General features: G+C 48.8%; 118 protein-coding genes and 1 pseudogene (2 of these 119 cut by a window edge). 77 read left to right on the forward strand and 42 right to left on the reverse strand.

Annotated elements, in window-relative coordinates:
* From map to EP073_RS05145, 9 genes are all read left to right on the forward strand, one after another.
* Positions 1–371 carry the final stretch of a type I methionyl aminopeptidase gene (map, locus tag EP073_RS05105; protein ID WP_128466085.1) on the forward strand. It extends 382 nt beyond the left edge of the window, so the window shows 371 of its 753 coding nt (coding positions 383–753); its start codon lies beyond the left edge, outside the window; its stop codon occupies positions 369–371.
* The gene (gene infA / locus EP073_RS05110) at positions 368–592 is read left to right on the forward strand and encodes a translation initiation factor IF-1 (protein WP_128466086.1); all 225 of its coding nucleotides are present in this window, start codon (positions 368–370) and stop codon (positions 590–592) included. The genes map and infA overlap by 4 nt, the downstream gene beginning before the upstream one ends.
* A gap of 12 nt (positions 593–604) precedes the next feature.
* Positions 605–718 carry a 50S ribosomal protein L36 gene (rpmJ, locus tag EP073_RS05115; RefSeq protein WP_128466087.1) on the forward strand — a complete coding sequence of 38 codons (114 nt, stop codon included), beginning with the start codon at positions 605–607 and terminating at the stop codon, positions 716–718.
* A gap of 12 nt (positions 719–730) precedes the next feature.
* Positions 731–1,099 carry a 30S ribosomal protein S13 gene (gene rpsM, locus EP073_RS05120; RefSeq protein ID WP_128466088.1) on the forward strand — a complete coding sequence of 123 codons (369 nt, stop codon included), beginning with the start codon at positions 731–733 and terminating at the stop codon, positions 1,097–1,099.
* A gap of 13 nt (positions 1,100–1,112) precedes the next feature.
* A complete protein-coding gene (rpsK, locus tag EP073_RS05125) occupies positions 1,113–1,502 on the forward strand; it encodes a 30S ribosomal protein S11 (protein WP_128466089.1) in 390 nt (129 codons plus the stop codon).
* Between the two features lie 15 nt (positions 1,503–1,517).
* Positions 1,518–2,144: a 30S ribosomal protein S4 gene (gene rpsD, locus EP073_RS05130; protein WP_128466090.1), complete on the forward strand. Its 627-nt coding sequence runs from the start codon at positions 1,518–1,520 to the stop codon at positions 2,142–2,144.
* A gap of 32 nt (positions 2,145–2,176) precedes the next feature.
* On the forward strand, positions 2,177–3,181 hold the full coding sequence (locus EP073_RS05135; RefSeq protein ID WP_128466091.1) for a DNA-directed RNA polymerase subunit alpha: 1,005 nt from the start codon (positions 2,177–2,179) through the stop codon (positions 3,179–3,181).
* Positions 3,182–3,538, forward strand: coding sequence for a 50S ribosomal protein L17 (gene rplQ / locus EP073_RS05140; RefSeq protein ID WP_128466092.1), 357 nt, complete (start codon positions 3,182–3,184; stop codon positions 3,536–3,538).
* Between the two features lie 374 nt (positions 3,539–3,912).
* The gene (locus EP073_RS05145; protein ID WP_128466093.1) at positions 3,913–4,485 is read left to right on the forward strand and encodes a class II aldolase/adducin family protein; all 573 of its coding nucleotides are present in this window, start codon (positions 3,913–3,915) and stop codon (positions 4,483–4,485) included.
* Here the strand turns inward: EP073_RS05145 and EP073_RS05150 are convergent.
* Positions 4,478–5,224 carry a hypothetical protein gene (locus tag EP073_RS05150; protein ID WP_128466094.1) on the reverse strand — a complete coding sequence of 249 codons (747 nt, stop codon included), beginning with the start codon at positions 5,222–5,224 and terminating at the stop codon, positions 4,478–4,480. The two genes, EP073_RS05145 and EP073_RS05150, sit on opposite strands and share 8 nt — an antisense overlap.
* Positions 5,225–5,229: 5 nt before the next feature.
* Entirely contained in the window at positions 5,230–5,805 is a 576-nt protein-coding gene (locus tag EP073_RS05155) for a hypothetical protein (RefSeq protein ID WP_128466095.1), read from the reverse strand.
* 186 nt (positions 5,806–5,991) lie between these two features.
* Between EP073_RS05155 and EP073_RS05160 the strand changes: the two genes are divergently transcribed.
* A complete protein-coding gene (locus EP073_RS05160) occupies positions 5,992–6,672 on the forward strand; it encodes a flagellar brake protein (protein ID WP_128466096.1) in 681 nt (226 codons plus the stop codon).
* On the opposite strand, the gene larE is transcribed toward EP073_RS05160, so the two are convergent.
* Both larE and mnmA read right to left on the reverse strand, forming a co-directional pair.
* Positions 6,662–7,360 carry an ATP-dependent sacrificial sulfur transferase LarE gene (gene larE, locus EP073_RS05165; RefSeq protein WP_164885278.1) on the reverse strand — a complete coding sequence of 233 codons (699 nt, stop codon included), beginning with the start codon at positions 7,358–7,360 and terminating at the stop codon, positions 6,662–6,664. The two genes, EP073_RS05160 and larE, sit on opposite strands and share 11 nt — an antisense overlap.
* Positions 7,344–8,378: a tRNA 2-thiouridine(34) synthase MnmA gene (gene mnmA, locus EP073_RS05170; protein WP_128466098.1), complete on the reverse strand. Its 1,035-nt coding sequence runs from the start codon at positions 8,376–8,378 to the stop codon at positions 7,344–7,346. The genes larE and mnmA overlap by 17 nt, the downstream gene beginning before the upstream one ends.
* 75 nt (positions 8,379–8,453) lie before the next feature.
* On the opposite strand from mnmA, the gene EP073_RS05175 reads away from it, so the two are divergent.
* The 3 genes from EP073_RS05175 (at position 8,454) to EP073_RS05185 (ending at position 10,632) form a co-directional block, all read left to right on the forward strand.
* The gene (locus tag EP073_RS05175) at positions 8,454–9,053 is read left to right on the forward strand and encodes an HAD-IA family hydrolase (RefSeq protein WP_128466099.1); all 600 of its coding nucleotides are present in this window, start codon (positions 8,454–8,456) and stop codon (positions 9,051–9,053) included.
* Positions 9,054–9,067: 14 nt separating this feature from the next.
* Positions 9,068–9,616, forward strand: a complete 549-nt coding sequence (locus EP073_RS05180; RefSeq protein ID WP_128466100.1) for a hydrolase — start codon at positions 9,068–9,070, stop codon at positions 9,614–9,616.
* Between the two features lie 167 nt (positions 9,617–9,783).
* A complete protein-coding gene (locus tag EP073_RS05185) occupies positions 9,784–10,632 on the forward strand; it encodes a DMT family transporter (protein WP_164885279.1) in 849 nt (282 codons plus the stop codon).
* A gap of 131 nt (positions 10,633–10,763) precedes the next feature.
* Here EP073_RS05185 and EP073_RS13825 read toward each other — a convergent pair whose 3' ends face one another.
* Positions 10,764–10,934 carry a hypothetical protein gene (locus EP073_RS13825; protein ID WP_164885280.1) on the reverse strand — a complete coding sequence of 57 codons (171 nt, stop codon included), beginning with the start codon at positions 10,932–10,934 and terminating at the stop codon, positions 10,764–10,766.
* Positions 10,935–11,042: 108 nt separating this feature from the next.
* A complete protein-coding gene (locus EP073_RS05190) occupies positions 11,043–11,519 on the reverse strand; it encodes a YbaK/EbsC family protein (protein WP_128466102.1) in 477 nt (158 codons plus the stop codon).
* 173 nt (positions 11,520–11,692) lie between these two features.
* On the opposite strand from EP073_RS05190, the gene EP073_RS05195 reads away from it, so the two are divergent.
* The 8 genes from EP073_RS05195 to EP073_RS05230 all read left to right on the forward strand — a co-directional run bounded on the left by EP073_RS05195 (position 11,693) and on the right by EP073_RS05230 (position 20,091).
* On the forward strand, positions 11,693–12,697 hold the full coding sequence (locus tag EP073_RS05195; RefSeq protein WP_128466103.1) for a sulfate ABC transporter substrate-binding protein: 1,005 nt from the start codon (positions 11,693–11,695) through the stop codon (positions 12,695–12,697).
* Between the two features lie 93 nt (positions 12,698–12,790).
* Positions 12,791–13,609: a sulfate ABC transporter permease subunit CysT gene (gene cysT, locus EP073_RS05200; protein WP_128466104.1), complete on the forward strand. Its 819-nt coding sequence runs from the start codon at positions 12,791–12,793 to the stop codon at positions 13,607–13,609.
* Complete coding sequence (cysW, locus tag EP073_RS05205) at positions 13,606–14,472, forward strand: sulfate ABC transporter permease subunit CysW (RefSeq protein WP_128466105.1); 867 nt, start codon at positions 13,606–13,608, stop codon at positions 14,470–14,472. Before cysT ends, cysW begins: the two co-directional genes overlap by 4 nt.
* Positions 14,456–15,538 (forward strand): sulfate/molybdate ABC transporter ATP-binding protein, encoded by a 1,083-nt coding sequence (locus tag EP073_RS05210; protein WP_128466106.1) that lies wholly within the window; start codon positions 14,456–14,458, stop codon positions 15,536–15,538. The genes cysW and EP073_RS05210 overlap by 17 nt, the downstream gene beginning before the upstream one ends.
* Positions 15,528–16,226, forward strand: a complete 699-nt coding sequence (locus EP073_RS05215; protein ID WP_128466107.1) for a phosphoadenylyl-sulfate reductase — start codon at positions 15,528–15,530, stop codon at positions 16,224–16,226. The genes EP073_RS05210 and EP073_RS05215 overlap by 11 nt, the downstream gene beginning before the upstream one ends.
* Before the next feature lie 40 nt (positions 16,227–16,266).
* Positions 16,267–17,145, forward strand: a complete 879-nt coding sequence (cysD, locus tag EP073_RS05220; protein WP_128466108.1) for a sulfate adenylyltransferase subunit CysD — start codon at positions 16,267–16,269, stop codon at positions 17,143–17,145.
* Positions 17,145–18,497, forward strand: coding sequence for a sulfate adenylyltransferase subunit 1 (locus EP073_RS05225; protein ID WP_128466109.1), 1,353 nt, complete (start codon positions 17,145–17,147; stop codon positions 18,495–18,497). Before cysD ends, EP073_RS05225 begins: the two co-directional genes overlap by 1 nt.
* A gap of 13 nt (positions 18,498–18,510) precedes the next feature.
* Complete coding sequence (locus EP073_RS05230) at positions 18,511–20,091, forward strand: nitrite/sulfite reductase (protein ID WP_128466110.1); 1,581 nt, start codon at positions 18,511–18,513, stop codon at positions 20,089–20,091.
* A gap of 91 nt (positions 20,092–20,182) precedes the next feature.
* On the opposite strand, the gene EP073_RS05235 is transcribed toward EP073_RS05230, so the two are convergent.
* From EP073_RS05235 to EP073_RS05255, 5 genes are all read right to left on the reverse strand, one after another.
* Positions 20,183–20,890 (reverse strand): succinate dehydrogenase iron-sulfur subunit, encoded by a 708-nt coding sequence (locus tag EP073_RS05235; RefSeq protein ID WP_128466111.1) that lies wholly within the window; start codon positions 20,888–20,890, stop codon positions 20,183–20,185.
* Between the two features lie 17 nt (positions 20,891–20,907).
* Positions 20,908–22,677 carry a succinate dehydrogenase flavoprotein subunit gene (sdhA, locus tag EP073_RS05240; protein WP_128466112.1) on the reverse strand — a complete coding sequence of 590 codons (1,770 nt, stop codon included), beginning with the start codon at positions 22,675–22,677 and terminating at the stop codon, positions 20,908–20,910.
* Between the two features lie 26 nt (positions 22,678–22,703).
* Positions 22,704–23,012, reverse strand: a complete 309-nt coding sequence (locus tag EP073_RS05245) for a succinate dehydrogenase, hydrophobic membrane anchor protein (RefSeq protein ID WP_128466113.1) — start codon at positions 23,010–23,012, stop codon at positions 22,704–22,706.
* A gap of 12 nt (positions 23,013–23,024) precedes the next feature.
* Entirely contained in the window at positions 23,025–23,378 is a 354-nt protein-coding gene (locus EP073_RS05250) for a succinate dehydrogenase, cytochrome b556 subunit (RefSeq protein ID WP_128466114.1), read from the reverse strand.
* 406 nt (positions 23,379–23,784) lie between these two features.
* A complete protein-coding gene (locus tag EP073_RS05255; protein WP_128466115.1) occupies positions 23,785–25,638 on the reverse strand; it encodes a methyl-accepting chemotaxis protein in 1,854 nt (617 codons plus the stop codon).
* 167 nt (positions 25,639–25,805) lie between these two features.
* On the opposite strand from EP073_RS05255, the gene amrA reads away from it, so the two are divergent.
* The 5 genes from amrA (at position 25,806) to glyQ (ending at position 30,717) form a co-directional block, all read left to right on the forward strand.
* Positions 25,806–26,360: an AmmeMemoRadiSam system protein A gene (amrA, locus tag EP073_RS05260; RefSeq protein WP_128466116.1), complete on the forward strand. Its 555-nt coding sequence runs from the start codon at positions 25,806–25,808 to the stop codon at positions 26,358–26,360.
* Between the two features lie 146 nt (positions 26,361–26,506).
* On the forward strand, positions 26,507–27,670 hold the full coding sequence (locus tag EP073_RS05265) for an aspartate aminotransferase family protein (protein WP_128466117.1): 1,164 nt from the start codon (positions 26,507–26,509) through the stop codon (positions 27,668–27,670).
* Complete coding sequence (argF, locus tag EP073_RS05270) at positions 27,667–28,593, forward strand: ornithine carbamoyltransferase (protein WP_128466118.1); 927 nt, start codon at positions 27,667–27,669, stop codon at positions 28,591–28,593. The genes EP073_RS05265 and argF overlap by 4 nt, the downstream gene beginning before the upstream one ends.
* Positions 28,594–28,626: 33 nt before the next feature.
* Positions 28,627–29,838: an argininosuccinate synthase gene (locus EP073_RS05275; RefSeq protein ID WP_128466119.1), complete on the forward strand. Its 1,212-nt coding sequence runs from the start codon at positions 28,627–28,629 to the stop codon at positions 29,836–29,838.
* Between the two features lie 9 nt (positions 29,839–29,847).
* The gene (gene glyQ, locus EP073_RS05280; RefSeq protein ID WP_128466120.1) at positions 29,848–30,717 is read left to right on the forward strand and encodes a glycine--tRNA ligase subunit alpha; all 870 of its coding nucleotides are present in this window, start codon (positions 29,848–29,850) and stop codon (positions 30,715–30,717) included.
* 200 nt (positions 30,718–30,917) lie between these two features.
* Here the strand turns inward: glyQ and EP073_RS05285 are convergent, their stop codons facing one another.
* The 5 genes from EP073_RS05285 to EP073_RS14065 all read right to left on the reverse strand — a co-directional run bounded on the left by EP073_RS05285 (position 30,918) and on the right by EP073_RS14065 (position 34,172).
* Entirely contained in the window at positions 30,918–31,265 is a 348-nt protein-coding gene (locus EP073_RS05285) for a helix-turn-helix domain-containing protein (RefSeq protein WP_128466121.1), read from the reverse strand.
* A 1-nt stretch (position 31,266) separates the two neighbouring features.
* Positions 31,267–31,560, reverse strand: coding sequence for a type II toxin-antitoxin system HigB family toxin (locus EP073_RS05290; RefSeq protein ID WP_128466122.1), 294 nt, complete (start codon positions 31,558–31,560; stop codon positions 31,267–31,269).
* A gap of 90 nt (positions 31,561–31,650) precedes the next feature.
* Entirely contained in the window at positions 31,651–32,265 is a 615-nt protein-coding gene (locus tag EP073_RS05295) for a hypothetical protein (RefSeq protein ID WP_128466123.1), read from the reverse strand.
* A gap of 86 nt (positions 32,266–32,351) precedes the next feature.
* Positions 32,352–32,615, reverse strand: a complete 264-nt coding sequence (locus EP073_RS05300; RefSeq protein ID WP_128466124.1) for a hypothetical protein — start codon at positions 32,613–32,615, stop codon at positions 32,352–32,354.
* A 54-nt stretch (positions 32,616–32,669) separates the two neighbouring features.
* Complete coding sequence (locus EP073_RS14065; RefSeq protein ID WP_128466125.1) at positions 32,670–34,172, reverse strand: methyl-accepting chemotaxis protein; 1,503 nt, start codon at positions 34,170–34,172, stop codon at positions 32,670–32,672.
* A gap of 281 nt (positions 34,173–34,453) precedes the next feature.
* Between EP073_RS14065 and EP073_RS05310 the strand changes: the two genes are divergently transcribed.
* The 3 genes from EP073_RS05310 to EP073_RS05320 are packed head-to-tail and all read left to right on the forward strand — an operon-like array spanning position 34,454 to position 38,182.
* A complete protein-coding gene (locus EP073_RS05310; protein WP_128466126.1) occupies positions 34,454–35,386 on the forward strand; it encodes an AAA family ATPase in 933 nt (310 codons plus the stop codon).
* The gene (locus tag EP073_RS05315) at positions 35,383–36,273 is read left to right on the forward strand and encodes a DUF58 domain-containing protein (protein WP_128466127.1); all 891 of its coding nucleotides are present in this window, start codon (positions 35,383–35,385) and stop codon (positions 36,271–36,273) included. The genes EP073_RS05310 and EP073_RS05315 overlap by 4 nt, the downstream gene beginning before the upstream one ends.
* The gene (locus EP073_RS05320) at positions 36,266–38,182 is read left to right on the forward strand and encodes a transglutaminase TgpA family protein (protein WP_164885281.1); all 1,917 of its coding nucleotides are present in this window, start codon (positions 36,266–36,268) and stop codon (positions 38,180–38,182) included. The genes EP073_RS05315 and EP073_RS05320 overlap by 8 nt, the downstream gene beginning before the upstream one ends.
* On the opposite strand, the gene EP073_RS05325 is transcribed toward EP073_RS05320, so the two are convergent.
* Positions 38,167–38,718, reverse strand: a complete 552-nt coding sequence (locus EP073_RS05325) for a DJ-1 family glyoxalase III (protein WP_128466129.1) — start codon at positions 38,716–38,718, stop codon at positions 38,167–38,169. The genes EP073_RS05320 and EP073_RS05325 overlap by 16 nt on opposite strands.
* Before the next feature lie 515 nt (positions 38,719–39,233).
* Here EP073_RS05325 and EP073_RS05330 point away from each other — a divergent pair.
* The 24 genes from EP073_RS05330 to uvrC all read left to right on the forward strand — a co-directional run bounded on the left by EP073_RS05330 (position 39,234) and on the right by uvrC (position 59,704).
* Positions 39,234–40,589, forward strand: a complete 1,356-nt coding sequence (locus EP073_RS05330) for a TrpB-like pyridoxal phosphate-dependent enzyme (protein WP_128466130.1) — start codon at positions 39,234–39,236, stop codon at positions 40,587–40,589.
* Positions 40,586–41,152 carry an epoxyqueuosine reductase QueH gene (locus EP073_RS05335; RefSeq protein ID WP_128466131.1) on the forward strand — a complete coding sequence of 189 codons (567 nt, stop codon included), beginning with the start codon at positions 40,586–40,588 and terminating at the stop codon, positions 41,150–41,152. Before EP073_RS05330 ends, EP073_RS05335 begins: the two co-directional genes overlap by 4 nt.
* A 2-nt stretch (positions 41,153–41,154) precedes the next feature.
* Positions 41,155–41,367: a DUF2905 domain-containing protein gene (locus EP073_RS05340; RefSeq protein ID WP_128466132.1), complete on the forward strand. Its 213-nt coding sequence runs from the start codon at positions 41,155–41,157 to the stop codon at positions 41,365–41,367.
* A gap of 4 nt (positions 41,368–41,371) precedes the next feature.
* Positions 41,372–41,791, forward strand: coding sequence for a secondary thiamine-phosphate synthase enzyme YjbQ (locus EP073_RS05345; RefSeq protein WP_128466133.1), 420 nt, complete (start codon positions 41,372–41,374; stop codon positions 41,789–41,791).
* Positions 41,792–41,847: 56 nt separating this feature from the next.
* A complete protein-coding gene (locus tag EP073_RS05350; RefSeq protein WP_128466134.1) occupies positions 41,848–42,693 on the forward strand; it encodes a DHH family phosphoesterase in 846 nt (281 codons plus the stop codon).
* Complete coding sequence (gene yihA, locus EP073_RS05355; protein WP_128466135.1) at positions 42,690–43,265, forward strand: ribosome biogenesis GTP-binding protein YihA/YsxC; 576 nt, start codon at positions 42,690–42,692, stop codon at positions 43,263–43,265. Before EP073_RS05350 ends, yihA begins: the two co-directional genes overlap by 4 nt.
* 109 nt (positions 43,266–43,374) lie before the next feature.
* Positions 43,375–43,800, forward strand: coding sequence for a phospholipase D-like domain-containing protein (locus EP073_RS05360; RefSeq protein ID WP_164885282.1), 426 nt, complete (start codon positions 43,375–43,377; stop codon positions 43,798–43,800).
* The gene (locus tag EP073_RS05365) at positions 43,797–44,489 is read left to right on the forward strand and encodes a DUF554 domain-containing protein (RefSeq protein ID WP_128466137.1); all 693 of its coding nucleotides are present in this window, start codon (positions 43,797–43,799) and stop codon (positions 44,487–44,489) included. Before EP073_RS05360 ends, EP073_RS05365 begins: the two co-directional genes overlap by 4 nt.
* Positions 44,490–44,863: 374 nt before the next feature.
* Positions 44,864–45,133: a c-type cytochrome gene (locus tag EP073_RS05370; RefSeq protein WP_128466138.1), complete on the forward strand. Its 270-nt coding sequence runs from the start codon at positions 44,864–44,866 to the stop codon at positions 45,131–45,133.
* Positions 45,134–45,637, forward strand: a complete 504-nt coding sequence (locus EP073_RS05375) for a flavin reductase family protein (protein WP_128466139.1) — start codon at positions 45,134–45,136, stop codon at positions 45,635–45,637.
* Positions 45,638–45,802: 165 nt separating this feature from the next.
* On the forward strand, positions 45,803–46,948 hold the full coding sequence (locus EP073_RS05380; RefSeq protein WP_128466140.1) for an HD-GYP domain-containing protein: 1,146 nt from the start codon (positions 45,803–45,805) through the stop codon (positions 46,946–46,948).
* 5 nt (positions 46,949–46,953) lie between these two features.
* On the forward strand, positions 46,954–47,694 hold the full coding sequence (locus EP073_RS05385) for a lipoprotein intramolecular transacylase Lit (RefSeq protein ID WP_128466141.1): 741 nt from the start codon (positions 46,954–46,956) through the stop codon (positions 47,692–47,694).
* Between the two features lie 2 nt (positions 47,695–47,696).
* The gene (locus EP073_RS05390) at positions 47,697–48,845 is read left to right on the forward strand and encodes an MFS transporter (RefSeq protein ID WP_128466142.1); all 1,149 of its coding nucleotides are present in this window, start codon (positions 47,697–47,699) and stop codon (positions 48,843–48,845) included.
* A gap of 540 nt (positions 48,846–49,385) precedes the next feature.
* Positions 49,386–50,870 (forward strand): anthranilate synthase component I family protein, encoded by a 1,485-nt coding sequence (locus EP073_RS05395; RefSeq protein WP_128466143.1) that lies wholly within the window; start codon positions 49,386–49,388, stop codon positions 50,868–50,870.
* On the forward strand, positions 50,854–51,408 hold the full coding sequence (locus EP073_RS05400; RefSeq protein WP_128466144.1) for an anthranilate synthase component II: 555 nt from the start codon (positions 50,854–50,856) through the stop codon (positions 51,406–51,408). Before EP073_RS05395 ends, EP073_RS05400 begins: the two co-directional genes overlap by 17 nt.
* On the forward strand, positions 51,405–52,388 hold the full coding sequence (gene trpD / locus EP073_RS05405) for an anthranilate phosphoribosyltransferase (RefSeq protein WP_128466145.1): 984 nt from the start codon (positions 51,405–51,407) through the stop codon (positions 52,386–52,388). Before EP073_RS05400 ends, trpD begins: the two co-directional genes overlap by 4 nt.
* A gap of 1 nt (position 52,389) precedes the next feature.
* On the forward strand, positions 52,390–53,139 hold the full coding sequence (locus EP073_RS05410) for an indole-3-glycerol phosphate synthase TrpC (protein ID WP_128466146.1): 750 nt from the start codon (positions 52,390–52,392) through the stop codon (positions 53,137–53,139).
* Positions 53,130–53,669, forward strand: coding sequence for a phosphoribosylanthranilate isomerase (locus tag EP073_RS05415; RefSeq protein WP_128466147.1), 540 nt, complete (start codon positions 53,130–53,132; stop codon positions 53,667–53,669). The genes EP073_RS05410 and EP073_RS05415 overlap by 10 nt, the downstream gene beginning before the upstream one ends.
* Complete coding sequence (trpB, locus tag EP073_RS05420) at positions 53,666–54,808, forward strand: tryptophan synthase subunit beta (RefSeq protein WP_128466148.1); 1,143 nt, start codon at positions 53,666–53,668, stop codon at positions 54,806–54,808. Before EP073_RS05415 ends, trpB begins: the two co-directional genes overlap by 4 nt.
* Complete coding sequence (gene trpA / locus EP073_RS05425) at positions 54,805–55,506, forward strand: tryptophan synthase subunit alpha (RefSeq protein WP_128466149.1); 702 nt, start codon at positions 54,805–54,807, stop codon at positions 55,504–55,506. Before trpB ends, trpA begins: the two co-directional genes overlap by 4 nt.
* Positions 55,507–55,651: 145 nt before the next feature.
* Positions 55,652–57,298 (forward strand): methyl-accepting chemotaxis protein, encoded by a 1,647-nt coding sequence (locus EP073_RS05430; RefSeq protein WP_128466150.1) that lies wholly within the window; start codon positions 55,652–55,654, stop codon positions 57,296–57,298.
* A gap of 93 nt (positions 57,299–57,391) precedes the next feature.
* On the forward strand, positions 57,392–57,631 hold the full coding sequence (locus tag EP073_RS05435; RefSeq protein ID WP_128466151.1) for a type II toxin-antitoxin system Phd/YefM family antitoxin: 240 nt from the start codon (positions 57,392–57,394) through the stop codon (positions 57,629–57,631).
* Positions 57,621–57,899 carry a type II toxin-antitoxin system RelE/ParE family toxin gene (locus EP073_RS05440; protein WP_128466152.1) on the forward strand — a complete coding sequence of 93 codons (279 nt, stop codon included), beginning with the start codon at positions 57,621–57,623 and terminating at the stop codon, positions 57,897–57,899. Before EP073_RS05435 ends, EP073_RS05440 begins: the two co-directional genes overlap by 11 nt.
* A gap of 5 nt (positions 57,900–57,904) precedes the next feature.
* Positions 57,905–59,704: an excinuclease ABC subunit UvrC gene (gene uvrC, locus EP073_RS05445; RefSeq protein WP_128466153.1), complete on the forward strand. Its 1,800-nt coding sequence runs from the start codon at positions 57,905–57,907 to the stop codon at positions 59,702–59,704.
* Between the two features lie 313 nt (positions 59,705–60,017).
* Here the strand turns inward: uvrC and EP073_RS05450 are convergent, their stop codons facing one another.
* Complete coding sequence (locus EP073_RS05450; protein ID WP_128466154.1) at positions 60,018–63,452, reverse strand: pyruvate carboxylase; 3,435 nt, start codon at positions 63,450–63,452, stop codon at positions 60,018–60,020.
* 387 nt (positions 63,453–63,839) lie between these two features.
* Between EP073_RS05450 and EP073_RS05455 the strand changes: the two genes are divergently transcribed.
* From EP073_RS05455 to EP073_RS05490, 8 genes are all read left to right on the forward strand, one after another.
* Positions 63,840–64,439: a LolA family protein gene (locus EP073_RS05455; RefSeq protein ID WP_164885283.1), complete on the forward strand. Its 600-nt coding sequence runs from the start codon at positions 63,840–63,842 to the stop codon at positions 64,437–64,439.
* 363 nt (positions 64,440–64,802) lie between these two features.
* Complete coding sequence (locus EP073_RS05460; RefSeq protein WP_128466156.1) at positions 64,803–65,933, forward strand: M20 metallopeptidase family protein; 1,131 nt, start codon at positions 64,803–64,805, stop codon at positions 65,931–65,933.
* A 12-nt stretch (positions 65,934–65,945) separates the two neighbouring features.
* Positions 65,946–67,073, forward strand: coding sequence for a DNA-processing protein DprA (dprA, locus tag EP073_RS05465; RefSeq protein WP_164885284.1), 1,128 nt, complete (start codon positions 65,946–65,948; stop codon positions 67,071–67,073).
* On the forward strand, positions 67,048–67,464 hold the full coding sequence (locus EP073_RS05470) for a DUF494 family protein (RefSeq protein ID WP_128466158.1): 417 nt from the start codon (positions 67,048–67,050) through the stop codon (positions 67,462–67,464). The genes dprA and EP073_RS05470 overlap by 26 nt, the downstream gene beginning before the upstream one ends.
* A gap of 14 nt (positions 67,465–67,478) precedes the next feature.
* Positions 67,479–69,839 carry a type I DNA topoisomerase gene (gene topA, locus EP073_RS05475; RefSeq protein ID WP_128466159.1) on the forward strand — a complete coding sequence of 787 codons (2,361 nt, stop codon included), beginning with the start codon at positions 67,479–67,481 and terminating at the stop codon, positions 69,837–69,839.
* Positions 69,840–69,847: 8 nt separating this feature from the next.
* Positions 69,848–71,158 (forward strand): methylenetetrahydrofolate--tRNA-(uracil(54)-C(5))-methyltransferase (FADH(2)-oxidizing) TrmFO, encoded by a 1,311-nt coding sequence (trmFO, locus tag EP073_RS05480; protein WP_128466160.1) that lies wholly within the window; start codon positions 69,848–69,850, stop codon positions 71,156–71,158.
* 166 nt (positions 71,159–71,324) lie between these two features.
* The gene (locus EP073_RS05485) at positions 71,325–72,227 is read left to right on the forward strand and encodes a tyrosine recombinase XerC (protein ID WP_128466161.1); all 903 of its coding nucleotides are present in this window, start codon (positions 71,325–71,327) and stop codon (positions 72,225–72,227) included.
* A 166-nt stretch (positions 72,228–72,393) separates the two neighbouring features.
* Positions 72,394–73,695, forward strand: a complete 1,302-nt coding sequence (locus EP073_RS05490) for a GGDEF domain-containing response regulator (protein WP_128466162.1) — start codon at positions 72,394–72,396, stop codon at positions 73,693–73,695.
* 83 nt (positions 73,696–73,778) lie between these two features.
* Here EP073_RS05490 and EP073_RS05495 read toward each other — a convergent pair whose 3' ends face one another.
* The 7 genes from EP073_RS05495 to ileS form a co-directional block, all read right to left on the reverse strand.
* The gene (locus EP073_RS05495) at positions 73,779–74,129 is read right to left on the reverse strand and encodes a cytochrome c3 family protein (protein ID WP_128466163.1); all 351 of its coding nucleotides are present in this window, start codon (positions 74,127–74,129) and stop codon (positions 73,779–73,781) included.
* Positions 74,130–74,152: 23 nt separating this feature from the next.
* Entirely contained in the window at positions 74,153–74,764 is a 612-nt protein-coding gene (locus EP073_RS05500; protein WP_128466164.1) for an L-threonylcarbamoyladenylate synthase, read from the reverse strand.
* A gap of 1 nt (position 74,765) precedes the next feature.
* The gene (gene purE / locus EP073_RS05505; RefSeq protein WP_128466165.1) at positions 74,766–75,272 is read right to left on the reverse strand and encodes a 5-(carboxyamino)imidazole ribonucleotide mutase; all 507 of its coding nucleotides are present in this window, start codon (positions 75,270–75,272) and stop codon (positions 74,766–74,768) included.
* Positions 75,269–76,555 (reverse strand): phosphoribosylamine--glycine ligase, encoded by a 1,287-nt coding sequence (purD, locus tag EP073_RS05510; protein WP_128466166.1) that lies wholly within the window; start codon positions 76,553–76,555, stop codon positions 75,269–75,271. The genes purE and purD overlap by 4 nt, the downstream gene beginning before the upstream one ends.
* Positions 76,556–76,908: 353 nt before the next feature.
* Complete coding sequence (purH, locus tag EP073_RS05515) at positions 76,909–78,462, reverse strand: bifunctional phosphoribosylaminoimidazolecarboxamide formyltransferase/IMP cyclohydrolase (RefSeq protein ID WP_128466167.1); 1,554 nt, start codon at positions 78,460–78,462, stop codon at positions 76,909–76,911.
* Complete coding sequence (lspA, locus tag EP073_RS05520) at positions 78,459–78,935, reverse strand: signal peptidase II (protein ID WP_128466168.1); 477 nt, start codon at positions 78,933–78,935, stop codon at positions 78,459–78,461. Before lspA ends, purH begins: the two co-directional genes overlap by 4 nt.
* A 1-nt stretch (position 78,936) precedes the next feature.
* Entirely contained in the window at positions 78,937–81,738 is a 2,802-nt protein-coding gene (gene ileS / locus EP073_RS05525; protein ID WP_128466169.1) for an isoleucine--tRNA ligase, read from the reverse strand.
* A gap of 200 nt (positions 81,739–81,938) precedes the next feature.
* On the opposite strand from ileS, the gene EP073_RS05530 reads away from it, so the two are divergent.
* The 12 genes from EP073_RS05530 (at position 81,939) to EP073_RS05585 (ending at position 93,734) form a co-directional block, all read left to right on the forward strand.
* Positions 81,939–83,036 carry a glycosyltransferase family 4 protein gene (locus tag EP073_RS05530; RefSeq protein WP_206617503.1) on the forward strand — a complete coding sequence of 366 codons (1,098 nt, stop codon included), beginning with the start codon at positions 81,939–81,941 and terminating at the stop codon, positions 83,034–83,036.
* 416 nt (positions 83,037–83,452) lie between these two features.
* Positions 83,453–84,301 carry a DsbA family protein gene (locus EP073_RS05535; protein ID WP_128466170.1) on the forward strand — a complete coding sequence of 283 codons (849 nt, stop codon included), beginning with the start codon at positions 83,453–83,455 and terminating at the stop codon, positions 84,299–84,301.
* Between the two features lie 274 nt (positions 84,302–84,575).
* Complete coding sequence (locus EP073_RS05540) at positions 84,576–85,532, forward strand: acetyl-CoA carboxylase carboxyltransferase subunit alpha (protein ID WP_128466171.1); 957 nt, start codon at positions 84,576–84,578, stop codon at positions 85,530–85,532.
* Positions 85,529–87,268: a DNA mismatch repair endonuclease MutL gene (gene mutL, locus EP073_RS05545; RefSeq protein WP_128466172.1), complete on the forward strand. Its 1,740-nt coding sequence runs from the start codon at positions 85,529–85,531 to the stop codon at positions 87,266–87,268. Before EP073_RS05540 ends, mutL begins: the two co-directional genes overlap by 4 nt.
* Positions 87,265–88,179: a tRNA (adenosine(37)-N6)-dimethylallyltransferase MiaA gene (gene miaA, locus EP073_RS05550; protein WP_128466173.1), complete on the forward strand. Its 915-nt coding sequence runs from the start codon at positions 87,265–87,267 to the stop codon at positions 88,177–88,179. Before mutL ends, miaA begins: the two co-directional genes overlap by 4 nt.
* Before the next feature lie 57 nt (positions 88,180–88,236).
* On the forward strand, positions 88,237–88,464 hold the full coding sequence (gene hfq, locus EP073_RS05555; protein WP_164885405.1) for an RNA chaperone Hfq: 228 nt from the start codon (positions 88,237–88,239) through the stop codon (positions 88,462–88,464).
* Positions 88,464–89,009 carry a DUF4416 family protein gene (locus EP073_RS05560; RefSeq protein WP_128466175.1) on the forward strand — a complete coding sequence of 182 codons (546 nt, stop codon included), beginning with the start codon at positions 88,464–88,466 and terminating at the stop codon, positions 89,007–89,009. Before hfq ends, EP073_RS05560 begins: the two co-directional genes overlap by 1 nt.
* 13 nt (positions 89,010–89,022) lie before the next feature.
* Positions 89,023–89,931: a hypothetical protein gene (locus EP073_RS05565; protein WP_128466176.1), complete on the forward strand. Its 909-nt coding sequence runs from the start codon at positions 89,023–89,025 to the stop codon at positions 89,929–89,931.
* Positions 89,928–90,230, forward strand: coding sequence for an FtsB family cell division protein (locus EP073_RS05570; protein WP_128466177.1), 303 nt, complete (start codon positions 89,928–89,930; stop codon positions 90,228–90,230). The genes EP073_RS05565 and EP073_RS05570 overlap by 4 nt, the downstream gene beginning before the upstream one ends.
* Positions 90,190–91,605 (forward strand): exodeoxyribonuclease VII large subunit, encoded by a 1,416-nt coding sequence (gene xseA, locus EP073_RS05575; protein WP_128466178.1) that lies wholly within the window; start codon positions 90,190–90,192, stop codon positions 91,603–91,605. The genes EP073_RS05570 and xseA overlap by 41 nt, the downstream gene beginning before the upstream one ends.
* Entirely contained in the window at positions 91,532–92,005 is a 474-nt protein-coding gene (gene greA, locus EP073_RS05580) for a transcription elongation factor GreA (protein ID WP_128466179.1), read from the forward strand. The genes xseA and greA overlap by 74 nt, the downstream gene beginning before the upstream one ends.
* Before the next feature lie 133 nt (positions 92,006–92,138).
* Positions 92,139–93,734: a hypothetical protein gene (locus tag EP073_RS05585; RefSeq protein ID WP_128466180.1), complete on the forward strand. Its 1,596-nt coding sequence runs from the start codon at positions 92,139–92,141 to the stop codon at positions 93,732–93,734.
* Between the two features lie 257 nt (positions 93,735–93,991).
* Here the strand turns inward: EP073_RS05585 and EP073_RS05590 are convergent, their stop codons facing one another.
* Entirely contained in the window at positions 93,992–94,519 is a 528-nt protein-coding gene (locus EP073_RS05590) for a YqiA/YcfP family alpha/beta fold hydrolase (RefSeq protein WP_128466181.1), read from the reverse strand.
* A gap of 104 nt (positions 94,520–94,623) precedes the next feature.
* Here EP073_RS05590 and xthA point away from each other — a divergent pair, with 104 nt between their 5' ends.
* The 4 genes and pseudogenes from xthA to EP073_RS14140 all read left to right on the forward strand — a co-directional run.
* Complete coding sequence (gene xthA, locus EP073_RS05595; RefSeq protein ID WP_128466182.1) at positions 94,624–95,430, forward strand: exodeoxyribonuclease III; 807 nt, start codon at positions 94,624–94,626, stop codon at positions 95,428–95,430.
* An 11-nt stretch (positions 95,431–95,441) separates the two neighbouring features.
* Positions 95,442–96,344: an AEC family transporter gene (locus tag EP073_RS05600; protein WP_128466183.1), complete on the forward strand. Its 903-nt coding sequence runs from the start codon at positions 95,442–95,444 to the stop codon at positions 96,342–96,344.
* A gap of 22 nt (positions 96,345–96,366) precedes the next feature.
* Positions 96,367–98,493, forward strand: coding sequence for a Tex-like N-terminal domain-containing protein (locus tag EP073_RS05605; RefSeq protein ID WP_128466184.1), 2,127 nt, complete (start codon positions 96,367–96,369; stop codon positions 98,491–98,493).
* A 797-nt stretch (positions 98,494–99,290) separates the two neighbouring features.
* Positions 99,291–99,380 (forward strand): annotated as a pseudogene (locus EP073_RS14140) (type II toxin-antitoxin system YoeB family toxin); the annotation flags it as partial.
* Between the two features lie 12 nt (positions 99,381–99,392).
* On the opposite strand, the gene EP073_RS05615 reads toward EP073_RS14140, so the two are convergent.
* The 16 genes from EP073_RS05615 to EP073_RS05690 form a co-directional block, all read right to left on the reverse strand.
* The gene (locus EP073_RS05615) at positions 99,393–100,112 is read right to left on the reverse strand and encodes a hypothetical protein (protein ID WP_128466185.1); all 720 of its coding nucleotides are present in this window, start codon (positions 100,110–100,112) and stop codon (positions 99,393–99,395) included.
* Positions 100,113–102,212 carry a heavy metal translocating P-type ATPase gene (locus tag EP073_RS05620; RefSeq protein ID WP_128466186.1) on the reverse strand — a complete coding sequence of 700 codons (2,100 nt, stop codon included), beginning with the start codon at positions 102,210–102,212 and terminating at the stop codon, positions 100,113–100,115.
* Between the two features lie 23 nt (positions 102,213–102,235).
* Positions 102,236–102,460, reverse strand: coding sequence for a hypothetical protein (locus tag EP073_RS05625; protein WP_128466187.1), 225 nt, complete (start codon positions 102,458–102,460; stop codon positions 102,236–102,238).
* A gap of 1 nt (position 102,461) precedes the next feature.
* Positions 102,462–102,785 carry a YtxH domain-containing protein gene (locus EP073_RS05630; RefSeq protein ID WP_128466188.1) on the reverse strand — a complete coding sequence of 108 codons (324 nt, stop codon included), beginning with the start codon at positions 102,783–102,785 and terminating at the stop codon, positions 102,462–102,464.
* Positions 102,786–102,806: 21 nt separating this feature from the next.
* Positions 102,807–103,211 carry a magnetosome protein MamC family protein gene (locus EP073_RS05635; protein WP_128466189.1) on the reverse strand — a complete coding sequence of 135 codons (405 nt, stop codon included), beginning with the start codon at positions 103,209–103,211 and terminating at the stop codon, positions 102,807–102,809.
* A gap of 9 nt (positions 103,212–103,220) precedes the next feature.
* Positions 103,221–103,913 (reverse strand): hypothetical protein, encoded by a 693-nt coding sequence (locus EP073_RS05640; RefSeq protein WP_128466190.1) that lies wholly within the window; start codon positions 103,911–103,913, stop codon positions 103,221–103,223.
* 11 nt (positions 103,914–103,924) lie between these two features.
* Positions 103,925–104,230, reverse strand: coding sequence for an HMA2 domain-containing protein (locus tag EP073_RS05645; RefSeq protein ID WP_128466191.1), 306 nt, complete (start codon positions 104,228–104,230; stop codon positions 103,925–103,927).
* Positions 104,215–106,425, reverse strand: coding sequence for a heavy metal translocating P-type ATPase (locus tag EP073_RS05650; RefSeq protein WP_128466192.1), 2,211 nt, complete (start codon positions 106,423–106,425; stop codon positions 104,215–104,217). Before EP073_RS05650 ends, EP073_RS05645 begins: the two co-directional genes overlap by 16 nt.
* A gap of 145 nt (positions 106,426–106,570) precedes the next feature.
* Complete coding sequence (locus EP073_RS05655; RefSeq protein WP_128466193.1) at positions 106,571–107,557, reverse strand: tRNA dihydrouridine synthase; 987 nt, start codon at positions 107,555–107,557, stop codon at positions 106,571–106,573.
* Positions 107,532–108,515 (reverse strand): tRNA (adenosine(37)-N6)-threonylcarbamoyltransferase complex transferase subunit TsaD, encoded by a 984-nt coding sequence (gene tsaD / locus EP073_RS05660; RefSeq protein WP_128466194.1) that lies wholly within the window; start codon positions 108,513–108,515, stop codon positions 107,532–107,534. Before tsaD ends, EP073_RS05655 begins: the two co-directional genes overlap by 26 nt.
* A gap of 19 nt (positions 108,516–108,534) precedes the next feature.
* A complete protein-coding gene (locus EP073_RS05665; protein WP_128466195.1) occupies positions 108,535–109,761 on the reverse strand; it encodes a divergent polysaccharide deacetylase family protein in 1,227 nt (408 codons plus the stop codon).
* Positions 109,754–110,992 carry a S41 family peptidase gene (locus tag EP073_RS05670; RefSeq protein WP_128466196.1) on the reverse strand — a complete coding sequence of 413 codons (1,239 nt, stop codon included), beginning with the start codon at positions 110,990–110,992 and terminating at the stop codon, positions 109,754–109,756. The genes EP073_RS05665 and EP073_RS05670 overlap by 8 nt, the downstream gene beginning before the upstream one ends.
* A gap of 5 nt (positions 110,993–110,997) precedes the next feature.
* Positions 110,998–112,179 (reverse strand): murein hydrolase activator EnvC family protein, encoded by a 1,182-nt coding sequence (locus EP073_RS05675; RefSeq protein ID WP_128466197.1) that lies wholly within the window; start codon positions 112,177–112,179, stop codon positions 110,998–111,000.
* Positions 112,169–113,062 (reverse strand): cell division protein FtsX, encoded by an 894-nt coding sequence (locus EP073_RS05680; protein ID WP_128466198.1) that lies wholly within the window; start codon positions 113,060–113,062, stop codon positions 112,169–112,171. The genes EP073_RS05675 and EP073_RS05680 overlap by 11 nt, the downstream gene beginning before the upstream one ends.
* Positions 113,052–113,756 carry a cell division ATP-binding protein FtsE gene (ftsE, locus tag EP073_RS05685; RefSeq protein WP_128466199.1) on the reverse strand — a complete coding sequence of 235 codons (705 nt, stop codon included), beginning with the start codon at positions 113,754–113,756 and terminating at the stop codon, positions 113,052–113,054. Before ftsE ends, EP073_RS05680 begins: the two co-directional genes overlap by 11 nt.
* Before the next feature lie 108 nt (positions 113,757–113,864).
* Positions 113,865–114,155, reverse strand: partial view of a GGDEF domain-containing response regulator gene (locus tag EP073_RS05690; protein WP_128466200.1) — the 3' end only. 1,035 nt of this gene lie beyond the right edge of the window; only the last 291 of its 1,326 coding nucleotides appear in the window; the start codon falls outside the window, past its right edge — the gene reads right to left on this strand; the stop codon is at positions 113,865–113,867.

Consider the following 114,155-nt stretch of genomic DNA (forward strand, 5'->3'; position numbering starts at 1 on the left):
AATCTTTTTTTAATGGGATAGAAAATGCACGGGTCGGAAACAGGCTTTCCGATATATCCAGCGCAGTTCAGCAGACCGTTGAAAAAAACGGTTTTGCTGTCGTGAGAGACTTTTTCGGTCACGGTATAGGGCGAAGCATGCATGAAGAGCCCACCATACCGAACTTTGGTCGCCCCGGAAGGGGACTCAGGCTGAAGGAAGGTATGGTTATAGCCGTTGAGCCGATGGTCACAGCCGGTTCTTATGAAACCAAAACCCTCTCTGATGGCTGGACTGCTGTCACCGCGGACAGCAGTTTGGCGGCACATTACGAAAATACCGTTGCGATAACGGGAAAGGGACCGGAGATACTTACAATAGGGAGCGTATGAGCAAAAAGGACGATGTAATCGAGATTGTCGGTACAGTCGTTGAGGCGTTGCCCAATGCTATGTTCAAAGTTGAGCTGGAAAACAAGCATGTTATCCTTGCTCACCTTTCCGGGAAAATGAGGATGCATTTCATCCGAATACTGCCCGGAGACAAAGTAACCGTAGAGTTATCCCCGTATGACCTTTCAAGAGGCAGGATAACCTACCGTCACAAGAAGTAACGGGGTGCAGAAATGAAGGTCAGGGCAAGTGTGAAGCCTATTTGCAGTAAATGCAAAATTGTAAAAAGAAAAGGTGTCGTAAGGGTGATATGTGAAAACCCCAGACACAAACAGAGACAGGGCTAAGGAGGATTTCAAGTGGCACGTATAGCTGGTGTTGATATTCCCAACAACAAAAAAGTTGAAATCGGACTTACTCATATATATGGCGTAGGCCGTCATTTAGCCATGTCCATACTTAAGGAGACTAATATATCGCTTGAGAAAAGAATCGGTGACCTCACGGAAACCGAAATATCTGAAATCAGGCTTTATATTGAAGCCAACCTCAAGGTTGAGGGCGATCTCAGAAAAGACATCGCGCTTAACGTTAAAAGGCTCATGGAAATCAACTGTTACAGAGGACAGAGGCACAAGATGCACCTCCCCTGCCGCGGTCAGAAAACCAGAAGCAACGCAAGAACCAGAAGGGGTCTTGCGGGCAAACGCGGTATCAAGAGGAAGTAGAGGGTAGTTCGAAATGGCAAAAGCTAAAAAAACAGCTAAAAAACGCGACAGGAAAAATGTACCTAAAGGCGTCGCGCATATAAACTCAACCTTCAACAATACAATCGTTTCCTTTACCGACATGGGCGGTAATGTCATCTGCTGGTCTGCCGGCGGATGCAACGGTTTTAAAAACTCAAGGAAATCCACTCCTTTCGCCGCTCAGCTTTCCGCTGAGGCCGCTGCTAAAAAAGCAATGGAAAACGGCATGAGAGAAGTGGAGGTCAACGTTAAGGGACCCGGCTCCGGACGCGAAAGCGCCATCAGAGCGATTCAGGCTGCGGGAATCAAGATTACTCTCATCAGAGACGTAACCCCTGTTCCGCACAACGGATGCAGACCCCGTAAAAAGAGAAGAGTATAAGGTTGGAGGTTCAAATTGGCTAGGTATACAGGCGCAGTTTGCAAGCTCTGCAGGCGTGAAGGTACAAAACTTTACCTCAAAGGCGAGCGTTGCTATAAAGATAAATGCGGTATTGAGAAAAAAGCGTACCCTCCCGGCCAGCACGGTCAGCTCAGGAAAAAACTCAGCGACTACGGTCAGCAGCTTAGGGAAAAACAGAAAGTTAAAAGATTTTACGGTATCCTTGAAGCACAGTTCCGCCTTTACTTTGAAAAGGCAGCCAGAATGCAGGGCATTACCGGTGAAAATCTTCTTTCACTTCTTGAAAGAAGGCTGGATAACGTAGTCTACAGAGCAGGTTTTGCAGGAAGCCGCAAGGAAGCCAGACAGATGGTTCGCCATGCTCATTTCCTTGTAAACGGACGCAAGGTCAACATCCCCTCTTTCATAGTTAAAGCGGGTGAGGTTATCGAAGTTAGAGAAAAATCAGGCGATCACGTACGTGTGAAAGAGTGTCTTGACACTGCTGAAGGAAGAGGAATACCCGAGTGGCTGACTCTTGACAAAGACGGCAAGAAAACTCAGGTCGTTAGACTCCCTGAAAGGACTGATATAAACTACGAGATTCACGAACACCTTATAGTGGAACTGTACTCTAAGTAGTAAGTAGCTTAATGTAACCGGAGGACATCCGTATGATCATCATGAACTTTCATGAAATAATAAAGCCCAGGAAAATCGAGCCTGTAGGCGAAGTTACATCCAAATACGGAAAGTACGTAGCTGAACCCTATGAGAAAGGTTTCGGTATCACCGTGGGAAATGCTCTTCGCAGGGTGATGCTTTCCTCCATCGAAGGCACTGCTGTGGTGGGCGTTAAGATCGAGGGCGTTACCAACGAGTTCAGTACACTTCCGGGTGTTTACGAAGATATAGTTGACATAATTCTCAACCTTAAAGCGCTTGATCTTAAACTCGGCGTGCATGAGCAGAGAAGATTCTACATCAGGAAAAAAGGCGAAGGCCCTGTTACCTCCGGTGACATAAGAGGCGAAGGCCAGCTTGAAGTGCTTAATCCTGAGCAGATCATCTGCACCCTGACCGATTCTGATACTGAGCTCTACATGGAGCTTCTCATTCAGAGAGGTCTTGGTTATGTTCCCGCTGAAGAATTTGAAAAGGATATAGACGAAGTTGACATGATTCCCGTTGACGCGATTTTCTCGCCCATCAAAAGGGTAAACTACTTTGTCGAAAACGCGCGTGTCGGTCAGAGTACCGACTATGACAAGCTCATCATAGAAGTAGAGACAGACGGCTCCATCACTCCCGAGGACGCGATAGCTTTCGCCGCCAAGATAGTGAAGGATCATATGAACCTCTTCATCAACTTTGAAGAGCCCGAGGTTGAAGATTCCGATGTCGATGAATCCAGCAAGAACGATCAGCTTTTTGATCTTCTTGATAAGAGCATTGAGGAGCTTGAACTCTCCGTCAGGGCTTATAACTGCCTGAAGAATGCCAACATCAAAACACTGGCTGAACTTTGCAGGAAGACGGACAGCGAAATGCTCAAAACTAAAAACTTCGGCCGCAAATCCCTTGAGGAGATCAAAAAAGTTCTCCACGAACTCGGTCTCGGACTGGGAATGGATCTTGAGGCTATAGGTTATGTGAATTCAGATTCGGAGGATGAATAGATGCGTCATAGAAAAAGCGGCAAAAAACTCGGCAGGCCGACGGCGCACAGATTCTCCATGCTCAGAAGTATGGCAGGTTTCCTGATTGAGCACGGCAGAATTGAGACAACCGTAACAAGAGCAAAAGCTCTCCGTTCGTTTGTCGAGCCCCTGATAACTTTCGGCAAGGTCGGCGACCTTTCAGCGAGAAGACTCGTGCTGAGAAGGCTCCCCAACAAAAAGGTAGTCAATCTCCTTTTTGATGAAGTGGCTCCGAAATTTAAAGAACGCCCCGGCGGTTACACCAGAATAGTCAAAACCGGCTATCGCAAAGGCGATCAGGCGGATATGGCGATTATCGAGCTTGTTAAAGAGTAAGATATATAAGGCGGTTCATTTGAGCCGCCTTTTTTTTCGCCTGACGGCGGTCTGACAGCTTCGGTGTTCCTTTGATTATAAGTTTCTGATTTTTTTTCATCTTTTAAGTCTGGCAGTATTTGTTGTCAAACTTACATTCTTTCTTCTTCGTAGCCTCAAGCCTCATTAACTTACGACTTTATGATTTCTGGCTTTCAATGTTATACAGAGCATAGCTTTTTACTTATATGAGCATGTAAAATTTGTGTCAAAAAATATATTTGCTCTTTTGTCTAAATGGTTTATACTTCCGATAACATATATAAAGCTGTTCTGTAAAACACTTAGACTCAAAACAGAACACAGCGGTCACTAATTAAACGGCGGGTATTTGGATGGGAACAGCAGTGAAGGCTGAAATTTCAAAGTTCGGCAGAAAGCTTGTTGAAAACGGACTTACAACTTCATTTTTCGGTAATATATCGGCTTATGAAAACGGTGTGCTCTATGCCACGAAAACAGGCTCAATGCTTGATGAGCTTGAAGATGATAATATTGTTGAGGTATATCTTGATAATGCCTGTCCCAATGACAAGCTGGCGACAACAGAACTCTGTGTTCACCGAAAAATAATTAAGGAAACAGGAGCAAAAAGGGTGATGCACGCCCATACTGTTTTCTCAATCTTAGCCGGGGACTTTTTTAAGGAAGCCGCGTGCTTCAGCGCTGCGGAGATTCTCCCGTTTCTTAAATACGTTCCTGTTGTTACAGGAAAAAGCGGTACGGATGAACTGGCTGAAAGCGTTGCGGAAGGGCTTACTATGAACAAAATTGTCATTGTGAAGGATCACGGGGTATTTGCCGTGGGTGACACGCTTAAAGAATGTTATGTATATATCTCCGGTCTGGAGTTTTATGCCAAAGCGCTTCTGATGAAAAAGCTTTTCATGAAGAACGGAATTATCTGAGATAGAACAGCAGGAAAAGGATGCCTAAAACAGTCAGTATGTTGATGAGCACACTGGCAAACCTGTCCTTTTCAGCCTTGTTTCTGAAAACCTCGTGCTCCTGTATGAGTCTGCCCTGATTTTTGATGGTTTCCTCAATCATGTAGCGTTCCCGCAGGAGTTCTCTTATGAACTTGCTGATGTCGATTTCGTCGACCTTTGAGCGGTTCATATGTTCATGGAGATTCATGCAGAGAACGGCTTCCATTGTCCCTTCATATGGCAGTCCGTTATTTTCCTTGAAATCAAATCCGAAATTTAAGAAGAAGTGTACGGCTTTTTTTCTCTCCTCTTCATCAGGAAGGAAGGATGAGGAAATATTGACTATGTCTACCATGTAGTTAGGGTATTTTACTATCATCCATCGGATGATCTCGTTAAGTGCGAAGGTTCCCACTCCCTTGTCTCTTATACTTGAACCAATCATCATTCTGGGACCTGCGGCGATGGTTACAGTTTCCCTGTTGGCGTCCGCTGTGGCTGTGAATCTGTTGGTTTTATCATCAAGAGGGGATGTTTTGGAAGGGTCTTCATCGGGCACACCGCTGAGGAGCTCGTCTTTTATAATCGGTGTAACATCCACACTGATGGTTTCCGAGTGACCATGCTTCTTTGTTCGTACATTTACCATGACGTAAGCAAATACACGGTCGCCTGCGCCGAGCTTTTGTTTAACTCTTATAAGTTTGATATTGTTCATTTTACCTACTTGCTGAAAAGTCTTTTCAATCTCCCCATGAGAGAAGCGTCTTCAATCACCAGCGGTATAATATGGCTTCTCAGGGCTGTGTTTTTCCTGATGTTGGGAACAACAACAGACACAGCGTTAAGATAGTGCATATCAAGACTGCTGTCCAGTCTTTGAGTGCTTATTCCGTTTTCCATCAGTTTTGATATGAAGTTACGGATGATAGCGTTAAGCACTGTGATGTTTTTAAGATTTTTAGCAAGTATATCCTGAATGCTCTGTTTTTTTGTGAGGAAATCCCTCATATTTTTGTCAGAAAGGTGTCTTCTGGCAAACGATCTGTATTTGCCGAGACTGTGACCCAGAACATGAACCATAAGCAGGTTGAAGTAGTGGATAAAGAAAATATACTTATACTCCGCAACAGGATCAGTCTGCAAAGAGCCTGAACCTATGGAAGGTCTTTCGGGCAAAACCGACAGGACATCCTCATTGATCCACACCCATAGAAGCTTGGAAAAATCATCCAGTTCCATGAGAACGTCTCCGTCAAGAATGTCAAAATTTTCGATTTCAAGGCTGGCTTTGTCCATTAACTACCTCATATAAAATCATATCCCCTCAAATGCGAGGGGATATGCGAAAGATAATTATACGTATAATAACGGAGAATGGAAGAAAATTAAAAAGGAGCATGCTGAGTTTCAGATAAAATTTATTGGCTTAACAGCACTTAGGAAAATGTTGAAGAGCTGCGTAAAGTCCTGTATAAAAAACTTATGGCAGAACTGATAAATGATTTCGATAAACTTTTTACTGTAAATACGAAAATTACTCTCATCGTTACAAACGGAGACTATGCGGGGAGTTATGATTCGAGAGTCGAGGATTTTGACCGTGACGGAAGCATACTTGCCGCAATGCCCTCCAGCGGAGGCATACCTGTTCCCCTCATCCCCGGGACAAAGGCGGAAGTGAGCTTCATGGGACCGGACAGCAGATACAGATTTGAGACCGCTGTTCTCGGGAGAGTTAAAACCGGATCAATATATTTACTCAAGCTGCGCAGACCCGAACAGCTTGAACGCAACCAGCTCAGGGATTTTTTCAGGGTTTCCACAAGGATAAAGGGGAGCATAGCTCTGTTTCATCCTTCTTCACCGGGTGAAAAAACAAGCGTGCCGTATGATTCCGCAGAGTGCACAATCGTCGATCTCTCCGGCGGAGGGTGCAGGCTTATCACTGAGGCGGAAACAGCTAAGGGGCAGCACGTGAGCGTGGATTTATCGGAGATGCTGGGAAAGGGGCAGGTTCTGCACGGCAAGGTGATACGCACAGTCCGCCTTGAGGGGAAGAATCAGATAAGCGTGGAGTTCTATTTTAAGAAAGAATCCGAGCGCAACCAGCTGATCAAATACGTTTTCAAACGTCAGATAGAGCTTAAGCAGATTAGGGGATAGCTTTTTTCAGTGCCGTACTGAGTTTGCGGAGCTGTTCCGCATTCAGCGCCTTAGGGCGTTTAAACAGTACTCTGGGTGGGTTATCAAACAGGCGCATGCGTATCCCGTCAAACTCGTCTCTCAGACCGTTCTCGGCGGTTTCCACAGCTCTCAGCCTGTCTTTTGTTATTATGCCGTTTATCCTTGTCGCCACGCAGGAATCGTTGGGGAATACGAAACCGTCAGCGATGAGCGGTGCTATTGTTTTGTGCACAAATTCCTTTCCCAGCTCGTTATCCAGCAGGGGAGAGACAATGCCGTATTCTATTAAGGCTGCCATTCCCGGACGGTACTCCTTGGTGTCTTCTATGTTCGTGCCGTCAAAGATATGCTCAATGCCTTTTTCTATGGCTGTTTCGGTGATGGACTTGAGAATCTCTCTCTTACAGACATAGCACCTGTTGGGCTTGTTTTCCAGAAACTCGTCAGTGATATTCAGCTTTTTTGAGACCCACTGCACACCCAGACGGGAGGCTGTTTTACGGGCGTTTTCCACCTGATACCAGAAGATGTGCGGAGATTCCATGGTAACGGCGACAACATTGTCCGCTCCGAGATACTCAGCCGCCAGCATTAGAACTGCCGTGCTGTCCGCGCCGCCGCTGAAGGCGACTATTGCTTTGCCGAACTTTTCAAAATACCGATTCAATAAAACCGCCGCCAAGCAGCACCTCGTCATCATATACCGCCGCGACCTGCCCCGGCGCGGGGGAAAACTGCGGTTCGTCAAAAAGCAGCACTGCCTTGTCTTCGGGGAGGATCTCAAGGGTGCATGGAGCTTCCGTCATTCTGTACCTTAGGCGGGCTTTCGCCCTGCGGATATAGCTGTCTGCGCCTGCAAAGACACAGTCTTTCAGCTTTACGCCCCGTTTTGCTGATTCTTCTTTGACACCCAGATGCACATCGCCCGTTTTCGGGTCTATGGAACTTACGTAAAGCGGCTCGTGATAGCCGATGCCCAATCCCTTTCTCTGTCCGACGGTGTAGAAGACTATGCCGTCATGCTGCTTCAGGGGTTTGCCGTCGAGTATGAAGTTTCCTTTCTTTATATCCTTATCCTTAAGCTTTGCACGAAGGTAATCCCTGTAGTCGCCGCCCATGAGGAAACAGACTTCCTGACTGTCTTTTTTATCCGCAACCGCAAGACCGTAGTTTTTTGCCAGTTCCCGCGTCCGGCTCTTTGTCATCTCTCCAAGAGGAAAGCGGACCACATCAAGCTGATAAGGCTCCATCAGACATAAATAATAGGACTGATCCTTATTTTTATCCAGCCCTTTTGCCACAAGCTTTCTGCCGCCGCGCTCAGCTATGCGGGCGTAGTGTCCGGAGATAAGCGCCGTGCAGCCCTCCGCCTTCATCTCTCTGTACAGGTAGTTGAATTTCGCCCCGTGGTTGCAGTGGCAGCAGGGGTTAGGGGTTTTGCCCAGCTTATATGTGCGGATGAAGTAGGATATGACATCCTCTCCGAAGAATTTGCGGCAGTCAGCGGCATACCACTTTATACCGAGCTGTTTTGCGCAGGCTTCGGCGTCCTCAAGGGCTTTTTCCTGCCCGTCAAAAAGATGCAGGGTGACTCCTGTCACATCGTAACCCTGTTCAAGCATAAGCATGGCGCAGGTCGTGCTGTCCACACCGCCGCTCATCGCCACCATTACTTTTTCTTTCATGTATTTTCCTTTCTTTACTTTTTTAATACGGGATGCTAGCACTTATTATGAACAGTATGTATTAAAAGGGATTTGATGAAAGTTTCAACTGTTATTTTCGATTTCGGCGGAGTGATAGCCGAGGAAGGCTGGGCAAAAGGGGTGAGGATAATCGCCGCAAAATGCGGTCATGAGCCTGAGAGCTTCTTTGAACTCTGTGTTCAGGCTATCCACGATACAGGCTTCTGCTTGGGTAAGGTTGACGAATACGGCTACTGGACTCATGTGAAGACACTGATCAACCTTCCTATGAGCGCCACGGAACTGAAAAATGAGATACTCCCCAGATTTGTTGTACGCCCGTATGTAATTGAAATGGCTGAAAATCTTGGCAGAAAATACAGGACAGCAATCTTAAGTGACCAGACTCACTGGCTGGACGAGCTGAACGAAAGAGACGGTTTTTTCAAGAGTTTTCAGCACGTTTTTAACTCCTATCATGACGGAAACAGCAAGCAGAGCCCCTCATATTTTACAGAAACATGTAATAAGCTGAACATTTTTCCGCAGGAAGCGGTGTTTATTGATGATAATAAGGGAAATATCGCCCGTGCGCTCGGCGTGGGGATGAATGCCGTACTGTATGAAACCTTTGAGCAGACGGCTGATGAACTGAAAAAATATGTGGAAATTTAGTACGGAGGTTGCTTATGTTCAGAATTTCTAAGGAAGACACGGCGCTTATAGTGATTGATGTTCAGGAAAAACTTATCCCCGCTATGGATCCCAAGGTTTACGAGCGTATCAGAAACAACATAATCAAGCTCATAAAAAGCTTTAAAATCATCGGATCCCCTGTTCTCGTCACTCAGCAGTACACCAAAGGGCTGGGCGGCACGGTTAAAGAAATCACAGAAGAGGCAGGGGAAGAATTTTTTGAGAAAGTAACCTTCTCGTGCTGCGGTGAAAAGGCTTTTATTGAGAGACTGAAAAATGAAGGCGTGAAAAACCTTATTCTCGTGGGTATGGAAACACACGTATGCGTTCTTCAGACCGCTGTTGACCTCATCGAAAACGGGTTCAACGTTCACGTTGTCGCGGATTCCGTATGCTCACGCGCCAAGTTCAACTGGGAAATAGGCTTAAGGTTTATGGAAAAGGCGGGAGCAGTTGTAACTGTTTCCGAAACTGTGCTTTTCCAGCTTTTGGGCGCTGCCGGAACACCGGAATTCAAGGAAGTTTCAAAGCTTATAAAATAATTACCGCATCATACTTCTTTTCCGCCGGAAAAAACTGTTTTCGGCGGGAAAGCTCTTTAATATCAATGATAAGATTTAATCTTTACATCCATTTCATGTTTTCTCTTTTCAAACTCTCTGATTTGGTAATAAAATAGGAAATGTCGAATATGGTTCTGATGTTTTTAATGTTTCTTGTGATGGTCTCATGGGGCGGTTCATGGATAAACGCCAAGGTTCTTGTGCGTTACGCCGCGCCGGAACAGTTGATCTTCTGGCGCTTCGCCCTGACCACTCTCACTCTTATTCCGGTGATGATTGTTCTCAGGGAGAGTTTCCGGTTTCGCAGAACAGGTTTTTTCGCTGCGCTTCTGGGTGCTGTTATTCTTTTGGTATATAACTTATTTTTCTTTATGGGACTCAATAAGGGGCTGGCGAGTATAGGCGGAGTACTGACGACAACGCTCATTCCTGCGGTTACTTATCTGATAAATAAGCTTATTTCCCGCGGCGAGTTTCTGGTGAAGGACATAATCGGGCTCTGCATAGGCGCAGTAGGGGCAGGGTTTATATTAAGAATATGGGAAATGGACTGGTACGCCCTGTTTCACAGCGGCAACGTTTTTTTCCTTCTCGCGGCAGTAACATGGGCTGTGCTCACTAACCTCAGCGCCAGAGTTAAGACCATTCTGTCTCCTATCGGGTTTAATTTTTATCTGTCATTGTTTACAACTATTTTCATCTTTGTTTATATGAAAGGCGATGTGGGCAGCATGGCTTCTTTTGACGGGTTGTTCTGGCTGAATCTCTTTCTGCTTGCGGCATTTGCCACCACATTCGGTTCTTCCGTGTATTTCATATGCGCTTCCAAGCTCGGCTCGGACAAGGCGAGCTCGTTTGTGTTTCTTGTACCTGTGAGCGCATTGATTTTCAGCATGGTTTTTTTGGGTGAGAAGGTTGCGTGGAGCACATTCACAGGCGGAGCAATCGCTCTCTGCGCAGTCTATCTGATCAATAAGAAAGCTAAAGCAACATAAGCTCCGGAAAACGGTTCGGACTGAGAATTAACTTAAAATTCTGCTGTAATATATGAGATTGCTTCACTAACGTTCGCAATGACAGTGGGCTGTGTCAGCAGAGCCGCAGGACGCGGGCTCAGCGATATAAATCAGTCACACCCGCACGTAGGGCTCAGTGTTCCGTCACAGCACAAGGCTCTGCCGTTTGAGCATCCGCATACTCCGCCGTGTTTGGAGCAGCAGCCTCTGCGTTCGTATTCTGCTGAATATGAATAGGATAAAAGTGTGGAATCAGACTGTGAAACCGATGTTATTGACATGCAATCTGTCGCCTGAGAAGAGAAAAACAGAAAAACGGCTAATAGAATATTCATAAAACACCTGCCTTGCTTTTAACTATACCATATTTTTGTTTTCATATGGTGTTTTCAGCAGACCTTGATTACTTTCGCTCCCGTAATACGCAGAAGCTCCTGCGGTGTAATTTTATAGATGGAATAAGGTGAACCTGCTGCCGACCAGATTTCAGCAAACTGTATAAGTGTTTCATCCAGAAAAACTATCGGTTCTTCCTTATGGGCGATTGCCGGAACGCCGCCTATGACGTAGCCTGTTTTATCTCTTACAAAGTCTGCGTCAGCTTTGTCGGGCTTTTCGCCGAGGTGATCACGTATCAGCTTGGTGTCCACTCTGTTTATTCCGCTGGTGATTACGAGAACTGCCTTGTCAGCCTTTTTTGCCCTGAAAACTATTGATTTTGCTATCTGAGCCAGCTCGCACCCTGCGGCGTCCGCCGCTTCCTGCGATGTTTTGGTCGACTGTGAAAATGTGAGAACTTCAGTATTTACACCTAGTTCCTTAAGTGCGTTGGTCACTTTTGCCACGCTGTCCTGCGGTTTTTTCATGTTATGCCTTCGTTGTTTTTGATTTTATTTATCATATAACCTCAAATTGAGAAATAGTTAAGTACTTATTCAGTTATCACTGAAAATTTAATATCCACAAAATCCATATTTGTTATTGACTTTATAATTTATCTATAATATCTATCGATCCACAGGATAATAGGAGGGCGAACATGAAAAATGTCACAGGGAAACTTTTAACAGTCTTTATCTTAACAATTATTCCTTTGAGCCTGTTTGCGAAAGAGGTAACGCTTCTGAATGTTTCGTACGACCCGACAAGGGAATTTTATGAAGAGTACAACTCAGCGTTCGCAAAATACTGGCTGGATAAGACGGGGGACAAAGTAACTGTCAGGCAGTCGCACGGCGGTTCCGGCAAGCAGGCACGCTCTGTCATCGACGGGCTTGAGGCGGATGTGGTAACTCTCGCACTGGCTTATGATGTGGATGCTCTGCATGAGAAAGCAAACCTTATTCCTGCGGACTGGCAGAAACGCTTTAAGCAGAACAGCTCTCCGTACACCTCCACAATTGTTTTCCTCGTGAGAGCAGGCAACCCCAAAAATATTAAAGACTGGAATGACCTCACTAAACCCGGAGTTTCCGTTATTACTCCGAACCCGAAAACTTCCGGCGGCGCCAGATGGAACTACCTTGCCGCATGGGCTTACGCACTGAAGCATAACAACGGCAGCGAAGCGAAAGCGGCGGAATTTCTTTCAGCTCTTTTCAAAAATGTTCCCGTGCTGGATTCCGGTGCGAGAGGAGCAACAATAACCTTTGTCGAGAGAGGTATAGGCGATGTTTTCATATCATGGGAGAACGAGGCTTTCCTTGCGGTGAATAAGCTCGGCAAGGGCAAGTTCGAGATAGTTGTTCCTTCGCTGAGCATACTTGCGGAGCCTCCTGTAGCTGTGGTGGATAAGGTTGTGGATAAGCGGGGAACACTGGAAACAGCAAACGCCTATCTGGAATACCTCTACACACCGCAGGCGCAGGAGCTTGCCGGTAAACACTACTACCGCCCGAGGGATCCGAAAGTCCTTGAAAAATACGGTAATGTATTTGTGAAAACCGAGCTTGTCACCATTGATGATGTCTTCGGCGGATGGCAGAAGGCGCAGACCGCCCATTTCAGTGACGGCGGCACGTTCGACAAAATCTACAAAAGATAAGACTCCGCAATACGGAATAAAATCTGCCTCAGGGGGGAGGGGGATTTTTCTCAGAACTGAGATAATCCCTCTTAATTTTTTTACGGAGCGGCTATGAACAAAAACAATGTAATACCCGGATTCGGGCTGTCACTGGGCTATACTCTGCTTTTTCTCAGCCTTATTGTGATCATTCCGCTTTCCACAATCATAATATCTGTTACATCAATGTCTTTCGGTGAATTTGCCGCAGTAGTGACAGACGCACGATCTCTTGCGTCCTACAAGGTGACGCTGCTTACGTCTTTTTTTGCCGCTTCTGCAAACCTTATCATAGGCTTTATCACCGCTTGGGTGCTGACAAGATACGAGTTTCCGGGCAAATCGCTGCTCAATGCTTTTGTGGATCTTCCGTTTGCGCTGCCTACTGCCGTTGCAGGGGTGACTCTTACCGCTCTTTATGCGGAAAACGGGTGGCTGGGCGCAATTCCGGCGAAGTTTGGGACAAAGGTCGTTTTCAACTCGTGGGGAATAACCCTTGCCCTGATCTTTGTCACCTTCCCTTTTGTGGTGCGCAGTGTGCAGCCGGCTCTGGAAGAGCTTGAGAAAGAGCTTGAAGAAGCTGCCGCCAGTCTGGGAGCCGCAAGGTTTCAGACTGTAAGGCGGATTATACTGCCTATCATTTCTCCTTCACTGATCACAGGTTTTTCCCTTGCGTTTGCAAGAGGGCTGGGGGAATACGGCTCAGTTATTTTTATCTCCGGCAATATGCCGTTTCAGACTGAGATAACTCCGCTGCTGATAGTCACCAAACTTGAGCAGTACAATTACGCTGAGGCGAATGCCCTTGCTCTTGTCACTCTGCTTACCGCTTTTGCCGTGCTGTTTGCTCTTGGCATTCTCAAGAAGCTTATAAGGAGGATTCCCGCATGAGTCAGGCAGTCAAAAGAAACGGCAGTGCCCTCACAGAGCCGGCATTCGTACGCTATACCCTTATCGGCTTTGTGTTTCTGATGTTCGTGCTTCTGCTGTTCACACCTCTGGTTTTCATATTTGCCACGGCTTTCAGAGACGGGTGGGATGTCTATGTCAGGTCAGTTACAGAGCCCAATGCTCTTGCTGCTGTTAAGCTTACGCTTGTTGCCGCTGTTTCGGCCGTGGTCTTTAACCTTATTTTCGGTATCGCCGCCGCATGGGCGGTTACAAAGTTCCGTTTCAAAGGGAAGAATTTCCTCACGGCTCTTATCGATCTGCCTTTTTCGGTCTCGCCTGTTATAGCGGGTCTTGTGTTCATTCTCCTGCTCGGCAACCACGGTCCTTTGGGCAGATGGCTGATAGCCAATGACTTTAAGGTTATTTTTGCTGTGCCGGGGATAATACTGGCAACAGTTTTTGTAACCTTTCCGTTCATAGCCCGTGAGCTTATTTCGCTTATGCAGGAGCAGGGAACGGAAGAAGAGGAAGCAGCCATACTTCTCGGTGCTTCCGGCTGGAAAACCTTTCTGCGGATAACCCTGCCTAACATCAAAATAGGTCTTTTTTACGGAATTGTGCTTTGCAGCGCCAGAGCCATAGGCGAGTTCGGCGCTGTTTCTGTTGTTTCCGGACACATAAGGGGAATGACAAACACAGTGCCTCTTCATATCGAGATTCTTTACAACGAGTATCAGTTTACGGCTGCTTTTGCAGTTTCCACAATTCTGGCGTCCACGGCGGTTATCACGCTGACCGCGAAACGGGTGCTGGAAAATATCAGCGAGAGGAAAAGAGCGGTGAAACATGAAAATAACCATTGATAAACTGAACAAATTTTACGGCGGTTATCATGCCCTTACAGATCTTGACCTTGAGATAGCAAGCGGCGAGCTGATCGCTCTTCTGGGACCTTCCGGTTCGGGGAAAACCACGCTTCTGCGCACAATAGCAGGGCTGGAAAGCTTTGAAAGCGGCAAAATCTATTTCGGCGAAGAGGATACTTCCGCTCAGCCGCTGGGAAGAAGGGGCATAGGTTTTGTATTCCAGCACTATGCGCTGTTTAAGCACATGAAGGTGTTTGACAATGTGGCGTTCGGTCTCACATGTAAACCGAAAAAAAGCCGCCCCGCCAAGGAGGAGATCAGGAGAAAGGTACGGAATCTCCTTAAGCTTGTTCAGCTTGAGCACTATGCGGACAGATTTCCGTCAGAACTTTCCGGCGGGCAGAGGCAGAGGGTCGCACTCGCCAGAGCGCTTGCTGTGGAGCCCGGAGTTCTGCTGCTGGATGAACCGTTCGGCGCTCTGGATGCCAAGGTTCGCAAGGAACTTCGCAAGTGGCTGAGAAGGCTCCATGACGAACTGCATATAACCAGTATATTCGTGACCCATGATCAGGAGGAGGCGCTTGAGGTGGCGGACAGAATCGTGATCATGCACAAAGGGCGCATAGAACAGACCGGCATGCCGGAAGAGGTTTATGATAAGCCCGCAAACAGCTTTGTTTACAGCTTTCTGGGCAATGTGAACCTGTTCCACGGAAGACTTGTAAACGGACGCATGCAGTTTGAGAACACCTCCGTGGATGAATCAGATAAGGAACTTGACGTTAAGGACGCGGCGCTGTTTGTCCGCCCTCATGATGTGCAGGTTCTCCCCGCGGATTCGCCGGAGGGCATCAGCGCAAAGGTTTCGTTCATGCGCCAGAGGGGTTCGGTCGTAAACATAGAACTTTATGCTGATGAAGGCGGAGGCAGGTACATAGACGCCGAAATCTCAAAGGACGCATCCGATCTTCTTGGATTGAAGGTCGGTGAAAATGTGAAGCTCAGGTTTAAAAATACAAAAATCTACACCAAGGATGAGGAGGCGTACAGCTATGTCATATAAAACGCTTCTGAGCCGCTGGCGTGAGGAGGAAACACTCGGTGCGCTTAAATTTTTCTCCGGCGTGTTTGAAGGACGCCATACTCTGGCGTTCAGTCATCAGGTCGAAGATGTGGTTCTGCTTGACCTGATGAAAAGAGCAGGGTGCACGCCGAGGGTCTTCACCATCTCCACCGGAAAGCTTTTTCCCGAATCAGAAGCTATGAACAGTGATGTTGAGGAGTTTTTCGGAATCCGGCTTGATGTTATCAGACCGCAGGCGGCTGAAGTGCGGAGAATGACGGAGGAGCACGGCGAAGATCTTTTTTACAGAAGTGCCGAACTGCGGAGGCTTTGCTGCCGTGTGCGTAAGGTTGTTCCGCTGAATGCTTATCTGAAAGATTTTTCCCTTTGGTTTACAGGTCTTCGCAGGGAGCAGTCGCCAACCAGAACTGATATTGATGTTCTGGAATATGACGAATTATCAGGAATATATAAAGCCAGCCCTCTCTTGGCTTGGAAAACGGAGCAGGTCATGGAATATGCGGCGAAACACAGGCTGCCTCATAACCCGCTCTATGCAAAGGGCTTCCTCAGCATAGGCTGTGAGCCTTGCACAAGACCCGCATCAGATCCCGCGGACATAAGAAGCGGCAGATGGTGGTGGGAATCGCCGGAACATAAGGAATGCGGTCTGCATCTGAAAAAATAGTCTTATTCATAAATTATTTTAAGAAATATACGAGGTAGAAATGGATCATCTGCAAAAACTGGAAGCGCACAGTGTGTACATACTCAGGGAGGCTTACAGAGAGTTCAAGAGCCTTTCCATGCTGTGGTCTATAGGAAAGGACAGCACTGTTCTTCTCTGGCTTACAAGGAAAGCATTTTTCGGGCATGTACCCTTTCCGCTTATTCATATAGACACTGCGTATAAAGTGCCGGAAATGATAACTTACCGCAACGAGCTCTGCCTGAAATACCACATAAATCTCATTGTGGGGCAGAACACGGAGGCCCTTGCAAATAATGAAACCTTTCTCGGCGGACTGGATAGGCTTGCCTGCTGCAAAAGGCTCAAGACAGAAGCCCTTGTGAATACCCTTTCCGGTGCGTGGGAGCGGCAAAGGCTTGATTTTGAAACAGGCGCGCTTGTGCCGGATAAATCAAGAGAGGTTTTCACCGGAGTGATAGCCGGAGTGAGGGCGGATGAGGAAGGAAGCCGCTCCAAGGAGCGCGTGTTTTCCGCAAGGGATGAAAAGAGCGAGTGGGACACCGCAAGCCAGCCGCCTGAGCTCTGGAACCAGTATAAAACCGAATTTGCGCCCGGAACCCATGTCCGCATACATCCGCTTTTGGATTGGACTGAGCTGAACATCTGGGAATACATAGAACGGGAAAAGATACCGGTAATCCCCCTGTACTTTAACCACGGGGACGGCAGAAGATACCGCTCTCTCGGCTGCTGGCCCTGCACAAAGCCTGTTGAGTCGGACGCGCGAACAGTCAGTGAGATCATTGATGAGCTGAAAAGCGGCAAATTCAGGAATATAGCCGAGCGTTCCGGCAGGGAGCAGGACAAGGAGGGGGGCGGAACCCTCGAAGCACTGAGAAAGGACGGGTATATGTAATGAAAAGGATGAATATTGTCATAACAGGTCATGTTGACCACGGAAAAAGCACGCTGACGGGCAGACTCCTTGCCGATACCGGCAGCCTGCCCGAAGGTAAGCTGGAGGCGGTGAAGGCAATGTGCGCCGGCAATTCCCGCCCGTTTGAATATGCCTTCCTGCTTGATGCCTTGGCTGATGAGCAGAAGCAGGGGATCACCATAGATTCAGCCAGAGTGTTTTTCAAAAGCCTCATGCGGGAATATATCATAATCGATGCTCCGGGGCACATAGAGTTTCTTAAAAATATGCTCAGCGGAGCTTCCAGAGCGTCCGCAGCAGTGCTGATAATAGACGCGAAGGAAGGGATAGCCGAGAACTCCAAGCGCCACGGTCTTCTGCTTTCGCTTCTGGGAATAAGGCAGGTTGCTGTTGTGGTGAACAAGATGGATCTGGTGAACTACAGCAGGGATGTCTTTGAAGGCATCTGTCGTGACTACGGTCTGTTTCTGGCAGAACTCGGCGTACAGCCCCAGCATTTTATACCTGTTGCGGCGAGGGAGGGAGTGAACCTCATTTCAAATTCCGTCAGCACACCATGGTACACCGGCAAAAGCGTTTTGGAGGCTCTGGACGGTTTTGACGATGAGCAGTCACTTGAGGACAAACCCTTTTCCATGTCATTGCAGGACGTTTATAAATTTACGGAAAACAATGATGAACGAAGGATTTTCGCAGGTACACCCTCCTCCGGCAGAATCAGCGCAGGGGACAGGGTGGATTTTCTCCCCTCCGGTAAAACCAGCGTGATCAGCACCGTTGAAGGCTTCAATACCGAACAGAGATTCAGCGCAGGGGCAGGTGAGGCAGCGGGCTTCACCCTTGAAACTCAGGTTTACGTAAAGCCCGGGGAAGTTATGGTGAAGGAGGGGGACGAAAGCATCAAGGTATCCGACAGATTCAGGGCAAATATTTTCTGGCTAGGTTCAAGACCCTTTGAAACGGGCAAAGAATATAAACTGAAAATAGGTTGCGCCAAAGTATCTGGCACTATAGAGAAAATAGAAAAGCTTATTGACGCCCAGAGTCTTGAGAAGGAGACGGACAGGAAAGGGATCAGACGGCACGAGGCTGCGACCCTGCTCCTTAAAACATCAGCGCCCATAGCATTTGATACATTTGATGCCAATGAGCCTTTGGGAAGATTTGTGATTATAGATGACTACAACATAGCAGGTGGGGGAATAATCCTTGACGCCCTTGAAAAGTCATCGGTGAAGAGAATCGGGGTATACTCCAATCAGGAAATAGAACTCAACAGGTTCATAAGAAAGCATTATCCGCACTGGGAATGCAGAAGCATAGAAGAGTAAGGGGAGGAACACTGTGGATTTGTACAGACTTCCCGAAGGTTACTATGAAGTTATAGACAGCTTTGAGGTCGTTTTGCGCAGTTGGCTGAGCGGCGGAACGGATATGGATGAGTTCCGGAAAACCTGCGCAGGTTTCGGAATTTACGAGCAGAAACAGCAGGGAACGTTCATGCAGAGGATACGTCTTGCAGGGGGAATAATCGATGCGTCTCTGCTGGGTTCACTGATCAGCCTTGCGGAAGAGTATGCGGGCGGTTTTCTGCATATAACCACGAGGCAGAATGTCCAGCTTCATGATGTCGCACCTGAGAATCTGGGAAAATTACAGCGCAGGCTGGCGGATCTCTCGCTGCTGACAAAAACCGCGGGGGGGAACTGCGTCCGTAATGTACTGATTGATCCTCTTTCCGGCGTTTCGGCGGATGACGTTTTCGATGTTTCACCCTACGGGCTGGAGCTTTCCAACCGACTGCCGGAGTATCCTGTCTTTACCGCCCTGCCGCGGAAGTTCAAGATTGCCCTTTCATCCTCAAGAGAGGACAGGGCTCTGTGCGCGATAGCGGATCTGGGACTGATCGCTGTTAAAAGGAAAGGGCGCCGCGGCTTTTCTGTCTGCACAGGCGGGGGACTCGGTGCAAAATCCATGACCGGAGACAGGCTGCTGGATTTCATTCCCGCTTCGGATATTCTTATTGCGGCGCTTGCTTTCGGCGAGCTTTTTGCGGAATACGGGCAGGGGGTTCCCCGATCTCAGGCGAGGCTGCGCTTCCTCATAGAAAGGACGGGCAGGGATGAGTTTTTTAAGATACTCAAGACAAAACTGAAAAAATTCTCAGATGATAAATCACTGAAAATAAAGCGCAGAAGCTTCAGCTATGCTCGTGAAACGAATAACTGGGTGTTTGAAGACTCAAAATGGACTGATCTCTTTGTCACTCCGCAAAGGCAGACAGGGCGTTACACAGTAAAAATTCCACTGTTTTTCGGGCAGGTTTCAGCAGATACGGCGGCACTGGTGATCGCCTTCTGCAAAAAATATCCGAAAACCGAAATCCGTTTCACACAGACGCAGAACATTCTGCTGCGTGGTGTGAGTGCGGCAATTCTTCGAGAAGCAAAAGGGCTTGCTTTCGGGATCAGCAGTCTTGCCGGAGCGAACGGTTTTTTGAGTGATATAAAAACCTGCGTGGGCACAGATTTTTGCAGGCTTTCCGCCGCTTCTTCATCCGGTCTGCTTAAGGGGATAACTGATGCGGTAACGGCGGATAAGGAACTCAGCGGTTTTGAAGACGCGCGTATAGGGATCTCAGGCTGTGTCAACGGCTGCGGACATACTGCTCTGGCTGATTTGGGGTTCGGCGGCAAGGCAGGAAAGGATAAATCGGGCGAAAGGGCGGACTGGTTCCGCATCTTCATCGGCGGTTCACTGAAAGGCATAGGTATAGATATCGGCGAGCTTCCGGCAGTGAATATTCCTGCTTTTACGGTAGATGTGCTGAAAAAATATAAGGCTTCCGGGGCTGTTTCTTTCGGTGATTTTCTCGCTGACGGCGGAAGGAGTGAGGCAGAGACATTGTTGAAAGAATATTTGTGATGACTTCAAGCAGGCTCATATCAGGAGATAATATAAAAAAAGCCCGTCTCTCTAGAGAGACGGGCTTTGCTATTTGTACAGGGATAGAAAATCAGAACTCAGTGTCCAGAAGCATTTTTCTGATGTTCATTATTGCTTCTGTGGGGTTGAGTTCTTTGGGGCATGCCTCTACACAGTTGTAGATAGTGTGGCATCTCCATACGCCGTGCTTATCGTTGAGGATAGGCAGACGCTCCTCAGCTCCTTCGTCCCTTGAGTCAGCGAGGTATCTCCATGCTCTGAGGAAGGCGTTGGGTCCGAGGTATTTTTTGTCAGCCCAGTATGAGGGGCATGAGGATGAGCAGCATCCGCAGGCAATACACTCATACAGACCGTCAAGCTTCTTCCTGTCTTCCGGAGACTGGTAGATTTCCTTGTCGGGATTGGGCGATTTTCTTATGAGGTAAGGCTTAACAGTGATGAATTTCGTGAAGAAATCATCAACGTCAACCACGAGGTCTCTCATAACGTTCATGCCGGGAAGCGGCTGAATCACTATGTGATCGCTGCCGAGGTCTTCAACCTTTGTCATGCACGAGAGCATGTTCACGCCGTTAACGTTGATACCGTCAGAACCGCAAACACCTTCACGGCATGATCTGCGGTATGTCAGCGTGGGATCAAGCTCCCATTTGATCTGGTTAAGAGCGTCAAGCATGAGGTAGCCGGGGCGTCTCAGTTCGACATCGTATGTTTTGTAGTACGCTTCCTTGTCCTTGTCGGGATCGTACCTGAATATTTCGAATGTAACCTTCTTCATTATCTCAGACCTCCCGATTAATATACTCTGGCTTTAGGCGGGAACGGTTCAACAGTAAGCGGCTGCATGCGCACTTTTCTGTAGTCCACTCTCGGGGTTTTGCCGTCTTCTTCAAGGTACACTTCTGTGTGTTTGAGGAAGTTCGCGTCGTCTCTGTCGGGGTAGTCGTCCCTATAGTGACCGCCTCTGGATTCTTTTCTTGCAAGAGCAGCCTTGGTAGCCGCTTTGGCAACGAGAATCATGTTGTTAAGCTCAAGAGCCTCTATGAGGTCGAGGTTGTAAACGGATGATTTGTCCACAACTCTGAAGTCGTCCATTTTTGCTTCAAGCTTGTCAAGAACCTCAAGCGCTTCAACCATGAGTTCTTCTGTTCTGAAAACACCCACGTTGGTCTGCATGATTCTTGTGAGTTCTTCCCATACGGGTCCGAAGGTGTTGGTTCCGTTGGCGTTGGCGAACTTGTTAAGAGTAGCGAGACCTTCTTTTCCTGCGTCTTCAACGAGTTCGACAAAGGGGTTTTCCTGAGCGAATTTTGCCGCCTGCTCGCCTGCCGTACGTCCGAAAACTACGAGGTCAAGCAGAGAGTTGGTTCCAAGCCTGTTTGCGCCGTGCACGGAAGCGGAAGCGCATTCGCCCGCGGCGAAGAAGCCGGGTACGTATTCTTCGCCGTCCATGTTGCCTTTAATAACCTGAGTGAGGTAGCCAGTGGGGATACCGCCGTTCTGGTAGTGGGCAGTGGGTACAACGGGGATGGGTTCTTTCGTACAGTCAGCGCCGGCGAAAACGAGTGAAAGCTCATGGATGCCGGGAAGCTTCTCAAGGATAGCTTCGATACCGATGTGGTCGATCTTGAGGAGGATATGATCGGCTTTGGGACCGACGCCGCGTCCGTCAAGGATCTCTTTCATCATGGAGCGTGAAACTATGTCTCTGGGAGCAAGGTCTTTAATGGTGGGCGCATAACGCTCCATGAAACGCTCGCCGTCTTTATTGAGGAGGATTCCGCCCTCACCGCGCACGCCTTCTGTGATGAGGTTGCCCGCACCGTAGATGCCTGTGGGGTGGAACTGGAAGAACTCAGCGTCAGACCAGCTGAAGCCTTTTCTCATGGCGAGAGCGAGACCGTCGCCCGTGTTTATGTGTGCGTTTGAGTTTGTCTGGTAGATACGGCAGTTACCGCCTGTGGCGAAGACAATCGCTTTGGCGTGGAAAATGTGGAACTCGCCGTTCTGAATGTCGTAGCAGAGAACGCCGTTTACAGTACCGTTGTTTACGAGAAGCTCAAGTGCATAGAACTCACTGTAGAAGTGTGTTCCCTGTTCAACAGATTTCTCATAGAGGTTCTGCAACATGGCGTGACCTGTTCTGTCTGCTGCGTAACATGCTCTTTTAACGGGTCTTTTACCGAACTCGGCAGTGTGTCCGCCGAAGGGTCTCTGTGCTATTTTTCCGTCCGGGGTACGGCTGAAAGGCAGACCGATGTGCTCAAGAGCGATGATCATTTCGGGTGCTCTTCTTGTCATATATTCGGCTGCGTCCTGATCGGCAAGATAGTCGCTGCCTTTAACAGTATCGAACATGTGCCAGTGCCAGTGGTCTTCCTCAAGGTTGCCGAGGGAAGCGGATATGCCGCCCTGAGCGGAGATCGTGTGGCTTCTTGTGGGGTAAACTTCCGAAACAACGGCAGTTTTTACATGCTGTGACGCAACCTGAGCTGCATTGAGCCCTGCGCCGCCGGCACCCACGACAACCACGTCGAACTTATGATATTCAACTTTAACAGACATAGGTAATACCTCTTGAAATTTTTAAATCAGATGACTTTGATCGCCAGAACCGCAAGAGTGATTCCGAATATCCAGTATGCGCCGAGGATTATCCCTCTCCAGCCCGCGCTTGAGACGTAATCATCGGTAATCATCTTAAATCCGTTGAAAGTGTGGAAAAGACCGAAGGCGATAACAGGTGCGAGAACGACCTGCATCATGCCGTATTCTCCGCCCTTCATCATGGAGAAGAAGTGCATAAGAACAACAAGGATGAGTATTACGCCGGAGATTCTCTGCATAAGCCACGCAAAGGTTCCGGTGTTGCTTGATCCCATAAATTTGTAATTGTTCATCAGTTTTCCTCCTTAGCTGAAGATCGGAATCGCGCCGATCACGGTTATGACGATGGTTATAAAAACCACTGCCATGAAGTATTTGGAGAAGTTTTCCCTGTGGGCGCCTGCTCCGAACTCCATAAGGACTATCCTCACTCCGTTAAAAGCGTGAAACGAGAAGCTCACGAGGAACAGAGCTTTCACAACTGCGGCGCCGGTAACTGATGAAAGAGCTGAAACAGTTCCGGAAACGCCGAGAATGTGCATAATAAGGTAAGCACCGATTATAACCCCAGTTATACGGTGCAGCAGCCATGCGACCATTCCGGTGTGCTTGCGGTACCCGGTTTTCTTCGGGTAGGTAACAAGGTCTTTCCTTGGCATTGTACACTCCTGTCGTAGTTATTAAAACAAACGATGTTAAATTATTCCAAAAAATAACTATCATAAATAGGGCACCATGTCAAACCATATTGTATATTGTATACATTCCGCGCCCGCAACGGACTGTGTGTTTGGAAAATTTAAAGGCGCTTTGTTTTAAAAAGATAAAAATAAACCGTGTTATAAAACTAGTTGTAAAGTATGATAACAGCGGGCTCCGGTTATGAACGTGGGACGCAAAAACCCTGTTTCAGAGGCTCGGCGCTTTTTGTCCGGTTTCTGATGTTAGCAGAATGAACAGGAAAATAAATATTAAGGAAATAACGGAAATAAAAATCATTAAGAAATTTTTCCATATCTGAGCCTAAAAAAATATACGGGGAAAGCATAACTTTCCCCGTATTGTTTATACGTTGAAAGCTTCCACCTGTGAATCCAGATCAGCTGCCTGCCTTTGCAGGTCGCTTACGGTGTTTGCGACTTCTGCAATCGCCAAGGCGCTTTCTTCAAGTCCCTTGGCGGCAACCTGTATATTATGGTTAATAGACTGAATGGTCATTGCCTGTTCATTTACCGCCGCTCCGATCAGGCTGTTGGCATGTCCGGCGTCGTTTACGCTGTCGATCACTTCCTCAAAAACGCTGCCCATTTCTTCAGCGGCATGAGTGCCTTTCTCAACGCTTTTTGCTGCAATTTGCATATTATTCGATGCTTCGTCCGTTTCCTTTGCCAGTCTTGATATGATCGAATCCACCTGATTTATCGCAAGCTGAGTTTTTTCGGCAAGTTTACGTACCTCGTCCGCAACCACCGCAAAGCCCCGACCGGCTTCTCCCGCTCTGGCTGCCTCAATTGCCGCATTGAGCGCAAGGAGGTTTGTCTGGTCTGCTATGTCATTAATTACATTCAGTATATTACTTATTTCACGTGAAGATTCAGTGAGACCTGTTATTGTGTCTGAAAGTTTAATTGTTTCCTTTTGAATGGATTCGTTGGATACAAGCAGCTCTTTCAGCCTTCCCTGTCCTTTTTCCACGCTTTCTATCGCGTGGTTGTTTTTCTCCAGTGCTGTGCGGAGATTTTCAAGAACCTCCTGTGAAGAAGAGGACATCTCCTCCATGGCTCCCGCCGCGCTGTTCATCTGCTCATTCTGTGATTCAAAGGTGGATGAAAGCTCTTCGGCGGCTGCGGAAAGCTCACTGCTTGCGGCAGCCACGCTTGCGGCGCTTAACTTAACCATTTTCATCGTTTCGGATGTTTTCTTCGTCAGCATGTTCTGAACATTGATGATTGATGTTATTTCGCAGCCTGTTCCCGTACCCCCCGCGTTCTGCGAAATCGCCGCAAAATGGAGAAGTTTATCCGTTGTTTTCCTGAGAGAATCTATAAGCTTTCTGACATTTATGATCAAAGTCAAAGTAAAAGCCGCCACTATAAGCGATATGAGAATAATGAGTGATATGTTCATGAGAGAGTTGCGTTTTGACTCACCTGCTATATGTTCCTCGATATTTTTCCGGCTTTCATCCATCGCGTCTTCCAGCGTGTGGGCACTGCTTCTCATTACTCCCATCAGCCCTGTTTCAGGCGTCAGACCAAGCTTTGTTTCCGCCTGCACCAGCTCCAGAAAATTATTTCTGTATGACTCTGCCAGCCGCACAAATTTTTCATCATTAATACCGTTTTTTTCAGCGGCACCTAGCAGCCTGTTATAAGTTAAGTCAAATTCTTCGCTGTAGATCAGTTCCTTTCTTTGCAGAAAGTTCTTTTCATTCTGCCGCAGCGTTAAGAGTATATTCTGAGTTTCGGAGGATGCTTTGACGGCAGGCAGGTTTTCTATCTCTTGCGATGAGCTCAGCAGGCTCCCCTGCAAGCCTTCATCTTCTTTCAGTCCGATTTTTTGTTTAAGAGCAACAATTTCATCAAAAGATTTTTCATAGGCATTCAGAGACTGCCCGAATGATCGAACAGAATCATCGCCTGACGTATCTTTAAGCCTATCCTGCAGCGTGCGGGTTTTTCCTATTTCTGTTTTAAACTTGTCCACATTCCCCATGCTTTCTCTGGCGAGAAAATCTTTTTCGTGCCTGCGTAATTCCAGTGCGCTGATGTTGGTCTCCAGCAGGGTCCGTTCTTCAGAAAAAAGAAATTCTGATTTGCTTATATACACTCGGGTGCTGATGAAAATAAGTATAAAGCCTGTTATTGCTATGATTCCCAAACCGGTAATTTTCTGTTTAAGTGATAGACCTTTAATCATGCTTTTCTCCTTGCTCCGCTATTTGTGTTGCAGACACAGGCACAGATTGAGTCTTTGTGTGTATAAAGTAATTGTATACTTAACTCTTGGGATTTCAAATGATCTTGAGTCTGATTTTGTTTTCAGTGCAGAAATTATAGGGTTATAATTAATTATAAGGAGGATTTATGAGCTTTGATATAAACAGTCAGGAGATGTCTTTTCTTTTGGAGATCGCGAGAAACGCCATCAAGTCTTCTCTGGATAAAAGCCCGTTCATAATTCCTCCGGTTCCCGAAGGGTTGAATTTTAAAAGCGGATGCTTCGTTACGCTTTATCTGAACGGCAGGCTCAGGGGCTGCATAGGCAATTTCAGAAATGATATGAATATAGTAAAGAACATCGCCGACATGGCTGTTCAGGCGGCGCTTAAGGATCCCCGCTTTCCGCCCGTCTCTCAGGGGGAGTTTGATGCGCTGGAGTTTGAAATATCCGTCCTTTCCCCTATGATTCCCATAAAATCCGTTGAAGAAGCCGAAGTCGGGCGGGACGGGCTTTATGTAGTGAAAGGCTTTAACTGCGGCGTTCTGCTTCCGCAGGTCGCGACCGAATACGGTTGGGACAAGTACGAGTTCATTTCCCACACCTGCGCCAAGGCAGGGCTTTCCTTTGACGCGTGGAAAACCGATGATATAGAGCTTTACCGCTTTGAGGCGGTTGTTTTCGGCGAAAAATCCGTTTAACACATCATTATCTTGAAGAAATCCATGAAATATGATTATATACGTATTTCCTTTTTCCGTTGTGGTATCTGTTTTTTTCACATCGGCGGAAGGCTGTAGGCGGCAAACCGACAGGAGCATGTTCTTCACCGGCTATGGAGGTAAAAATGTCAAGTTTGGTAGGAAATTACGGACGGTATGATGTTGCGTTCGTGAAGGGGAACGGCTGCTTCCTTTATGATGAAGCGGGCAGAGAGTACCTTGATTTCGGCTGCGGAATCAGTGTAGTGAGTCTCGGGCACTGCAACCCGACAGTTACTGAAGCGATAAAGCGACAGGCGGAAACCCTTATCCACACCTCCAACCTTTACCGAAATCCCGAGCAGGAGAGGCTGGGCGAACGTCTCAGCAGGCTTTCATTCGGCGGGAAGGTGTTCTTCTGCAACTCCGGAGCGGAGGCGAACGAAGCCGCGCTGAAAATGGCGAGAATTTACGGCAATAAGAAATACGACGGACTGCGCTATAAGATCGTGACGATGAAAAACTCATTTCACGGCAGAACATACGCAACACTCTCCGCCACAGGTCAGGAGAAGATACATAAGGGTTTCGAGCCCATTGCGGACTGGTTTATCCATGTTCCGTTCAATGACTTTGACGCCGTGGACAAGGCATGTTCAAAAGGTGATGTTGTAGCCGTGATCCTTGAGCCCGTGCAGGGCGAGGGCGGGGTATGCTCCGTTGAGAAGGGGTACCTTGAGCGTCTGCGTGCCTACTGCGATAAAAAGGATATTCTGCTTATCTTTGATGAGATACAGACATCCATGGGCAGAATGGGGCATATCTTCGGATATGAGCATTTCGGCGTTAAGCCCGACATACTCACGACAGCGAAGGCTCTCGGAAACGGAGTGCCCATAGGCGCTGTCATAGCCAAACCCGAATGTGCCGACTACTTTGTTCCCGGAACCCACGGAACCACCTTCGGCGGAAATTTTCTCGCCTGCGCCGCAGGGAATGCGGTGCTTGACGTGCTTACGGCGGAAGGCTTTCTCGCCTCCGTGCGGGAGAAGGGCGTTTACTTCAAGGAGAGGCTTAAGGCTGTCTTCGGCTCAAAGGCAGTTGAGGTGCGCGGAACAGGGCTTATGATAGGTGTTCAGTTTCATGAAAAATCCGCCGACTTCGTGAGGGAGTGCATGGCAGAGGGTCTGCTGGTTATCCCTGCCGGAATGGAAACGGTGAGGATCTACCCGCCCGTTAATATAGACAGAGAAAATCTTGACAAGGGTCTTGCTATTATCGAAAAAGTCCTTGCGGGAGGTAAATTTTGAAAAAAGACTTTCTTACGCTGAGTGACTGGAGTTCCGAAGACCTTAAAAGACTCGTTGATGATGCCATCAGGCTGAAAAAAGAGAGAAAAGAGGGCAAAAAGCATCACCTTCTCGAAGGGAAGAAGATTGCCCTCATATTTGAAAAATCCTCAACCCGTACCCGTGTCTCATTTGAGGCAGGTATGTACGAGCTGGGCGGCTATCCTCTTTTCCTCAGCCGTAACGATATACAGATAGGGCGCGGCGAAAGCATAAAGGACACTGCGCGCAACCTTTCCAGATATGTTGACGGAATAATGATCAGAACTTTTGAGCACTCAAAGCTTCTGGAGCTTGCGAAATACGCCTCCGTCCCTGTCATCAACGGACTCACGGACGATTTTCACCCGTGTCAGGTGCTTGCGGATGTCATGACTGTTTATGAGCTTTTCGGCACATATAAGGTGAAGGTCGCTTACGTGGGCGACGGAAACAATATGGCGAACTCATGGCTTTACGGAGCCGCTAAGTTCGGAGTAGACTTCTCGGTCGCCACTCCCGAAGGCTATGAATGCCTCCCCGCCGCAGTGGAAGGGGCAAGGAAAATTGCCGAAACTACTGGCGCTAAGATAGAAACTCTGCGTGATCCCTTTGAGGCTGTAAAGGGCGCTGATGTGATCTATACTGATGTGTGGGCAAGCATGGGACAGGAAGAGCAGGCGGAGCACCGCAAGGGGATCTTCGCTGAGTATCAGGTTAATGACAGGCTCATAAAAGCCACAGGGAAAAAGACTTACTTCATGCACTGCCTTCCGGCGCACCTCGGCGAAGAGGTCACGGAGGAAGTGTTTGAGTCAGATATATCCGTGGTGTTTGATGAGGCGGAAAACAGACTTCATGCCCAGAAAGCCGTTATGGTTGAGCTGATGGGCGGTAATAAATAAATTTAAACGCATACTCTTGCGGAGGATAATAACATGAGCAGAGAAAAAATCGTTCTTGCCTATTCCGGCGGTCTGGATACTTCTGTAATTCTCAAATGGCTTCAGCTTAAAGGCTATGATGTGGTGGCGTATGTCGCCGATCTCGGTCAGATAAGCGATGTGGCACCCATAAAGGAAAAGGCGCTGAGCTCCGGCGCTGTGGACTTCCACTGCCTTGATCTTAAAGAAGAATTTGTAAAGGACTATGTTTTTACTTCAATAAAATTCAATGCTCTGTACGAAGGACGCTACCTTCTCGGAACATCACTCGCCAGACCCATTATAGCCAAAGGCATGGTGGATGTTGCTCATAAAACAGGGGCTAAGTTCCTCTCTCACGGCGCCACAGGCAAAGGAAACGATCAGGTTCGCTTCGAGCTTTCCGCAGCGGCTCTTGACCCTTCGCTCACTACAATCACCCCTTGGAGAATCCCCGAATTCTTCAACAAAATAAAAGGACGTCAGGAAGCAATGGACTTCGCTCAGGAGCACGGCATACCCGTTAAGGCGACAAAAAGCCAGCCTTGGAGCAGCGATGACAACCTCATGCACATCAGCTTTGAAGCGGGCATACTTGAGGATCCGGCGGCAAGACCTCCTAAAGAGATGTTTGAATACTCTGTTGACCCCAAGGACGCCCCTGACAAAGCCGAAGCTGTAGAGATCGAGTTTGAGAAAGGCACAGTCGTTAAGCTCAACGGAAAGTCTCTCAGCCCCGCTAATATGCTTGTTGAGCTTAATAAAATCGGCGGCAGGCACGGTATCGGACGTGTGGACATGGTGGAAAGCAGATATGTGGGCATGAAATCCAGAGGCGTTTATGAAACACCCGGCGGAACAATCCTCATGGCTGCTCACAGAGACCTTGAGGCGCTCACGCTGGACGGCGCTGTTATCAACCTTAAGGAAACTCTCATGCCCCGCTTCGCGAGCCTTGTTTACAACGGCTACTGGTTCTCAAGCGAGATGGACTGCCTTAAGGCGCTCCTTGAAAAATCTCAGGAATATGTGACAGGCACTGTCCGCCTTGAACTCTATAAAGGCAATGTAATCTGCATAGGCAGGGAATCGAAATACTCCATGTACAACATGATGGTTGTCTCCATGGATGACGATAAAGGCGCATACGACCAGACAGACGCCGCAGGCTTCATCAAGCTTCATTCTCTTCCCCTCCGTGCGCACGCCGCAAGAGCGAAGAAGTAAGGGGTAAAGATGTATTTTCAGGATGTAATTTTAAGCCTACAGAAATACTGGAGCGACAGGGGCTGTGTGCTTTATCAGCCCTATGATATAGAAGTGGGTGCGGGTACTTTCAACCCCGCAACCTTTTTGTACTGCCTCGGTCCCGAGCCGTGGAACGTGGCATATGTCGAACCGAGCCGCCGCCCCACGGACGGACGTTACGGAGAAAACCCCAACAGGCTTCAGCACTACTATCAGTTTCAGGTGCTGATGAAACCGTCACCGGACAACATACAGGATTTGTATCTGGACAGCCTGCGCAACCTCGGCATAAAGCCGGAGGATCACGACATCCGCTTCGTTGAGGATGACTGGGAATCACCCACCCTCGGCGCGTGGGGTCTCGGCTGGGAAGTATGGCTGGACGGCATGGAGATTACTCAGTTCACATATTTCCAGCAGGCGGGCGGCATAGACCTCAAGCCTGTTTCCGGAGAGATAACCTACGGTCTGGAAAGGATAACCATGTATCTTCAGGGCGTGGAATCAGTTTATGATCTCAAATGGAACAAGGACGTCAGCTACGGCGATGTTTACCATAACAACGAAGTGCAGTACTCCAGACATAACTTTGAGGTGGCGGATACGGACATGCTTTTCAAGCTGTTTGAAATGTATGAGAAGGAGTGTATACGCATAGTGGAAACAGGGCTGCCTTTACCCGCCTATGACTACTGCCTGAAATGCTCGCACACGTTTAACCTGCTTGACGCCCGCAACGCTATCAGCGTTACTGAGCGTACAGGCTATATCGGCAGAGTGCGCAACCTCGCGAAACTCTGTGCGGAAAGCTACCTCGCCATGCGCGAGAGCATGGGCTTTCCGAGACTGAAGAAGTAAAAATATAAGGGGCTGCCCTAGATTATTTCGATTATCTAGGGCAGCCCCTATAAATATAAGCTGGCATTACTATTTTCACCTACAAAAACGAAACTGCTTTTATTTGCCTGATTTCGAGTGCGCTTTTTTACAATATTTTAAAAAATTCCCAACTATTTTTCAGCTATTTTATTTCGCGGACAATTCTCTTTTTTTTGCTCTTACGCCCCTATAAGCGATTCGTACGGGATATTAAAATCTTTATGCAATTTTCTGATCATATTAATACTCAGCCCTCTTTTTCCTTTCAGAACTTCGCTGACTCTGTTGTGTCCGCCAAGTGACGGAGCTATATCACTGTTGGTGAGCCCCATCTGCTCCATGCGGAATTTTATTGCCTCAACGGGGTCGGGGGTATTTATGGGGAACTGCTCCTCCTCGTATTTCTCAACAAGGATGGAAAGTATTTCAAGTTCATCAATATTTTCCTGTGTTTCAGGCATATCCATGAGGGCATCTGTTCTTTTTAAATAGTTTTTATAATCTTCTTCTGTTCTTATCGGTTTCATCTTACACCTCTGCGGCGTTAATTTTATCGTATTCCTTGTGCGTTCCTATAAAGCGTATATAAACCAGCCCGGCGGTATAATGCAGTTTAACTATCAGCCTGTATTTGTTGCCGCATATATTGAAAACTGCTCTGTTCCCGCTGATAATGCTCACGCTGCGGTACTTTTCCTTTATGCAGTTAAAGCTTTGCCATTTTGCCTGTTTTGCTTCATAAAACCACGCCTCAAGAGCATTTCTGCTGTCAGGATGTAGTGTATAAAATTCTGTTAAGGTTTTCCGGGCAATTATTCTCATAGATAAAGATAGAGTGTAGCTGTGAATATGTCAACGGTATTTTTCCCATTTTGGGAAAAATACCGTTGTTGTCTGATTTGTTATTTGTTTCTACTCCGCCGGGCAGGTTTCCAGCGCTTCCATGTTTTTGCCTGTGGCGTTGAAGGTGAACTCCTTGCTGCCGTCTGTGGATTTGCCGAAGTTTTCAACGGCGAATTTCACGAGAACAGGCATTACCTCGCTGAGCTTATCCTCTGAATCCTGTATGAAGATTTTTCCCTGCCATATGGGCTGTTCGCCTGTTTTACCCTTGGCAAAAAGCTTTACATCCAGATACTTGGTGAAGTCATCCCTTGAGGAAGAGCCTGTGGATGTGCCGAGGAAGGTTCCGAGCGACAGTCCGCTGCCGAAGGTTCCGGCGCCTACTCCGACTCCGAAGCGAGCCTTGGGTTCATTATCCTTGCTTCCTGTAATGCCGAAGGAGGGGGCAATCACATATTCAGACGATTTCGTATCCTTCTCCCATCCGATGCAGGCAAGCTGTTTTTCCAGCATGCTCACGTAGCCCATCGCTTCAAGGTCTGTTTTTATATCCTGAGACAGCATGAAATCGTAAGTTTTTGCGGTATAATCATCCAGACCGCCGTAACCGGTTACATTTACGGTATAGCTGGCGCATCCGAAAAGACCTAATATTATTATCGATATAAGCAGAAGCCTGCGCATGTTCATCTCCTTTGATTATAATTAACTGTTAAGTATAAAGTTAGACACATCGTAATTATAAACAAGTGAATTTTACCTGAGAGGCGTTATGCGGTGACTCCGAAGGTGAGCATGCGGTACATGCTGTGGATGAAAATGACTACAAGTATAAGGAATGTGATGATATTTATGTCTGTTGAGTATGGGTCTACCTTGTCGGATGGGAGAGCTTTCTTTTTGCGGTCATGATCCATTTTATAACGGGCGACCTTGTTAATTATAAACACAGCGGCAGTGAACCCTATCAGGGCGAAGCTGTCAGCCTTGTAATATGCGTATACAGATGTCAGCGTGAGAAAAACAACAACCATCACACTCCTCCGGAAAAGTATTTATAAAAAAACGGAGGTGTGATGTCAAACGCTTTATCTGTATTTGTCCGCCAGAGCATCCAGTTTTGCAACAAGGCTTTTCACATTTCTGTCCAGTTCATTGATGGAGGTCTCTATGCCTGCCCTGTTGTTTGATTTAAGTCTGTTCATTATCTCGTTGCCGAGTTTATGCACGCCTTCGTGGGGTTTTGCGAGCGCCTGAAAGTCCTGATCTTTACCGAACAGCTCCATGCCTTTGCCGAAGTAGAATTTGCCGAAGCCGCATGTGGTGTGATCCGGAAGCTGAATTGTCGTACCGTTCTGGAAGCAGTCAAAAATGCGCTTCATGAAGGCGATATGGGCTATTTTCGCTGTCACGAAATAAAAGCCTTTGCTGGTGTAGGTGAGCTTGGCGTATTTATCCGCTATTCCGTTGAGGCTTCCGGTGAGATGGTTCGCATCCGCCATAAGCTCCATAACCACATCGTTAGTGTGTTCGGAGCCTCTGGCAACGTTTTCCACACTTTGTGCTATCTCCTCCGTGGTGGCGCTCTGTTCTTCGATCGCTGCGGAGATGCTGCCTATGGCGCTGTTGAGGTCTTCCACTGCGGCGTTTATGGTGTGGAAGCTTTCAAAGGCGTTTTCTGTGCAGCCTTTCTGTATCTCCACAGAGTCTGTGACCCCTTGTGAGCCTTTGGAGACCACACGGATGTTCGCCTGCATTTCCTTCACCATGTTTTCTATCTCTTTGGTGGATTTCTGGGTTCTCTCCGCGAGCTTGCGAACCTCGTCCGCAACAACGGCAAAGCCTCTTCCCGCTTCACCCGCTCTCGCGGCTTCTATAGCGGCGTTCAGCGCAAGGAGATTTGTCTGGTCGGATATATCATTGATAACGGAGATAACGCTGCCGATTTTGTTTGCGTTTTCGGTAAGCTTGCCGACTTCATTGCCGAGGTCGCTTATTATGCCGTTTATGCTTTCCATCGATGCCTTGGATTCCTCAATAGCCATTGTTCCGTGCTTCGCCATACGCACGCTTTCCGCGGCTTTCATGGACGAGTCGTTCACACTCATTGCTATGTCGTTGATAGCAAGGCGCATCTGAGCACTTGCGGCGGCAACCTGAGTAGCCATTGACATGTTCTCGTCCACTGATTCGCGCACCTTTATAACCGCCATGGAAACTGGCATGGTTTTCTCCGAAGCATCGCCTATGCGGTACAGAGTATCCACGAACTCGTTATCCACAAAGTCAATAAAAGTGTTCAGCGATTGCGACATATCCGCCACCATGCAGGAGCAGTCGGTCTTCATGAGGGGCATTCTAGCAGTTAAGTCTCCCTTTCCTCCGCAGAGATGGGCGAGCATGGAGCTAATTTCCTGAAGCTTGGCGACAATCGACCGGAATAAAAGGAACATAAACAGCAGGAACAGAGCTGTGCATATTCCCGCCAGAATGTATGACGGATAAGCTGCCGTTACAAAAAACATCAGGGCGGTCAATCCGAGCATTATATGGAATTTTGTTCTTATGGAAAGGCAGGTGATCAGACTCATCTATTCTCCCCTTTAATATTGATAATGAATTTTCGGAAAACTTAATAATGGTAATCTTTTATTAGCATGTTTGTCAATTAATAGTGAATCATATATAATAAATATGATTATAATTCAGGCGTCAACTCCTCTCCTTTGGAGTGTTTGCTTGGATTTTGATAGTTAATATCCGTATAAAAAATAAATGTTAAGTAAAAAGACAAAAAAAACAGGCAAAAGAAATTCTGTTTATTAATATGATCTTTGGGGTACAATATATAAAATGTCCACGGAGGGCGGCTATGGAAATTAAAAATACGCAGATAACCGGACTGATGGGTTTTCTCGGAGAATTTCTCCACGGAAAGGATCAGGGGCTCAGGCTTGCTCTCCTCACTTTTTTCACCAAAGGGCACTTGCTCATTGAAGATCTGCCCGGCTTGGGTAAAACAACCCTCGCCATCGGGCTCGCCAAGGCGCTTGGCTTAAGCTTCGGGCGTATCCAGTGCACAAACGACCTTCTGCCGACGGATGTTACCGGACTTTCCATTTATAATAAGGATGACAACCGCTTCGAGTTTCAGCGGGGACCTGTTTTCAACAATATTGTCCTTGTGGATGAGGTGAACAGAGCAACGCCCAAGACCCAGAGCGCACTCCTTGAAGCCATGGGAGAGAAGCAGGTTACGGCGGAAGGCAGCACTTACAACCTGAACCGTCCGTTTTTTGTGATAGCCACTCAGAACCCTGTCGATCAGTTCGGAACTTTTCCTCTGCCCGAATCCCAGCTTGACAGGTTCATGATGAAGATAAGTCTCGGCTACCCGAACAGGGAGGCGGAACGGATTATCCTCAGCGGCGGCAGCAGGCGGCGGGAGCTTTATGATATTGCACCGCTGCTTTCTCAGGCGGAGATTGAGATTATACAGAAAGAGATAGAGAAGGATGTTCAGGCGGCGGATAAAATCATTGATTACGTGCTAGATATAGCCCAAGCCACGCGCAGCAGCAGGTTTCTCCGCGCGGGGCTTTCCACAAGGGCGACCCTGTTCATGATACGTCTCGGCAAGGCGAATGCTTATTTCAAGGGGCGTGACTATGTTATCCCCGAGGATATTAAGGAACTCTCGCCCTATATTATAACCCACAGAGTGCTCTTCAATGAAGAGTTTCAGGGCAGCGACAGAGATTTCTACATCCGCTCACTTATAGATGAAGTGAACATGCCCGCATGAAAAAGAAGAAGCAGGGCGCACCGTCAGTTATACGGATAAAAAAGGCGGGGTGGATATACATAGCCCTGTGTATTTTCATGGGTGTGGGCGCTGTGAACACGGCGAATAACCTTGTATATATCATTGTCGCCCTGATGCTGGGCTTTATGGCCGTTTCCGGCTTCTTCGGCGTGGCGGACATGAACCGCCTGCGGGTGGAAATAAGCCTGCCTGACGAGATATACGCCGGACGGGTCTGTCCGGTGAACGTGAGGCTTGTCAATGAGCGGAGGTTTCTTCCCGCTTTTCTCATACGCATACATGTGCGGGGTCAGGAACTGCTTTTCCCATTCACAGATACAGGCGGAGAAACCGTGAAGTTCGCCGAAACAGTTTTCGGTTCCAGAGGAAGACACTCCATAGGCGGAATGTACGTTTCTACGGTTTTTCCGTTCAATTTTTTTGTCCGGTACAAAGATCTTAGCAATTCAGCAGATGTAATAGTGTTTCCTGCTCCCGTTCCCTGTTCATCCGGTTTTTCCGATTCAAAATCCGGCGGACAGGGGGAAAGAGAGACCGACAGAAAAGGATTCGACTCCGAGCTTATGTCCATACGCAATTATTCCGCAGGGGATTCCATGAGAATGATCCACTGGAAAGCCACAGCCCGCACCGGCAGCCTGAAGGTTAAGGAGGTGGCGGCTCTCGGCGCTGAACCCGTTATTATAGATCCGGACAAGTTCGGCGGCGGCACGGAGCAGAGGCTCTCATGTGCTGTGTGGCTCATCAACAGCCTGATGGACAAGGGTGCGCCTGTGGGGCTGAAAACGGCTGAAAAGCTCTATCCGCCGGATGTCACAACTCCGCACAGGCTTAAGATGCTCAGGGAGCTTGCTCTTTATGACTGAGATAAGAAATGTGGTGAATATTCTCACATACCTTATAGCTCTCACAGGCGTCATTCCACTCGTTGGGGAGACGGGAATTGCCTACACTGCGGTGTTTTTCGCCGCTACTGTTTACGGCGCTTGGGCGGAGGCGCAGAAAAAGGACTCAGTTTCCCGTCTGTGGCTTAACATACTGTCCGTTATGATCATTCTTTTCACGATCGCCCGTATGAATCTGGATAATATGGTGATTCCCGCCCTTGAGGCTCTGCTTGCGATTCAGGCGGTAAAATTCATTGAACCGAACAAAAAATTCCGTGATTTCATGCAGATATACATGATAGCAATGTTCATGGCAGCAGGTTCAGCGCTGATCAGCTTAAGCATATGGTTTCTGGCGTTCGTTTTTGCTCTGTTTCTGCTGATTTCCGTTTCAATGGTTCTGCTCACCTACATAACGGAGGACGAACGTGCGGCGATGCCTGCCAAGCACATAAAACGCATTATATATAAAACAATTGCCATACCTCTGCTCTCAATTCCCGTGGCTGTGATGCTGTTTGCCGTTCTGCCCAGAACAAATTATCCTGTTTTCCAGTTTCTAAACAGGGAGGACGGCACAATGACCGGCTTCTCGGACAGCGTGGCGTTGGGGAACGTGTCAGAAATTCAGCAGGATTCGAGGCTGATTTTCAGAGCTGAAATGCCGGAAATGATCGGCGCATCACCCTACTGGCGGGGAATAGTGATGGACAGCTTTGACGGAAAAACATGGAGCACATCACACAGCTCCGGCAGAAGAGGGCGGATACGTCCGGTGAAGAACCTCACGGAACAGACTGTATACCTTGAACCGTATGGAGATAAATATCTCTTCGGGCTGGATGTTCCTTTTCATATAGATATGCGGGGCAGCGAACGTGAGCGGGATTTCGTTTACACCATGAACCGTCCGGTGCAGAAGCGTATTCAGTACAGCGCTTTTTCCGCGTCAGAAAAATATCTGACCGAGGAATTTGATGATTATGAACGCTTTCTGGAGCTGCCTGAGATTTCTGCGGAACTGGCTGAGTTTGCGGACGGCTTCAAAAATATCGTGTCCGGCGAGGAATTGGCGGAGCTTATGCAGGTGTATTTCATCCGAAACGGCTTCAAATATTCATTGGACAGGCTGCCTGTTTCCCAAACTCCGCTGGAGGATTTCCTTTTTAAATCCAAGCTCGGCAACTGCGAATACTACGCATCCGCCGCGGCGGTAATATTGCGGAGGAACGGCATTCCCGCAAGGCTTGTGGGCGGTTATGCCGGAGGATATTACAATGGTGCGGCGGGTTATTACGCTGTGCCTCAGCGCAATGCTCATGTCTGGGTGGAAGCATACATAGACGGAAAAGGCTGGCGGCGCATCGACCCGACACCTGCGGCGCCTTCGGCATTTAACGGCGGCGAAAGAACCTTCGCATTCCGCATGCGCCTTCTGGCGGACACAGTGAATTTTTACTGGAACGCGTTTGTAATAAATTATGATTTCTCCAAGCAGGTAAAAGCGGTGCGTTCCGTGCGGGGAGCCGCCGAAAAGCTGAAAAACGATTACAGGTCAATAGCGCTCAGGACTTTAGCAGTATTGCCCTATCTGCTTGTTCCTGTCCTCTTTTTTGCAGTCTGGCGTTTCAGAAGCATATTCAGGGCAAAAGAGGACGAGGGCTACGCCCATGCTTTCCGTAAGCTTATGAAAAGAAAGGGTTATGATATGAATCAGTCAGCCGGACTCACCGAGAACAATATAAAAGATCCGGAGCTTAAACGGCTGGCGGACGAGTTTGCCGCAGTTTTCCACGGCGCTTATTACAGAGGCAGAAACCTGACAAGGGATGAAAAAAAGCGGCTTGCCGAACTCCTGCGGGTGATGAAGACTCAGCACCCGCAGTAATACAGCATGGCTTTTTTTAACGTATCGGTTATTCTCTTATCTATCAGCCTGTCAACAATTGCGAATGCGAAGTCCGGCGCAGTGGCGGGACCTCTGCTGGTTATGATATTGCCGTCTTCCACAACTTTTTTCTCAATGTAGCTTTCACCCAATACTTCTGCGTATGAAGGGAAGCAGGTTGCTTTTTTCCCTTTCAGAAATCCCTTTTCCGCCAGAATGTAAGGCGCCGCGCATATGGCGCAGATGAGCTTCCCTTTTTCACTGAAGCTGTACAGCAGATCGATCACACGGCTGTCGGCATTGAGGTTATCCGCTCCGGGCTGACCGCCGGGGAGGACTATTGCGTCGAAGTCATCAGCGTTTACGCTGTCAATGAGCCCGTCGGGCAGAACCCTGACTCCTCTGCTGGACGAAACAGCGCCTTCCTTAAGCCCTGCTATGAAAACATCCGCCTTCGCTCTGCGGAGAATATCCACTGTTCCGAGCGCCTCTATCTCTTCAAATCCGTCTGCTAGTATCAATGCGATTTTTGCCATTTGTTCCTCCTTTGGTCTATCACGGTAAAAACTACGTCCTGTGTTTTTACCGTGTACGCTCGCGCCGTGTTAAACACGGCTTCGCTGCGCACGGCGTCGGCACATCCTGTACATCTATCTCTTCAAATCCGTCAGCTAGTATTAATGCGATTTTTGCCATTTGTTCCTCCTTTGGTCTATCACGGTAAAAACTACGCCCAGTGGTTCCCGTATCTTGCAGGGGAAGCCTGAGATTGCTTCACCCTTTCAGGGTTCGCAATGACGTTATGATACGTCACTGCGAGGAGTAAAATGACGAAACAGTCTCTAAAAGTCAGGGATTCTTCGGCTCTGCCTCAGAATGACAATTGTCTTCGCCCGCCTGCGCCTTGCGGAGCAGCGATTCTCCCTGTACGGTAGGATTCTCTATGCCATTTTATTCCGCCTTTACTCTTTTACCTATAATATATTGAAAACTCGTTTAAGTTCACCTAAAATGAGCGCATATATCAGATTTTACGGAGGGCGTTACAATCATGGATAAAGACAGAGTATATCTGGATAAAAGTGAAATTCCCAAACAATGGTACAACATTATGGCGGATATGCCCAAGCTTCCCGCTCCGCCTATCAGCCCGATAACCGGCAAGCCTGTGGCTCCGGAGGAGCTTCTTGCCATTTTCCCTCCCGCTCTGCTTGAGCAGGAAATGACAGATAAAAGATGGATCGACATACCCGATGAAGTGCGTGAAATCATATCTCTGTGGCGCCCCTCACCGCTTATCAGGGCCAGAAGGCTGGAAAAAGCCCTCGGCACACCGGCTAAAATATATTACAAACATGAAGGCGTATCTCCGGCAGGCAGCCACAAAACAAATACGGCTGTGGCTCAGGCTTACTACAACAAAGAAGCCGGAATAAAAAGACTCACCACCGAAACCGGAGCCGGACAGTGGGGCAGTGCGCTGAGCTTCTCCTGTGCCCAGTTCGGCATGGAGTGCAGGGTTTACATGGTTAAGGTGAGCTACTTCCAGAAGCCCTACAGAAAAGCCTTTATGAAAATGTTCGGCGCTGAGATTTTCCCCAGCCCGTCAGAGCTTACAAACGCAGGGCGGGAAGCCCTTAAACGCAATCCCGATATGCCCGGCAGTCTCGGTCTTGCCATAAGTGAGGCAGTGGAAGAAGCGGCAGGCAGAAGCGACACCAACTACGCTCTCGGCTCCGTGCTCAACCATGTCTGCCTTCATCAGACGGTTATAGGGCTTGAAACACAGAAGCAGTTCGCCAAAATAGGCGCTTATCCCGATATGATATTCGCGTCATGCGGCGGCGGCTCCAACTTCGCCGGAATAGCCTTCCCCTTTGTGCTTGACAAAATAAACGGCAAAAAGGTTACTGCTGTGGCGGTCGAACCGGCAAGCTGCCCCACGCTGACCAAAGGTATTTATACATACGACTACGGTGATGTTGCGAAGCTTACGCCTATCATGCAGATGTACACTCTCGGACACGATTTTGAGCCGCCCGCCATCCACTCCGGCGGTCTGCGCTATCACGGGGAATCACCTCTGGTGAGCGCTTTGTACAATCAGGGGCTTATTACGGCGCAAAGTGTGCCCCAGCTTGAGGTTTTCAGCAGCGCGCTGATGTTCGCCAAGGAGGAGGGGATTGTCCCTGCTCCGGAATCATCCCACGCCATTGCCGCCACAATCAAGGAAGCTCTGAAATGCAAAGAAAGCGGAGAGGCTAAAACCCTTCTCTTCTGCCTCAGCGGACACGGGCACTTTGATATGATGTCATACGAGGCTTTCACCGACGGCAAGCTTGAGGACTACGCATACCCCGAAGCGGCTATAGCGGAGTCTCTTAAAAATCTGCCAGAGGTAAAATGAGAATACTCCTTCACCAGTGCTGCGCCCCCTGTTCGGTTTACCCCGTAAAGGAGCTGAAAGAGGGCGGGTACGATATATGCGCGTATTTCTTTAACCCGAACATACACCCGCTCACGGAGCTTTATGCCCGTTTTGAGCAGGCTGTCCTGTTCAGCAGAGCACAGGGTATTGAAATGATTGCGGATGAAACTTACGGTCTGACGGACTTTACAAGAAGCGCCGCCTTCCGTGAGAATATGAGATGCGCCTTCTGCTATTCCTCACGAATGGAGAAGGCGGCGTGTCTTGCGGCTGAGAAGGGGTTTGACTGCTTCTCCACCACACTGCTTTACAGCAGGTACCAGAAGCATGAATTGATCATTGAGATATGCGAGGCGGCTGCGAAGAAATACGGTGTGCCGTTTCACTATGAGGACTGGCGGGAAGGCTGGCAGTACGGCATAGACGAATCAAAGCGGCTTGAGATGTACCGCCAGAAATACTGCGGCTGCGTCTACAGTGAGGAGGATGCCTTTAAGGGGCGTCTGGCTAAGAAATTTGCTAAGCTTAAAGAGGAACTGTAGATATGGGCGGAATGGGTAAGATGCTGATTATTATGGGTATTGTCCTTGTTCTTGCCGGAGTGATATTCACTGCGGGCGAGAGGTTCGGTCTCGGTCGCCTGCCCGGAGACATTGTATTTAAAGGGAAGAATTTTTCCTTTCATTTCCCGATAGTTACATCCATAATCGTGAGCATTGTCCTCACTGTTGTTCTGAATATTTTCTTCAGGAGATAGATAAGTGAAGTCATTTCGTAAAGAGCTTTTCTTCAACACCACAAAAAGGATGGAGTTCATCAACATCACCAGTCACGTTGAAAAGGCTCTGGAGGAAAGCGGCATACAGGAAGGGCTGTGTCTGGTGAACGCCATGCACATTACCGCCTCGGTTTTTATAAATGACGACGAGCACGGGCTTCTGTCCGACTATGCGAAATGGCTGGAGGAGCTTGCGCCGCACGAACCTCTGAGCCGCTACAGGCACAACCTCACAGGAGAAGACAACGGAGACGCCCACCACAAGCGCCAGATAATGGGCAGGGAAGTGGTTGTCGCCGTCACCGGAAGCAGGCTTGATTTCGGCACATGGGAGCAGATTTTCTATGGTGAGTTTGACGGCAGACGCCGCAAGCGGGTGCTTGTGAAAATAATCGGCGAGTAGTGCGTAAAAGTCCGGTTGGTAATGCCGATTATTATAATTAAGACAAGGAGTGTATTTTGCATCTTCATATATCACACAACGATCTTGACGGAGTCGGCTGCGGCATACTGATCAAGAAATACCTCAAGAACGTGAACACGCTCTACCTCAACTATAATGATGTTGATCAGGCGCTTGAGGAAGAGAGCGGCGGATATGACGGCGTGATAATTACCGATGTTTCGCCTTCCAAGCGGGCTTATGAAAGCATGCTGGGGGAGACGGAGATTACTTTTATCGACCATCATCCCACATCGGCATGGCTCAAAGGGAACCACGGAGTCGTTCACGACACAGCGAAATCAGCGACAAAGCTCACCTATGAATGGCTTGAGTCGCAGGGATACGATGTTTCTCCCTATGCTGACTTTGTGGACTGCGTCAACGACTTCGACATGTGGCACATGAAGCGCGCGGACAGCCTCCAGATGAATATTCTCTTCATGAAGCTGGGCATAGACAGGTTTGAATCAAGGTTTCTCGCTGTCCCCTCTGCCGAATTCGGTGAGAGCGAAGCGCTTATTATCGAGATAGAGGAAGACAGACGTGACAGATACATCCGCAATTCCGCCAAATCCGGCTTTCAGTTTACGGACACCAAGGGGCGCAGCGCCTACGCCGTTTTCTGCGAGGAGTACAACTCAGAAGTGGGCAACTACATAACCGACGAACTCGGCGTGGACTATGTTGTTATTGTGAATGCGCAGAAAAAGAAGGTCTCGCTCCGCTCAGTCCCCGAGGTTGACGTGTCGGAGATAGCCGTGAGAAACGGCGGCGGCGGGCATAAAAACGCCGCAGGGTTCAGTGTTGACTTCGGCTTCGGTATGAAGTGCCTGCTCCGTGATATGGGGGTTTTTGAGTGAACGCGGAATTTGTAAAATCGGCAGTATTTGAGAAGGATTATCCCGAAAGCGCATTGCCGGAGATAGCGTTCGTGGGGCGCAGCAATGTGGGTAAGTCGTCCATGATAAACTCGCTTCTGGGGCGTAAAAAGCTGGTGAAAGTCAGCGCTAAGCCCGGCAAAACCAGAACACTTAACTTTTTTAATATCGAGAACGAAATAATGTTTGTGGATCTTCCCGGGTACGGCTTCGCCGCCGTTTCCAAGTCCGAGCGCGCCTCATGGGCGAAGTGCATAGAGACTTACCTCACCAAAAGGGATAATCTGAAAGCCTGCGTGCTTATTCTCGACATTCGCCGCCTCCCCTCCGAAGAGGATATGGACATGCTGGGATGGCTTTCCGAAACGGAAACCCATACTCTGGTGATACTCACAAAAACCGATAAACTTTCAAACAATCAGATTGCAAAACAGGTTCGCCTTATTGCAGAGGAAGTGGGAATTGATAAGGAACATTTCTTTCTTTACTCGTCTGTTACGGGACACGGTAAAGATAATGTCTGGGAAGCGCTCCGCTCGGTCGCGGGTCTTTAAGTTATTAATCGCATTTGTTTTTATAGTCTTTTTCGTATATTCCAACCTTTCCGCGCGCCTGCATACGCATACTGCGGAGGTTGCGCTTCTGGACGGAAAAAGACTTATCGTGCCGCTTATTGATGATATAACCTCGGCGGAACGCTCCATAGACATGACAATATACATGTTCAAGGCGGACAGGGAGAAGCCCGCCGATACGGAGCTTCTGCTCCTTGCCCTTGGAAACGCCGCCAAGAGGGGGGTTGAGGTGAGAGTGGTTTTTGATATTGAAGAGGACGAGAAGTCCTTCCTTAACAAGGCAAACAGGGAAACAGGCGCAGCCCTCGCCAAGGCGGGGGCGATTGTGCTTTACGACAGCCCGAAGAAGCGTCTGCACACAAAAATGACCGTTATTGACGGACGGATAGTTTATTCCGGCAGTCATAATTATACTTACAGCGCGTTCAATTATAACGATGAAGTGACCATGCGCCTTGAGTCTGAATCTCTGGCGGCGGAAGCCACTGAATATGTTGAGAGGTTTTTCAGGTGATAACCGGAACAGTGGTAAACAGTGCGGCGATTATCGCCGGAAGTGTGGCTGGGCTTGCCTTCGGCAAAAGGCTCGGCGAATCGGTTAAGGACTCGGTCGTAAAGGTTGTGGGGCTTGCCGTGGCAGTGCTCGGCATAAAGATGGCGTTTGAGGATCACGATTTTTTCCCCGTGATAGTCTCTCTTGTTATCGGAACGGTGATAGGGGAGCTTCTCAATATTGAAGGCAGGCTTGAGCAGCTTGGGGAAACACTGAGAAAAGCGATCAAGAGCAAGTCGGAGAACTTTGTGAACGGCTTTGTGACCGCATCAGTGATCTACTGTGTGGGCTCCTTCGCCATACTCGGCAGCATAAAGGACGGGCTTATGAACGATCCGAGCCTTTTGTATGTAAAAAGCCTTCTGGACGGCATAATATCGGTTATCCTCGCCTCCACGCTGGGGATAGGCGTAATTTTTTCCGCTGCCAGCGTTTTTATTTATCAGGGAATATTAAGCCTTCTGGCGTTTAATTTAAGATTTCTTCTCAGTGAACCCATGTACGTGAGCGCGATCTCCGTCACAGGCGGGGTCATTATTCTCAGCATAGGCATAGGGCTTTCCGGCATTGCCCGTTTCCGTACGGCGAATATGCTTCCTGCTATTTTTATCACTCCAGTTTACGATTATCTGACTTTGATTCTGTCATAGGTGTGATAAAATTAGGTATGAGCGGCAGTTATTTCTGCTGTGTCAATGCGTCACTCTCTCTAATTCGCCGTGCGCAGCGAAGGCAGGTTCATCCTGCCGCGAGCGTGTATAAAAATCCGACAGGATGTGCGGATTTTATTGTCAGGTCAAGGAGGCACAGGAAGTGCCGTCGCCGTGCGCAGCGAAGGCAGGTTCATCCTGCCGCGAGCGTGTATAAAAATCCGACAGGATGTGCGGATTTTTATTGTCAGGTCAAGGAGGCACAGGAAGTGCCGTCGCCGTGCGCAGCGAAGGCAGGTTCATCCTGCCGCGAGCGTGTATAAAAATCCGACAGGATGTGCGGATTTTTATTGTCAGGTCAAGGAGGCAATAACATGAAATCCTTAAAATCTTTTATTATCTTTCTTATAGCTGTAGTTTTTGTCTGTATACTGATAACAATGAATGCGAAAGCGGCAGACGGTGAAAAGGTTTTCACCGCAAAATGCGTCAGCTGCCACAGCCTTGAGCTTGCTCTGAAAAAACAGTACGATCAAAAGAAGTGGGCTTCCACCATAGACAGAATGAAAGGCTTCGGACTCAAGATTACTGGAAACGAAGCCTCAGCCGTGGCGGAATTTCTCGCCTCAAAGGAGAAAAAATAGATGAAGCATTTTGACATAATTAAGCCTGAGGAACTCAGCGATAACCCCTTCAGGCTGATCGGCAAGGACTGGACGCTGATCACGGCGGGCACAATCGACGCATACAACACCATGACCGCGAGCTGGGGCGGTCTCGGGATCCTCTGGAACAAGCCCGCCGCCACTGTTTATGTGCGCCCCACAAGACACACATACGAATTTATGGAAAAACACGGGGAGTTCACTCTTTCCTTTTTCAGTGAGGAGTACCGTTCCGCTCTGAACTTCTGCGGCTCAAAATCCGGCAGGGATTACGACAAGGCTCTTGAGACGGGGCTCAGCCCAATGGCTTTCGGTTCCTCCGTGGCGTTTGAGCAGGCAAGACTGGTGCTTCTCTGCAAAAAGATATATTTTCAGGATATGGACAGCCGCAATTTTCTGGATGACGGAGCAGAAAAATTTTATCCTGCTAAGGATTATCACCGAATCTATATAGGAGAAGTATTGAAGATATTCAAGGAGTAGACATGAACCTTATTTATCACAGCCAGCTGCCGGAGAGAGTAGCCTCAGCCCAGAAGCATTTCCAGTCGGCGATGACCGACGGAAAAATGATTTTGCTTGCAACTGTTTTTGTTATGGTAGTAATTGTATTTGTGCATATGTTTTTAGAATCGAGGAAGAAGTGATATGCCTGAACTGCTGTACACCCCAAAACCCGAACCCACGGCGGAAGAGCTTGTAGCATCCATTTTCAGCTACATCGGTCTTATCGCGAACGAACACAGACTGGATCAGATGCTTGTGATTCTGGCGGATATGGGGCGTGATCTGGTCGTGGCGGACAGGTGCACTGTCTGGCTTATTGACAGGCGCTGGGATATTCTCTGGACAAAGGTTGCCCACGGGGTGGACAGGATAAGCATACCTCTGGGAAGCGGCATAGCGGGTAAAGCCGCTGAGAATGACGAAGAGATCATCATAAACGATGCCTACAGTGACCCGCGTTTCGATAAAACCGTGGACATGCAGACCGGATACCATACAAGAAATATGATCGCCATACCCTACCATGATCCGGACGGAAACGTGATTGGGGTTTTTCAGGCTATAAATAAAATGACCGAAGAGGGCAATTTCACCGAAGAGGATGTGCGCAGGCTTATGCTTGCCGCCACCTACACAGGGAAGGAACTTTCCACAGTGCTTATGCAGCAGGAGATTGAACGCACTCAGAAGGAGATTATCTTCACCATGGCGGAAGCGGGGGAGATGCGCTCAAAGGAGACTGGCTTTCATGTAAAAAGGGTCGCCGAATATTCCTACCTTCTGGCTATAGGCTGCGGCATGAGCGAAAAAGAGGCTGAACTGCTGAAAATGGCATCGCCCATGCACGATATAGGCAAGGTCGCCATACCCGATTCCATCCTGCTGAAACCCGGCAAGCTCACTGATGAGGAGTGGGAGGTTATGCGCAGTCATGCCGTAATGGGCTACAACATACTCAGGCATTCGGAAAGGAAGATCCTAAAGGCGGCAGCCACGGTTGCCCTGACACACCATGAAAAATGGAACGGAAAGGGCTACCCTAACAGGCTCGCAGGAGAGGACATACATATATTCGGACGCATAACCGCCATAGCCGATGTTTTCGATGCTCTGGGAAGCGACAGGGTGTACAAGAAGGCTTGGGAGCTTGAGAAGATCCTGAATCTTTTAAAGGAGGAGAGCGGACAGCATTTTGATCCGTCTCTGGTTAAAGTATTTTTTGATAATCTTGATAAATTTATCGCAGTAAGAGACACCTATAAGGATATGCCCGGCGAGGGGCACTGAGATCTATGAAAAGAAAAACAGCAGGAATCCTGCTTAATATACTATTCGGCATCTGCCTTTTTTACACCTCCGCCTTTTTCTCATGGACGGCTATGTCAAAATTCGATTTCGGCTATTCCGCAATGTACAGCATGCTGGACATTGACGGCATGGTGAGGAAATATGCGCCGAAAAACGCCGACAGTGAGAAGAAGCTGTTTGTTCTCACCGACAGAGAGGAGCATGAGCGGCTTTTCGGGGAGATAAGCGGCTCCGTAAACAACGCTGGTGAAGGGCTTGAGAGAATTGAGTTTAGACCCATGATGACGGATCAGTCATACAAGCTTCTCACAACGCCGGAGATTCAGCATCTTATGGATGTTTCGGATGTGGTGTTCTGGTTTAAGATAAGCTCATATTTTTTCATAGTCGCCTCTCTCTTCTGCATTATCGCCATGACAAACCAGAAGATCCGCCCCGCAAGACCGCTTGTAGCCGTGCCTGTGACATTGGGTGTTCTCTGCCTTGGCGGGGTGCTGATTTATGTTTTCGGCGCAAAAGAGGTCTTCTACTTTCTTCACGAAGTGATTTTTAAGGAACATCAGTGGTTCTTCTATTATGAGGAATCACTTATGACCGTTCTTATGCACGCTCCGGATATTTTCGGCTATATTGCCTTAATGCTTGTTATATCTGCATTTGTTTTTTATACTGCCCTTATGTTCATAGCAGGCTTTCTTTTCAGCCTTAACAGAGGGATAAACTAGAAGTGCGTTTCTATCATACGCTGATCATGGTTTACGCTACGGTCATGACATTCTCCGCCCTTTACGCTCCCCAGCCGCTCCAGCCCATATTAATGAGCGAATTCGGCGTAAGCAAGGAGCAGGCGGCGCTGCTCACCACTGTGACGATGATTCCTCTGGGTATAGCACCAATAGTTTACGGCTACATGCTGGAATCCTTCTCATCCAAAAAACTTTTTCTCATCGGAATAGGTTCTCTTGCTCTTCTTCAGCTTGCGTTCTTTTTCACAGATAATTTTAACCTGCTTATAGTTATACGCTTCTTTGTGGGGATGGCTATTCCTGCGGTGCTGACATCCGTAATGACTTATATCTCCACCGTAACCAAACGGGAAACCGTACAGCGGCAGATGGCTTATTATATATCCTCAACTATTCTGGGCGGCTTTGCCGGAAGGTTTTTTTCGGGGCTCATCGCCTCATATTTCGGATGGCGGTGGACATTTCTCATACTTGCATTCAGCCTTTCGTTTGCGTTTCTGCTGATCCGCAGCCTGCACGAGGCGGAGATTCAGGTATCGAAATTCAGTGTGCGCTCTGTTCTGGATGTGCTTAAGAAGAGGCAGTTCGCTACAATATATCTGCTTATTTTCGCCACGTTTTTCACATTCGCAGCGATGCTTAACTTCATTCCGTTCAGGGTGAGGGAGATAAGCGCGGGGTCTTCATCATTCACAATAGGCGTTATGTACATGGGTTATATCATGGGCATAGTTATGTCGCTGAATGCGCTGCGGATTATAAAGATTTTCGGCGGCGAGATGAACACTGTCTTCTCTGCTTTGGTATTTTACGCTTTCACGCTGTTCCTGTTCACTTATCCGAGCCTGTATGTGATGTTCTTCGGTATGTTCCTTTTCTGCTGCGGCATGTTTCTGGCGCACTCGGTGGCGTCCGGCTATGTTAATAAAATTGCCGATGATAAAAAGGGGATAACCAACGGACTGTATGTATCCTTCTACTATGCGGGCGGAACATTCGGCTCCTTTGTGCCGGGGTTTGTGTACAGCGGCTTCGGGTGGAACTTCTTTCTGCTGTTCATAGGCTCTGTTCTGTCGGTTTCGGTGGCTGCCGCATGGTTTATTCAGGACAGACGCAGAATTTATTCTTGACTTCTCTTTTAGGATGTTTATAATCACAGACTATGGAAATGACAGTTAAAGGTTTCAATTTTACAACTGGTTTTTGGTGGTGGACGCTTTCAGAATAGGAGGCTGTCCGCTGATACTGTGATAATACAGAGCCGTGCGGCACATGCCGTGCGGCTCTTTTTGGTTTAACCGAATTTGAGAGGGAGTCGTTGTGAAAACAGCGACTCCCTCTCTTTTTTTATAGTCCTGACTGTCACATCCTGTGCAGTCAGGACACACGCTCGCGCCGCATGAATGCGTCTTCGCTTCGCACGGCGCGGCTCCATCCTTGGAGCCGTTTATAGTCCTGACTGCCGACAATCCTGTGCAGTCAGGACACACGCTCGCGCCGCATGAATGCGCCGTGCGAAGCGAAGGCAGGGTTACCCCGTCGTGAGCGTCTTTTCAAAAACACAGGATGTAGTTTTTTGAAAATGCTCAAACGGATGAGAACCTACAACGGTTTTTCGAAATAACTGAAGAATGAATAAATAAAAATTAATTAAGATAGGAGAGAATAGCATGATCTATCCCGAACTCAGCGTGTTCAAGGACATAGCGGAAGGCAAGGCGGACGGAGTAAAGTATGACCGGGCTACGGTTTACAGGGAGATAGCCGGAGACACTCTTACGCCTATCGCTCTCCTGCGCAATTTTTCAAACGAGAAAAACGTGTTTCTTCTGGAGAGTGCGAACCTTGACAAGACCTTCTCAAGGTTCTCCTTTTTCGGACGTAAACCGAAAAGGGTAATAACCTTCAAGGGCGGAACCATCACCGAGGAGAAGGGCGGCAAGAAGAGCACCTTCATGATGAACCCCATGGATTATCTGGGGCAGGAGTTTTTCAGGAGCAAAGGCTACAACGACGGACGCTTCGGAGATTTTGCAGGCGGATTCGTGGGCTATTTCGGCTATGAATCCGCAAATTATATGGGCACACTCCGTGAGCTTCTGCCTGAGCCTTCCGACCAGAATCTCATAGGCTTCTTTGAGGTGGATGAGTTTTATGTGTTTGACAACCGTATGGCAAGGATCTACGCAGGATGCTCCGTTTCCTTGCAGAACGGGGTGGAAGAGGCATACGCCAAAGCGGTAAAACGTACTGAGGCAATGGCGGGCGAGCTCCACGGGCTTAACTTCGATTCCCATGATTCAGGCATGGCAGAGCCTGTGAAGGAGTTCGAGCAGCCTGAATATATGGAGCTTGTGGAAAAGCTCAGGAGCGAGATAATCGAAGGCGAGGCTATTCAGGTTGTTCTCTCCAACAGGTTCGAGATTAAGGCTAAGGTGAACCCCGTGAGCTTCTACAGGGCGCTGCGCAACGTAAATCCTTCTCCTTATATGTTTTATCTCAAGTTCGGAAGGGATGTTCTCTGCGGTTCATCTCCTGAAATCCATCTGAAGGTTGTGGGCAAACAGGCTATTCTTAAACCCATCGCCGGAACCTATCCCATAGGTGAGGACATAGAGGGAATCAAGAAAGCCCTGCTGAACGACCCCAAGGAAATTTCAGAGCACCTTATGCTCCTTGACCTTGCCAGAAACGACCTCTACGCAGGCTGCGAACCGGAAACTGTGCAGGTTGACGAATGCTTTCAAGCTGAGGTTTACTCCCATGTAGTTCACATAGTCTCATCTGTTTCCGGAAGGCTTAAGGAGGATTTTTCACCACTGAACGCATTCATGAAAACCTTTCCCGCAGGCACAGTGAGCGGCGCGCCGAAGGTTAGGGCTATGGAGCTTATCAGCAAATACGAAAGCACACCGAGAGGCTTTTACGCCGGATGTGTGGGGTATTTCGGCTACAGCGGCAACCTTGACACCTGCATAACTATAAGGAGCGCAATGGTTAAGCCGGATAAAATGATACTCCGTGCCGGTGCGGGCATAGTGTACGACAGCAAGCCCGAAAATGAGTTTAAAGAAGTAAACAACAAGCTCAATGCTATGTTCGCCGCATGCGAAAGACTGAAAAATCTGGAGGACAGCAATGTTTTTGCTCGTTGATAACTACGATTCATTCACATACAACCTTTACGCTCTTTTCAGGCTGAACGGCGCGGAGGTTGAACTCATAAAGAATAATGAAACTATAAATGCAGATAAATACGAAGGGATTATCATCTCCCCCGGACCTTCCCACCCTGCGAACTCCGGCACAAGCCTGCACTACCTTAAAGAATACGCGGGAAAAAAGCCGATCTTCGGCGTTTGCCTCGGCATGCAGGCTATAGGCTACCACCTCGGTTATGAGGTTGGCAGGGCGAAGTCCGTTATGCACGGCAAGATTGACAGGGTAAAGGCGGAAAAAGGCGTTATTTTTGAAGGGATTGACGAGTTTGACGCAGTGCGCTATCACTCTCTCGCTGTTAAGGGCGCTGATCATCTGGTCACAGCCAGAGCGAAAAGCGACGGTGAGGTTATGGCTTTGGAGGATAAGGGCAAAATGCTCTTCGGCGTTCAGTTCCATCCTGAGTCCGTGCGCAGTGAAGAGGGCGCGAGAATGGTAACTAATTTCATAAATTTCGCAAGGGGGATAAAATGACGCTGGTACAGAAAACCGCTATGGGGCATGAACTCAGCTTTGAAGAGGCAAGTGAGCTTTTTGACGCCATAATGGCGGGGGAACTCACTGAGGCGGAGATAGCCGCTGTTCTGGTGGCTATGCGCCTTAGAGGGGAAACGCCGGATGAGATCGCCGGCGCTGCAAATGCCATGAACAAGAAGAAGATACGTCTCGACAAGGGCGACAGGATAGTCATAGACACCTGCGGAACGGGCGGCGACGGCAAATCGACAATCAATGTTTCCACAGCCGTTTCCCTTGTGCTGGCTGCGGCGGGCGTGAATATAGTGAAGCACGGAAACGTGGCACAGAGCGGCAAGGTGGGCTCCGCTGACATTCTCCGTCATCTCGGCGTTCCCATAGAGTTTGATGAGGGAAAGGACAGTGAGTATTTTGAGAAGCACGGCTATGTCTTTCTCTTCGCTCCGAAGTTCCACCCCGCAATGAAGTACGCCGGACCCGTGAGAAGGGCGATCAAGGTTCCCACGGTGTTCAATTTTCTCGGACCGCTCTCAAACCCCTGTGATCCGGACTATCAGCTCATAGGTATCAGCAACATAGATAAACTGGAAAAGCTCGCCAAGGCTATGGAAAGGCTCGGACGCACAGGGGTAATACTCTACAGCTCCGAAGACGGTTACGATGAGGTGTCAAGCAATGCGCCTACGCTCTGCTACAGGATCACCGCTGAAGGCGTGGATAAATTCAGCGTTAATCCGGCTGACTTCTTTGCTCTGTTTGAGATGCCTGTGGTAACTGACAGCGACGACGCAAAAGTAAAATTCCTCAAAGCCATATCAGGAGAGGATGAACAGCTTACGAATCTCATAGCGCTGAACACCGCTCTGGCTTTTTATGTGAGCGGAATCTGCGCTGATATGAAAGATGGTTTTGAAAAGGCAAAATCCGTGATAAAAAGCGGAAAAGTGGTTGAGAAACTCGAAAGCCTCAGAGGATAAGATGCTGGATGAAATAATTGCCAATAAACGCAAAGAGGTGGAAACCCTGAGAACTTTTCACGGCAGGCGGAATAAGCCTGTTCTGAATTTCAGGGAATCGCTCAGGACAAAGCCCATCATCGCGGAGGTGAAGAAGGCTTCCCCTTCCCTCGGCGATATAAATACTGCGGCAGACCCCGTTATTCAGGCGAAAACCTACGAACGCCTCGGCGCGGGAGCGGTGAGCGTTCTGTGCGATGAAAAATACTTCAAAGGGAGCATCAGCGATCTGGCGGCGGTTGCGGCGGAGGTCAAGATCCCCGTTCTCTGCAAGGACTTCATCATCGATGAGAAACAGATAACCAACGCCTACTCCGCAGGTGCGGACTGCGTTCTGCTCATGGCATCGGTGCTGAATAAGGAGGAGATGCTTTATCTTGCTAAAAAGGCACGGATTCTTGGGCTTGAGATACTATTTGAAGTGCACACGCTGGAAGAGATAGAAGCGGTGCTGGCATGCGAACCGAAGCTTCTGGGAGTGAACAACCGCAACCTGAAAACGCTGGAAATAAACATGGGTTACGGTGCGCACATGCTGGATATTCTGAACGGAGACTACATGAAGGTGGCGGAAAGCGGAATGAAAAAGCCGATGGATGTCGCCATGATGCGTGGAGCGGGGGCGGACGCGTTTCTCATCGGCTCCGGGCTTATGGCTTCCGACAGGCTGGAGGAGCTTTTCGCTGAGATGATGGCGGCGGCATGTTTGTAAAAGTTTGCGGTTTAAAAACATTTGAGCAGATAGATAAAGCGGTTGAGCTTGGTTACGATGCCGTGGGCTTCGTGATGCACAAACCAAGCAAAAGATATGTGAACGCAGAAGAGGCAGCAGGACTGATAAAACACGCTCAAGGAAGGATAAAGACGTTCGTTGTCGGTGTGACCTTTGATGAGGTGAAAGAAGCTGCGCATCTGGCGGATTATGTGCAGGTGTCCGAGGCTGTGAGCCTGCCGAATCTTGCTTATGCTTCGGACAGAGATGAGCGGGATGTGAAATGCGCCCTGTTCGTTTATGACGCAAGCAGAGGCTCAGGGGTTTACAAGGGTTTTCCCGAATGGCTCAGCGCATACAGAGATAAGCTGCTTATCTCCGGCGGACTGAGCCCTGAAAACGCTGCGGGCTCGGTGAGGGCGGTGCGCCCCTTCGGTGCGGATGTTTCCTCCGGAGTGGAGAAAGACGGCGTAAAAGATTATGAGCTGATGAAAAAATTTATAAACGCAGTAAGAGGAGCGGATATATGAAAGGATTTTTCGGTGATTTCGGCGGCATGTTCGTTCCCGAAACCCTTGTTCCTGCGCTGGAACAGCTTGAGAGAGAATTTAACATCCTGAAGGACGACCCCGTATTCACGGCGGATCTTCAGAGATACAGCACAACCTACATCGGCAGACCCTCTCCGGTTTACTACGCCTCAAGGCTGTCCGAGAAATACGGAACGGAGATTTATCTTAAAAGGGAAGACCTTAACCACACGGGCTCCCACAAGATAAATAATACAATCGGTCAGGCGCTCCTTACCCGCTACATGGGTAAGAAAAGGATAATCGCCGAAACCGGCGCGGGACAGCACGGCGTGGCGACCGCAACTGTCGCCGCTCTCTTCGGGCTGGACTGCACAGTCTACATGGGCGCTGTGGACGCGGCGAGGCAGAAGCCGAACGTGGACAGAATGAAACTCTTGGGCGCGAAGCTTGAGCTTGTGCATGACGGCTCAAAAACGCTGAAAGATGCCACAAACGCAGCAATGCGAGACTGGGTCAAGAATGTTGAGGATACGCACTACATAATAGGCTCTGTTATAGGACCTCACCCGTTTCCTGAGATGGTGGCGCACTTCCAGAGCGTAATCGGCAGAGAGGCAAGGGCAAGCTTCGAGGAGATGGGCTTTCTTCCCGATGCGGTTGTCGCCTGTGTCGGCGGGGGCAGTAACGCCATAGGTATATTCAAGGGCTTTCTTGACGCTCCCTGCGAGTTATACGGCATAGAGGCGGGCGGTCTCTCGGATAACGAAGGGGATCACGCCATGGCAATTGGAAAGGGTAGGGCGGGCATTCTCCACGGCTGCATAACCTACCTTGTGCAGACGGCGGACGGTCAGGTGGCTGATGTGCACTCCGTCGCCGCAGGGCTGGATTACCCGGGCATAGGACCCGAGCACTCGTATCTGCACAGCACAGGCAGGGTTATCTACGACAAGGTAAGGGATGAGGACGCTGTCTCAGCCTTCCGTGAGCTTGCCCGCAGGGAAGGGATAGTTCCCGCTGTGGAATCAAGCCATGCCATAGCGTACGTGCTGAAAAATCCGGATAAGTTCAATGGCAGAAGAGTGCTGATAAATCTCTCCGGCAGGGGAGACAAGGATTCAGAGAGGGATATATGAGAGGGATATACATAGTCGGTAATTATCCTGACAAAGACAGTTTTACCAAATGTTTTGACGCCGTCATAAGCGCCGGATATGAGTTTGTGGAAATAGGCGTTCCATTCAGCGAACCCGTGGCGGACGGTCCTGTTATAGCTTCCGCGGTGCAGGAGGCTTTAAGCTCCGGTGTGAAGGCAGGGGATGTTCTGGCGGGGCTTAAGACTCTTAAGAAGGGGGATGCGAAATTATATGTAATGACATACGCCAACATCATATACAGCTACGGAATAAAGCAATTCTCGGACGATTTTAAGGATGTGCTGTCAGGACTCATTATCCCCGATGTGCCGAATATGCTTCACAGCTATTTCTATGATCAGGGCTTTGAAATTCCGGTAATTCCCTTTGTCACTCCCGAATCAAGGGAGGAGGACATCAAAAAAGCAGCCGGACTTAAGGGGGATTTCATCTATTTCATAGGGATTAGGGGCATAACGGGCGGCAGCGTGGATCTCTCCTCTCCTGAAATCTCCGACAGGGTTAAACAGATAAAGACCTTTACAGATAAAAAGATAGTCATGGGCTTCGGCATAAAGGATAAAACCGATGCCGACAAGGCGCTCAAAGTTGCGGACGGCTTCGTGGTAGGTACTGCGGCGGTCAAGCTCCAGAAGAATACTGCGGAATACACTTCTTTCGTTAATTCACTTGTCTGAAATCACTTCCTCTCCCCGCTGTGCAATATGATTCGGCGGGGAGCGTCTTTTAAGCCTCGACCACTTTAGCTTGATAATTAATCATCCGAACGTATAATTGTTTAGGATATACAATAGTAAATCATAAATTTTTGTGAGGCTTTCCATGTCATTGCTCAGTAACATCAGAATCAGGACAAAATTGTTTATAAGTTTCGGAATATTACTTCTTCTCCTTGCGACAGGCGGTTTCGTGGGGCATAGAAGCACCCAGAGCATTGACGACCTTCTGCGTGAGGCTCTTCGGGTCAGGATGCCTGCTGTCCAGCTTCTCCTTGAGGCTGACAGGGATCTCCACCAGCTTCTCATTGCCGAAAGAACAATGATTTTCTCCAATGCGGAAAGCGATAATTTCCAGAAACTGCTGAAAGATTATAATGATAACGCGCAGCAGTCCCGTGACAGAATTAATAAATATAAAGAGACTGCCGTTACCCCCGAGGAAAAAGTTCTTCTTGAAGAGTATGAACACCTGAGAAGAGAATGGGAGGTTATTTCAGCCAAGATTGTTGAAACCCGCAGGGAGGATACCAGCGAAGGCAGAGGGATTGCTCTCATGCTCACCCTTGGTGAAGGCGCAGAGGCATTTCAGGCAATGAGAGACAAGATCGATGCCCTTACAGGGCTTAACGACAATTTTGTCGCAGAACTCGGAGTCAAGTCAGCCGTTGTTGAGAAACGGGCGTCCTTCGGGCTCACGGCTTTTGTTGTTTTCGGTCTGCTTTTCGGGCTGATTGTCGCTGTTGTTATAGCACGGGCTCTTTTGACAGGAATAAGAAGTGTTAACGATGTTCTCAAGCAGATTTCCGAAGGCGAAGGAGATCTCACGGTTTCCCTCCCTGTAAAGGGCAGGGATGAAATAGGCGAAATGGCTGAGCATTTCAACAGATTTGTTAAAAAGCTTAATCAAATAATAAACTCGGTCAAGGATTCCGCCCGTCAGGTCGCGGCAGGCAGCTCACAGCTTTCCTCAACGGCGGAACAGCTTGCGGTGAGTTTCGGTGATCAGTCATCGCAGATAGTTTCCACAGCATCTGCCACAGAGGAGATAAGTGTTTCATCGGAAGAGGTTCTGCGTTCTCTTGATGATATGAAGGAGAAAACCGCCACCGCGGACAAAAGCATAACCGCGGGCAGAAACAAGCTTCTTACGGCTGTTAAGGAGATTCTGGCGATTAAGACAAATGTGGACAGTCTCGGCTCCACAGTGGACAATCTTTCGCAGTCTTCCCAGAAGATAGGAAATATACTCAATGTTATTAACGATATAGCTGATCAAACGAACCTTCTGGCGCTCAATGCCGCAATAGAGGCGGCAAGAGCGGGTGAACACGGGCGCGGCTTTGCCGTGGTAGCTGACGAGGTGCGCAAGCTTGCCGAACGCTCGCAGACAGCCATCAAAGAGATCGACGCGATAATAACCGCACTTCAGAGCGAAGCGAATACCGCTTCTTCAAGCATGTCAAAGGCAAGGGAAAAGGTTGAAGAAGGTGTGGAAACTATTGAGGAAGCGCAGAACTTTTTTGACAATATAGTAGATTCCGTCAAGCAGATAGATACCACCAGCGGTATTATCTCCTCCAGCGTTGAGGAGCAGGTAACGGCAATCCAGAATATAAACCAGAACACTCAGGTTATTTCAGGCAATATTGAGCGCAGCTCATACTCCATTGATGAGATAGCGAGCACTGTTTCGGAGCTGAGCAGGCAGGCTGAAAGCCTTGAGTCACTGGTGAGTCGATTCAGAACGTAAGATTTAAACTTTTTAGAGTATTCTTGATAGTATTTTTAATAACACTGTTGACATGGCTGTCGGCAGTGTTATTTTATTTTCAGAGGTGGAACTATGAACAGAATCTCCGCAAATGATGTCAAAACAAAAGGTGTCAGCGCTTTGGAGAATGAAACTCTGATCACAGTGAGGGGTGAGGACAAGTTTGTTGTGCTGGATATGGAATATTATAACTATCTCCGTGGGTGCGAACTGGAAAAAGCCATTGCTGACAGCCTCAAAGATCTGGAAAGCGGAAAATATTACAAAGAACCTGTCGAAGCGCATATCAGACGCATAGCGAATGAAATTTGAGTTAATATATACGGAAAGCTACTGCCGTAAGGCTGCAAAGTTTCTCAGGAAGCATCCTGAGATAAAAGAGCTTTACGCTAAAACCCTCACTCTGCTGGAGCTTAATCCCAGTCATAATTCACTGCGTCTCCATAAGCCTGAGGGAAAGTTCAGCGGTCTTTTTTCGGTCAGTATAAATATGCAGTATCGTATATGTATTGAGTTTTTCATTTCTGACAACAAGATAATTCCGGTGCACATCGGCAGCCACGATGAGGTTTACAAATAAGATAAATGGACAAATACCCTCTGCATGAAATACCGGAATATCCGGGAGTTTACCTTTTTATAGGCAAAAAGGGCGAAATACTTTACGTGGGCAAGGCAAAGAACCTTCGCTCCCGTGTTTCGTCATATTTTGCCGATACTGATAAGCCTGTGAAAGTGCTCCGTATGGTTGAGGCGGCTGTCTCCCTGCGGTTCGTTGTGACTGACAATGAGGCGGAAGCCCTTCTTCTGGAAGCTAATTTTATCAAAACAGAGCAGCCGAGATATAACATCAGGCTTAAAGACTCCAAAAGCTATCCGTATATAAAGATCACCGGCGAACGCTACCCTAAACTTGCCGTAACCAGAAACACATCGGATGAAAAAGATTCGTACTTTGGTCCTTTTGTGAACGTGAGCGAGCTGCGGGGCATACTCTCGGAGATTTTGCGTGTTTTTCCGCTGCGTTCATGCAATGACCGAAAATTTGCTGAGAAAAAGCACTGTCTGAAGTTTCAGATCAAGAAATGCCTTGGTCCCTGTGAAGGGACAATTTCCGAAGAAGAGTATATGAGGATGGTGGAGCAGATCCGTACCTTCTTCAAAGGAGATACGGACGGAGTCAGGGAACGTCTGAAAAGCGACATGGCTCTGTATTCCGAACGCATGGAGTATGAGAAGGCAGCGTTTATAAGGGACAGGCTGCGCTCAATGGAAAAGCTTTTTTACCGTCAGACCGTGGTTTTCACCGATGAGCACCGCGCCGTGGATGTGTTCATTCCTCATACTTTTGAAAACCTTCCCGGAATCACCACACAGTTCATCCGCAACGGCAAGCTCATTGGGAACGAGACGGTGTTTTTTGAGGATGAAAACACGGAAAACATTCTGGAATCTTACATTATGCAGTTCTACGGACAGGTACGCCAGTTTCCCGATGTGGTGGTTCCCTTTGGTCTGGATGACAACTCCAGACTGGCGGAAGCCTTAAGCAAAATGGCTGGAAAAAAGAAGACCGTAATTACCAGAGGTTTCAGGAAGCTTCAGGAAACGGCGCTGGAAAATGCCAGAATTCAGACAGAAACCTACATCCGCCAACTGGGGAGACGCAAAGACGTTAATGAGAGGCTGAAAAGTCTGCTGAAAACAGACAGAGACATCCGCCGGATAGAGTGTATCGATATATCGCACCTCGGCGGCAATCATACAGTCGGCGTGGCGGTTACAGGCATAGACGGGCACTTCGCCAAAGGCGAATACCGGAAATACAAGATCAAATCCGCTGAAAATGACGATTTCACATCTATTTATGAGCTCTTTACCAGAAAAATGGAGAATATAGCCGAAGGCTCGGAAACGGCGGCAGATCTGTACATTATAGACGGCGGGATCGGGCAGCTTAATTCCGCCGTGCGTGCGGCTGAGGAAGCGGGGTCGGACTCATTGTTTATCTCTATTTCTAAAGGGCGCAGCATTAAGTTCATGAAGCATGACGGAGCGGAATCCATAGAGTCGATACATCTTTACGGGCGTAAAAACCCTGTGAACCTCAAGAAAAATGATCCTCTGCTTATGTTTGTGCAGAGAATGAGAGACGAAGCGCACAGATTTGCCATTACATATTCACGCAGTCTGGCGCTGAAAAACCTCACTAAATCGCCGATGCTTGGTATCGAAGGGCTGGGTGAAAAACGCCTGAGAAAACTCCTTGAAACAATTCCTGACATACACGCACGCAAAGGGATAACGGCGGAGGAGATCAACGCTGAAACAGGTATTCCGCCTGATGTCTGCCTGCGTGTGGCGGAATATCTCAGAACTGTCTGAACCGGAAGTCACTCTGAGCGTCGGCGAAGAATCAAATCATTGTGATCATTCTAAGAATTGGGGCATAACAGTTCCTAGGATGGAACTGCGCCGTGCGAAGCGAAGTCATGTTTATCACGGCGTGAGCGTGTATGTCAAATTCCCATGGAAGGGAATTTGGCATTAATAGTAAAGAGGGTGGCGACCCCGAAAAGCCGGAGCCGCCTTAACCCTCAAGCTGGAAGGAACTTAGCCTGAATCGCCCAATTCAGACTTCGCCGTGAGCCGACAGACTTTTCGTCAGTGAAGGGGGACTTCCCGAAAAAGCGTTCTGTCAGCTCAGTTTTATTATGAGGTCGCCCGCCTCAATCTTATCCCCTTGGTTAAGGAGGACTTCTGCGATTTCGCCGCCTGCTGCTGCGGAAATTTTAGTCTCAATCTTCATGGCTTCGGTGATAACGAGGAGATCCCCTTTGCTCACCTTATCGCCTTTTTTAACATTTATCTTGGTGATTGTTCCGGGCATTGTGGCGCATATATCCTGCGGGTTGCCCAGCTCACCTTTAATATTTGACTTTATAATGTCTGTCAATGTGTTATCTTTTATTTTAACAGTACGAGGGGTTCCGTTTAACTCAAAGTAAACTTTGCGGCAGCCCTTCTCATCAGGCATACTTTCGCCGAGATACTTAATTATCAGTGTCTTACCCTGCTCGATCCTCACTTCTATCTCCTCTTCCTTGCGGAGAGGGTAGAAGAATGATTTTGTATCAAACACTGACGGATCTCCGTATTCGGCTGTAAACTTAACGAAATCCTTGAATACTGCCGGATAAAGAGCATATGCTAGAATTTCTTCATTGTTAAAGTCACGCCCGAACATTTTTTTAAGCTCAGCATGCGCCGCTTCAAAATCATAGGGAGGAAGGGCATCCCCCGGGCGCTCGGTTATTGCTTTTTCATCCTTCAGCACTGCCTTCTGGAGTCTGTATGGGAAGCCGCCGTAAGGCTGTCCGAGCATCCCTTTGAAGAAGGATACAACAGAATCCGGATAAGAAAGTGTATCACTCTTATCATATATATCGTCAACGGAAAGATTGTTTCTTACGAGAAATAGTGCAAAATCCCCCACAACCTTTGAGGAGGGGGTGACCTTGATTATGTCGCCCAGCTCGGAGTTCACCTGCGTGTACATGTTGCGCACTTCTTCCCAGCGGTCAATTAAGCCCATTGCCTCCACCTGAACAATAAGGTTGGAATACTGCCCGCCGGGGATCTCATGCTTGTAGACTTCCGCCGTGGCGGATTTGAGTCCGCTTTCAAAAGGGAAATAATAACGGCGCACACGCTCGAAATAGTCTGATACCTTCTGGCTCCATTCCGCATCAACGGAGGATGCCTTCTTTGTGAACGCAGTTGCGGCGAGAATGGAGTTCAGGTTCGGCTGGCTGGTCAGCCCGCTCATGGAGCTTATGGCAGCGTCGACTATGTCCGCTCCGCCTTCAATAGCCATTAGTACAGCCGCCTCGCCGTTTCCGCTGGTGTCGTGTGTGTGGAAATGAACGGGAAGTCCTGTCTCTTCCTTGATTGCTTTCACAAGTGTTTTGGCAGCATACGGTTTAAGCAGCCCTGCCATGTCCTTTATGCCTATGATGTCGGTTCCCGCTTCGGCGAGTTCTTTGGCGAGTCCGGTATAGTATTTCAGGGAATATTTTGTTTTAGCGGGATTTTCTATGTCCCCCGTATAACAGATCGCCGCTTCTGCTATGCGTCCGTTCTTTTTGACCTCTTCAATGGCGGGGATCATCTGTTCTGTCCAGTTGAAACAGTCGAATATTCTGAAAACGTCAATGCCTGACTCGGATGCCTGCTTGATGAACGCTTTTACCACGTTGTCAGGATAGTTGGTGTAGCCAACGGCGTTTGAGGCACGCAGAAGCATCTGGAAAAGGATGTTCGGTATGCGCTCACGAAGCTGGTGCAGCCTGTCCCAAGGGGATTCCTTGAGGAATCTGTACGCCACATCAAAGGTTGCGCCGCCCCACATCTCAAGGGAGAAGAGCTGGCTGAGGTGTTTGGCGTACGAATCGGAGATTTTCAGCATATCGTTGGTGCGCACTCTTGTTGCCAGAAGCGACTGATGGGCATCCCTGAAGGTTGTGTCAGTGAAGAGAGTCTCCTTGGAGTTGCGGATATGATCCATAACTCCCTGAACGCCGCAGCGCATGAGAATATCTCTTGTGCCGGAGGGGATTTTCTCTCCGTAGGGAATCACGGGCACGTCAGTTTTCGGGAGGATTCGTTCAGGCGTGAGTCTGACGCCGGAGGGGTTGTTCACCACATTGTTTGCGAGGAACATAAGCGCTTTCGTCGCCCTGTCTTTGAGTACGGGAAACTGGAAGAGTTCAGGAGAGTTGTCCACGAATGTAGTGTATATATTGCCCTCAAGGAAATCCTTGTGGTTGATGACTTTTTCAAGAAACGGGATGTTCGTTTTCACTCCTCTGATTCTGAATTCGCTTAAGGAGCGGCTCATTTTGCTTACGGCTCTATGAAATTGAAGAGAATGGGTGGAAACCTTTACCAGAAGAGAATCATAGTGCGGGGTGATCTTGGCGTTGGTGAATCCGTTGCCTGCGTCAAGGCGCACACCGAAGCCGGTTGCGATTCTGTACGCCTCAATTTCACCGGTGTCAGGCATGAAGTTGTTGGCGGGGTCTTCTGTGGTTACACGGCACTGAATAGCGTAGCCTGATTTGGATACCGCTTCCTGAGATTTTATGTCAATATTTTCGCTCGCCATCAGCTCGCCTGCGCTGATGAAAATCTGGCTCTGCACTATGTCTATTCCGGTGATGAGCTCCGTTACAGTGTGCTCCACCTGAATGCGGGGATTGACCTCAAGGAAGTAAAAGTCGTTATTTTTGTCCACAAGGAACTCGACGGTTGCGGCGTTCTTCAGACCTGATGCCTTTCCGATGGCTATGGATGCCTCGTACATTTTATCAAGGGTTTCCTGAGCGACGTTGATGGAAGGAGCTATCTCTATGAGCTTCTGGTGTCTGCGCTGGACGGAACAGTCACGCTCGAAAAGATGTACTACGTTTCCGCCTCTGTCTCCAAGGAGCTGCACTTCTATATGCTTGGGTCTCTCTATGTATTTCTCAATTATTATGTCGCCGTTGCCGAACGCCTTGAGGGCTTCGCTTTTTGCAGAGTCAAAGTTTTCCGCAAGCTCTTTTTCATCGCGCGCTATGCGGATTCCTCTTCCGCCGCCGCCGGCTATTGCCTTAAGTAGTATCGGGTAGTTAATGTCCGCCGCGGTCTTTTTAGCTTCGGCGAGATCCTTTATCACTCCGGCAGAACCTCTGATCACGGGCACACCGCAGGAGACGGCAAGGTCTTTAGCGCTTTTCTTGTCGCCGAAAATTCTGATTGTTTCGGGCGACGGACCCACGAATATGATCCCCTTCTCCTCACAGGCGGCGGCGAAGTCTGCGTTTTCGGCAAGAAAACCGTAGCCCGGGTGGATTGCGTCAATGTTTTCACGCACGGCGAGTTCGACTATTTCGTCAATATTGAGGTAAGCAGCAACGGGGTCAAGCCCTCTTCCGATATGGTAAGCCTCGTCCGCTTTATATCTGTGGAGAGAGTAACGATCTTCGGTTGAGTAAACCGCAACTGTGCGGATTCCCAGTTCTGTACAGGCACGGAAAGTTCTGATGGCGATTTCGCCCCTGTTTGCGGACATAAGCTTCTTAATGCGCATAACTTATCCTTATTTTTGTTGAAAGTATTCGATAATAGAATAATGTATTATTGATGTCAAGCCCTAAGATATAAGGGTGTATGGCATATTTAATTATTTTCTTAATATTGAAACGGTGTATAAATTGGTATGGATAATAAAAAATAAAATACATGGGGTAGTTTTCTTATTTTTTAAGGATTACTGCATGTGTTGATAGGTGTAGGCTATAATTAAACAGGGGTATATTATGTATAATTACTTAATTATTGACTATGAAAGGATATAGTCGATTGATAAAATTTATTCCGCATGAAACATGGCTTTTGTTTTTTCCGAAAGTTCAACAAAACCTTTGACACTTACAAATGTCAGAATATGATACGGCTGATTCAGGCGGAGGTTTGGATGAAGAAAAAAATTATAATGCTTATGACGGCGCTTTTCGTCAGCGTCAGTGCCTTCGGTGCCACAATAGACGAAATTCTCGCTTCTTTCAGTAAGCTGCAAAGCTATAAGGCCGATTTCAGACAGATTACGGAGATAGAGAACTTCGGCAAGGATGAGTACGTCGGCAGAATTTACGTTATAAACAAATACCGCGCCCTGTGGGACTACAGCTACCCCTACAGACAGTATTACCTTTTCACATCCGACAGGGTGGACTATTACGACAGTGAGATACGCCAGCTTGTCCGCCAGAAAAACGCCGAGGGCAACCAGAACGCCATCACAAGACTTATGCTTGATATAGGCAACATCCGTAACAATTTCCACGTCACACTCAGCGGGGACAATGTGCTTAATCTTGTACCTCTCAGTGATATAGGCGTCAGATATATCAAGGTGGAGACCGACGGCAGCCGGATAACGAAGGTTATCAGCGAAGACCCCACAGGCAACAAAACCGAAGTAACTTTCACCAACATCCAGCTTAATGCCGACATAGATAAAAAGGTATTTGAACCGACAGTTCCGTCAGGCACAGAAGTCTTTGAATACAACTAAGCCGCACATTTCCATGGATGGTAAATTTTGGATTATTAAGAAAAGACAATGCGCCGTGCGTAGCGAAGGCGGGTTCATCCCGCCGCGAGCGTGTACATAAATCCGGCAGGACGCGCGGATTTATGTTATAAAGTCAGTTCTGAAAAATCCTCTCCGGCCCTCCTTTGCGAAAGGAGGGCTTTTTCTGTTTATCCGCAATAGCTTCCCTCTTTTTTTAAGAGGGATTGAGAGGGATTTCGCTGAATAGAGTTAAATTTATCTTTGTATTTGTCATCAGGCAGCGCATGCGACCGTTTTTGTTTTTTCCCTTGACCTTAGTGTTTTTCCGTAAGTAAATTAGCAGAAGGTGAGGAGGATACGCTCATGCCGGTCAACCGAATTCTGCCCGATGAAGGGCTTGCCGTAAGGCTCATGGACGATCTCGCTATTCTGGCGGAACCGTCATTCAAAGAGTATAAAACCACAAAATATATAACGGCTTTTCTGGAAAAGATCGGGATTAGTCCTTCCCATATATTTGAAACAGGCTGTTACGGAACACTGGATTTCGGCGCGGAGAAAACAGTCGCCTTCAGGGCGGACATAGACGCTCTGCCCGCCAATCCCGAAAAGACCGAATACCGCCACCTCTGCGGTCATCATCACAACATGACCGCTCTCCTTCTGCTGCTTGAAGCCGTGCAGAGGAGCGAAGCCAAACCGAAAGTAAATATACGCTACATTTTTCAGCCCGCCGAAGAGATAGTGAGCGGTGCTAAGTTCATGATAGAAAAAGGCTGCCTTGAAGGTGTGGACTGCATATTCGCCGCCCACGCCGAAAACGAGATCCCCATGGGGAAGTCTGCCGTCAAATCCGGTCCGTGCATGGCAGGCTCGCACCATATAGCCGTGACCTTCACTGGCAAGGCGACTCACGCCGCAATGCCCCACCTCGGCAATGATGCTGTCACCGCCGCTGCGGATTACGTGACAAAGGCGCAGATGATTGTCAGCCGCCTGAAGGATCCCACGCTTCCCGGGCTCATTTCCTTCGGGAGCATCCACGGCGGCAGCGCCGACAATATCATCCCCGAAAAGGTTGAACTGAAGGGTACTTTCCGCTATTTCCATACGGAGGTGAAGGCGGTCATTGAAAAAGGGCTCAAATCTCTTGCTGTGAGCATCGAAGAGCTTTACGGTGTGAAGATTGAGCTCGAAATAAAGGACGGCACGCACCCCGTGCTGAATGACCCTTCTCTCGCCGCGTTCATATGCGATCTTGCGGACGCCGAGAGCCTGCCCCGGGTTCCATACGACAAGCTTACCCTCGGCGGAGAGGATTTCTCTGAGTATGTTAAGCTAGTGAAAGGGGTTTTTCTCTGGACCGGAGCAAACGAAAAGGGGAACCATCCGCCTCTGCACAGCGGTGATTTTTATGTGCCGATGCCCACAGTAACGGCTTCGGCGAATATGTGGATTAAGCTTGCTTACGGCATAGACAAGTACTTCGTGTAAAGGAAAAGGATATTGAATTTCCGTCTGGCGTATACTTATCTTGCGCTGAAATCCGTGAAAGGGATAAGCGATGAGACGGTTTCAAAGGTTCTGGGCAGGCTCGGTACTCTGGACGGTTTGTTCGATCTCGGACTGACCGAGCTTGCCGAAGCAGGCTTCAACCAGCGTCAGGCGCAGGCGGTGTTAAGCCGCAATGTGGACAGGCAGTTTGTTGAATCACAGATAAGTCTCGCCCGAAAGCATAATATAGACATCACAACAATAGAGGAGGGCGGCTACCCGCCCATGCTCAGGGAGATACACTCGCCGCCTGCGGTGCTTTTCAGCCGTGGCAGGCTTGAACCTCTCCGCATGCCCTGCATAGCCGTTGTGGGGTCAAGAAACGCCTCCCGCTCCTCCATGGCATATACAGAGAAGCTGGCGGAAGACCTTGCGGAAGTCGGCTTTAATGTAGTCAGCGGATTTGCCGCGGGGATCGATATTCACGCCCACAGGGGCGCACTGAAGAAGGGCTACACCACGGCGGTTCTGGGTAACGGGCTTATGAGCCTGTATCCTGAAGCAAATGCCCGCTATGCGGACAGGGTATGCGAATCCGGATGTTTTCTGAGCGAATTTCCGCTGGACGAACCTCCTCACGCACGCAATTTTCCCATACGCAACAGGATAATAAGCGGGGTTTCCCATGGTGTTGTCGTGATTGAGGCTTCCACAAAGAGCGGCTCACTCATAACCGCCAGATACGCTAACGAGCAGGGCAGGGAGGTGTTCGCAGTACCCGCCTCGCCCGACAGCAGAAACCGCGCCACAAACGACCTCATCAGGAACGGGGCAAGGCTTATAGAGAACTATTATGACGTTGTAGAGGAGTTCAGCCGCCTTCTGCCGAGGGGAAAATTCATTGACAAACAAGAAGAGTGTAATATAGTCTTTGACAGTCCTGAAAAGCACAAAATCTATAACCTCCTTGCAAAAGGTCCCCTGAACAGAGACGAACTTTGCATCACGGCAGCAATGAAAGTCGGTGATATGATGGTAATCCTCAGCGAGCTGGAGCTTGAAGGGGTTATAATTTGCGACATTGACGGCAAATACAGAATAAACGGAGGCGCAGGTGGAAAAGTTTGTGATTGCACTTAATCTGGTAATCGATTACATCGACTCCTCTGACAAGGTCAGCGAAAAGGATCTTGCCGACTACCTCCAGTCCACAGGCTTTGAGGACAACGAGATAAGACAGGTGCTTGCCGTTCTCGATATGAACAGCTTCGCCCCTTTTGCGGGCTACAGATACTTCTCCAGAAAAGAGAGAAATATTTTCACGGACGAGTCTATGAACTACCTCCAGAAGCTCCATATCACAGGAGTTATGGATATGGTTTCTCTGGAAACAGTCATTGAGTCTCTTCTTGATACGGACAACTACCGTATAGGGGTGGAGCAGGTGAAAAACCATGTTCTTTTCTGTCTCATGGAGAAAAAATCCCTCTTCGCCGAAAGCGCGGGGGATTATGAGGAATACGATCACTAAGCGGGTGCGGGTGTATGGCTAAAAACCTTGTTATTGTTGAGTCTCCGGCGAAAGCCAAAACTATAGAAAAATATCTGGGCAGAAGTTTTAAGGTTCTTGCGAGTGTTGGTCACGTGAAGGATCTTCCCTCGAACAAGTTGGGAGTCGATATAGAAAACGGGTTTCAGCCCGAATATATCACTATCAGAGGAAAGAAAAAGGTTCTCGACGACCTCAAGAAAGAGGCGCAGACGGCTGAAAAAATCTTCTTAGCTCCTGACCCTGACCGTGAAGGTGAGGCAATCGCATGGCATATCGCAGGCGAGCTCGGCAAAAAGAACATGGAAAAAATCAAGAGGGTCTATTTTAACGAGATTACCAAAAAAGGTATTCAGGACGGGATAGAAAGCCCTGTTGACATAAACATGGACATGGCAATGGCTCAGCAGTCCCGCCGTGTTCTGGACAGGCTTGTGGGTTATCTGGTCAGCCCGCTCCTGTGGAAGCCTCTTAAGTTCGGTCTTTCCGCAGGAAGAGTGCAGTCCGTGGCGCTCCGCCTCATCTGTGAGCGCGAAGAGGAGATAGAGAAGTTCAAGCCGGAGGAATACTGGACGATTGACGGCATGTTCCTTCTGGATAATGACGAAAACAGGAAACTTAAAGCCAGACTCGAAAAAAAGGACGGCAAAAAGATAAAAGTCGGCAAAAAAGAGGAGGCGGACAAGGTTCTTGCTGATCTCAAAAAAGCCGCGTTCTCCGTAACAGATGTAGCGAGAAAGACAGTAATGCAGAAGGCTCCGCTGCCTTTCTCCACCTCCATGCTTCAGCAGGAGGCGAGCCGCAAGCTTGGCTACTCCGCCAAACGGACTATGATGACCGCTCAGAAGCTGTACGAAGGTATGGATCTGGGAAGTCAGGGACCAATGGGGCTTATAACCTACATGCGTACCGACTCGGTGAGAATATCCGATGAGGCGGCAAAGGAAGCGGCGGACTATATCAAAAAGGAATTCGGTTCCGACTTCCTCACAAAAGGCATGAGAAAAGCCAAAGAAGCTAAGGTTAAGGCTCAGGACGCTCACGAGGCGATCCGCCCGACTGCGGTTGAGCGTACGCCCCAATCAGTTGAAAAGTTTCTTTCCGCAGAGCAGTACAAACTCTATAAGCTTATATGGGAACGCTTCGTGGCAAGCCAGATGGCGGATGCGGAGTATGACCAGAGCACAATAACAATTACCGGCGGAGCCTATGAGTTTAAGGCTCAGGGCAAAATCCTCAAATTCCCCGGTTTCAGACAGCTTTACATTGAAGGCGACGAGGAAGCTCAGAAAGATGCCGAGGCGATCCTTTTCGATATAAAAGAGAATACCCCCGCAAAACCCGAAAGCTTTGACCCCAAGCAGAACTTTACCCAGCCCCCCGCAAGGTACACAGAGGCGAGCATCATTAAAACCCTTGAGCAGGAAGGGATCGGGCGACCCAGTACATACGCCAGTATCATATCAACAATACAGGAAAGGGAATATGTTGAGATTATGGAGAAAAAGCTCCGCCCTACGGAGCTGGGACGCATTGTCAACAGGCTCCTTGTCAGCAACTTTCCCAGTATATTCGAGATAAAATTCACTGCAGGGCTTGAAAATGACCTTGATAAGGTGGCAGAAGGCGCTGTTAAGTGGGATGAGGTACTGGACGAATTTTTCAAGAGCTTCAAGCCTGTTCTTGCTGTTGCGGAGAAACAGTTCAGCGTTAACTTGACCCTTGATTCCGACTGCCCGAAATGCGGCGGCGGACTTGTTATAAAATACGGACGCAACGGCTCTTTCGCCGCATGCTCCAAATACCCTGAGTGTGATTTCTCCTCCGATTACGAGAGGCAGGAGGACGGAACAATTAAACTTATCGAAAAACCTAAAAACGAATCAACAGGAATAGTGTGTGACAAATGCGGGAAAGAGATGGTGCTCAAAAAATCCCGCTTTGGTGAAATGCTCGCCTGCTCCGGCTACCCCGAGTGCAAGAACATCAAGCAGTATGTGCGTGATGAGGAAGGCAAGGTTAAGCTTGTGGAGGAGATGACAGCCGAGATCGAGACCCCCTGCCCGAAATGCGGCGGCAAGCTCGCCGTTAAAAAAGGGAAAAGGGGCAACTTCATAGCCTGCTCCGGCTATCCCGAATGCAGCTTCACGGCTAACATCACCACGGATGCCAAAGGGAATATATCCCCCGAGATTCTCAAGGTTGACGAAAATGTCAAATGCGAGAAATGCGGCAGTCCCATGGCGTTGAAAAAAGGTCCCAGAGGGCGCTTTTTCGCCTGCACCGCATATCCGAAATGCAAAAACGCCAAGCCTATTCAGACTCTGGAAGACGGCACCATAACCGTTAAGGAATAATTCTTTTCATGAACCCCGTTCATATTATCGGAGGCGGTCTCGCAGGGAGTGAGGCCGCTTATCAGCTTGCTAAACGCAATATCCCCGTGATTATTTATGAGATGCGCCCCGAGGTGATGACTCCTGCCCATTCAGGCGGGAATTTCGCTGAGCTTGTTTGCTCCAACTCCCTCAAATCGGAGGCGCAGGATACAGGCTCGGGGCTTCTTAAGGCTGAGCTTGAGCTCATGGACAGCATGCTTATCCGCATAGCGAAAGAGTGCAGAGTGCCTGCGGGCGGCTCACTTGCCGTGGACAGAGACATGTTCTCCGCAAAGGTCACTGAAACACTCTCCGCTATGGAAAACGTGCGGATTGTGCGCGGCGAGGTTAGGGATATTCCCGCTGACAGACCGCTGATTATCGCAAGCGGACCTCTGACCTCTGACACTCTGGCGGATAAAATAAAATCTCTCATGGGCGGCGGACTGTATTTCTTTGACGCCATATCCCCCATAATCGATTTCGATTCCGTGGACATGACCAAATGCTATTTTAAGAGCCGCTACGGCAAGGGCGATCCGGATTATCTCAACTGTCCGATGACAAAGGATGAGTACGATGCTTTTTATGATGCGCTCATGGAGGCTGAAAAGGTTGCCTTTGAGGACTTCGAGAAGATGAATGTCTTTGAAGGGTGCATGCCCATAGAAGAGATGGCGGCGAGAGGGCGCAAGACTCTTGCTTTCGGTCCACTGAAGCCTGTGGGACTTGAGCATCCCGAAACTGATAAGAGATATTACGCTGTCCTTCAGCTCCGTAAGGAGAACGGGGAGGGCACCTCCTACAACCTTGTAGGCTGCCAGACCAAGATGAAAACCGGTGAACAGAAGCGTGTTTTCCGCATGATTCCCGGGCTTGAGAATGCGGAATTTCTTCGCTACGGCTCAGTTCACCGCAACACATATATTAATTCCCCGTCAGGGCTGGACGATAGGTTCAGATATGCGGAAGGCTTCTATTTCGCCGGACAGATAACCGGAGTTGAGGGTTATCTGGAATCCATAGCATCGGGGCTTATAGCGGGTTATGATCTCGCATTAAGACTGTCGGGGGGTGAAAGCAGACCTTTTCCGAAAGAATGCGCCCTCGGCTCTCTGGGACTGTTTGTCACTGATAAATACGAAACGACACGCAAAAAATATGTTCCCAGCAGCTTCCATTTCGGCATGCTTCCCGCATTAGATGAGAGGATAAAGGATAAAAAACTCAAAAAGAACATGATGGCTGAGAAGGCTGTCAATGCCTTGAAGGATTTTTTGGATAATACTGAAATGTAGAATCAGGATGACGTGATCCTGAACGCAGTGAAGGATCTCTCAGTATAAAAGCGGATTAAGGTTATGAATACAGTCCCACTGACGGGACTGCGCCGTGCGCAGCGAAGCCGTGTTTTTCACGGCGCGAGCGTGTATCTTAATCCGACAGGATGTGCGGATTAAGATTATGAATACAGACCGTGCGATTGCTGACTTCATTCTTTTTTTGAAAAACGAAAAAAACGCCTCCGAGCACACAATAAAGGCGTATTCCGGAGATCTGTCCGAACTGGCGGAGTATCTGGAAACAGAAAAGATCAGTGATATAGAATCTGCTGACTTCTTCGTTCTGCGTGGGTTTGCCGCATCGCTTTTCGACAGAGACATCTCTAAATCCACTGCCGAGCGCAAGATAGCCTGCCTGAAATCATTCTTTAAATATCTCCACAAAAAAGGGATCACGGACGACAACCACGCCCGTATGCTGAAATTCCCCAAGAAAGAGAAGAAAGCCTTTAATGTTTTCAATATAGACGATCTCCTGAATCTGCTTGAACTTCCTGACAAAACAGAAGCCGCCGGAATGCGTGACGCCCTGATACTGGAGCTTATGTACGGAACAGGTGTCCGTGTTTCTGAGCTCACAGGGCTGAATATTTCCGATGTTGACCTGCGCGGAATGCGTATGCGTGTGCGGGGCAAAGGGAAGAAGGAGCGCATTATACCGCTGGGTGACATTCTCGGTGAGCTGATAACGGAGTACATGCGTGTTCGTGCCGATGTGCCCGCAGAGGGGCATTACCCCAAGGATGACGCGGTGTTTCTTAATAAGTACGGCAGCAGACTGACTGAGCGTTCCGTGGGGCGTATAGTGGAAAAGTATCTCAAAGCCGCGCAGCTGCCTCTGGATTTTTCCCCGCACTCATTCAGACATTCCTTCGCAACTCATCTTCTTGAGGGTGGGGCGGATCTCCGCACTATTCAGGAACTTCTCGGGCATGAATCCCTCTCAACCACGCAAAAATATACACACCTTAACCTCAGCGACCTGTTGAGGGTGTATGATAAAACTCACCCGAAAGCAAAATAAATCATTTTTTTATTCGTTCATTCCGAAACAGTTAAGGGCGCAGAGCGCCTTTCCGCCTTTGTCCGGCGTTTTTTTCACTGTGAAATATTTAAATCAGATGATATTATTCGTTCCGGTAATGATTATACCACTATTATTTACTGATTGGAATTAATATAGGTTGAGCATGGAAAAAGCATTAGTTGTTGACGACAGCAGACTTATACGCAAAAGCATTAGAACCGAACTGGAAAAGTTTAGTTATAAAGTTGATGAAGCGGCAGATCTGACTGAGGCCAGAAAAAAACTGGCTGAAAACTATTATGATGTTGTGACGCTTGACATGGTTCTGCCGGACGGCAAAGGTCTGGAGCTGTGCAGGGAAATGAAGTATGAGCAGAAGTTTGAGCAGACAACTGTGATCATCATTACCTCCTTAATTGATGATTCCGTGCGCATACAATGCTTTCAGAACGGAGCATTCGGATATTTCCTGAAAAATTCCGTGAGAGAAGGTCTCGGTGTCTTTCTTCAGAATGTGAAGGATTTTGTAAGCACCTGCTGTTTCAGCGGAATGAAAGCTCTTCTTGTAGAAGACAGCAAACTCCAGAGACACTTCATCAGCGGTCTTCTGAAAAAATCAGGTGTGACTCCCATATGTATGGAAAATATTGAGAGCGCAATGGATCTGCTGAAAAGCGGAAGCTATGTGCCTGACATTGTCCTTATTGACTACTTCTTCGGCTCAGGCAAAACCAGCGGGGAATTTGTCAACTTCCTCAAAAAAGACTACAATTTTAAAAATATTCCTATCATTGCCATGACTGTTTCTGACGACAGAGAAGTGCGCAACAGCCTTTTTTATACAGGAGTTAACGACTTTTTTCATAAGCCGTTCGACGTGGAGGAGTTTTATCTGCGCCTGAGAGCGCATCTTCTCAATAAAATACTGCTGGACGACATGGAGAAAACCAATAAGCTTCTTCAGCTTCAGGCGATTACTGACGGACTCACAGGCATATATAACAGACGGTATTTTTACGAAACACTCAGCAAAGAAGACAGCAGATTCCGCAGAACAAAAGAGCCTTACTCCGTGATACTGTTTGATATAGACCATTTCAAAAGGATAAACGACAGATTCGGACACATTCTGGGCGATGAGGTGATTAAGGAAATTTCTTCGATTGCCCGCTCGCTCACGAGAGAATCGGACACTGTAGCCCGTTACGGCGGCGAGGAATTTATTATCCTTCTCCCTGAAACAGACTGCAACGGGGCTTACACTCTGGCAGAAAAGCTCAGAAAAACCACTGAGTCGGCTGTGTTTAAAGGAATCAGTGCCCGCATTACAAGCAGCTTCGGCGTTGCCTGCATTTCAGAAACCAGATGCAGTGAAAAGCTTGTGAACCTTGCGGACGAGAGACTGTATCAGGCTAAAAATATGGGCAGAAACCGTGTTGTCGGCAGCGAAACAATAGTTAAGTAGCCTCCTGCCGAAAAAGATAAAAAGAAAGCCCCGAACGGTTTTGCCGGACGGGGCTGTTGTTTTTTAAGATAAAGATGCCGCTGTTATTTTGCGTGGCATTTGTTGCAGGATTTGCCCTGAGGAACTTTCTTCGCAACGTGGCATTCCCAGCAGAAGGTGTCGTGAGCGTCATTTTTAGTCGCTTTAACTTTGATAGCTCCTTTGAAGTTAGCTTCTCCGCCTGCTTTAAGGTTTTTCAGCGCGCCGCCTTCAGCGGTAATGTGGCAGTCAGTACACTGGTTTTTAGCCTGATGCACATCGTGGGGGAACTGAACTGCGGGTTTAGAGGGCTCGCCTGCTACCCAAGTTTTGAGGTCGATTTTCGCGGGACCTGCCGCAATTGCCGCAGCAACTGCGAAACACACGATAACCATTGCAACTATGAGTTTTTTCATAATCTTCTCCTTCATGAAATCTATCAGCATAAATTAGCATATGACATTATAATGTCAAGGCTGATTATATCTGATTTACGTATAATTTGCGGTAAAGGAAAGGTAAAATCCACAACAGCGGAGGGGGATGTGTCCGTATTATTTTGGTATAAATAGAAATTTACCTTTGTGCAAAAAGTTTTGACCATATTCTCTATCCCCCCTTGGTAAGCAGCGCCGGAGAGGTTGGCGCTTGTTGCCGTGACAGCGCCGTATTCCATTAAAAAATCCGCCAGAGGTTCGGTTTTCGGGAGCCTGACGGCAACTTTTCCGTTCAGGGTCATAAGCGGATGCAGATTTTCCTTAGCCTTAAGAACCAGAGTACACGGAAACGGGCAGTTTTTCATCAGATTCAGCGCCGCAGGCGAGAGTTCGGCTATTTCCTCAGCCTGTTCTAAAGATCCGACAAGCACAGGAAAGGGTTTGTTCATTTCCCTGCCCTTGATTTCGTAAATTTTCTCATTTGCGGCAATGTTTTTTACGGATGCGCCTATGCCGTAGATAGTGTCCGTGGGGAAGATCACGGGCTCGTTTTCTGAGCCCGCCTGAGAGAATATTTTTCTGAATGCGGGTGAATCCGCCTTCATTATAAGCATTTTACTGTGCGCCGTTCAGCATCGCCTGTACTTCTTCGTTAGCCTTATAGACTTCCTGCTTCATGTTCTCACGGTAACTCTTAAGCTTTGCGTTAAGCTCGGCGTCTGACCTTGCTATTATCTGGCATGCGAAAAGGGCGGCGTTCTTTGCCCCTGCGCTGCCGATCGCCATGGTCGCAACGGGTATGCCGCCGGGCATCTGCACCATTGAAAGCAAAGCGTCAAGCCCGCCGAGGGTGGTTGCGGAAACGGGCACTGCCACAACGGGAAGGTTGGTCTCGCTCGCCACGACACCGGCAAGGTGCGCCGCGGCGCCCGCAAGAGCTATTATGACGGAGAAACCGTTATTTTCGGCTCCTCTTGCCCATTCGCCTGTGCGTTCTGGGGTTCTGTGCGCGCTGGAAACTATAACTTCGCAGGGTACGCTGAAGTCTTTAAGAACCTTAATGGCAGCTTCGGCTATACCGAGGTCTGATTTACTGCCCATTATGATGCCGACTTTACTCATTTCTTAAGCCTCCTGAGCGCCTTAGCTCCGATGTCTTTACGGAAGTGGGCGTTTGTCCAGTATATTTTCTCAACCGCTTCGTAGGCACGCTCTATAGTTTCCCCAAGGTCTTTTCCCCTTGCGGTAACTCCGAGAACCCGTCCGCCCGTATTCACGGTTTTTTTATCGATAGTTTCCGTGCCCGCATGAAACACCTTGACTCCCGCGATTCTGTCTGCGTCCGCTATTCCGTTTATCTCATAGCCTTTTTCATAGTCTTTGGGATAACCTCCGGAAGCCATAACCACGCATACAGCGGGCTCAGCGCTCCAGTCCGCCTTTATTTCGTGAAGCCTGCCGTCTATGCACGCTTCAAAGATTTCAAGCAGATCTGAGTTAAGGCGGGTCAGCACCGGCTGAGTTTCAGGATCTCCGAAGCGGGCGTTAAACTCAAGCACCTTAACTCCGTCTGCAGTGATCATTAGTCCGGCGTAGATTATGCCGACGTATTTGATGCCGCGTTTCTTAAACTCATTTATAAGGGGATAGGCTATTTTCTGCGTTGCGAAATCGAATATTTCATCCGTGACGACAGGAGCGGGTGAGTAAGCGCCCATGCCCCCTGTGTTGGGACCCTTATCGCCGTCGTAAACAGCCTTGTGATCCTGACTTGATACCATGGGCAGAACTGTTTCCCCGTCGGAGAAGGCAAGGTATGAAGCCTCCTCTCCATCGAGAAATTCCTCCACCACCACTTTGCTTCCTGCATCGCCGAAGATATTGTCTATGAAGATCTCTTTCAGCGCGGCTTCCGCTTCCGTCAATGTAAAGGCAACCGTGACGCCTTTGCCCGCCGCGAGTCCGTCAGCCTTGATTACGATGGGAGCGCCTTTTTCATGCACATAGGCGTTCGCCGCTTCAAAATCGGTGAACTCTCTGTAAAAAGCTGTGGGTATACCCGCCGCAACCATCATTTCCTTGGCGAACGCTTTACTGGCTTCTATCTGCGCCGCAGCTTTGCATGGACCGAAGACACGGAGTCCGTGCTCCTGAAAATAATCCACTATCCCTGCGGCGAGGGGATCCTCCGGACCCACGACAGTAAGCGCTACGCCGTTTGCTTTCGCAAAGTCCGCAAGTTCCTTAAGGTCGGTGGCTTTTATGCGGATATTGGTCACTTTGTTTTCAAGAGCTGTGCCGCCGTTGCCGGGGGCGACAAAGATTTCCTCAATCTTGGGGTTCTGAGCCAGTTTCCACGCGAGGGCGTGTTCCCTGCCCCCGCTGCCTACAACAAGTATTTTCATTGCTAATCCTTATTTGATGATAGTTCGCAGGCAGGTACATCCTGTCCTGCTGCTCACACGCTCGCGCCGAACTCGGTTCGGCTTCGCTTCGCACGGCGCAGTCCCATCCATGGGACTGTTTTGCGTCATTGCGAACCCTGAAAGGGTGAAGCAATCTCTCTGTATATTTCAGAGACTGCCACATCGCTTCGTTCCTCGCAGTGACACTGTAATACGTCATCCAGTCAGTTTGAGGCACACGCTCGCGGTCAGGCAATGTGCGATTCATTCTTTAAATATCCCCCTTTTATAAAGGGGGATAGAGGGGGATTTTATAAATACACTTATGTTTGCTTTTCTGTTTGTCGTCAATTTTAATGTTTAAAGTGACGGATACCGGTGAAGATCATCGCTATGCCGTGTTCGTCAGCTGCCTGAATGACTTCCTCATCCCTGATTGAACCGCCGGGGGAAATTATGGCTGTTATGCCCTGTTCCGCCGCCTGATCCACGCTGTCACGGAAGGGGAAGAACGCGTCGCTTGCCATCACACAGCCCTCAAGAGGTTTTTTTGCTTTGAAGGCAGCGATTTTTGCTGAGTCTACACGGCTCATCTGCCCTGCGCCCACACCGATGGACTGGTATTCATTGGCGTATATGATTGCGTTTGATTTAACATGTTTTGCCACCTTCCAAGCGAAGGCCATTGCCTTAAGCTCGCCTTCCGTAGGCTTGCGTTTGGAGGGTGAAGGGAGAGCGGCTATGTCGTCAAAAGAGTGGAGGTCTCTGTCCTGAAGAAGAACGCCGCCGGTGACCTTTTTAACATCAAGCTCATTGTCCCTTGCGCCTGAAAGATCGCCTATCTCTATGAGACGGAGGTTCTTTTTCTGCTCAAGGATCTCTTTTGCCTCTTTGCTGAAGGAGGGTGCGACTATGACCTCAAGGAAAAGCTCGGCTAGTTTTTCCGCAGTGGCTTTGTCCACTTCTCTGTTAGCGCCGACTATGCCGCCGAACGCGCTCACCGGGTCGCACTCAAGGGCGCGCCCGTAGGCCTCAAGAAGGGTTGCGCCTGTGGCTGTGCCGCAGGGGTTAGTGTGTTTTATGATAGTTATTACCGGTTCTCCGCAGAAGTCTTTAATGATTTCCGCAGCGGCGTTGATGTCAACTATGTTGTTGAAGGAAAGCTCTTTTCCGTGAAGCTGAACTCCCGTGGAGACGCCTGCTTCTTTAATGAGAGGCTGAACATAGAAAGCTGAGTCCTGATGAGGGTTTTCGCCGTAGCGCATCCCCTGTTTTTTGCGTGCGGGGAGGGTATATTCATCGGGAAACTTAACGCCCAGAAGATTGTTGAAGAAGCCTGCGATTATGCTGTCATACAGAGCTGTGTGTCCGTATGCCTTTCTGGCGAGGTCACGTCTTGTTTCAAGGCTTGTGCCGCCGGATGCGTCCATTTCGGCGATTACTCTTTTGTAATCCGCACCGTCAACAATGATTGTTACAAACTTATGGTTTTTAGCGGCGCTTCTCACCATGGAGGGTCCGCCTATGTCTATATTTTCGATGATTTCGTCTAAGCTCACGCCTGCTTTACAGACAGTTTCCTCAAAAGGATAAAGGTTTACGGCTACTATGTCGATGTTTTTGAGCCCGTGCTCCTTCATGGTTTTCTGGTGTTCCGCATCGTCACGGACATTGAGAATGCCGCCGTGAACTCTGGGATGAAGGGTTTTCACTCTGCCGTCAAGCATTTCGGGAAATCCGGTAAATTCGCCTATTTCGGTGATTTTGATGCCGCTTTCCTTCAGAAGCTTGGCTGTTCCGCCGGTGGAGATGATTTCCACTCCTCTGGCGGCAAGCTCTTTCGCGAATTCGGCAACGCCCTCTTTCTTTGAAACGCTGATCAGCGCTCTTTCAGGTTTTACTATCATTTCTTCTCACTCCTTTTATGAAGAAAAAGGTCAAGCATAAGGAAGCAGACCCCTACGGATATAGCACTGTCCGCCACATTGAAAGCGGGCCAGTGGTAATCTGATACATAAAAATCCAGAAAATCCACCACTTTTCCGATGTAAACCCTATCTATAAAATTGCCTACCGCTCCGGCAATAATAAGTGTGTAAGAGAATGCCCTCAACTTCATGCTGTGCTCCTTATAGAGCAGATAAGCCACGGCGGCTATCGCTATAAGGGTAATCAGCACAAAGAAAAGCTGACGGTAGTTCTCGTTCATTCTTGCCAGAAAGCCAAAAGCCGCGCCCGGGTTCAGTATGTAAGTCAGGTTGAAGAATCCGGGTATGACCTCACGGGTTTCATGGAGCATGAATGTGTTTTTTACTATGATCTTCGTAGCCTGATCGATAAAAAGCAGGACGGTGAAAAGAGGGATAAGTGTTTTTTTCATATCAGCTTATCGCCTCTGCGCATCTGGCGCATATGGTCGGGTGCTCGGGGTTGGCGCCCACTGTGGGAACCTGACACCAGCACCTTTCGCATTTCCGGTTTGCTGATGCGCTTGCGATTACCTTCACCGTTTTGTCCTCAGACGTGTAAGCGCCTTCGATGGTGCTTATTTCCGCAAGCTCCAGCTCGGAGACTATGAAGATCTTCTCTATCCCCTCATCGGCGGTCATGATCGCTCTGTCGGCTTCTGAGAGTCCGACGATAACCTTCGCGCCGAGGGAATGCCCTATAACCTTTTCCGCTCTCGCAAGTTCAAGGGCTTTGTTGACTTCTTTTCTTATCTCTATGATTCTGTTCCATTTCGCTTCAAGCTTTTCGTCTCTGAGGTTGAGAACCTTGGGGAAAAGCTCTTCAAACACAAGCTCGCATTTTCCGCTCCAGCCGGGTATGAACTCCCATATTTCATCCGCGGTGAACGAGAGGATCGGCGCCATAACTGTGCTCATTTCCTTTGTGATGGTGAAAAGCACTGTCTGAGCGGATCTGCGAAGGTGTGAATCCTTTTTGTATGAGTATACCCTGTCCTTTATTATATCAAGGTAGAAGGAGCTGAGGTCGTTTATGCAGAAGTTCAGGAATGTGTGGTAAAACACGTGAAACTGGTATCTGTCGTATGCGCTGTAGATGCGCTCCTTCACTGCCTGCCAGCGGATAAGGGCGTATTTGTCCAGATCCGGCAGTTTATCGTATTCCACCATGTCCGTGTCGGGGTTGAAGTCGGATATTACGCCGAGGAGGTATCTCGCAGTGTTGCGGATCTTCCTGTAGGACTCCACAAGACGGCTGACTATGTCGTCTGATATTCTGATGTCTTCCGAATAATCTTCCGCTGAAACCCAGAGGCGGAGAACCTCTGCGCCGTATTTATTTATTATCTCATTGGGAGCCACAACATTGCCGGAGGACTTGGACATTTTGCGCCCCTTGCCGTCCACAACGAAGCCGTGGGTAAGTATCTCGTCATAGGGAGCTCTCCCCCTTGTGCCCACGGACTCAAGGAGTGTGCTGTGGAACCAGCCTCTGTGCTGGTCGCTCCCCTCAAGATACATGTTCACCGGCCAGCCGAGCTCCTTTCTCTCTTCGCATACTGCGGAGTGGGAAACGCCGGAATCGAACCACACGTCAAGAATGTCGGTCTCTTTTTTCAGTCTTCCGCCGCCGCATTTCGGGCATTTGGCATCCTTGCCGATGAACTCTTCCGCTTCCATATCGAACCATGCGTCCGCTCCGTGCTCACGGAAAGCGGAGAGCACTTTCTCCTGAACATCCTTGGGTATATATACCTCATCGCAGTCCTGACAAGTGAAGACAGCTATGGGTACGCCCCATGTTCTCTGGCGGCTGATGCACCAGTCCGGTCTGTGCTCTATCATGGCGTTTATTCGGTTCTGCCCCCACGCGGGAACCCACTGAACCCTCTTTATCTCATCCAGCGCCTTTTTGCGCAGATCATTGGTTTCCATTGATATGAACCACTGGGGAGTGGCACGGAATATCACGGGATTTTTGCATCTCCAGCAGTGGGGGTAGGAGTGCTCAATTTTTCCGTGTGAAAGGAGAACGCCTGTCTCATCAAGGAGCTCAACTATCTTCGGATTGGCTTTGTTTATGTGCTCTCCGGCGAATATTTCAGTGTCTTTTTTGAAGACGCCGTAGTCGTCCACGGGGTTAAGCACTTCAAGACCGTATTTGAGCCCGACAACATAATCTTCCTGACCGTGACCGGGAGCAGTGTGAACCAGACCCGTACCGGCTTCAAGGGTTACATGGTCTCCGAGGATTATTGCTGAATCCCTGTCGTAGAAGGGATGTTTGTTTTTTATCCCTTCGAGGTCGGCGCCTTTAAAGGTTTTCACTTTTTCGTATGCGGTTATTTTGAACTCGCCGAGGAGCTTCTCAAGGAGCTCTTCGGCAACTATGATGTATTCATTGCCGAGGTTTTTATTGTCTGCCTCAGTGATCTTAACAAGTGTGTACACGAAGTCGGGGTGAACGCAGACAGCGAGGTTGGCGGGGAGTGTCCAAGGCGTGGTTGTCCATATAACGGAGGAAATCTTGTCCGATGCTCCGAGCCCGAGCCTTGCCTTATCAGTGTCACGGACTGGGAATTTTACATATATGGAATGTGACGTGTGGTTGTCGTACTCAACCTCCGCTTCGGCGAGGGCGGTAACGCAGCTTGTACACCAGTAAACAGGCTTGGAGCCCTTGTAAACACCGCCGTTGTTGAAGAATCTGTAAAGCTCCTCAAGGGTTTTCGCCTCATAGACGTGATCCATTGTTATATAAGGATTGTCCCAGTCGCCGAAACCGCCGAGGCGCTTGAACTCTTCTCTCTGTATATTGATGAACTCTGTGGCGTATTCACGGCAGAGCTTTCTTATCTGTGACTTTGAGAGCTCATGCTTCTTGCTGCCGAGCTTTTTGTCCACCTGATGCTCAATGGGCAGACCATGACAGTCCCACCCGGGGATGTAAGGCGTTTGGTAGCCTTCAAATGATTTTACCTTGACCACAAAATCTTTAAGGATTTTATTCAGTGCGTGTCCGATGTGGATGTGACCGTTTGCATATGGAGGACCGTCATGAAGGATGTATTTCTCGCAGTTTTCCCTTTTTTTCATTATTTTGGAATATGCGTTCTCTTCGTCCCATTTTTTTATGCGTTCCGGTTCTCTTACGGAAAGGCTGGCTTTCATGGGAAATCCGGTTTCCGGGAGATTCAGCGTGCTTTTATAATCCATTTCGGCGGCACTCCTTATGAGATTTATTGAGGGAAAAAATACATATCACTAAAAAGAGCAATAATCAAGAGAGGGATGCGCACACGGAGCCGTTATTTGAGTGGTTTTCCGATAAGAATAAAACACAAACATATATTAACCTGAACAAAAATATGCGATACTGAAAAACGCAATAAAATTGCAGGAGCACTCATTATTATATGGCACACTTGAAAAGAAAATCTCTCGCCGTTGATTTCCGCATGTGCAGAGCCTCCGGTATCGGAACATATATCAGAAACATTATTCCCTTTCTTACCGACTCATTCGACATAACCCTCCTCGGCTGTGAGGAGGATATAAAGGCCTTTCCATGGGCGGATAAGGTTAAGATCATCGAAGCTTCATCCAAAATATATTCCGTGAGTGAACAGATCGAGCTCTTCCGGAAAATTCCGGACTGTGATGTTTTCTGGTCGCCTCATTATAATGTGCCTGTTCTGCCGATCAGGGCGAAAAAAAGGATAGTTACGGTGCATGATGCGTACCATCTTGCGGCGGAAAGCGGCATTTTTTCCCCTGTTCAGAGGATGTATGCTAAGTTTGTCATGCGCCGCGCCGTATCTGTGTCTGACGCCGTGCTGACTGTTTCGGAATTTTCAAAAGCTGAAATACTCAAATACTGCCCTTCTGAACCGGCGAAGATAAAGGTGGTTTTCAACGCTGTGGACGAAAAGCAGTTCAGCGGAGATAAAAACAGCGATGTGATAAAAAAATACTCCCTGCCGGAAGACTATATCCTCTTTGTGGGGAACGTGAAGCCGAATAAAAACCTCATTACCCTGTTGAAGGCACTTGAACTCATGAGCGGAGTGAACCTTGTCATAGTAGGCAGGAAGGACGGATTCATCACCGGCGATTCCGCCGTGGCGGAGATGGTGAACGGATCTGAAAGCCTCAAAAGCAGAGTGTTTTTTACTGGTTATGCGGATGATAAGGATATTCCCTCAATATACGCTTCTGCATCGGTTTTTGTTTTTCCATCACTTTATGAAGGCTTTGGCATTCCGCCTCTGGAGGCTCAGGCATGCGGATGTCCGGTTGTGTCTTCTCCTGCGGCAAGCCTGCGGGAGGTATGCGGCGGAAGCGTAATCTATTGTGATCCTATGTCGTCTGAGGATATAGCGGAAAAGGTTATGAAAGTGCGTGGTTCTGCGGAACTCCGTGCAGAGTTAATAGAGAAAGGTTATGATAATATCCGCCGTTTCGGCTGGCAGAAGTCGGCAGAGCAGATAAGGGATATAATAAAGGGGATGTGAGCGTGTATAAAAATTTCCCAAGGATGGTGAAATTTTTACTGAAAGTAGAAGTTAAGAGATTGCTTCATGACGAAGGCGTATGTCCCATGGAGGCACAGGAAGTGCCGACGCCGTGCGAAGCGAAGGTCTGCTTTGCAGACCGCGAGCGTGTATAAAAATTTCCCAAGGATGGTGAAATTTTTACTGAAAGTAGAAGGTAAGAGATTGCTTCATGACGAAGGCGTATGTCCCATGGAGGCACAGGAAGTGCCGACGCCGTGCGAAGCGAAGGTCTGCTTTGCAGACCGCGAGCGTGTATAAAAATTTCCCAAGGATGGTGAAATTTTTACTGAAAGTTAGACTTTTTACGGAACATATGATAGCGTTTGCTGTCTTTAAGTTAGCTTTGCTAACTATTTTAAAAGGAGCTTGTGTTTATGAAAAAGTGCATTTTGGCCGTTCTTCTGCTTGTTTCTCTCGCAGCATGCGGCGCACAGAAGGAAGCCGCGAAACCCGAAGCGGATGTTTCCGCAGTTATGAAGGAAAACCTCGGTAAGTTTTTTTCCTCAAAAAACATGAACGATGTAACTTACGAAGTTGAGGTTATTGAGCCTGTTGAAGGTGTCGAGGCTCTCAAATTCGTGAAGCTCACGTTCAAAGATGCTGAAAGAAGTCAGGAGCAGTATGTATTTACCGACGGCAGGTACATCATTCCCGATATTACCGAAGTTGCCACTGGCGCAGGAATAAAAGACAAACTTGTCTTCAAAAACACTCCCGCTGCCAACATTGACCTCAGCAAGCTTACACTCGCGTACGGCAGCAAAGACGCTAAAAACTACATAGTCGAAATAAGCGATTTCCAGTGCCCCTATTGCAGAAGAACGCACGAATACCTGAAAGAAAAACTCGCAGGTAAAGACGTTGCCATATACTTCATGCACTTCCCTCTTGCTTTCCACCCGAAAGCGGAGATTTACGCGAAAGTTTTTGAAGCGGGAATGGCGCAGAACGCTAACTTCTACGATGAGCTTTACAGCACCACACCCGATTTTGACGCCAAAACAGATGCAGAGATAGTTGACTATTTCGCGGCGAAAACTGCCGATGCGGCTGCATTTAAAGCTCTTGTGAGCGACAACGCGACAGCGGCGAAGGTTGCCGAGCAGATGAAGACGGCTCAGGCTCTGGGCGTAACCGGAACACCGGCTCTTTACTTTAACGGCAAACTTGTGGGCGGATTTAAACCCCCTATGTTTGACCTTGCCATCGAAACTTTCAAATAGAAGACCTTAAAATATAAATCCTGCGGGGGAAACTCTTCCGCAGGATTTTCCGGCTAAAGGGCAGGTCTGTTCCGTGATAATTTGTCTTGCAGTTGTCAGATAACGCTTATATAAACATTCGATACGGTGGATAGGCAGAACCTATTTACATAGAAATTGTCTTTTTTACGCTGAACTGTTATATAGTTATAAGAGCTCAGCGGAGCAAAGAAATATACAATGGATTTAAATAACGGACAGGCACTGTCCGCAATATTTTAAGGAAGGTGTAGTAATGGCAGCGCCCTTGGATTTTGAAGCCCCGATTATTGAGATAGAAAATAAAATAGCTGAAATAAAGAATATGTCATCCCTTTCCGACACTGAAATGCAGAAGGAGATGGACTCTCTCCAGAAAAGGCTTGAGAGGGTAAAAGCAAATATATACCAGCGGCTCACTCCCTCGCAGAAGCTTATGGTGGCACGCCACCCCGAACGCCCCTATACCCTTGATTTTCTCAAGCTGATGTTCACGGATTTTCTGGAACTCCACGGTGACAGGCTGTTTAAGGATGATCAGGCGATAATCTGCGGAATGGCAAATTTCAATGATTCCCCTGTGATGGTCATAGGTCATCAGAAGGGGCGCAATACAAAGGAGAACATCCGCAGGAACTTCGGAATGGCAAGTCCCGAAGGCTACCGCAAGGCGCAGAGGATGTTTGACCTCGCGGAAAGATTCAACAGACCCGTAATAACATTCGTGGACACGCCCGGCGCTTATCCGGGCATAGAAGCGGAGGAGAGGGGGCAGGCGGAAGCCATAGCCAAAAGCCTTATGGTTATGGCGGAGCTCACTGTTCCGATGATTACGGTGATTACCGGTGAGGGCGGTTCCGGCGGAGCGCTTGCTATCGCTATGGGCAACCGTGTTCTTATGCTTGAGCACTCAACATATTCCGTCATCAGCCCCGAAGGCTGCGCGTCTATCCTCTGGAAGGATGCCTCATACGCAGGGCGTGCGGCGGAAGCGCTTAAGCTCACCGCTCAGGATCTCAAAGAGCTTGAAGTCATTGATGAAATTGTTACAGAACCTCTCGGCGGAGCCCACAGGAACCACCACCAGACGGCGCACACTCTTAAAAGCGTTGTCTCCCGCCACCTGAAGGAGATTAAATCTCTCTCACCCAAGCAGGTTTTTGAACAGAGATATGAAAAATTCCGCAACATGGGTGTTTTCGCGGAGATATGATGAACGAAATCATCCGCCTTCCCGAAAGCGTTTCTAATAAGGTTGCGGCGGGCGAGGTGGTGGAAAAGCCGCTCAACGCCGTCAAGGAGCTGATGGAAAACTCAGCGGACGCTGGTGCGGACAGTATTTCGGTTGAGATCAAAGAGGGGGGGCTCTCCCTCATACGCATAACCGACAACGGGCGGGGAATCCTTAAGGAGGATCTGCCTGCCGCTGTTGAAAGGTTCGCCACCAGCAAAATAAGAGACATTGAAGACATCTACAGCATACATTCCTACGGTTTCAGAGGAGAGGCCCTTGCCGCCATTTCATCCGTAAGCGATTTCTCCATAATGAGCGCCAGAAACGGTGAGGGGAACGAACTCAGGATGAGGTTTGGCGTTCCCGAGCCTCTTCGCCCCGCTCCCTCAGTGCAGGGGACATGCGTCACAGTAAAAGACCTTTTCCGCAATGTTCCCGCAAGGCTCAAGTTTTTCGGCAGCCCGCAGGGGCTTGAGCGGGAAATAATCAAGTTTGTGAAACAGTTTGCCGTTTTTACGGACGGTGTCGCAGTCCGTGTGAAGAGCAATTCCAAGGAAGTGTTCTCCGCCGGACGTGACGAAAGCTTTCTTCAGAAGGCGAAGACCGCTCTCGGTGTTGATGATCTAGCCTACGGAGAGAAAGAATACAGCGGCGTTTCCGTTCGCATGGCAGCCAGTCTGCCCACAGTGCAGCGCTACAGAAGGGATGCGATGATAGTCGCCGTGAACGGTCGTGTGGTGAAGGACGCCGCCGTTGTTCAGGCGGTTGTTCAGGCTTACCACAGGCTTATTCCCGAAAACAGATACCCCGCCTGCGCAGTGGAGATAAAGGTTCGCCCCGAGGATGTGGACGTGAATGTGCATCCTGCCAAAGCTGTTGTTAAAATGCTTAATTCAAGGGATATTTTCGGTATGGTGCATGACTGCGTCCGTGATACTCTGGACAGTCAGAAAAATGCTCCGGCAGAAGAAGAATCCGCAGTGAACGTGATTCCTGACTGGTTCGGCGGCGAAGCGCATGAGCCGAAGGAATATTTCGTGGCAGAAGCCAGACCTTCCTTCGATATATCCTCAGTTATGGAAACCGTGCAGGAGAAGCCTGCTTACTCAAATACATACAGAGATCACCCGTCCATACAGAAATCTGTTTACGAGCAGCGCCCGTTCCGTATAATCGGTCAGGCTTTCGACTCACTTATAATCTGCGAGATGAACGGCAGCGTGTTTTTTGTGGATCAGCATGTGGCGCACGAGCGTGTGCTGTATGAGAAATTCCTCAATGAAAAGAACGTGAACATCCCGTCCATAGTGCTGTTTGAGCCCATGGTTATAGAGGCGGACACGGAAGAGATAAAAGCGGCGGAAGAGAACGCCGAGGATCTAGCCGCATTCGGCTTCGGGCTTGAAACGTTCGGCACGGACAGCATAAAAATTGTCCGTGTTCCGGCGGATATTCTCAAGCGTAACATAGAGAAAGAGATAAGGGAGATGCTCTCCGAGATGGTTGAATGCTCCAAGGGCAGGCAGGAGGATTCGAGGATTCTCACCATGTCGTGCAAATGTGCCGTGAAAGCGGGCGACAAGCTTACATTCCCCGAAATGGACAGGATAATGGCTGACCTGCTGCAAACCTCCAATCCGCACACATGCCCTCACGGCAGACCCATAACCTATTCTATTGACAAAGAAACCCTGTTCAGGAAATTTAACAGATGATTGTTCCCATAATAACGGGAGCCACAGGAACCGGAAAAACTGCTCTCGCCATTGAGCTTGCACTGCGTCACAACGCGGAAATAATCAGCGCCGATGCCTATCAGGTATACCGGGGCATGGATATAGGCACAGCCAAGCCATCCAAGGAAGAACTGGCTGTTGTAAGGCATCATCTCATAGATGTTCTTGACCCTGATCAGACCTACTCCGCGGGAGATTTCTTTGAGCATGCGGAGAAAATTGCCGCTGATATAATCTCAAGGGGCAAGCTGCCCATAATCGCCGGCGGAACAGGGCTTTATGCAGAGACACTGATAAAAGGAATTTTTAACGCTCCGGAGCGTGATGATAATTTCAGAACCGCTCTGGAGGAGGATGGGGGGAAACACGGATTCGCCCTTTTGCACGAGAGGCTTAAATCAATTGATCCTGAATTTGCCGCATCCATTCCGCCTTCCGATAAGGCAAGGATAATCCGCGGGCTTGAGATAAACCGGCTCTGTAAAATGAATGTACGTGAGGCGCAGAAGGCTTTTCACGTTAACCCCAAGCATAAATATTCCGTCTTTCTTATTACTGATGAAAGGGAACGCATGTATGCCCGTATAAATGAACGGGTTGTAAGGATGTATGAAGCGGGCTGGACAGGCGAGGTTGAAGATCTGCTTCTTAAGGGGTACAATGAAAATATGCAGTCCTTCAAGGCAATAGGCTACAGAGAGACTGCGGCGCTGGTAAAAGGCGAGGCGGATTTTGAGTCCGTTGTGTCTGCGGTTCAGCAGAAGACCCGCAATTTTGCCAAGCGTCAGGTTACATGGTTCGGGCATATGGACGGACTGACGGAACTCCGTGCCGGAGATGAGGAAAACGCGTCAAGGCTTTCCGCCTTCATACGTGATTATTGGGCTTGAAAAAAAATTAACTGCGACTTATACTTGTGAATTAACGTTATTATTACTCCCGGGGGTATTATGAGCAAAAAAGTCAATATTCAGGATGTCTTTCTTAACCATATAAGGAAAAGACGCATCGCTGTGACTATTTATTTGGTTAACGGAGTCAAGATCGAAGGACTTATAAAAGGGTTTGACAACTTTGTGATCATTTTGAAGGACGATTCTCAGAAAATGATATACAAACACGCAGTTTCCACCATCGAACCCTCTGAGGAAATCGACGAAATAGAAATGGCCTGATGGTTTTCGGCGGCGGTTTCAGAGAACCTTTAAAGGTTGCTTACTTCAATGCGGTTCTGTATAACAGGGAACATTTTCCCGAGCCTGATACCGCCATCGTCAGCATCTTCGGGCAGCCCTTATTTAAGTCTCCGGAGTTTGATTTCAGCCATACGGAATACTACACTCCCGAAATGGACAGACCTCAGTCCAAATATTTTGCGGGGTACGGGCTTATAGATTCGCCTGAAAGACTGGCGGAGTTCAAGATTAAGGCTGTGGAGCTTGAGAACAGCCTTATGAAGGACGGAAGAAGGTTTATAAACGTAGATCCCGGTTATGTGGCGCTTGAAAAAGTTGTCGCCGCCAGCACAAAGAACTTTACCCACAGAATATACATAGGCGGACGCATATACGCCGACCTTCAGCTTCAGAGAAGGAAAAACGCCTACCAGCCTCTGCCGTGGACATTTCAGGACTATACTTTTCCGCAGGCGCTGGAGCTTTTTGAAAAAGTGAGAAACTACCTGATCGCGGAGACTTCCGCGGCGGGTTTATCTGAATAAAGCAGAGGGCGGTATGGACTTTTCCACTTCTTCGTTTCTTAACCTTGAAACGGATGACGGCGCCGCTTCGGAAATTTTCTCGGAAAACTGTGTGCCCGCAGGGGATGAACCTCTGTGGGTTAAATGCGTTTTGGAGAAGAGAAGAAGTCTGGCAAAGCCTCTTTACGAATGGCTGCGGGGCAGGACTGACCTTTACGGAGCGTTGTGCACGGAGCCTTCTCTGAGCGGGGAGCTGTTTATATTTCTCTGCCGGATGATGAAAAATTCGCCTGAATTTTTTAATGCCGCCGCGGCAAACAAAGGACTCAGAACGGATATTTTCTCCGCTTTTGCCCAGTCCGCCGAGGAAGAGATACTGGAAAAGCTTGCCGATGCCGATATTCTGGTGGATGAGCCTTCTCTCGCTGTCATACTGCTGAAAAATCCGTTTATCAGCGACAAAACAGCATCAAGGGTCACTGGAATAACAGGCTGGCAGCCTGATTTTGAGGAAAAAAAAGAGCTTGAGGAAAACCTTTACGGGCAGATTCAGAAAATGAGCATCGCCCAGAAGATAAAGCTTGCCTCCAAGGGGAACAAGCAGGCACGGGGACTTCTTGTCCGCAGTCCGAACAAACAGATTTCCGGCGCTGTTATGCGGAACCCCCGCATGACGGAGGAAGAGGTTGAGTTCCTTATGAAAAGCAAAAGCACGTCGGAGCATATTTTCCGTGAAGTTGCCTTGAACAAGGAATGGATGAAAAGCTATAATATCATCAGCGCCATGGCAGTAAACCCCAAAACCCCGCTGGACATAACAATGGGGCTGGTGGGCAGGCTGATGAGTCAGGATGTGGAGCGCATTGCCAAATCAAAGGAAGTGCCCGCCACATTGAGACAGGCCGCGGCGAGAATTGTGGAGCAGAAGGCGAAAAAACCATGAAAGCAGGATTAATTTACTTTGCGCTCATAGCGGGACTTGTGCTTTACCTTTTTTTCGGTCACAACGGCGTGCTGAAATACAGGGAGCTCGTGGGGCTGAAAAATACTTATGAATCTCAGATAATGGAGATGGACTCCAAAATAAGGAGCCTTCAGAAAGAACTTGAGTTAATAAAAAAAGATAAGGAATATCTGGAGCTTCTCATAAGGAAAGAGCTGAATATGCGCTCGCCGGATGAGGACATCTATATAATGGGAAATGAAACAGTTCACAGTAACGGAGATAACCGAAGCAATTAAGAACCTGCTGGAAGGCACGTTCAGGGATACAGTCACCGTCAGAGGGGAGATAACCGGATTTTCCGTTTCTCCCAGAGGGCATGTCTACTTCTCTCTGAAGGATGAGAAGGCGAAGATAAGGGTTGCGATGTTTAAAAGCGCCTCAGTTTCTTCCCGCTCATACACGCCCAAAAACGGGGACTCAGTTGAAGTCACGGGCGAGCTTAAGCTCTACGAATCTGACGGTGCCTACCAGATAATAGCCCGCAAGATTGAGTATGATTCTGTGGGGCTGTTCTGGCAGAAATTTGAAGAGACAAAACGCAGGCTTGAGTCTGAGGGGCTTTTTGACGAAGCACGCAAGAAAAGCATCCCCGAACTCCCTGAGCGCATAGCCCTCATAACCTCTCCCACGGGGGCGGCTGTAACGGATTTTATAACCACCGCCGAAAAGACCGGCGGCAGGTTTGTGATAGACATATGGGCTGTGCCGGTGCAGGGCAAGGAAGCGGCTCTGCCGATTATAAAGGCGCTGAACACCGCAGGCAGCCTCACAAAGGTTTACGACGCTGTCGTACTTATGCGCGGCGGCGGCTCACTGGAAGACTTGGCGGTTTTCAGCGAGGAGAACGTGGCAAGAGCCGTTGCGGCGACTGAGGTTCCCTGTATTTCCGCTGTCGGGCACGAGAGGGACTTCTCCATATGCGATTTCACGGCGGATTTGAGGGTGGCAACACCGACAGCCGCAGCTGTGAAGCTTTCCGAGAGTTACGCTGTCAGGGAAAAAGAGCTTGCCGTGTATCAGGACAGGCTCGCTTCGTTCATGGAAAACAGGGTGAACCGCCTGAACCAGCGTATGGATTTTCTCGGACGGAGGCTGGGCGCTTCGTCCCCTGCGGCTAAGATAGCTTCCCTTAAAAACATGCTCGGTGCAAGAGAGCAAAGGGCAGCCTCAAAAATGAGGGAAAAGCTTTTCAGCGTTTCCAGAAAGCTGGATACGTGCGGCACGGTTATCAGAAAGCACCATCCGGGAATACGTATAGAAAGAATGAGAAACAGAACGGACAGCGCAGTAAGGCTGCTTAAAACCTTCTCGCTGGACTCTCTTAAGGAAAATAAACAGAAACTGGAGCTTCTCAGCGCGAGGCTCGGCGGGGTTAGCCCCGAAAAGGCTCTGGAAAGAGGCTATGCGCTGGTAAGTGCAAAGAACAGGTTGGTCAGGAAGGCAAAAGACGTCCATCTAGAAGATGAACTTGAAATTAGATTCAATGACGGCTATATTAACACCTTCGTCACCGGCAGGAAACTTTCGGAGGATGGCAATGGAAAGAATTCCGATAACAAGAGAAGGGTTTCAAAAGATCAAAAAGGAACTGGAGAGACTCAAAACGGTTGAAAGAAAAGAAGCGGTGGAAGCTATCGCTGAGGCGAGAAGCCACGGCGACTTAAGCGAAAACGCCGAATACGATGCCGCCAAGGAAAGGCAGGGGATGATAGAAGCGCGTATTGCCGAGCTGGAAAGCAAAGTCGGCAGGTTTGACGTTATCGATATATCCGCCCTCACTTCCGAGAAGGTCATCTTCGGTGCCACGGTGACAGTGGAAAACATTGACACGGAAGAGAGAAAAACCTACAAAATCGTTGGTCCGGATGAGGCTGACATCAGTAGCGGCACAATCTCGATCCTCTCACCTCTCGCGAGAGCTCTCGTTAACAAAAAGGTCGAAGACGAGACCATTGTTCAGGCTCCCGGCGGTGAGATAGAATACAAAATTATTGAAGTATCCTTTAAGTAAGTCTTTTACAGGCGCCCTCTGAGTTTCAGGGGGCGCTTTTTGTTCCTTTTACCTGTACTTTTATATCCCTCCGAGATTATTTTAGCTGTATAATATCTTTGTATTCAGGTTTCTTGACGCTTAGGAGGAAACTATGCGCTTCGGCAGGACAGCTTTAATAATTCTCACAGTATTTTCCACATTCTCAGTGATAAACGCTGAAACATTTGAAGAATATATGAAATCGCAGATGGATGAATTTCAGCAGTTTAAGGACGAAAGAGACAAGGAGTTCACAGCCTTTCTGAAGGAGATGTGGATCAGGGTAGAGACGGAAGAACCGATCAAGCAGATTGATGAGCCTAAGCCGATCAAAATGCCCGTTGCGCCGCCTCACGTGGAGAAAGCGCCCGTTCCCGTTGTAAAACCCACGCCGCCGAAACCGATAGTGGTTCCCGAACCGGCTAAACCGACACCGCCCGCTCCTCCCGCGCCTGTTGTCCCTGCAAAACCTGAGCCGCCTGTTGTGAAGCCTGAACCAAAGCCTGATGCCCCCATTGCGAAGCCGGAACCTGCTCCGCAGCCGTATGTTGCGGTAGTACCTCAGCCTGTGCCTGTACCCGTTCCGGCTCCTGTTGTGGCTGCTCCGCCGGCGATCAAGGGCAGACCCCTTGAGTTTGTCTTCTTCGGAAGCGCAATAAAGGTCGGCTATGATACGAAACTTCAGCTCGGTGCGGAAGCTCCCCTGAACGGAAAGAAGCTCGGCGAATTCTGGGAAAAGGCAGCCCTCTCCGACTATGAACCGCTTATGAACAACCTTCTAAAATACAGAAAAGAGCTTAAAATGACCGACTGGGGATTCATACTCCTTGTCAGTGAGACAGCAGGCAAAATAGCCGCCGACAGAAACGGTAAGGTGCTGCTCACATGGTTTATTCTCAGCAAAGCAGGCTACGAAACCAGAACCGCTTACGACAAGGACAGCGTTTACCTCCTTGTTCCGGCAAGCACCAAGCTCTACGGGGTTTCATTTTTCACGCTTGATGACAAAAGATATTATGCCGTATCCGCAGACGGCTTCATCAACAACCTAGGCAGCGTCTACACCTATGAGAAAAGCTATCCGAAGGCGGACAGGTCTATGGACTTCCGCATGGCGGATTACCCTGATCTCGGCAGAAAAGTTTCTGAGCGGGACCTGAGTTTCTCCTACGGCGGGCAGACCTTTAATATAAAAGTTCCCTACAATATGAATGATATAATCTATCTTAAATACCACCCGCAGACGGATGTGAACCTCTATGCCGAGGCAGGGCTTCCCGACTGGGCAGGCAAGCCTCTGCTTACTCAGCTTGCGCCGATCATAAAAGGTAAAACCGATGAAGAGGCAGTGAACATACTCCTCAAGTTCGTGCAGACAGCGTTCAAATACGCTACGGATGATCAGCAGTTCGGCAGAGAAAAATTCCTTTTTGCCATGGAGACGATCTATTATCCATACTCCGACTGCGAGGACAGAAGCATACTCTTTACATATCTGGTGAAAAACCTGCTTAATCTGGATGCGGTATTTTTGGATTATCCGGGGCATATAGCGGCTGCTGTCGCCTTTAAGACCAATGTGAAAGGGGATTCCGTCACTTTTGAGGGGAAACGCTACACAGTCACAGATCCGACATACATAAACGCTACAATCGGTATGACTATGCCTCAGTTCGCTAAAAACGTGCCGAAGGTTGTGAAGTTTTAAAGGGCGGTTGTGCTGACTTGTTGGCAGAGCCACCCTTCGCTCCGCACGGCGCAACAACTGTCCTGACAATCCAAAATTTACCATCCTTGGAAATTTTAGATACACGCTCGCGCCTTGCAAGGCAAGGCTTCGCTTCGCACGGCGCAACAACTGTCCTGACAATCCAAAATTTACCATCCTTGGAAATTTTGGATACACGCTCGTGCCTTGCAAGGCAAGGCTTCGCTTCGCACGGCGCAGTTCCATCCGTGGAACTGTTATTTTAAAATTTTGATTATTCTCGGCAGCATCTGCTTTTCAAAGTTGTGGGCTTCGTGACCGCCGGTTTTGAAGGGATAGAAGTTGATTCCGTATTCATCGCAGGCATGCTGAATGCCTGCCGGTTCTATCACGTCATCATCCATGTTCATGAAAATATGCAGGTTTTGTCCGTTCTTTTTCAGCGATTCAGTGCATTTGAGGTTTATAAGTCTGTCTTCATCTATATGGTCAAGCCCGTCCCCTGTGACTTTGAGCATGCGGATGCGCCGATCCAGATAAAAAGAGGGGTTTACGACTATCCCTGTGATGTTTTTACGCACCGCCATATTCAGGGCGAAGTACCCGCCGAAGGATGAACCTACCAGAGCGTCATAGCCGTCCGCATCGCTGAGTTCGGGTGTTTGACTGTAGGGGAAAATATCTACCGTGAAATGGCGCGCGAGATGGATATATTTAAGGCTGTTTTTTGTATTCACTGATTTTTCAACCACATGGGCTAGTCCCGGAAAATAAAGTATTCTCATATCCCCTCTCTGACAATTTTTATTATAACACAAATTCAAACACCGCTCTTGATTATAATGGGCAAAATTTAGTAAACTGAAAAGCCGAAATTAAGGAAGTGATTATGAAATTAGTCTCATTCAATGTTAACAGCGTCAGGAAAAGAACAGCGCATATCGCAGCCTTTGCGGCGTCAAACGGAGCAGATATAATTGCCCTTCAGGAAACCAAGACTGAAGACGAATTTTTTCCTGCGGCAGAGTTTGCGGAGATGGGATTTCACAGCGAATATTACGGGCAGAAAACCCACTACGGCGTTGCGGTTCTCTCTAAACTGAAACCCTCCGGAACGGTAAAGGGCATACCCGCCGAGGGTGAACAGAAGCGGTTTATAATGTGCCGCTATGAAACACCGAAGGGAATACTGAGCGTTATAAACTGTTATTTTCCCCAAGGGGAGAGCAGAGACACCGAAAGAAAATTCACCATGAAGCGTGAGTTTTACACAGGCGTGGCGGAATATATAAAATCAAACTTCAAAGAGACGGACCTTTACGCTCTTACGGGTGACTTCAATGTCGCCTATACCGACCTTGATGTCGGGATAGGGGCGGACAGCGTGAAGCGATGGCTCAAAGAGGGGAAATGCTGTTTTCTCCCCGAAGAGAGGGAGTGGATGAGTAAGCTGTACTCCATAGGAATGCAGGACACATACAGACTCATTCATCCTGAATCGGACGATCTTTTCTCATGGTTCGACTACAGAAGCAAGGGCTTTGAGCGTGAGCCGAAACGGGGACTGCGCATCGATACCGTTCTGGTGAGTCCCGCTCTGGCAGGGCTGACCGTCGGCGCCGGAATAGATTATGCCACAAGAGGGATGGATTCCCCGTCAGACCACTGTCCTGTCTGGGCAGAGTTCGATCTTTAGGCGGGTTTGATATGGCGAATATGCTTGTGATGCTCTACAGCTTCATTATGGGAATCGTGATGAAGCGTTCGGGGCGTTTTCCTTCGGCAACGGCGAATGTTCTGAACCAGTTTATCATCAACATTACCTTTCCCGCCGTGACGCTGCTTTACATACACCAGCTTGAGTTCAGCGCGGATCTTATCTTTCCCGCTTTGATGGGGATAACCGTTTTCGCATTCGGCGCAGGCTTTTTCCTTGTCGTGGGAAAAATGCTTAAGCTGAACGATAAGACAATAGGCTGTCTCATGCTTTCAGGCGGTCTGGGAAACACGTCCTTCGTGGGATTCCCCATGATAAACGCATTCTACGGTGAGGAGCACATAGGCATAGGCGTTCTCTGCGATCAGGGCTCTTTTTTCGTGCTTTCGACTCTGGGGATTATGATTGCCGCAAAGTATGCGTCCGGCAAAGTAAGTTCTTGGGAAATAGTGAAAAAGGTGCTGATGTTCCCCCCTTTTCAGGCTATGGTGCTGGCACTTATCCTTAAGCCTGTGGTTTTTCCGCAGTGGTTTATAGATTTTCTGCGGGCACTCGGAGCCACGGTAACCCCTCTGGCGCTTGCCTCCGTGGGGTTTCAGCTTCATCTGGGCGATATAAAAACCGCTTACGGCAGACTGAGCTTGGGGCTTTTTTATAAACTTATCCTTGCTCCGCTTGTTGTATTTCTGCTCTATGTTTTTGTGTTCGGCGCCCGCGGGCAGGCGATTCAGGTCACTGTGTTCGAGGCAGCCATGGCGCCAATGGTCACTTCAAGTATAATAGCCGCCGAAAACGGTCTGGACAGACCCTTGACGGCGTTAATGGTGGGGGTAGGCATACCTCTTTCCTTCCTGACCGCCGCAGTATGGTATTACCTGCTGCTGTGGGTATAAAAAATTTATTCAAAGGTAGTTTATGTTCATCGAAAAAATCGCAAATGAATTTTCGCTCAAAACCGCAAATGTTAAGAACCTCATCGAACTCCATCTGGACGGGAACACTGTTCCGTTCATAGCCCGTTACAGAAAGGAAATGACAGGCGGAATGGACGCCGAGGAGATTAGGGCGGTTATCGAAAGATACGAATACATCGTGCACCTTGAAAAAAGAAAGGAAGAGGTGATTGAGGCGATAAGGGAACGTGAGAAACTCACTCCTGAGCTTGAAAAGGCGATCCGTGCCGCCGAAACCCTGAAGGATGTGGAGGATCTCTACGCACCGTACAAGTCCAAACGCAAAACCAAGGGAGACATTGCCCGTGAAGCGGGACTTCTCCCTCTGGCAGACTTTATCAGAGGCACTGAGGATTTAAGCGGGCTTGAAGCGGAAGCGGCGAAGTATCTCAATGAAGCCGTGACGGATGTTCCCGCAGCTATAGAGATGGCGACCGACATAATTACCGAGGACATAGGACGGGATCCCGAAGTCAGAATCCGTATCAGAGAGCTTTACGCCTCAACCACTATGGTCTCCTGCGAGAAACGCAAGGAGGTCACTGACCGGACATCCTATGAGGATTACTACGAGTACGAAGAGAAGATAACAACGCTGCCGCCCCACAGGGTTCTCGCCATTTTCAGAGGTGAACGGGAAAAGATACTCAAAGTGAAGCTCAATCCCGATGAGGAGCTTTGTCTCGCCGCCGTGACAGGCATCTCCGCTCAGAAGGGGATGAAGCTGAACAGCATCACGCTGAAATGCTCAAACACTGCGCTTAAGAAGACAATAAGCGTATCCGCCGAACTTGACCTGCGCTCCACTCTCAGGGATGAGGCGGAACTCAAGGCTATTGATGTTTTTGCGAAAAACCTGAAGAGCCTGCTCCTTACTCCGAAGGTTAAGGGAAAGGTGATAATGGGTATAGATCCCGCATACAGAACGGGCTGCAAGTTTGCTGTTGTGGACGAGACAGGCAGGCTCCTTGACTGGGGAGTGATGTATCCTACCAAGCCGCAGGAGGATGTGGAAGGAAGCAGAAGGCTTTTTCTCAAGTCCATGGAAAAATGCGGCGTGACCGCTGTCGCCATAGGCAACGGAACAGCCAGCCGTGAGACCGAGGAGTTTGTGGCGGAGCTCATTAAGGATAAAGAACTTAAAATCACATATACCATAGTCAGCGAAGCGGGCGCTTCCGTGTATTCCGCAGGCGAAGTCGCCGCCAGAGAGTTTCCGGAGCTTGATGTAACGATAAGAGGGGCAATTTCCATTGCCAGAAGGGTGGTAGACCCCCTGAGCGAGCTTGTGAAGATAGAGCCGCGTTCAATCGGCGTGGGGATGTATCAGCATGACGTAAACCCCAAGAAGCTGGGCGAGAGCCTCGAATACGTGGTTGAAGACGTGGTGAACAGCGTGGGCGTGGATCTAAACACCGCCAGCCCTTCCCTCCTTCAGTATGTTGCAGGGCTTACCAAAAGCACTGCGGAAAAGATCGTTGCCCTGCGTGAAAGGATAGGGCGCTTCATGAGCCGCAGGCAGCTTATGGAGGTGGATGGCATAGGTCAGCAGACTTTCCTCCAGTGCGCCGGATTCCTTAAGGTTTATGACGGTGAGGAACCTATGGACGCAATGTTTATCCACCCTGAAAGCTATGAATCCACTTACTCGCTTCTTGGGAAGCTGAATGTTTCTCTCAAAAATACCGAGCTCATACGCCTTGCGCTTAAGAGTAAGAATTTAAAAAAGATAGCGGAAGAAGCAGGTCTCGGCGAGTTCACCATGAAGGATATTCTGGAAAACCTTGAAAGACCGGACAGAGATATAAGGGACAGCCTCGATCCTGTGATATTCAAAAAGGGTGTTGTAAACCTTGAGGACATCAAAGAGGGCATGACATTGCAGGGCAAAGTGACCAACGTGGTGGATTTCGGCGCGTTTGTTGATCTCGGTCTGAAAAATGACGGACTGGTGCATATCTCGCATCTTGCGGATAAGTTTGTGAAGCATCCGTCCGATGTCGTCTCTGTCGGCGATAACGTCCATGTGCGTGTACTCTCCGTTGATAAGGATCGCGGGCGAGTCTCACTCACAATGAAAACGAGATAAAGGTAAACAGTTCCATTGATGAAACTGCGCCGTGCGAAGCGAAGCCGCATTTACTGCGGCGCGAGCGTGTGTAAAAACCGACAGGATGTACGGTTTTTTACTGTCAGGTCAGATAAGGATCGCGGGCGAGTCTCACTCACAATGAAAACGAGATAAAGGTAAACAGTTCCATTGATGGAACTGCGCCGTGCGAAGCGAAGCCGCATTTACTGCGGCGCGAGCGTGTGTAAAAAACCGACAGGATGTACGGTTTTTTACTGTCATGTCAGTTCCATGGATGGATTTTTTAAAATCCTCCCCTGCCCTCCTTTACGAAAGGAGGGTGTTTTTGTTCTTATCTGCAATAGCTTCTCCCTTTTTTTAAGTGGGATTGAGGGGGATTTGAAATAGCTGATTAAAGACTGCCGACATGAACACAGGAGCAGGATGTATGGTTTTTTACTGTCATGTCAGTTCCATGGATGGATTTTTTAAAATCCTCCCCTGCCCTCCTTTACGAAAGGAGGGTGTTTTTGTCCTTATCTGCAATAGCTTCCCCCTTTTTTTAAGTGGGATTGAGGGGGATTTGAAATAGCTGATTAAAGACTGCCGACATGAACACAGGAGCAGGATGTACGGTTTTTTACTGTCATGTCAGTTCCATGGATGGATTTTTTAAAATCCTCCCCCGCCCTCCTTTATTAAAGGAGGGTACTTTTATTTTTACCTGCAATAGCTTCCCCCTTTTAAAAGGGGGATTGAGGGGGATTTGAAATAGCGGATTATAGACTGTCAGTACGAACACAGGAGTATGAAAATGGTCAAGGCGTATCGATCATGAACACAGACTTGTGTATCAGATCGATAACAGCCACATAGTTATTTTTCAGTGCAGCTATCACTACTGATACCGTCTGCGGCTATCCCTGCTCAACCTCAATCATTGAGGCGGTTTTTGAGGACATGGTTATTATAAGCCCTTCATGGGTATAGAGCACTATTTCCTGTTCAGCGTCTAGGTCAACCCGTTTTCCGCTCTCTATTCCCTCCATGATTATAACTGAGCCTATGCCTATCTCAACACCGCTGAGGAATGCGGTTATCTTCTGTCCCGCCGCTATGCCGGTAACTCTGAATTCTGTGCCCTTGGGTGAGAATGTAAGCTGAAAGTCCTTCCTGTTCACGGTATCGCCTACGATCATGGCGGCTACCGCTTCGGAGATACGCACCCTGTTTTTATGGTTGACCGTGATCACATATTCCATGGGAGGCAGGTTTTTTATTATCTTGACCTTCATCCTTTCCTTAACACCTAGCATGGCGAGCCTTGCGGCGTTTTTGTCGGATTTGCCGACGCTGTAGGTGATCACGGTGGACGAGGGGGATACTTCGTAAAACGGTTTGGGCTCTCCGCTGCCCGCACGGACGGTGATATGCTTGGCGAGCTGACCGCTGAGCACTCTTACACCGTTTTTTGTATCAATTTTGACAGTGGGGTATTTTATATCGTCCAGATCGAGCTTGGTTACGGCGCTGCCTTTGTAAAGCCCAAGGGAGGCGAGCTTCTGCGCCGAATCACCCTGTGGCGAGCTTTTTATTATGTAGCAGCGGCCGCTTTCGGCGTTTTGAAGGTTAAGCATCTACTTCTCCTTTTTTTGTTTTACACCGTATGAGGAAAGACTCAGGGCGTAAATCAGTGTCGAAAGCGTGGTTCCGTTGTGGAGCAGGGCGCTTGTCAGCGGGCTTATTCTGCCCATGAGCGAGAGAGCAACTGTAGCGGTGTTCACGCCTATGTTAAACCGGAACATCTGTTTTATCACCTTCATGGTTTTCACTGCGAGCACTCTTGCCTTGACTATTCCCATGAGGTCTTCCCGAAGAAGTATGACTGCGGCGGTTTCCTTGGCGAGATCCGCCCCCTGAGGAAGGCTTATGCCTACATCAGCGGTGAGCAGGGCGGGCGCGTCGTTCACGCCGTCACCTGCGAAGGCGATTTTGCAGCCTTGAGTTTTAAGTTTTTTTACTATGCCCGCCTTGTCCTCGGGCTTCATTTCGTAATAAACTTCGTCTATGCCGAGCAGTTCCGCCACATGCAGAGCCGAATCACGGTGGTCACCGGTGATCATAACGGTCTTTTTAATGCCGTACTTCTTAAGCTCTTTTATAACCTGAGCCGATTCATCCCGCAAGGTATCTTTGAGGGCAATAAGACCGCAGAGCTTGCCGTCTATTGCGACATAAAGTATGGTCTGCCCCTTTTTGCGCATATTACGGGCATCCTCATCAGCAAAGCAGCATACAACTTTTTCATCCTCCGCCACAAAATGGTGGCTGCCCACAAGGACGTTTTTGCCGCCGACATATGCGGAGACGCCGTGGGCTATGATGAAATCCACCTCGCCTGTCTGCTCTGTTTTAAGGCTGCGGTTTTCCGCCTCCTTTACCACGGCAGAGGCTATGGGATGTGAGTAGTACTCTTCCGCAGAGGCGGCGATTCTGACTATTTCGTTTTCGTTATATCCGTTATAGGGCTTAACCTCCGTTACGGAGAGTGTCCCTTTTGTAAGCGTTCCTGTTTTGTCGAAAATAATAGTGTCTATTTCGGCAAGGTTTTCAAGCGCCTGAGCGCCTTTGATGAATATGCCCTCAGTTGCGGCGTTGAACATGCTTGCCTTGATCGCTGTGGGCGTTACAAGCTGGAGCGCACAGGAGTAGTCCACCGAGAGAACGGAGGACGCACGCCTGAAATCCCTTGTGAGAAGGAGGGTGGCGAGTCCTGCGGCGAAGGTTACGGGAACCATCTTGTCAGCCGCCGCGAATGCCTTAACTTCGGTTCTGGATTTGTTTTTCAGCGAATTGCTTATGAACTTCGCTATGCGTGCCGTTGTGGTTTCGGAGCCGACCTTTTCGGCTTCGATGATGATTTTTCCTTCCGCCATCACCGTGCCGGAATAAACATAGTCGCCGGGCTTAATGTGAACCGGCAGACTTTCGCCTGTGACGGATGCCTGATTAACAAGCCCCTCACCGGAGGCGACTTTGCCGTCCACGGGGATCATTTCCCCTGAGCCTGCCCGCACAAGATCCCCTATCTGGAGATCGTTTACTGCGGTCTTTTCCTCGGACTGTCCCCTGACCACCCAGACGTATTCCACTTCGGGCTTGATAAGGCTTTTCAGCATTTTGTCAGACCTGTACTCGGCGGATTCCTCAAGATAATGCCCGAGATTCAGCAGGAAGGTTATGGAACCCGCGGTAAAGTAGTCTTTTCTGGCAAGGAGCATGGAGATAACGGCAGCGTCCAGCACCTCGACCTTCAGCCCTCTGGTGAAAAGGGTTTCAATCCCCTCCATGAGGATAGGCGCAGCGCCGAGATAGGTAAGCGGGCGTCTCAGTCCCTGCGGCAGGAACAGCTTGAGAAGCCACATTGTTCCCGCCCAGTAGACATTGATTAAATCGGGGGAGTTCTGGAGCTCCTCCTCCGCGTTGAAAACCGTATGGCTGAACGCTGAGAGAACATCCAGAACATCTCCCCGGACATCAGTATTTTTGTCAAAGCTGACCACTGCCGTTTTGGCTTTCTGGTTCACACGAACGGACTTAACGCCCTTAATCTGCTCCAGACCGGATTCCACAAGGGTTGCATCCAGAGCGGGGTTGCCCAGAACGGGAGCCTTGAGGCGTATACGCCCCGGCATGTCATGCACTATTCCGACTTTTTCCAGTCCGGTGAAAAACATTGAGCCTAAAATGACAGCACCTTCTAACTCTTCATATTTTCAGGGTAGAGATAATTATGGTAAATGCTCAGACCCACAAGGGCAATACCGGAGGCTATGTGGAGCTGTTTATGCCCCTTGCCCCTGCCGAAGCCTGTTACCACAGTCGCCGCCATGGCAAATATCATGGCGTTTTTAACTATTTTGCGTTTGCGCATTATGGCGGAGGCGTTTTTCTTTTTCGCCGCCGCCTTGTTTTCGCCGCTCACGTTATTCCCCTTCGACTTCCGCCTGAACGTCCCTGATCTGCTCTTTCAGTTCTTCAACGCCGGACTGAAGCCCGCCCCAAACCTTAACAACACCTTTGACTATGGCTTTTTTAACTGTGGGGTTTGTGAGAAGAAGGGCAATGCCCGCTCCGACAGCGAAGCCTTTCACATAGCTGGGTTCACGGAAGTTGAACCACTGTTTAAGGTGAGGATAAACGGAAGTGTCCGCATAATGCTGCTGAGGGGGATAGGGGTAAGGGTAGTAGCCGTACTGCTGACCTTGGGGTGCCTGAGGGTTCTGGGGATTCTGTTTCTGATCGCTCATGTGAGCCTCCTTTTTTATATATTATTCTGATTTTAAAGGTTCTTCGTTTTTCATCTTTTCGCTTACCGCCGCGGCAGCTTCGCTGACTTTTCCGGCAGCCTTGCCGACAGATGATTTCACTTTTTTACAGGCTTTTTTACCTTCTGTGTCCAGCAGGTATTTTGTGCCCGCCGCCACCGCGAATACCGCAAGTATTCCGAAAACCCCGCCGAGCCTGAGAAGACTCACAGCCGCAACGCCGACTGCTGTCGCCGCTCCTGCGCCTGCCGCGTCTTTCGCTGTTCTTTTGGCGGCTTCTTCCTTGGTGATTTTGCCTTCCTTAACGTCCTTTGCCTGTTTGGCGGCGGATACTGCTCCGCCTACTACCGCACCTGCTACTCCGCCCGCGAGGGAGGCGCCTGCGGCTGCTTTTACCAGATGGTGCATAAAATCCTCCTATTCGGTTTCTTCGGCATCCTCTGCCATTCCGCCGAGAGTTTTAGAGAAAATACTCATCAGTGAATCCTTGATGGAATCGTTGGAAAAGAGCATCGCGACGCCCGCTCCGATCAGCATTCCTTTCACAAAGTCGCTTCCTGACGCATCCGCAATTTTCCCTACAGCGGAAAGATGCGGATTTTCCTTGATCATGTCCCCGAACTTGCCGAACAGCATACCGAAGGGATCATCTCCGTGGTGCTCCTGATGATTCCCGTGATGCGCTTCGTGCGGCATCTGGGGCATATAGCCGTAAGGCTGCTGCGGCATGTATCCGTATGGCGGCGGGGGCGGCGGCATATACCCGTAAGGCATCTGCGGCATGTACCCGTACGGCGGCTGAGGCGGCATATAGCCGTATCCGTATGGCGGCGGAGGGGGAGGGGGCATATAGCCGTACGGCTGCTGCTGAAAGCCGTATTCAGGCATGCCTGTGAACTCTTCTCCGTTTGGTGCGTATCCGTAGGGTATTTCCGTTTGATCTCCGGCGGGCGTCTGTTCGCCGCCTGATTGTTTCTCCGATGCTCTGAAGGCATTCTGAGGAGTTTCTTCTTTAGCCTGTTCATTTCCCGATGCAGAGTTTTTCTGCGGTTTATCGGTGCAGCTTTCTTCCTGAACGGGATTTTCCGCGTCAGCGGCTTTTTTTCCCATGTACTGCCTCCTTAACTTTGCATGTAGGTGTCCTCGTAGCGTTTGAGTATCTCCCTGCATGCTTCAGTATCTTTTGTAGTTATAAGCTTTTCAAATGTTGTCGGATCTATTATGTTCGGGTCGTAGCGTATTACAACGGAGCGCGCCATTATGTTCACCCTTGTGTCGAGCACACCGGGGAGGCTGCTGCTTATTTGTTCGAGTTTTTTGCTCACGGGATCCTTCACCACGGAAGGGTCAACCTTGAGCCTTATCCTGCCTTCCACATGGTGGGCAACTGTGACGTATTTCTTTGCCGCGATTAAATCTTCGAGCATTTTTCCCCATCCTCTGTTAATTCAGCTGCTTCCGTTTCCACAACGGAGAGAGGCTGCATTTCGTATTTTAAAAGTCTGGAAGAATTAGCCAGAACACCCGCTGTGTGGGCTATGTGCAGAAGCCCCGCCATCACCGGAGGCAGAAGCCCCGCCGCGCCGAGGAACGCCCCAGCTACGTTTGAGCCTGTTGCCAGCATAAAGTTCTGGTGTATTACTTCCTTTGTCTTTCTGCTGAGTTTTCTTAAGTAGAGTATTTTTTCAAGGTCATCATCCACAAGGGCTATGTCCGCCGCTTCCACTGCAACGTCAGACCCGGCGGCGCCCATGGCTATGCCCAGATCCGCCTTTGCCAGCGCCAGTACATCGTTTATGCCGTCGCCTATCATGGTGACTTTATGGTACTGCTGAATCTCAGCCACTATGTCCGCCTTCTGCTCAGGCAGAACGGAGTAATGGCATTTGTTGAAACCGAGCCTGTCCGCCATTGCCTGTGCGGAGTATTTTTCATCTCCGGTAACAAGGATGAACTCCTTCACCCCTTCCTCACGGAGACCTTTTATCACGGCTTCCACATTCTCCTTCTGTTTGTTTTCAACAGTGAGAATGCCTATCACCTTGCCGTCTTCCGCCACATATATGACGCTTAAGCCGAGCTTTTCCGCCTCATCCCGCGCTTTTGCGAGCTTGGTGATGCTTATGCCGTATTTGTTCATCAGCTTGGCGTTGCCGATGAAGATCTCCCTGCCCATGGATTCGGCGCGCACGCCCATTCCGAGGATAGTTTCGCATACGGCGTGGGTGCTTTCCGTGCTGCACATTTCCCTTGCCTTGTCACGTATGGCGACGGCTACGGGGTGTCTGTTGTGGAGCTCTGCGGTGTAGGCCGAATATATTACGTCGTACTCCGATTTTCCCTTGATCGGGATAATGGAGATTACCTTCGGTTCGTCTGTGGTTATTGTGCCTGTTTTGTCGAAGCAGAAGGACTCCTGAGAACCCGCTTCCTCAAGGTATCTTCCGCCTTTTATCAGTATGCCCCTTGAAGCGGCGTTTGATATGGCAGCGCTCACTGCGGATGATGCGGCAAGTACTGTGGCGCAGGGGCACGTCATCACAAGGAGGACGGAGAACGCCCTGTAAAAACTGCGTGTGACAAGGTATGTGCCCAGAGTCATCCAGAAGCCTGTGTTTACAAGCTTTCTCGCCAGTCTGTCCGCTTCGAGTTCTATGGGAGCCTTGTTTCCGAGGGAGTCCTCAACGAGGCAGAGTATTCTTGAAAGGTAAGTGGCATCCCCTACATGGCTTGCCTGAACATATATAAGTCCGTTCTGCACATAGGTTCCGGCGAATACCTGTTCGCCTTCAAAGCGGTGCACAAGCTCGCTGCGTCCGTTTATGGAGGCTTCGTTTATTGCCGCCTCACCGCAGGTGATCAGCCCGTCCACGGAGATTTTCTCGCCTGTGTGGATAACGACTGTATCCCCCACCAGTATATCTTCCACAGGGATTTCTATCTCGTTTCCGTCTCTGTAAACGAAGGCGGTTTTAGAAGTGACATCAAGTATGCTTTTTATTGCCTTTCGGGATTTCTCGGTAACATAACCGTTCAGCAGGTCGCTTCCCGTATTTACCCAGAGGATTTCAAGGGCGGTAAGGGCTTCGCCGGCTATGGCTGCGGACGCAACGCCAGCGCCGAGGAAGCTGTTCAGGGATATTTTGCCAGTTTTGCCGAAGTCGCTCACAGCTTTTGCTATGAGAGGAACGGAGAACGCCGCTGCGATGAGCCCAAGGGGGCTGAACAGTGACTGAGTTACCGCCAGCCGGAATATTTTGGTGCGTATGAATACACCGCCGAGAACAGCGGAAAGAATGCCGAACTCCGTGGCGGTCGTATCCGCTTTCGGGCGCTCGCTCCTTACGCATACGCAGCCTTGTCTTTTGCATGCAGGGGCGTTAATCTCAGAGCGGAGAAGGGGCTTGGTTTCGGTTATGGCTTTAATAAGGTCGGAGGGCAGAACAGCGGTACAGTCATAATTTATAACTATATTGCCGCCTATGTGGCTGCATCTCGCACCGCTTACTCCTTGGAGCTTGAGCAGGGATTCCTCCACTGCCGCAGCTAAGGAAGGAGAGCCGGTCATTTCTTTATATTTAAGGCGGATTCGCCCTTTGAGAGAGTGTTTAATCGTTATCAATTTAGCCACCTAAAACTTTATTAAAAATATGGTTAACAAAGTTAGTTTCTATCTAATCATATATCCTATTTGAGATGATTTTCAAGTCAAAATGTTAAAAAATGTCAGATAAATTAAGGGAGTATTGTGCGGAGGTTCGTAACTGTCAGAGAACCGGGATATTTTCAAAATATCTGTCAATGAGTTCTGTGGTCTCTGTCATAGTTTTTGTTGTGTAGATTTCAGTTCTGAATACTGAGGATTCCGGAAGACCTTTCGTGAACCAGACAGCATATTTTTTTATCGCGTCCGAGTAATATTTTTCCTCTCTGTAGAGTGCCTCATAACGGATCATTCTGTAAATGAGCGAGTGTATCTCCCGGGGCGTGAGGAAGCCGTCCGGGTCCTTGCCCTCTGAAAGCGCCTTGAAAATCCACGGAGCCTTCATCATTCCCCGCCCGATCATTACGCCCGCCGCTCCGGTTTCTCTCATCCTGCGGCAGGATTCCGTGTCGGCAACATTTCCGTTGCCGATGACCGGTATAGGGCTTCTCTTCACTGCGTCAGCGATCATGGCGTAGTCGACTTCGCCTGAAAACATCTCTGATTTGGTGCGTCCGTGCAGGCTTACGGCGTCTATGCCTTCACCTGCGGCTATTTCGAGCACTTCCGGATAGTTTATGCTGCCTCTGTCCCAGCCGAGGCGGATTTTGACCGTCAGCGGCTTGTCAGTGGCTTTTCTGGCAGCTTTGATTATCTCCCTGATTTTAACCGTGTCCTTGAGCAGAGCGGCACCGCTGCCGCTTTTCAGCACTTTTTTTACGGGACAGCCCATGTTTATGTCGTAAAAGTCAGCATTCGAGTGTTCGTCGCAGATCTTGATGGCGTCATGGATCGATTCCGGTCTGGAACCGAAAAGCTGGAGGGCGTAAGGATTGTCCCTTTCCGTGAGGCGGACATATTCCAGAGTTTTTTTCCCGCCCCTGATCAGCCCCTCAACAGAGACCATCTCCGAAAAAATTATTCCGTCAAAAAAATCACGTACGGCAAGACGGAACGGAGGCGTGCTGACGCCTGCCATGGGAGCGGCGACAAATACATTTTTCTTAAGGCTTTCTGTGATTATGTTATCCGATTTCCGGCTGAGTGTCATAAGCTGTTCCTTCGAGGGAGAAAAACCTGCGCCTGCTGTAGAACCTGCTTGCGGCATAGGCGATCATATCACCGTTGTCCGTGCAGAGGCGGAACGAGGGAAAGTAGACATGCTCCCCTTTTTTGCAGGAGTTTCTGAAGGTTTCCCTTATGTAGCCGTTGCACGCGACGCCGCCGGATACGACTACATTATGTCTTTTCAGCCTGCGGGCGATGCGCATGGTTTTGAGAACCAGTGTTTCCGCAGCTGTCCTCTGGAACGAGGCGGCAAGGTCTTCTTTTGTATATATGCCTTTGTTGAGGCTGTTCAGCACGGCGGTTTTCAGACCGGAGAAGCTGAAGTTATCTTCCTTTTTCATCGCCAGCGGCAGAGGCACGGCGTCTCCTCTGCCTGATTTTGCCAGCTTTTCGATAGCGGGACCGCCCGGATAGCCGAGGTCAAGCATTTTGGCTACCTTGTCAAAGCTTTCTCCCGCCGCGTCATCCACGGTTTTTGCCACAAGTCGGAAGTTCAGCGCCGCGTCCACATCATAAATATGAGTGTGTCCGCCGCTGATTATCAGGGCGAGGTATGGAGGCTTAAGCTCCTTATGCTCAAGCTCAGCGGCGAGAATATGCGCTGAGAGGTGGTTCACAGGCATGACGGGTATTTTAAGACCGTAGCCGAGCCCCTTCGCGAAGCCCACGCCGACAAAAAGCGCGCCTATAAGTCCGGGGGCGTTGGTTACGCCTATCACGTCAAGATCTGACGGACGTATCGAAGCGTCCGCAAGGCATTTTTCATAAAGCGGCTCCAGCTTGAGTATGTGGTTTCTGGAGGCGACCTCCGGCACTACCCCGCCGAAAAGGTTGTGTATGTCCGCCTGAGACGCCGTATGGGTGGAGAGAACCCCTTCGGCGGTATCAAGCACCGCCATTGAGGTTTCATCGCATGAGGTTTCTATCCCTAAAAAAAGCAAAAAGCATTCCTTGTCAGTGTTATTTCCTGTGTGTCAGTTCCTTGACGGAAACTATGCGGACGCCCGCTTTCTCAACATCCGCAAGATGTTTTTCCAGAACGCTTATAGTTTCTTCCCGCAGGTGACCTATCATGATCAGGCTGCCGTTCTTTTTCGCCAGTTCGACCCCTTCCATGATTTTTTTTCTGATATATGTTTCATTGTTTTCATTGTCAATGAATTTTCTGTTCTGTCCGCAGTTCATGCCCTGCTTAAGGCAGACATCGTAAGCCACGGACTTGCCCGAGGTGTAGCTGTCAATGTAGGTGTCCGTATGCTTCTTCATGAAGCCTAGAACCTGCTCCATCTTGGTGCTGCTTTCGGTGAAGGCGGAGCCCATGTGGTTGTTGAAGCCGTCCAGTCTGCCTATCTGTTTAACGTTGTTGTCCGCCTGAGCCTCTATTATACTGGGCGGCATATTCAGGAGAACAGCGCCTTTGCCGGGGTCAGTGTCGGGGTATGACAGGGGTTCCATGGGAAAATGAAGGAACACTGTTTTCCCGCCCGCACGGGCTATCTCCGCTGTTTCGGAGTCATGGGGAAGATAGGGGAGTATGGCGAATGTTACGGGGTACTTGATCGCTGCAAGCCTTTTCGCCAGAGGCACACTGTATCCGCAGTCGTCAATCAGAAGCGCCAGCTTCGGGGCGTTTGCAGGGAGAACGACAGGCTTGTCCTTATCTTTGGGTTTTTCCGTTTTTTCAACGGGGAATATCAGTATGATGCTGCCGTTTTCCCCGGATGCGCTGAGGTTGTCGCTGAGGACTGTTTTAAACCCCATATCCTCAAGCATGGGCTGAAGCTCGTCCGTGAGTTCGTTCTTTTTGTCTTCGGGCAGGCTGATGATGTATGTGATAACGGGAACGCTGCCGTCATCCATTTTGCGTGATTTTATTGCATCGCTGCTTATTCCGAGGTTGAACATCACAAGCTTGAGAGCCTTGTCCGCTTCTTCGACAGTGGCAGATTCGTTATCTTTCGTCACTACCTCTTCCTGAACGGAGGAGAGGGGCGTTTTTACCTCTTTTTTCTCAGCGAGTTCACCTTTGCCTGCTGCCTTCATGCCGAGGAAAATTCCCAGAAGAAGAACTAAAACGGCGGCAAGAATGCCGCCCAGAATATATAGCTGTTTTGAAGAGGCGGTTTTACCCGCCCCTGTTGTTCTGCGCTTTCTCGGCGTCCCTGCCGGTTTTTTTCTTTCAGCCATTTTTAATCATTTCCCTCAGTTTTTCCACAGCGGCCTTAAGCTGCTCATCTCTCTGCATGTCGATCACGGGCTTGCTTATATCCGCCGCGAGTTTATCTATCTCATCCTGAGTGAGGGTAACGTTGTCCGAAACATCCTCAACAGCGAGATCCGGCTCTATACCCTTGTCATGGATCATTCTGCCTTTCGGCGTGTAGTATTTCGCCGTGGTAAGCTTAACCGCCGAACCGTCCCTGAGAGGTATTATCGACTGAACAGATGCTTTTCCGTAGGTTTTTTTACCGACAAGAATACCTCTTTTATAGTCCTGTATAGCCCCTGCGAGGATTTCCGACGCTGATGCCGAACCTTCGTTAACAAGGAGCACAAGGGGGGTTTTTTCCTCTCTGAGGGTAAACGTGGAGGATTTGAAGTGCTGATCCTTGCCTGTTCTGTCCTTGGTGTAGACAACCTCCTTGCCGGAGGGGAGGAATATGCTTGAGACATTGATGGCCTCTGTGAGAAGTCCGCCGGGATTGTTGCGCAGGTCGACTATTATGCCTTTATATTTGTTTTTTCTGAGCTGCTCAATGGCGGCTTTGATTTCGCCGGATACATCCTCTTTGAACTGTGTCACCCTGATGTAGGCAACGTCTTTTCCGATCATGTCGGATTTGACAGCCTTGACCTTGATTATTGCCCTTGTGAGGGTCACGTCAAAAGGCTTCGGCACATTGTCTCTGTGGATGGTTATCGCTATGTTTGTTCCGGGCTTGCCCCTGAGCTTGTTCACAGCGTCTTCAAGCGACAGACCTGTTGTGGAGTTGTCTTCAATCTTGATGATCCTGTCGCCGGATTTGAGTCCGGCTCTGAATGCGGGGGTGTCCTCAATGGGGGCTATTACGGTGAGGATGTTGTCCCTCATGCCGATGGTTATGCCCAGTCCGCCGAACTCGCCCTTGGTCTCCACCTGAAAGTCCTTGTACTCTTTTTCGGTGAAGTATGTGGAGTGGGGATCGAGCCCCTGAAGCATTCCCTTTATGGCGCCGTCCACAAGTGTTTTGTTCTCCACAGGCTCAACATAGTTTCTCTCTATCAGATACATAACTTCCGTAAACGAATCCAGATTCTCGTATCTGCTGGATTTTGCGGAAGCTGTGCCGCTTTCCCTGATGAAGATTCCCGAAGCTGCCAGAAAAATAAGAAGGGCTGACGCTGCGAGAACCGGTAAAAGTTTCTTTTTAAAGTTCATACTGTTTATCTCCTAACGGGTTTAAGCCACTCAGAAGGATTAAGGGCTTCGTTATGCTTACGTATTTCAAAGTAAAGATAGGGCGTTTCAGGCTGCTGGTCAACAGCTACGGAGCCTATTGCCTGTCCTGCGGCCACATTTCCGCCTGTCTGCACGCTGACTCTGCTCATATTGGCGTACAGAGTGTAGTAGGCGCCCGGGTGTCCGACAATGACCAGATTTCCGAACCCTCTTATGTTATCCACATATTTTACCGTTCCCTCGAAGACAGCCCGTACATCGCCGTGCTTTGACGGGCTTATTTTTATTCCTTTATTCTGGATTGTGCCCTGAAAGCCTTCAACCCTCTTGGGACCGAAAAATTCGACTATCTCTCCTTCCAGAGGCCAGTCCATTTTACCCTTGAGCCTTCCGAACAGGGTAGAATCTCCTTCTTCGGTCTTTTCTTTTTTTCTGTTTTCCTCAAGCTGAGTGCGGATTCTGTCCATCTTTTTTTCAAAATCCTGCTGTTTTCTGCTGAGAATTTTTATATATTCCCTTTTGCTTTCCTTGTCCTGTTCCATGACAGCGACAAGCTGGTTAAGTTTTGTCTTTTCTATGTTGTATTCATCTACAAGACGCTGCTTCATGCGGAGAAGATGCTGAATATCGCGGGATTTATCCTCTTTTTCAGTCTTAATCTCCTCCAGACGGGCGGATTTCGCCGCTATTTCATCCGCTTTTTTCATGAGGATCGTGTTTATTGTCTCCACAATCTCCATGTTTTTTATGGTGTCTCTTGATTCCTTGGTAAACAGCAGAAGCTTGATGTTCACGTACTCTATGTTGTCAATCAGGTAGATGTTGCTGGTCTCCACCGAGTCTTTTATCCTTGCTATTTCGCTGTTCAGCGAGCCTGTTTCCTTTTCGAGCGTCTGAACATCTCTTCTCAGCTTTGCCGATTCTCCGGTGAGCTCCGAAATCATTTTCCCCTGAACGTCAAGGGTTTCATTGAGGTTATCCACTTTGAGGGCAACGGTTTTTTTAGTATTGTCTATTTTGTCTATCTGCCTGCGTTCCTCATCCAGCCGTTTTTTTATGTCGGTCAGGTAGCTTCTGGTTTCCTTGAGCCTGTCTTCGTAGTAGTCCGCTGAGGCGTAAGCGGCAGACAGCAGCAGAAAGCAGGCGGCGGCAGCTTTAAGATTCATTTATGCTTTTCACCTTATTCAGGAAGGAGGCAACGCTTATCATGCTGGCAATTGTGCTTATAATCACAAGGTAGATATAAGTTTTCAGATAATAGAAAACATCGGGCAGAACAATGAAGTTCAGCCCCACGGGCGTAAGAAGCTTGACATTCATGAACAGCATGAACAGGTACACGAACGCCGAGGATATGAAGTAGGCAATGGTTATCTCCACGAATGAGCAGATAACGTAGGGTATTTCTATGAATGTTCTTGTCGCGCCCACGAGGTTGTAGATTTTTATATCTTCTCTGTATCGGAAAAGGCTGAGGCGTATGGTGTTGAAAATAATGATGCCGACGGAGACGGTTAGCAGGAGGGTGAGTATCACGAGGAATATTTTCACCGCCGAGCGTATGTCGCTGAAGTTCTGAACCCATTTTTCGCCGTAGCTTGCCACATCAACATTGGCGAGGCTTATAATTCTGCGCTCCATTTCCCTGAGACGGCTCACTTCCTGAAAGTCGTCCTTTACGGCTATTTCAATAAAAGCGGGGAAGAGCTCCGCCGGAATCTTGTCCAGATAGTTTATATTCACAGTTGAGTCTTTAAGGTAACTGTAAGCGTCTTCCTGCGAGTAATAGACGATGCTTCTTACTCCCTCTACTTCCTGAAGCTGTTTTATCAGCTCATCCACGGAGGTTTTGGAGGATGATTTCACATAAACCCTCATGGAGTCGACCTTGGTTATTTCTTTAAGGAAGGAATCGGACGAGCTGCCGATTATAACAAACATGCTGTAGATGAAAAGTACCGTGATGACAGTGATTACAGAGGCGAGGTTCAGGGATATGGTTTCCCTGAAAAGCCTGAATCCGTTGCGGAGAACGACACTAATTCTCATCGTTTTCCTCCCTGTCCGGCGCTGTGAAGCCTGTCTGGCTGTCGGTTCTTATTTTGCCGTATTTCAGTTCAACTATTCTGGAGGGAAAATGCTCCATGAGGCGCTGATCGTGGGTGGCGACTATTACAGTGGAGCCCTTGTCTCTGTTTTCAAGGAGCAGGCGCATTATGGAATCGGCGTTGTCGTTATCGAGGTTGCCCGTGGGCTCATCTGCCAGAATCACCTTCGGCTCGTTAATCAGCGCCCTTGCGATTGCCACCCTTTGTTTTTCGCCGCCGGAGAGCTTCCTTACCATGGTGTCACGCTTGACAAAAATGCCCAGCTTGCGCAGAAGAGGGAATATTTTATCCTCCATGACCTTCGGTTTGAGGTAATAGATCTCAAGCGCCATGCGGAGGTTATCGAAAACCGTCTTTTCCTCCAGCAGCTTAAAGTCCTGAAAGACAACGCCTATGCTGCGTCGGAGGTAGGGAATTGTCTTGTGAGTCATATTGCTGACATTCTGACCGTCCACCATGACTATGCCTCTGGTGGGGTTGAGATCGGCGTAAATCAGTCTGAGGAGGGTGGATTTTCCGGCTCCGCTCTCCCCTGTGATATAGAGAAACTCGCCGGGGGCGACCTTAAGGTTTACGCCGTCCAGAGCTTTCTTTTCGCCAAAAAAGGATACGTTGACATTGTATAGCTTTATCATTCCGAAAATCTTATGGGATTACGGCGCAAACGAATGCGCCTATGGGTTGAATGGTACATGTAAAAAACAACAATATCAAATGTTAATCACAGAAAAAGCTGTTCTGCTCTACTTTTTACAGATGATGCCGCCGCTGTCGAAAACCTCAACACGGTTTCTTCCTTTATCTTTCGCTTTGTAGAGGGCAACGTCAGCCTTGTTCAGGAAGGTGTCGGAATTGTCGGTTTCCTCTATTTCCGCCACGCCGAAACTGCATGTTATAACTCCCGCGTGAGTAAAAGCGGTGCTTTCTATTTCCACCCGCAGCCTTTCGGCTATCTCTGTTGCGCCCTGTCTGGATGTTCCGGGCATAAGCACCGTGAACTCCTCTCCGCCGTAACGGGCGAAAACATCCGTTTT

Source organism: Geovibrio thiophilus, from assembly GCF_004087915.1.
Classification (GTDB): Bacteria; Chrysiogenota; Deferribacteres; order Deferribacterales; family Geovibrionaceae; genus Geovibrio; species Geovibrio thiophilus.

Coding starts and splice junctions, on each gene's coding strand:
- EP073_RS05455 (WP_164885283.1), top strand. CDS start 63,840: ATGAAGAAAAAAATTATAATGCTTATGACGGCGCTTTTCGTCAGCGTC.
- trpB (WP_128466148.1), top strand. CDS start 53,666: ATGAAAGGATTTTTCGGTGATTTCGGCGGCATGTTCGTTCCCGAAACC.
- EP073_RS14065 (WP_128466125.1), bottom strand. CDS start 34,172: ATGAGTCTGATCACCTGCCTTTCCATAAGAACAAAATTCCATATAATG.
- EP073_RS05335 (WP_128466131.1), top strand. CDS start 40,586: ATGAGAATACTCCTTCACCAGTGCTGCGCCCCCTGTTCGGTTTACCCC.
- EP073_RS05600 (WP_128466183.1), top strand. CDS start 95,442: ATGGCGAATATGCTTGTGATGCTCTACAGCTTCATTATGGGAATCGTG.
- EP073_RS05630 (WP_128466188.1), bottom strand. CDS start 102,785: ATGAGCGATCAGAAACAGAATCCCCAGAACCCTCAGGCACCCCAAGGT.
- EP073_RS05605 (WP_128466184.1), top strand. CDS start 96,367: ATGTTCATCGAAAAAATCGCAAATGAATTTTCGCTCAAAACCGCAAAT.
- EP073_RS05370 (WP_128466138.1), top strand. CDS start 44,864: ATGAAATCCTTAAAATCTTTTATTATCTTTCTTATAGCTGTAGTTTTT.
- EP073_RS05275 (WP_128466119.1), top strand. CDS start 28,627: ATGAGCAGAGAAAAAATCGTTCTTGCCTATTCCGGCGGTCTGGATACT.
- EP073_RS05135 (WP_128466091.1), top strand. CDS start 2,177: ATGATCATCATGAACTTTCATGAAATAATAAAGCCCAGGAAAATCGAG.
- EP073_RS05645 (WP_128466191.1), bottom strand. CDS start 104,230: ATGCTCGAAGATTTAATCGCGGCAAAGAAATACGTCACAGTTGCCCAC.
- EP073_RS05385 (WP_128466141.1), top strand. CDS start 46,954: ATGAAAAGAAAAACAGCAGGAATCCTGCTTAATATACTATTCGGCATC.
- trpD (WP_128466145.1), top strand. CDS start 51,405: ATGACGCTGGTACAGAAAACCGCTATGGGGCATGAACTCAGCTTTGAA.
- EP073_RS05670 (WP_128466196.1), bottom strand. CDS start 110,992: ATGAACTTTAAAAAGAAACTTTTACCGGTTCTCGCAGCGTCAGCCCTT.
- EP073_RS05680 (WP_128466198.1), bottom strand. CDS start 113,062: ATGAGAATTAGTGTCGTTCTCCGCAACGGATTCAGGCTTTTCAGGGAA.
- purE (WP_128466165.1), bottom strand. CDS start 75,272: ATGAGTAAAGTCGGCATCATAATGGGCAGTAAATCAGACCTCGGTATA.
- EP073_RS05325 (WP_128466129.1), bottom strand. CDS start 38,718: ATGGCAAAAATCGCATTGATACTAGCAGACGGATTTGAAGAGATAGAG.
- EP073_RS05570 (WP_128466177.1), top strand. CDS start 89,928: ATGAAAGCAGGATTAATTTACTTTGCGCTCATAGCGGGACTTGTGCTT.
- EP073_RS05500 (WP_128466164.1), bottom strand. CDS start 74,764: ATGCTTATAATGAAGGCGGATTCACCCGCATTCAGAAAAATATTCTCT.
- EP073_RS05320 (WP_164885281.1), top strand. CDS start 36,266: ATGACTGAGATAAGAAATGTGGTGAATATTCTCACATACCTTATAGCT.
- EP073_RS05145 (WP_128466093.1), top strand. CDS start 3,913: ATGGGAACAGCAGTGAAGGCTGAAATTTCAAAGTTCGGCAGAAAGCTT.
- cysT (WP_128466104.1), top strand. CDS start 12,791: ATGAACAAAAACAATGTAATACCCGGATTCGGGCTGTCACTGGGCTAT.
- EP073_RS05535 (WP_128466170.1), top strand. CDS start 83,453: ATGAAAAAGTGCATTTTGGCCGTTCTTCTGCTTGTTTCTCTCGCAGCA.
- EP073_RS05590 (WP_128466181.1), bottom strand. CDS start 94,519: ATGAGAATACTTTATTTTCCGGGACTAGCCCATGTGGTTGAAAAATCA.
- EP073_RS05435 (WP_128466151.1), top strand. CDS start 57,392: ATGAACAGAATCTCCGCAAATGATGTCAAAACAAAAGGTGTCAGCGCT.
- EP073_RS05410 (WP_128466146.1), top strand. CDS start 52,390: ATGCTGGATGAAATAATTGCCAATAAACGCAAAGAGGTGGAAACCCTG.
- EP073_RS05225 (WP_128466109.1), top strand. CDS start 17,145: ATGAAAAGGATGAATATTGTCATAACAGGTCATGTTGACCACGGAAAA.
- ftsE (WP_128466199.1), bottom strand. CDS start 113,756: ATGATAAAGCTATACAATGTCAACGTATCCTTTTTTGGCGAAAAGAAA.
- EP073_RS05460 (WP_128466156.1), top strand. CDS start 64,803: ATGCCGGTCAACCGAATTCTGCCCGATGAAGGGCTTGCCGTAAGGCTC.
- EP073_RS05655 (WP_128466193.1), bottom strand. CDS start 107,557: ATGACACTCAGCCGGAAATCGGATAACATAATCACAGAAAGCCTTAAG.
- EP073_RS05195 (WP_128466103.1), top strand. CDS start 11,693: ATGAAAAATGTCACAGGGAAACTTTTAACAGTCTTTATCTTAACAATT.
- mutL (WP_128466172.1), top strand. CDS start 85,529: ATGATGAACGAAATCATCCGCCTTCCCGAAAGCGTTTCTAATAAGGTT.
- cysW (WP_128466105.1), top strand. CDS start 13,606: ATGAGTCAGGCAGTCAAAAGAAACGGCAGTGCCCTCACAGAGCCGGCA.
- topA (WP_128466159.1), top strand. CDS start 67,479: ATGGCTAAAAACCTTGTTATTGTTGAGTCTCCGGCGAAAGCCAAAACT.
- EP073_RS05585 (WP_128466180.1), top strand. CDS start 92,139: ATGCGCTTCGGCAGGACAGCTTTAATAATTCTCACAGTATTTTCCACA.
- xthA (WP_128466182.1), top strand. CDS start 94,624: ATGAAATTAGTCTCATTCAATGTTAACAGCGTCAGGAAAAGAACAGCG.
- greA (WP_128466179.1), top strand. CDS start 91,532: ATGGAAAGAATTCCGATAACAAGAGAAGGGTTTCAAAAGATCAAAAAG.
- EP073_RS05250 (WP_128466114.1), bottom strand. CDS start 23,378: ATGCCAAGGAAAGACCTTGTTACCTACCCGAAGAAAACCGGGTACCGC.
- EP073_RS05315 (WP_128466127.1), top strand. CDS start 35,383: ATGAAAAAGAAGAAGCAGGGCGCACCGTCAGTTATACGGATAAAAAAG.
- EP073_RS05160 (WP_128466096.1), top strand. CDS start 5,992: ATGGCAGAACTGATAAATGATTTCGATAAACTTTTTACTGTAAATACG.
- EP073_RS05155 (WP_128466095.1), bottom strand. CDS start 5,805: ATGGACAAAGCCAGCCTTGAAATCGAAAATTTTGACATTCTTGACGGA.
- EP073_RS05430 (WP_128466150.1), top strand. CDS start 55,652: ATGTCATTGCTCAGTAACATCAGAATCAGGACAAAATTGTTTATAAGT.
- EP073_RS05190 (WP_128466102.1), bottom strand. CDS start 11,519: ATGAAAAAACCGCAGGACAGCGTGGCAAAAGTGACCAACGCACTTAAG.
- cysD (WP_128466108.1), top strand. CDS start 16,267: ATGGATCATCTGCAAAAACTGGAAGCGCACAGTGTGTACATACTCAGG.
- EP073_RS05485 (WP_128466161.1), top strand. CDS start 71,325: ATGAATACAGACCGTGCGATTGCTGACTTCATTCTTTTTTTGAAAAAC.
- amrA (WP_128466116.1), top strand. CDS start 25,806: ATGAGCTTTGATATAAACAGTCAGGAGATGTCTTTTCTTTTGGAGATC.
- ileS (WP_128466169.1), bottom strand. CDS start 81,738: ATGGATTATAAAAGCACGCTGAATCTCCCGGAAACCGGATTTCCCATG.
- mnmA (WP_128466098.1), bottom strand. CDS start 8,378: ATGAAAGAAAAAGTAATGGTGGCGATGAGCGGCGGTGTGGACAGCACG.
- EP073_RS05640 (WP_128466190.1), bottom strand. CDS start 103,913: ATGGGAAAAAAAGCCGCTGACGCGGAAAATCCCGTTCAGGAAGAAAGC.
- rplQ (WP_128466092.1), top strand. CDS start 3,182: ATGCGTCATAGAAAAAGCGGCAAAAAACTCGGCAGGCCGACGGCGCAC.
- EP073_RS05285 (WP_128466121.1), bottom strand. CDS start 31,265: ATGAAACCGATAAGAACAGAAGAAGATTATAAAAACTATTTAAAAAGA.
- rpmJ (WP_128466087.1), top strand. CDS start 605: ATGAAGGTCAGGGCAAGTGTGAAGCCTATTTGCAGTAAATGCAAAATT.
- EP073_RS05210 (WP_128466106.1), top strand. CDS start 14,456: ATGAAAATAACCATTGATAAACTGAACAAATTTTACGGCGGTTATCAT.
- EP073_RS05245 (WP_128466113.1), bottom strand. CDS start 23,012: ATGAACAATTACAAATTTATGGGATCAAGCAACACCGGAACCTTTGCG.
- trmFO (WP_128466160.1), top strand. CDS start 69,848: ATGAACCCCGTTCATATTATCGGAGGCGGTCTCGCAGGGAGTGAGGCC.
- EP073_RS05255 (WP_128466115.1), bottom strand. CDS start 25,638: ATGATTAAAGGTCTATCACTTAAACAGAAAATTACCGGTTTGGGAATC.
- EP073_RS05380 (WP_128466140.1), top strand. CDS start 45,803: ATGCCTGAACTGCTGTACACCCCAAAACCCGAACCCACGGCGGAAGAG.
- EP073_RS05375 (WP_128466139.1), top strand. CDS start 45,134: ATGAAGCATTTTGACATAATTAAGCCTGAGGAACTCAGCGATAACCCC.
- EP073_RS05395 (WP_128466143.1), top strand. CDS start 49,386: ATGATCTATCCCGAACTCAGCGTGTTCAAGGACATAGCGGAAGGCAAG.
- EP073_RS05310 (WP_128466126.1), top strand. CDS start 34,454: ATGGAAATTAAAAATACGCAGATAACCGGACTGATGGGTTTTCTCGGA.
- EP073_RS05180 (WP_128466100.1), top strand. CDS start 9,068: ATGTTCAGAATTTCTAAGGAAGACACGGCGCTTATAGTGATTGATGTT.
- EP073_RS05150 (WP_128466094.1), bottom strand. CDS start 5,224: ATGAACAATATCAAACTTATAAGAGTTAAACAAAAGCTCGGCGCAGGC.
- purD (WP_128466166.1), bottom strand. CDS start 76,555: ATGAAAATACTTGTTGTAGGCAGCGGGGGCAGGGAACACGCCCTCGCG.
- EP073_RS05400 (WP_128466144.1), top strand. CDS start 50,854: ATGTTTTTGCTCGTTGATAACTACGATTCATTCACATACAACCTTTAC.
- purH (WP_128466167.1), bottom strand. CDS start 78,462: ATGATAGTAAAACCTGAAAGAGCGCTGATCAGCGTTTCAAAGAAAGAG.
- infA (WP_128466086.1), top strand. CDS start 368: ATGAGCAAAAAGGACGATGTAATCGAGATTGTCGGTACAGTCGTTGAG.
- EP073_RS05330 (WP_128466130.1), top strand. CDS start 39,234: ATGGATAAAGACAGAGTATATCTGGATAAAAGTGAAATTCCCAAACAA.
- EP073_RS05235 (WP_128466111.1), bottom strand. CDS start 20,890: ATGAAGAAGGTTACATTCGAAATATTCAGGTACGATCCCGACAAGGAC.
- lspA (WP_128466168.1), bottom strand. CDS start 78,935: ATGAAAAAAACACTTATCCCTCTTTTCACCGTCCTGCTTTTTATCGAT.
- EP073_RS13825 (WP_164885280.1), bottom strand. CDS start 10,934: ATGTCAATAACATCGGTTTCACAGTCTGATTCCACACTTTTATCCTAT.
- EP073_RS05450 (WP_128466154.1), bottom strand. CDS start 63,452: ATGCGCATTAAGAAGCTTATGTCCGCAAACAGGGGCGAAATCGCCATC.
- uvrC (WP_128466153.1), top strand. CDS start 57,905: ATGGACAAATACCCTCTGCATGAAATACCGGAATATCCGGGAGTTTAC.
- sdhA (WP_128466112.1), bottom strand. CDS start 22,677: ATGTCTGTTAAAGTTGAATATCATAAGTTCGACGTGGTTGTCGTGGGT.
- EP073_RS05440 (WP_128466152.1), top strand. CDS start 57,621: ATGAAATTTGAGTTAATATATACGGAAAGCTACTGCCGTAAGGCTGCA.
- EP073_RS05265 (WP_128466117.1), top strand. CDS start 26,507: ATGTCAAGTTTGGTAGGAAATTACGGACGGTATGATGTTGCGTTCGTG.
- miaA (WP_128466173.1), top strand. CDS start 87,265: ATGATTGTTCCCATAATAACGGGAGCCACAGGAACCGGAAAAACTGCT.
- EP073_RS05215 (WP_128466107.1), top strand. CDS start 15,528: ATGTCATATAAAACGCTTCTGAGCCGCTGGCGTGAGGAGGAAACACTC.
- EP073_RS05185 (WP_164885279.1), top strand. CDS start 9,784: ATGTTTCTTGTGATGGTCTCATGGGGCGGTTCATGGATAAACGCCAAG.
- EP073_RS05490 (WP_128466162.1), top strand. CDS start 72,394: ATGGAAAAAGCATTAGTTGTTGACGACAGCAGACTTATACGCAAAAGC.
- EP073_RS05665 (WP_128466195.1), bottom strand. CDS start 109,761: ATGGCTGAAAGAAAAAAACCGGCAGGGACGCCGAGAAAGCGCAGAACA.
- EP073_RS05495 (WP_128466163.1), bottom strand. CDS start 74,129: ATGAAAAAACTCATAGTTGCAATGGTTATCGTGTGTTTCGCAGTTGCT.
- EP073_RS05295 (WP_128466123.1), bottom strand. CDS start 32,265: ATGCGCAGGCTTCTGCTTATATCGATAATAATATTAGGTCTTTTCGGA.
- xseA (WP_128466178.1), top strand. CDS start 90,190: ATGAAACAGTTCACAGTAACGGAGATAACCGAAGCAATTAAGAACCTG.
- EP073_RS05635 (WP_128466189.1), bottom strand. CDS start 103,211: ATGCACCATCTGGTAAAAGCAGCCGCAGGCGCCTCCCTCGCGGGCGGA.
- EP073_RS05540 (WP_128466171.1), top strand. CDS start 84,576: ATGGCAGCGCCCTTGGATTTTGAAGCCCCGATTATTGAGATAGAAAAT.
- EP073_RS05290 (WP_128466122.1), bottom strand. CDS start 31,560: ATGAGAATAATTGCCCGGAAAACCTTAACAGAATTTTATACACTACAT.
- EP073_RS05300 (WP_128466124.1), bottom strand. CDS start 32,615: ATGGTTGTTGTTTTTCTCACGCTGACATCTGTATACGCATATTACAAG.
- EP073_RS05415 (WP_128466147.1), top strand. CDS start 53,130: ATGTTTGTAAAAGTTTGCGGTTTAAAAACATTTGAGCAGATAGATAAA.
- rpsK (WP_128466089.1), top strand. CDS start 1,113: ATGGCAAAAGCTAAAAAAACAGCTAAAAAACGCGACAGGAAAAATGTA.
- EP073_RS05620 (WP_128466186.1), bottom strand. CDS start 102,212: ATGTTTTTCACCGGACTGGAAAAAGTCGGAATAGTGCATGACATGCCG.
- EP073_RS05340 (WP_128466132.1), top strand. CDS start 41,155: ATGGGCGGAATGGGTAAGATGCTGATTATTATGGGTATTGTCCTTGTT.
- EP073_RS05615 (WP_128466185.1), bottom strand. CDS start 100,112: ATGCTTAACCTTCAAAACGCCGAAAGCGGCCGCTGCTACATAATAAAA.
- glyQ (WP_128466120.1), top strand. CDS start 29,848: ATGTATTTTCAGGATGTAATTTTAAGCCTACAGAAATACTGGAGCGAC.
- trpA (WP_128466149.1), top strand. CDS start 54,805: ATGAGAGGGATATACATAGTCGGTAATTATCCTGACAAAGACAGTTTT.
- EP073_RS05565 (WP_128466176.1), top strand. CDS start 89,023: ATGGACTTTTCCACTTCTTCGTTTCTTAACCTTGAAACGGATGACGGC.
- EP073_RS05530 (WP_206617503.1), top strand. CDS start 81,939: ATGGCACACTTGAAAAGAAAATCTCTCGCCGTTGATTTCCGCATGTGC.
- EP073_RS05175 (WP_128466099.1), top strand. CDS start 8,454: ATGAAAGTTTCAACTGTTATTTTCGATTTCGGCGGAGTGATAGCCGAG.
- EP073_RS05675 (WP_128466197.1), bottom strand. CDS start 112,179: ATGAATCTTAAAGCTGCCGCCGCCTGCTTTCTGCTGCTGTCTGCCGCT.
- EP073_RS05560 (WP_128466175.1), top strand. CDS start 88,464: ATGGTTTTCGGCGGCGGTTTCAGAGAACCTTTAAAGGTTGCTTACTTC.